The 115,343-nt window shown below is 38.8% G+C and carries 106 protein-coding genes, 3 pseudogenes and 1 riboswitch (1 of these 110 running past the window's edge); of the genes and pseudogenes, 61 read left to right on the top strand and 48 right to left on the bottom strand.

What is annotated here, in order from left to right; genetic code table 11:
- Positions 1 to 1,532, top strand: the 3' portion of a protein-coding gene (gene gyrA / locus VB715_RS03640; RefSeq protein ID WP_323299840.1) for a DNA topoisomerase (ATP-hydrolyzing) subunit A. It extends 1,054 nt beyond the left edge of the window; only the last 1,532 of its 2,586 coding nucleotides appear in the window; its start codon lies off the left edge, out of view; the stop codon is at positions 1,530 to 1,532.
- A gap of 63 nt (positions 1,533 to 1,595) precedes the next feature.
- Here the strand turns inward: gyrA and VB715_RS03635 are convergent, their stop codons facing one another.
- The gene (locus VB715_RS03635) at positions 1,596 to 2,462 is read right to left on the bottom strand and encodes a 3'(2'),5'-bisphosphate nucleotidase CysQ family protein (protein ID WP_416336908.1); all 867 of its coding nucleotides are present in this window, start codon (positions 2,460 to 2,462) and stop codon (positions 1,596 to 1,598) included.
- A gap of 96 nt (positions 2,463 to 2,558) precedes the next feature.
- On the bottom strand, positions 2,559 to 2,975 hold the full coding sequence (locus VB715_RS03630) for a tetratricopeptide repeat protein (protein ID WP_323299839.1): 417 nt from the start codon (positions 2,973 to 2,975) through the stop codon (positions 2,559 to 2,561).
- A 367-nt stretch (positions 2,976 to 3,342) separates the two neighbouring features.
- On the opposite strand from VB715_RS03630, the gene miaB reads away from it, so the two are divergent.
- From miaB to VB715_RS03615, 3 genes are all read left to right on the top strand, one after another.
- Positions 3,343 to 4,686 carry a tRNA (N6-isopentenyl adenosine(37)-C2)-methylthiotransferase MiaB gene (miaB, locus tag VB715_RS03625; RefSeq protein WP_323299838.1) on the top strand — a complete coding sequence of 448 codons (1,344 nt, stop codon included), beginning with the start codon at positions 3,343 to 3,345 and terminating at the stop codon, positions 4,684 to 4,686.
- Between the two features lie 649 nt (positions 4,687 to 5,335).
- Positions 5,336 to 6,271: a glycosyltransferase family 9 protein gene (locus tag VB715_RS03620; protein WP_323299837.1), complete on the top strand. Its 936-nt coding sequence runs from the start codon at positions 5,336 to 5,338 to the stop codon at positions 6,269 to 6,271.
- Positions 6,272 to 6,553: 282 nt separating this feature from the next.
- On the top strand, positions 6,554 to 10,438 hold the full coding sequence (locus tag VB715_RS03615; protein ID WP_323299836.1) for a PAS domain S-box protein: 3,885 nt from the start codon (positions 6,554 to 6,556) through the stop codon (positions 10,436 to 10,438).
- A 74-nt stretch (positions 10,439 to 10,512) separates the two neighbouring features.
- Here the strand turns inward: VB715_RS03615 and VB715_RS03610 are convergent, their stop codons facing one another.
- Together VB715_RS03610 and VB715_RS03605 are read right to left on the bottom strand one after the other, a co-directional pair.
- Positions 10,513 to 10,698: a hypothetical protein gene (locus VB715_RS03610; RefSeq protein WP_323299835.1), complete on the bottom strand. Its 186-nt coding sequence runs from the start codon at positions 10,696 to 10,698 to the stop codon at positions 10,513 to 10,515.
- Between the two features lie 150 nt (positions 10,699 to 10,848).
- Positions 10,849 to 12,900: an NAD(P)H-quinone oxidoreductase subunit 5 gene (locus VB715_RS03605; RefSeq protein ID WP_323299834.1), complete on the bottom strand. Its 2,052-nt coding sequence runs from the start codon at positions 12,898 to 12,900 to the stop codon at positions 10,849 to 10,851.
- A gap of 328 nt (positions 12,901 to 13,228) precedes the next feature.
- Positions 13,229 to 13,383, top strand: a riboswitch (cyclic di-AMP (ydaO/yuaA leader).
- Between the two features lie 350 nt (positions 13,384 to 13,733).
- Here VB715_RS03605 and VB715_RS03600 point away from each other — a divergent pair.
- The 10 genes from VB715_RS03600 (at position 13,734) to VB715_RS03555 (ending at position 22,811) form a co-directional block, all read left to right on the top strand.
- A complete protein-coding gene (locus VB715_RS03600) occupies positions 13,734 to 14,339 on the top strand; it encodes an exopolysaccharide biosynthesis protein (protein WP_323299833.1) in 606 nt (201 codons plus the stop codon).
- A 19-nt stretch (positions 14,340 to 14,358) separates the two neighbouring features.
- Positions 14,359 to 17,160, top strand: a complete 2,802-nt coding sequence (locus VB715_RS03595) for a cation-translocating P-type ATPase (RefSeq protein ID WP_323299832.1) — start codon at positions 14,359 to 14,361, stop codon at positions 17,158 to 17,160.
- A 40-nt stretch (positions 17,161 to 17,200) separates the two neighbouring features.
- Complete coding sequence (locus VB715_RS03590) at positions 17,201 to 18,985, top strand: SLC13 family permease (protein WP_323299831.1); 1,785 nt, start codon at positions 17,201 to 17,203, stop codon at positions 18,983 to 18,985.
- Between the two features lie 37 nt (positions 18,986 to 19,022).
- A complete protein-coding gene (locus VB715_RS03585; protein WP_323300177.1) occupies positions 19,023 to 20,357 on the top strand; it encodes an ArsB/NhaD family transporter in 1,335 nt (444 codons plus the stop codon).
- A 218-nt stretch (positions 20,358 to 20,575) separates the two neighbouring features.
- Positions 20,576 to 20,923: a rubredoxin gene (locus VB715_RS03580; protein ID WP_323299830.1), complete on the top strand. Its 348-nt coding sequence runs from the start codon at positions 20,576 to 20,578 to the stop codon at positions 20,921 to 20,923.
- A gap of 112 nt (positions 20,924 to 21,035) precedes the next feature.
- Positions 21,036 to 22,028 carry a photosynthesis system II assembly factor Ycf48 gene (locus tag VB715_RS03575; RefSeq protein WP_323299829.1) on the top strand — a complete coding sequence of 331 codons (993 nt, stop codon included), beginning with the start codon at positions 21,036 to 21,038 and terminating at the stop codon, positions 22,026 to 22,028.
- 93 nt (positions 22,029 to 22,121) lie between these two features.
- A complete protein-coding gene (gene psbE / locus VB715_RS03570) occupies positions 22,122 to 22,367 on the top strand; it encodes a cytochrome b559 subunit alpha (protein ID WP_323299828.1) in 246 nt (81 codons plus the stop codon).
- Between the two features lie 25 nt (positions 22,368 to 22,392).
- Positions 22,393 to 22,527 carry a cytochrome b559 subunit beta gene (psbF, locus tag VB715_RS03565; protein WP_323292579.1) on the top strand — a complete coding sequence of 45 codons (135 nt, stop codon included), beginning with the start codon at positions 22,393 to 22,395 and terminating at the stop codon, positions 22,525 to 22,527.
- Positions 22,528 to 22,536: 9 nt separating this feature from the next.
- On the top strand, positions 22,537 to 22,656 hold the full coding sequence (locus tag VB715_RS03560) for a photosystem II reaction center protein L (RefSeq protein WP_323292580.1): 120 nt from the start codon (positions 22,537 to 22,539) through the stop codon (positions 22,654 to 22,656).
- 35 nt (positions 22,657 to 22,691) lie between these two features.
- Positions 22,692 to 22,811 (top strand): photosystem II reaction center protein J, encoded by a 120-nt coding sequence (locus VB715_RS03555; protein WP_293154114.1) that lies wholly within the window; start codon positions 22,692 to 22,694, stop codon positions 22,809 to 22,811.
- Positions 22,812 to 22,897: 86 nt separating this feature from the next.
- Here VB715_RS03555 and VB715_RS03550 read toward each other — a convergent pair whose 3' ends face one another.
- Positions 22,898 to 23,743, bottom strand: coding sequence for a lysophospholipid acyltransferase family protein (locus VB715_RS03550; RefSeq protein WP_323299827.1), 846 nt, complete (start codon positions 23,741 to 23,743; stop codon positions 22,898 to 22,900).
- Between the two features lie 313 nt (positions 23,744 to 24,056).
- On the opposite strand from VB715_RS03550, the gene VB715_RS03545 reads away from it, so the two are divergent.
- Positions 24,057 to 25,139, top strand: a complete 1,083-nt coding sequence (locus tag VB715_RS03545; protein ID WP_323299826.1) for a fatty acid desaturase — start codon at positions 24,057 to 24,059, stop codon at positions 25,137 to 25,139.
- Positions 25,140 to 25,288: 149 nt separating this feature from the next.
- Here VB715_RS03545 and VB715_RS03540 read toward each other — a convergent pair whose 3' ends face one another.
- Positions 25,289 to 26,389: an ABC transporter ATP-binding protein gene (locus VB715_RS03540; protein ID WP_323299825.1), complete on the bottom strand. Its 1,101-nt coding sequence runs from the start codon at positions 26,387 to 26,389 to the stop codon at positions 25,289 to 25,291.
- A 198-nt stretch (positions 26,390 to 26,587) separates the two neighbouring features.
- Here VB715_RS03540 and VB715_RS03535 point away from each other — a divergent pair, with 198 nt between their 5' ends.
- From VB715_RS03535 to VB715_RS03525, 3 genes are all read left to right on the top strand, one after another.
- Positions 26,588 to 27,301, top strand: a complete 714-nt coding sequence (locus VB715_RS03535; RefSeq protein ID WP_323299824.1) for a purine phosphorylase — start codon at positions 26,588 to 26,590, stop codon at positions 27,299 to 27,301.
- Between the two features lie 92 nt (positions 27,302 to 27,393).
- The gene (locus VB715_RS03530; protein WP_323299823.1) at positions 27,394 to 27,993 is read left to right on the top strand and encodes a peroxiredoxin; all 600 of its coding nucleotides are present in this window, start codon (positions 27,394 to 27,396) and stop codon (positions 27,991 to 27,993) included.
- A gap of 99 nt (positions 27,994 to 28,092) precedes the next feature.
- Complete coding sequence (locus VB715_RS03525) at positions 28,093 to 28,629, top strand: peroxiredoxin family protein (protein WP_323299822.1); 537 nt, start codon at positions 28,093 to 28,095, stop codon at positions 28,627 to 28,629.
- A gap of 7 nt (positions 28,630 to 28,636) precedes the next feature.
- On the opposite strand, the gene VB715_RS03520 is transcribed toward VB715_RS03525, so the two are convergent.
- The 5 genes from VB715_RS03520 to VB715_RS03500 form a co-directional block, all read right to left on the bottom strand.
- A complete protein-coding gene (locus VB715_RS03520) occupies positions 28,637 to 29,935 on the bottom strand; it encodes a response regulator (protein WP_323299821.1) in 1,299 nt (432 codons plus the stop codon).
- Positions 29,932 to 30,210: a hypothetical protein gene (locus VB715_RS03515; RefSeq protein WP_323299820.1), complete on the bottom strand. Its 279-nt coding sequence runs from the start codon at positions 30,208 to 30,210 to the stop codon at positions 29,932 to 29,934. The genes VB715_RS03520 and VB715_RS03515 overlap by 4 nt, the downstream gene beginning before the upstream one ends.
- Before the next feature lie 98 nt (positions 30,211 to 30,308).
- Positions 30,309 to 31,085 (bottom strand): histidine kinase dimerization/phospho-acceptor domain-containing protein, encoded by a 777-nt coding sequence (locus VB715_RS03510; RefSeq protein ID WP_323299819.1) that lies wholly within the window; start codon positions 31,083 to 31,085, stop codon positions 30,309 to 30,311.
- A gap of 199 nt (positions 31,086 to 31,284) precedes the next feature.
- Positions 31,285 to 31,512, bottom strand: a complete 228-nt coding sequence (locus VB715_RS03505; RefSeq protein ID WP_323299818.1) for a hypothetical protein — start codon at positions 31,510 to 31,512, stop codon at positions 31,285 to 31,287.
- A 30-nt stretch (positions 31,513 to 31,542) separates the two neighbouring features.
- Positions 31,543 to 32,250: a cytochrome b/b6 domain-containing protein gene (locus VB715_RS03500; protein ID WP_323299817.1), complete on the bottom strand. Its 708-nt coding sequence runs from the start codon at positions 32,248 to 32,250 to the stop codon at positions 31,543 to 31,545.
- 120 nt (positions 32,251 to 32,370) lie between these two features.
- On the opposite strand from VB715_RS03500, the gene VB715_RS03495 reads away from it, so the two are divergent.
- Complete coding sequence (locus tag VB715_RS03495) at positions 32,371 to 32,802, top strand: DUF2996 domain-containing protein (protein WP_323299816.1); 432 nt, start codon at positions 32,371 to 32,373, stop codon at positions 32,800 to 32,802.
- A gap of 63 nt (positions 32,803 to 32,865) precedes the next feature.
- Here VB715_RS03495 and murB read toward each other — a convergent pair whose 3' ends face one another.
- Complete coding sequence (gene murB / locus VB715_RS03490; RefSeq protein WP_323299815.1) at positions 32,866 to 33,801, bottom strand: UDP-N-acetylmuramate dehydrogenase; 936 nt, start codon at positions 33,799 to 33,801, stop codon at positions 32,866 to 32,868.
- A 117-nt stretch (positions 33,802 to 33,918) separates the two neighbouring features.
- A complete protein-coding gene (murC, locus tag VB715_RS03485) occupies positions 33,919 to 35,355 on the bottom strand; it encodes a UDP-N-acetylmuramate--L-alanine ligase (RefSeq protein WP_416336907.1) in 1,437 nt (478 codons plus the stop codon).
- Between the two features lie 402 nt (positions 35,356 to 35,757).
- Here murC and VB715_RS03480 point away from each other — a divergent pair, with 402 nt between their 5' ends.
- The 9 genes from VB715_RS03480 (at position 35,758) to VB715_RS03440 (ending at position 45,432) form a co-directional block, all read left to right on the top strand.
- A complete protein-coding gene (locus VB715_RS03480; protein ID WP_323299813.1) occupies positions 35,758 to 36,771 on the top strand; it encodes a type I glyceraldehyde-3-phosphate dehydrogenase in 1,014 nt (337 codons plus the stop codon).
- A 142-nt stretch (positions 36,772 to 36,913) separates the two neighbouring features.
- Positions 36,914 to 38,098: an amino acid ABC transporter permease gene (locus tag VB715_RS03475; protein ID WP_323299812.1), complete on the top strand. Its 1,185-nt coding sequence runs from the start codon at positions 36,914 to 36,916 to the stop codon at positions 38,096 to 38,098.
- A gap of 156 nt (positions 38,099 to 38,254) precedes the next feature.
- The gene (locus VB715_RS03470) at positions 38,255 to 39,451 is read left to right on the top strand and encodes a Coenzyme F420 hydrogenase/dehydrogenase, beta subunit C-terminal domain (protein ID WP_323299811.1); all 1,197 of its coding nucleotides are present in this window, start codon (positions 38,255 to 38,257) and stop codon (positions 39,449 to 39,451) included.
- Positions 39,452 to 39,558: 107 nt separating this feature from the next.
- Positions 39,559 to 40,683 carry an alanine--glyoxylate aminotransferase family protein gene (locus VB715_RS03465; protein WP_323299810.1) on the top strand — a complete coding sequence of 375 codons (1,125 nt, stop codon included), beginning with the start codon at positions 39,559 to 39,561 and terminating at the stop codon, positions 40,681 to 40,683.
- Between the two features lie 197 nt (positions 40,684 to 40,880).
- Positions 40,881 to 42,128: a transposase gene (locus VB715_RS03460; RefSeq protein WP_323299809.1), complete on the top strand. Its 1,248-nt coding sequence runs from the start codon at positions 40,881 to 40,883 to the stop codon at positions 42,126 to 42,128.
- 62 nt (positions 42,129 to 42,190) lie between these two features.
- Positions 42,191 to 42,700: a hypothetical protein gene (locus tag VB715_RS03455; RefSeq protein WP_323299808.1), complete on the top strand. Its 510-nt coding sequence runs from the start codon at positions 42,191 to 42,193 to the stop codon at positions 42,698 to 42,700.
- 73 nt (positions 42,701 to 42,773) lie between these two features.
- Positions 42,774 to 43,301 carry a hypothetical protein gene (locus VB715_RS03450; protein ID WP_323299807.1) on the top strand — a complete coding sequence of 176 codons (528 nt, stop codon included), beginning with the start codon at positions 42,774 to 42,776 and terminating at the stop codon, positions 43,299 to 43,301.
- Positions 43,302 to 43,488: 187 nt separating this feature from the next.
- A complete protein-coding gene (locus VB715_RS03445; RefSeq protein WP_323299806.1) occupies positions 43,489 to 44,358 on the top strand; it encodes a tRNA (5-methylaminomethyl-2-thiouridine)(34)-methyltransferase MnmD in 870 nt (289 codons plus the stop codon).
- Positions 44,359 to 44,448: 90 nt separating this feature from the next.
- Positions 44,449 to 45,432, top strand: a complete 984-nt coding sequence (locus tag VB715_RS03440; RefSeq protein WP_323299805.1) for an HD domain-containing phosphohydrolase — start codon at positions 44,449 to 44,451, stop codon at positions 45,430 to 45,432.
- Between the two features lie 99 nt (positions 45,433 to 45,531).
- On the opposite strand, the gene VB715_RS03435 is transcribed toward VB715_RS03440, so the two are convergent.
- Together VB715_RS03435 and VB715_RS03430 are read right to left on the bottom strand one after the other, a co-directional pair.
- The gene (locus tag VB715_RS03435) at positions 45,532 to 47,427 is read right to left on the bottom strand and encodes a DNA-directed RNA polymerase subunit gamma (protein ID WP_323299804.1); all 1,896 of its coding nucleotides are present in this window, start codon (positions 47,425 to 47,427) and stop codon (positions 45,532 to 45,534) included.
- Between the two features lie 330 nt (positions 47,428 to 47,757).
- Complete coding sequence (locus VB715_RS03430; RefSeq protein WP_323299803.1) at positions 47,758 to 48,033, bottom strand: hypothetical protein; 276 nt, start codon at positions 48,031 to 48,033, stop codon at positions 47,758 to 47,760.
- A 373-nt stretch (positions 48,034 to 48,406) separates the two neighbouring features.
- Between VB715_RS03430 and VB715_RS03425 the strand changes: the two genes are divergently transcribed.
- Positions 48,407 to 51,208, top strand: a complete 2,802-nt coding sequence (locus VB715_RS03425; protein ID WP_323299802.1) for a cation-transporting P-type ATPase — start codon at positions 48,407 to 48,409, stop codon at positions 51,206 to 51,208.
- A gap of 109 nt (positions 51,209 to 51,317) precedes the next feature.
- Here VB715_RS03425 and VB715_RS03420 read toward each other — a convergent pair whose 3' ends face one another.
- Positions 51,318 to 51,461: a DUF29 family protein gene (locus VB715_RS03420; protein WP_323299801.1), complete on the bottom strand. Its 144-nt coding sequence runs from the start codon at positions 51,459 to 51,461 to the stop codon at positions 51,318 to 51,320.
- A gap of 205 nt (positions 51,462 to 51,666) precedes the next feature.
- Here VB715_RS03420 and VB715_RS03415 point away from each other — a divergent pair, with 205 nt between their 5' ends.
- Positions 51,667 to 51,864 carry a DNA-binding protein gene (locus VB715_RS03415; RefSeq protein ID WP_323299800.1) on the top strand — a complete coding sequence of 66 codons (198 nt, stop codon included), beginning with the start codon at positions 51,667 to 51,669 and terminating at the stop codon, positions 51,862 to 51,864.
- A gap of 33 nt (positions 51,865 to 51,897) precedes the next feature.
- On the opposite strand, the gene VB715_RS03410 is transcribed toward VB715_RS03415, so the two are convergent.
- The gene (locus tag VB715_RS03410; protein ID WP_323299799.1) at positions 51,898 to 53,604 is read right to left on the bottom strand and encodes a potassium channel family protein; all 1,707 of its coding nucleotides are present in this window, start codon (positions 53,602 to 53,604) and stop codon (positions 51,898 to 51,900) included.
- A 120-nt stretch (positions 53,605 to 53,724) separates the two neighbouring features.
- On the bottom strand, positions 53,725 to 54,153 hold the full coding sequence (locus VB715_RS03405; RefSeq protein ID WP_323299798.1) for a universal stress protein: 429 nt from the start codon (positions 54,151 to 54,153) through the stop codon (positions 53,725 to 53,727).
- An 86-nt stretch (positions 54,154 to 54,239) separates the two neighbouring features.
- Here VB715_RS03405 and fni point away from each other — a divergent pair, with 86 nt between their 5' ends.
- Positions 54,240 to 55,271, top strand: a complete 1,032-nt coding sequence (fni, locus tag VB715_RS03400; RefSeq protein WP_323299797.1) for a type 2 isopentenyl-diphosphate Delta-isomerase — start codon at positions 54,240 to 54,242, stop codon at positions 55,269 to 55,271.
- A gap of 10 nt (positions 55,272 to 55,281) precedes the next feature.
- Here fni and VB715_RS03395 read toward each other — a convergent pair whose 3' ends face one another.
- From VB715_RS03395 to VB715_RS03370, 6 genes are all read right to left on the bottom strand, one after another.
- Positions 55,282 to 56,130 carry a sulfotransferase domain-containing protein gene (locus VB715_RS03395; RefSeq protein ID WP_323299796.1) on the bottom strand — a complete coding sequence of 283 codons (849 nt, stop codon included), beginning with the start codon at positions 56,128 to 56,130 and terminating at the stop codon, positions 55,282 to 55,284.
- Positions 56,131 to 56,224: 94 nt separating this feature from the next.
- The gene (locus VB715_RS03390; RefSeq protein WP_323299795.1) at positions 56,225 to 57,181 is read right to left on the bottom strand and encodes a PhoH family protein; all 957 of its coding nucleotides are present in this window, start codon (positions 57,179 to 57,181) and stop codon (positions 56,225 to 56,227) included.
- A gap of 69 nt (positions 57,182 to 57,250) precedes the next feature.
- The gene (locus tag VB715_RS03385; RefSeq protein ID WP_323299794.1) at positions 57,251 to 58,435 is read right to left on the bottom strand and encodes an NAD(P)H-quinone oxidoreductase subunit H; all 1,185 of its coding nucleotides are present in this window, start codon (positions 58,433 to 58,435) and stop codon (positions 57,251 to 57,253) included.
- A 98-nt stretch (positions 58,436 to 58,533) separates the two neighbouring features.
- Positions 58,534 to 59,667, bottom strand: a complete 1,134-nt coding sequence (locus tag VB715_RS03380; protein ID WP_323299793.1) for a hybrid sensor histidine kinase/response regulator — start codon at positions 59,665 to 59,667, stop codon at positions 58,534 to 58,536.
- A 15-nt stretch (positions 59,668 to 59,682) separates the two neighbouring features.
- On the bottom strand, positions 59,683 to 62,913 hold the full coding sequence (locus VB715_RS03375) for a PAS domain S-box protein (protein ID WP_323299792.1): 3,231 nt from the start codon (positions 62,911 to 62,913) through the stop codon (positions 59,683 to 59,685).
- A 63-nt stretch (positions 62,914 to 62,976) separates the two neighbouring features.
- Positions 62,977 to 63,405 carry a peptidylprolyl isomerase gene (locus VB715_RS03370; protein ID WP_323299791.1) on the bottom strand — a complete coding sequence of 143 codons (429 nt, stop codon included), beginning with the start codon at positions 63,403 to 63,405 and terminating at the stop codon, positions 62,977 to 62,979.
- A 133-nt stretch (positions 63,406 to 63,538) separates the two neighbouring features.
- Between VB715_RS03370 and VB715_RS03365 the strand changes: the two genes are divergently transcribed.
- Together VB715_RS03365 and VB715_RS03360 are read left to right on the top strand one after the other, a co-directional pair.
- Positions 63,539 to 64,669, top strand: a complete 1,131-nt coding sequence (locus VB715_RS03365; RefSeq protein WP_323299790.1) for a succinylglutamate desuccinylase/aspartoacylase family protein — start codon at positions 63,539 to 63,541, stop codon at positions 64,667 to 64,669.
- A 166-nt stretch (positions 64,670 to 64,835) separates the two neighbouring features.
- On the top strand, positions 64,836 to 65,558 hold the full coding sequence (locus tag VB715_RS03360) for a phytochelatin synthase family protein (RefSeq protein WP_323299789.1): 723 nt from the start codon (positions 64,836 to 64,838) through the stop codon (positions 65,556 to 65,558).
- Positions 65,559 to 65,578: 20 nt separating this feature from the next.
- Here VB715_RS03360 and VB715_RS03355 read toward each other — a convergent pair whose 3' ends face one another.
- The 4 genes from VB715_RS03355 to VB715_RS03340 all read right to left on the bottom strand — a co-directional run bounded on the left by VB715_RS03355 (position 65,579) and on the right by VB715_RS03340 (position 66,960).
- Positions 65,579 to 65,761, bottom strand: coding sequence for a hypothetical protein (locus tag VB715_RS03355; RefSeq protein ID WP_323299788.1), 183 nt, complete (start codon positions 65,759 to 65,761; stop codon positions 65,579 to 65,581).
- A gap of 21 nt (positions 65,762 to 65,782) precedes the next feature.
- Entirely contained in the window at positions 65,783 to 66,316 is a 534-nt protein-coding gene (locus tag VB715_RS03350; RefSeq protein ID WP_323299787.1) for an RES domain-containing protein, read from the bottom strand.
- A 3-nt stretch (positions 66,317 to 66,319) separates the two neighbouring features.
- Positions 66,320 to 66,658: a helix-turn-helix transcriptional regulator gene (locus VB715_RS03345; RefSeq protein WP_323299786.1), complete on the bottom strand. Its 339-nt coding sequence runs from the start codon at positions 66,656 to 66,658 to the stop codon at positions 66,320 to 66,322.
- 140 nt (positions 66,659 to 66,798) lie between these two features.
- On the bottom strand, positions 66,799 to 66,960 hold the full coding sequence (locus tag VB715_RS03340) for a hypothetical protein (protein WP_323299785.1): 162 nt from the start codon (positions 66,958 to 66,960) through the stop codon (positions 66,799 to 66,801).
- A gap of 121 nt (positions 66,961 to 67,081) precedes the next feature.
- Between VB715_RS03340 and VB715_RS03335 the strand changes: the two genes are divergently transcribed.
- The 6 genes from VB715_RS03335 to VB715_RS03310 all read left to right on the top strand — a co-directional run bounded on the left by VB715_RS03335 (position 67,082) and on the right by VB715_RS03310 (position 73,157).
- Positions 67,082 to 67,870, top strand: a complete 789-nt coding sequence (locus tag VB715_RS03335; protein WP_323299784.1) for an SAM-dependent chlorinase/fluorinase — start codon at positions 67,082 to 67,084, stop codon at positions 67,868 to 67,870.
- Between the two features lie 53 nt (positions 67,871 to 67,923).
- Complete coding sequence (locus VB715_RS03330) at positions 67,924 to 69,762, top strand: carbamoyltransferase (protein WP_323299783.1); 1,839 nt, start codon at positions 67,924 to 67,926, stop codon at positions 69,760 to 69,762.
- Between the two features lie 20 nt (positions 69,763 to 69,782).
- Positions 69,783 to 70,190, top strand: a complete 408-nt coding sequence (locus tag VB715_RS03325; RefSeq protein WP_323299782.1) for an SxtJ family membrane protein — start codon at positions 69,783 to 69,785, stop codon at positions 70,188 to 70,190.
- Positions 70,190 to 70,351, top strand: coding sequence for a DUF5989 family protein (locus tag VB715_RS03320; RefSeq protein ID WP_323299781.1), 162 nt, complete (start codon positions 70,190 to 70,192; stop codon positions 70,349 to 70,351). Before VB715_RS03325 ends, VB715_RS03320 begins: the two co-directional genes overlap by 1 nt.
- A gap of 63 nt (positions 70,352 to 70,414) precedes the next feature.
- Positions 70,415 to 70,795, top strand: a complete 381-nt coding sequence (locus tag VB715_RS03315) for an SRPBCC family protein (protein ID WP_323299780.1) — start codon at positions 70,415 to 70,417, stop codon at positions 70,793 to 70,795.
- A gap of 112 nt (positions 70,796 to 70,907) precedes the next feature.
- The gene (locus VB715_RS03310) at positions 70,908 to 73,157 is read left to right on the top strand and encodes an N-acetylneuraminate synthase family protein (protein WP_323299779.1); all 2,250 of its coding nucleotides are present in this window, start codon (positions 70,908 to 70,910) and stop codon (positions 73,155 to 73,157) included.
- 300 nt (positions 73,158 to 73,457) lie between these two features.
- On the opposite strand, the gene VB715_RS03305 is transcribed toward VB715_RS03310, so the two are convergent.
- The 4 genes from VB715_RS03305 to VB715_RS03290 form a co-directional block, all read right to left on the bottom strand.
- A complete protein-coding gene (locus VB715_RS03305; protein ID WP_323299778.1) occupies positions 73,458 to 74,567 on the bottom strand; it encodes a hypothetical protein in 1,110 nt (369 codons plus the stop codon).
- A gap of 14 nt (positions 74,568 to 74,581) precedes the next feature.
- Positions 74,582 to 75,883, bottom strand: coding sequence for a histidine--tRNA ligase (gene hisS, locus VB715_RS03300; RefSeq protein WP_323299777.1), 1,302 nt, complete (start codon positions 75,881 to 75,883; stop codon positions 74,582 to 74,584).
- A gap of 84 nt (positions 75,884 to 75,967) precedes the next feature.
- On the bottom strand, positions 75,968 to 79,663 hold the full coding sequence (locus VB715_RS03295; RefSeq protein ID WP_323299776.1) for a hypothetical protein: 3,696 nt from the start codon (positions 79,661 to 79,663) through the stop codon (positions 75,968 to 75,970).
- 56 nt (positions 79,664 to 79,719) lie between these two features.
- Positions 79,720 to 81,480 carry a hypothetical protein gene (locus VB715_RS03290; RefSeq protein ID WP_323299775.1) on the bottom strand — a complete coding sequence of 587 codons (1,761 nt, stop codon included), beginning with the start codon at positions 81,478 to 81,480 and terminating at the stop codon, positions 79,720 to 79,722.
- 141 nt (positions 81,481 to 81,621) lie between these two features.
- Here VB715_RS03290 and VB715_RS03285 point away from each other — a divergent pair, with 141 nt between their 5' ends.
- The 3 genes from VB715_RS03285 (at position 81,622) to VB715_RS03275 (ending at position 84,898) form a co-directional block, all read left to right on the top strand.
- Positions 81,622 to 82,125, top strand: coding sequence for a YceD family protein (locus tag VB715_RS03285; protein ID WP_323299774.1), 504 nt, complete (start codon positions 81,622 to 81,624; stop codon positions 82,123 to 82,125).
- Positions 82,126 to 82,269: 144 nt separating this feature from the next.
- A complete protein-coding gene (locus VB715_RS03280; RefSeq protein ID WP_323299773.1) occupies positions 82,270 to 84,021 on the top strand; it encodes a peroxidase family protein in 1,752 nt (583 codons plus the stop codon).
- Positions 84,014 to 84,898 (top strand): aspartoacylase, encoded by an 885-nt coding sequence (locus VB715_RS03275; RefSeq protein WP_323299772.1) that lies wholly within the window; start codon positions 84,014 to 84,016, stop codon positions 84,896 to 84,898. Before VB715_RS03280 ends, VB715_RS03275 begins: the two co-directional genes overlap by 8 nt.
- Before the next feature lie 149 nt (positions 84,899 to 85,047).
- Here VB715_RS03275 and VB715_RS03270 read toward each other — a convergent pair whose 3' ends face one another.
- Complete coding sequence (locus tag VB715_RS03270; RefSeq protein ID WP_323299771.1) at positions 85,048 to 85,707, bottom strand: phosphoribosyltransferase; 660 nt, start codon at positions 85,705 to 85,707, stop codon at positions 85,048 to 85,050.
- Positions 85,708 to 85,972: 265 nt separating this feature from the next.
- On the opposite strand from VB715_RS03270, the gene VB715_RS03265 reads away from it, so the two are divergent.
- The gene (locus VB715_RS03265; RefSeq protein WP_323299770.1) at positions 85,973 to 87,655 is read left to right on the top strand and encodes an iron ABC transporter permease; all 1,683 of its coding nucleotides are present in this window, start codon (positions 85,973 to 85,975) and stop codon (positions 87,653 to 87,655) included.
- A 32-nt stretch (positions 87,656 to 87,687) separates the two neighbouring features.
- Here VB715_RS03265 and VB715_RS03260 read toward each other — a convergent pair whose 3' ends face one another.
- Positions 87,688 to 88,845: a HEAT repeat domain-containing protein gene (locus VB715_RS03260; protein ID WP_323299769.1), complete on the bottom strand. Its 1,158-nt coding sequence runs from the start codon at positions 88,843 to 88,845 to the stop codon at positions 87,688 to 87,690.
- Between the two features lie 87 nt (positions 88,846 to 88,932).
- The gene (locus VB715_RS03255; RefSeq protein WP_323299768.1) at positions 88,933 to 89,268 is read right to left on the bottom strand and encodes a type II toxin-antitoxin system HicB family antitoxin; all 336 of its coding nucleotides are present in this window, start codon (positions 89,266 to 89,268) and stop codon (positions 88,933 to 88,935) included.
- Positions 89,269 to 89,633: 365 nt separating this feature from the next.
- On the opposite strand from VB715_RS03255, the gene VB715_RS03250 reads away from it, so the two are divergent.
- Entirely contained in the window at positions 89,634 to 91,178 is a 1,545-nt protein-coding gene (locus VB715_RS03250; RefSeq protein WP_323299767.1) for a ferredoxin--nitrite reductase, read from the top strand.
- A gap of 107 nt (positions 91,179 to 91,285) precedes the next feature.
- On the top strand, positions 91,286 to 92,875 hold the full coding sequence (locus VB715_RS03245) for an MFS transporter (RefSeq protein WP_323299766.1): 1,590 nt from the start codon (positions 91,286 to 91,288) through the stop codon (positions 92,873 to 92,875).
- 131 nt (positions 92,876 to 93,006) lie between these two features.
- Here the strand turns inward: VB715_RS03245 and VB715_RS03240 are convergent, their stop codons facing one another.
- Positions 93,007 to 93,183, bottom strand: a complete 177-nt coding sequence (locus VB715_RS03240; protein WP_323299765.1) for a hypothetical protein — start codon at positions 93,181 to 93,183, stop codon at positions 93,007 to 93,009.
- Between the two features lie 20 nt (positions 93,184 to 93,203).
- On the opposite strand from VB715_RS03240, the pseudogene VB715_RS03235 reads away from it, so the two are divergent.
- Positions 93,204 to 93,752, top strand: a pseudogene (locus VB715_RS03235) (Uma2 family endonuclease); the annotation flags it as partial.
- Between the two features lie 57 nt (positions 93,753 to 93,809).
- Here the strand turns inward: VB715_RS03235 and VB715_RS03230 are convergent.
- Complete coding sequence (locus tag VB715_RS03230) at positions 93,810 to 94,343, bottom strand: adenylate kinase (RefSeq protein ID WP_323299764.1); 534 nt, start codon at positions 94,341 to 94,343, stop codon at positions 93,810 to 93,812.
- A 134-nt stretch (positions 94,344 to 94,477) separates the two neighbouring features.
- On the opposite strand from VB715_RS03230, the gene VB715_RS03225 reads away from it, so the two are divergent.
- Positions 94,478 to 96,718 carry a nitrate reductase gene (locus tag VB715_RS03225; protein WP_323299763.1) on the top strand — a complete coding sequence of 747 codons (2,241 nt, stop codon included), beginning with the start codon at positions 94,478 to 94,480 and terminating at the stop codon, positions 96,716 to 96,718.
- On the opposite strand, the gene VB715_RS03220 is transcribed toward VB715_RS03225, so the two are convergent.
- A complete protein-coding gene (locus tag VB715_RS03220) occupies positions 96,642 to 96,890 on the bottom strand; it encodes a hypothetical protein (protein WP_323299762.1) in 249 nt (82 codons plus the stop codon). The genes VB715_RS03225 and VB715_RS03220 overlap by 77 nt on opposite strands.
- A 335-nt stretch (positions 96,891 to 97,225) precedes the next feature.
- Between VB715_RS03220 and VB715_RS03215 the strand changes: the two are divergent.
- The 6 genes and pseudogenes from VB715_RS03215 to VB715_RS03185 all read left to right on the top strand — a co-directional run.
- A pseudogene (locus tag VB715_RS03215) lies at positions 97,226 to 97,459 on the top strand (hypothetical protein); the annotation flags it as partial.
- A gap of 120 nt (positions 97,460 to 97,579) precedes the next feature.
- Positions 97,580 to 98,344 (top strand): Rpn family recombination-promoting nuclease/putative transposase, encoded by a 765-nt coding sequence (locus tag VB715_RS03210; RefSeq protein WP_323299761.1) that lies wholly within the window; start codon positions 97,580 to 97,582, stop codon positions 98,342 to 98,344.
- A 19-nt stretch (positions 98,345 to 98,363) separates the two neighbouring features.
- Positions 98,364 to 98,534: a DUF1902 domain-containing protein gene (locus VB715_RS03205; protein WP_323299760.1), complete on the top strand. Its 171-nt coding sequence runs from the start codon at positions 98,364 to 98,366 to the stop codon at positions 98,532 to 98,534.
- Positions 98,535 to 98,584: 50 nt separating this feature from the next.
- Entirely contained in the window at positions 98,585 to 98,899 is a 315-nt protein-coding gene (locus tag VB715_RS21935; protein WP_416336904.1) for a type II toxin-antitoxin system HicB family antitoxin, read from the top strand.
- The gene (locus VB715_RS03190) at positions 98,899 to 99,195 is read left to right on the top strand and encodes a nucleotidyltransferase family protein (RefSeq protein ID WP_323299759.1); all 297 of its coding nucleotides are present in this window, start codon (positions 98,899 to 98,901) and stop codon (positions 99,193 to 99,195) included. Before VB715_RS21935 ends, VB715_RS03190 begins: the two co-directional genes overlap by 1 nt.
- Positions 99,185 to 99,523: a DUF86 domain-containing protein gene (locus VB715_RS03185; RefSeq protein WP_323299758.1), complete on the top strand. Its 339-nt coding sequence runs from the start codon at positions 99,185 to 99,187 to the stop codon at positions 99,521 to 99,523. The genes VB715_RS03190 and VB715_RS03185 overlap by 11 nt, the downstream gene beginning before the upstream one ends.
- A gap of 22 nt (positions 99,524 to 99,545) precedes the next feature.
- Here VB715_RS03185 and VB715_RS03180 read toward each other — a convergent pair whose 3' ends face one another.
- On the bottom strand, positions 99,546 to 99,713 hold the full coding sequence (locus VB715_RS03180; protein WP_323299757.1) for a hypothetical protein: 168 nt from the start codon (positions 99,711 to 99,713) through the stop codon (positions 99,546 to 99,548).
- A 242-nt stretch (positions 99,714 to 99,955) separates the two neighbouring features.
- Between VB715_RS03180 and VB715_RS03175 the strand changes: the two genes are divergently transcribed.
- Positions 99,956 to 100,906, top strand: coding sequence for a site-specific DNA-methyltransferase (locus VB715_RS03175; protein WP_323299756.1), 951 nt, complete (start codon positions 99,956 to 99,958; stop codon positions 100,904 to 100,906).
- Here the strand turns inward: VB715_RS03175 and VB715_RS03170 are convergent.
- Entirely contained in the window at positions 100,857 to 101,405 is a 549-nt protein-coding gene (locus VB715_RS03170; protein ID WP_323299755.1) for a restriction endonuclease, read from the bottom strand. The two genes, VB715_RS03175 and VB715_RS03170, sit on opposite strands and share 50 nt — an antisense overlap.
- Before the next feature lie 441 nt (positions 101,406 to 101,846).
- On the opposite strand from VB715_RS03170, the gene leuS reads away from it, so the two are divergent.
- The 3 genes from leuS to VB715_RS03155 all read left to right on the top strand — a co-directional run bounded on the left by leuS (position 101,847) and on the right by VB715_RS03155 (position 104,888).
- Positions 101,847 to 104,414: a leucine--tRNA ligase gene (gene leuS / locus VB715_RS03165; RefSeq protein ID WP_323299754.1), complete on the top strand. Its 2,568-nt coding sequence runs from the start codon at positions 101,847 to 101,849 to the stop codon at positions 104,412 to 104,414.
- Positions 104,415 to 104,478: 64 nt separating this feature from the next.
- A complete protein-coding gene (locus VB715_RS03160; RefSeq protein ID WP_323299753.1) occupies positions 104,479 to 104,682 on the top strand; it encodes a type II toxin-antitoxin system HicB family antitoxin in 204 nt (67 codons plus the stop codon).
- Positions 104,679 to 104,888 (top strand): type II toxin-antitoxin system HicA family toxin, encoded by a 210-nt coding sequence (locus tag VB715_RS03155; protein ID WP_323299752.1) that lies wholly within the window; start codon positions 104,679 to 104,681, stop codon positions 104,886 to 104,888. Before VB715_RS03160 ends, VB715_RS03155 begins: the two co-directional genes overlap by 4 nt.
- 122 nt (positions 104,889 to 105,010) lie before the next feature.
- Here VB715_RS03155 and VB715_RS03150 read toward each other — a convergent pair whose 3' ends face one another.
- The 4 genes and pseudogenes from VB715_RS03150 to VB715_RS03140 form a co-directional block, all read right to left on the bottom strand.
- The gene (locus VB715_RS03150) at positions 105,011 to 105,847 is read right to left on the bottom strand and encodes a GIY-YIG nuclease family protein (protein ID WP_323299751.1); all 837 of its coding nucleotides are present in this window, start codon (positions 105,845 to 105,847) and stop codon (positions 105,011 to 105,013) included.
- A gap of 290 nt (positions 105,848 to 106,137) precedes the next feature.
- Positions 106,138 to 106,236, bottom strand: a complete 99-nt coding sequence (locus VB715_RS21930; protein ID WP_416336903.1) for a type II toxin-antitoxin system HicA family toxin — start codon at positions 106,234 to 106,236, stop codon at positions 106,138 to 106,140.
- Complete coding sequence (locus tag VB715_RS03145) at positions 106,233 to 106,430, bottom strand: type II toxin-antitoxin system HicB family antitoxin (protein ID WP_323299750.1); 198 nt, start codon at positions 106,428 to 106,430, stop codon at positions 106,233 to 106,235. The genes VB715_RS21930 and VB715_RS03145 overlap by 4 nt, the downstream gene beginning before the upstream one ends.
- 42 nt (positions 106,431 to 106,472) lie before the next feature.
- Positions 106,473 to 106,640 (bottom strand): annotated as a pseudogene (locus VB715_RS03140) (DUF433 domain-containing protein); the annotation flags it as partial.
- A 114-nt stretch (positions 106,641 to 106,754) separates the two neighbouring features.
- Between VB715_RS03140 and VB715_RS03135 the strand changes: the two are divergent.
- Positions 106,755 to 107,420 (top strand): PEP-CTERM sorting domain-containing protein, encoded by a 666-nt coding sequence (locus tag VB715_RS03135; protein ID WP_323299749.1) that lies wholly within the window; start codon positions 106,755 to 106,757, stop codon positions 107,418 to 107,420.
- Positions 107,421 to 107,428: 8 nt separating this feature from the next.
- Here the strand turns inward: VB715_RS03135 and VB715_RS03130 are convergent, their stop codons facing one another.
- The 4 genes from VB715_RS03130 to VB715_RS03115 all read right to left on the bottom strand — a co-directional run bounded on the left by VB715_RS03130 (position 107,429) and on the right by VB715_RS03115 (position 111,046).
- Positions 107,429 to 108,448, bottom strand: coding sequence for a Gfo/Idh/MocA family oxidoreductase (locus tag VB715_RS03130; protein ID WP_323299748.1), 1,020 nt, complete (start codon positions 108,446 to 108,448; stop codon positions 107,429 to 107,431).
- 75 nt (positions 108,449 to 108,523) lie between these two features.
- Positions 108,524 to 109,201, bottom strand: a complete 678-nt coding sequence (locus tag VB715_RS03125; protein ID WP_323299747.1) for a hypothetical protein — start codon at positions 109,199 to 109,201, stop codon at positions 108,524 to 108,526.
- A 46-nt stretch (positions 109,202 to 109,247) separates the two neighbouring features.
- Positions 109,248 to 109,826 carry a hypothetical protein gene (locus tag VB715_RS03120; protein ID WP_323299746.1) on the bottom strand — a complete coding sequence of 193 codons (579 nt, stop codon included), beginning with the start codon at positions 109,824 to 109,826 and terminating at the stop codon, positions 109,248 to 109,250.
- Positions 109,823 to 111,046, bottom strand: coding sequence for a hypothetical protein (locus VB715_RS03115; protein ID WP_323299745.1), 1,224 nt, complete (start codon positions 111,044 to 111,046; stop codon positions 109,823 to 109,825). The genes VB715_RS03120 and VB715_RS03115 overlap by 4 nt, the downstream gene beginning before the upstream one ends.
- 261 nt (positions 111,047 to 111,307) lie before the next feature.
- Here VB715_RS03115 and tig point away from each other — a divergent pair, with 261 nt between their 5' ends.
- The 3 genes from tig to clpX all read left to right on the top strand — a co-directional run bounded on the left by tig (position 111,308) and on the right by clpX (position 114,961).
- Positions 111,308 to 112,708 carry a trigger factor gene (gene tig, locus VB715_RS03110; protein ID WP_323299744.1) on the top strand — a complete coding sequence of 467 codons (1,401 nt, stop codon included), beginning with the start codon at positions 111,308 to 111,310 and terminating at the stop codon, positions 112,706 to 112,708.
- Positions 112,709 to 112,922: 214 nt separating this feature from the next.
- Positions 112,923 to 113,612, top strand: a complete 690-nt coding sequence (clpP, locus tag VB715_RS03105; protein ID WP_323299743.1) for an ATP-dependent Clp endopeptidase proteolytic subunit ClpP — start codon at positions 112,923 to 112,925, stop codon at positions 113,610 to 113,612.
- Positions 113,613 to 113,623: 11 nt separating this feature from the next.
- Entirely contained in the window at positions 113,624 to 114,961 is a 1,338-nt protein-coding gene (gene clpX / locus VB715_RS03100) for an ATP-dependent protease ATP-binding subunit ClpX (protein WP_323299742.1), read from the top strand.
- The last annotated feature ends 382 nt before the right edge of the window (positions 114,962 to 115,343 follow it).

Below are 115,343 nucleotides of genomic sequence, written 5' to 3'. Positions count from 1 at the left end.
GAGAATTTCTCACAGTTTTCCTAGAATTTCGGGTTGAAACCATTACCCGTCGGACGCAATACGAATTACGCAAAGCAGAAGAACGAGATCACCTGTTACAAGGGTTACTCATTGCCCTAGAGAATTTAGATGCCGTCATTCAATTAATTCGCGGGGCCGCTGATACCGCCACCGCGAAAGAACAATTAATTGAACAATTTGGCTTATCCGCCGTGCAAGCGGATGCAATTCTACAAATGCAGTTGCGTCGTCTGACGGCCTTAGAAGCCGAAAAAATTCACGGCGAACATGAAGAATTACAGGCTAAAATTGCTGACCTACAGGATATTTTAGCCAAACGAGAACGGATTGAAGCCATTATTGAGGAAGAACTGGCCCAAATTAAGTCAATTCATGCCACTCCCCGACGCACTCAAATTGTGCAAGATGACGGGGAAATCGTTGATACTGACTTAATTGCTAACGAACAAGCGATTATCCTCTTAACAGAACAAGGATACATCAAACGGATGCCTGTAAGTACCTTTGCGGCCCAACAACGGGCCACCAGAGGGAAAGCCGCCGCAAAAATCAAAGAAGATGATGTCGTAGAACACTTTTTAAGCTGTTGTGACCACGATCATGTACTCTTTTTTAGCGATCGCGGGGTTGTCTATAACGTCAGTGCTTATCATATCCCCGCCGCCTCTCGTACTGCCAGAGGTACCCCCATCGTACAAATGTTACCCATTCCCAAAGATGAGAAAATTACCTCTATCGTAGCGGTGAGTGAGTTTAGCGAAGATGTTTTCTTAGTGATGTTAACCCGCAATGGTTACATTAAAAAAACCGCCCTTTCGGCCTTTAGTAATATTCGGACAAATGGATTAATTGCCATTTCCTTAGCGGATGGGGATCAACTGCGCTGGGTACGACTGGCCCGAGAGGAAGACAGTGTTATTTTAGGAACCCGTCAGGGGATGGCCATTCATTTCTATGCCGATAACCAACAACTGCGACCCCTAGGCCGATCAACCAGAGGCGTTAAGTCCATGAAACTGAAAAAAGGGGATGAATTGATTAGCATGGATATTCTGCCGAGTCAGGTGATCGCAAGTATTGAGAATGCGGAGGACGAGGAAGACGAGGACATCTTAGAGAATGAAACAGAAGAGTTAATTGAAGAAGATACCAGTTCAGGCCCCTGGATACTTGCCATTACCAATGGGGGTTATGGTAAGCGGGTTCCCGTATCCAAATTCCGTTTACAACGACGGGCCGGTATGGGAGTCCGGGCCATTAAGTTTAAGTCTCCAGAGGATCGTTTAGCCTCCCTTCATGTGGTTCATGGGGGGGATGAATTAATGATCGTCTCTAACCGAGGTATTATTATTCGTCAGGCGGTGGATGCCATTTCCTTGCAGTCTCGGACAGCAACGGGAGTCAGGGTACAACGGTTAGATGGGGATGATGCGATCGCTGCTGTGGCCTTAGTTCCTCCGGCAGTAGAAGGGGAAGAAATAGAAGGGGAAGAAGAGATAATAACAGAGTAATAAACCACCCCAACTTGTTACGATGAAGTTGGGGTTTTCAATAGCCCTAGACTATCGAATAAGCTAATTAGCATCAATTTTTGCTAAAATTTCTGTAGCTTGTTGACATAATGTTTGATGACAATGACCATTACTTGCCATCAAACCACCCCATTGACGTACATCTCCTCGGTTATAAATTAAGGGATCGCCGTTAAAATGAGTGAATTTTCCTCCGGCTTCTGTTAGGATTAATTCTGGTGCGGCAAAATCCCAATCTTTGGCCGCAGATTTTCCTGATAAAGAGATATAAACATCGGATTTTTGTTCGAGAATTGTGGAAATTTTACCGCCAACACTGCCCATATAATTACGATCTTTTAAGGGAAGGGCATCAATTAAGGCTTGAAAACGAGCATCCCGATGGGTGCGACTTACCACTAAAAATAAGTCTCCCATTTGATGACGTTCTGAAACTTTAATCGGGGTGATTTTTCCATCAGCCGTTTCTACAAAAGTACCATGATTTTTACTGGCAAAATAGACTTTTTCCGCTTCTGGAATAGCAACAATGGCTACTACGGGACGACCTTGATAAGCTAAGGCAATATGTAAGGCATATTCTCCGGTTTTATCAATAAAATCCCTAGTCCCATCTAGGGGATCAATAATCCACACCCAATCTTGAGGAATGGGATCAGTTCCTTTATGGGTTTCTTCACTAAGATAACCAAAAGTGTCTTCAGGAAAAGCGGCTTGTAATTTCTCTAAAATATAGCTATTTGCTGCGAGATCAGCCGCAGTTACGGGGCCATCTTTTTTGTTCTCATTAACCTCTAAATCCCCTTGATTTGCTTCCCCTCGATAGTAGGAACGTAAAATTTTAGAGGCACCCCAACCCACGGAACGGGCGATCGCTTCAATTTCTTCTAATTTTTTTGTTTGTGTAATTTCCAAAATGTCCCTCAGCCTCAATAATTGCTCTCTATGTAATTTTAAAGGAAAAGGGAACCTTCTGAATGTCCAAAATTTTAAAATTGAATTGTCTCAAGATGACTGCATTTTTTTCAGCAGTTTTTGTGCTTCTTGATATCCATCGGTATTGCCCTGTTTTTGGAACAATTTCATCGCTGTTTTTACGTCATCTATTGCCCTTTGATAATTACCAAGCTTTAGACCAATTTTTGCTCTTTCTATATAGATATATGCGGCTTCTTTATCTAAACTTAAGGCACGATCAAAATCTGCGATCGCAGCTTGATAATTATTGATTCTACCATAGGCAATTCCCCGGTTATAATAGGCTTCAATTTCAGAGGAATTAATTTGGAGAACGGCTGTAAAATCTGCGATCGCCCCTTGATAATCTCCTTGGATTCCTTTTTCCATTCCTTGAATTAATAAGTCATTTAAGTCGGGATCTGAGATGTAATTTTGAGTAACTAAATCCCCAGGTCTTTTCAAGTTGGAATGATCAATACTATAACTCAAGATTGGTCTGACTAAATATAAATTACTCAAAATTGTGAGAAATAATGATAAATAATAAAACTTGTTTAAATACACCTTGACTCCTTCTATTAAAATAACATCATTTCAGTTAAATATTGTTATAGCAAGTAAATTTCAGATCAGCAATTAACATAATTAATTTTTTATGATTATTGACAGTTTTGTCTAGCTAAAAAATCAGATAATGTCTGTATAACTTCTAACTTTGCTAGGGAAATTCATGAATTAGACCTAATAAATCCCTGTCAGTTTTCAACTAAAGAATATATAATGAAAGACTGGACACTTATCCCTATCCCCTCCTCTTAGATTTGAGATCATGACTACCTCCCAACGACGCTATCATATCACTACCTTTGGCTGTCAGATGAATAAAGCTGACTCGGAACGCATGGCGGGTATTTTAGAAGATATGGGGTTTTTATGGTCAGAAGATCCCAATGGGGCTGATTTAATTCTATATAATACTTGTACCATTCGAGATAATGCGGAACAAAAAGTCTATTCTTATTTAGGAAGACAAGCAAAAAGGAAACATGAAAATCCTGATTTAACCTTAATTGTAGCAGGTTGTGTGGCTCAACAAGAAGGGGAAAAAATCTTAAGACGAGTTCCTGAATTAGACTTAGTTATGGGGCCCCAACACGCTAACCGTTTAGAAGACTTATTAACACAAGTTTTTGACGGAAATCAAGTCGTTGCGACTGAAGCACTTCATATTGTTGAAGATATTACTAAACCTCGTCGAGATAGTACGGTAACGGCTTGGGTTAATATTATTTATGGCTGTAATGAACGGTGTAGTTATTGTGTTGTTCCTAATGTTAGAGGGGTTGAACAATCTCGCACACCAGAAGCGATTTATGCTGAAATGGAATTATTGGGAAAACAAGGTTACAAAGAAATTACTTTGTTAGGGCAAAATATTGATGCTTATGGTAGAGATTTACCAGGGGTAACAGAAACGGGAAGACATCAACATACTTTGACGGATTTATTATATCAAGTACATGATATTCCTGGGATTGAAAGACTAAGATTTGCTACCAGTCATCCCCGTTATTTTACCGAAAGATTGATTCGTGCTTGTCATGAATTGCCAAAAGTTTGTGAGCATTTTCATATTCCTTTCCAGTCTGGAGATAATGAGATCTTAAAAGCTATGAAACGGGGCTATACTCATGAGAAATACCGACAAATTATTGATAAAATTCGGTCATATATGCCTGATGCTTCTATCAGTGCAGATGCCATTGTTGGATTTCCTGGAGAAACAGAAGAACAGTTTGATAAGACCTTAAAATTAGTCGATGATATTGGCTTTGATCTACTCAATACGGCCGCTTATTCCCCTCGTCCTGGTACTCCTGCCGCTTTGTGGGATAATCAATTAAGTGAAGAAGTAAAAAGCGATCGCTTACAGAGGTTAAATCATTTAGTGGAACAAAAAGCTGCTGAACGTTCTCAACGATATTTAGGACGCATTGAAACTGTATTAGTAGAAGATGAAAACCATAAAGATACCACTCAAGTGATGGGAAGAACTGGAGGAAATCGTTTGACCTTTTTTAAGGGGAATATTAACGAGCTAAAAGGGCAATTAGTTAAGGTGAAAATTACTGAAGTTCGGGCATTTAGTTTAACAGGAGAACCGATTTTTTGACGACATTTTTGTCTGGTAGGTTAGGTCGTGATGATTTATGCAACCTAATACTTTTGTTTGTTCTTTTATTGTTTAAATTCTTGATTTTCTCCAATACATAATTTAGTTATTTTGTCAAGACATAAGCAATTATACTCAAACCAAAATAGTACAAAGGCTCAAAATAAAGAATAAAAAAACAGTAAAATCAGGAGAAATTCCATAAAGATTAGTGGAAGATAACGAGAAAATGAGACTTGTGGGGACTATTTTAGGACAAGACACACTGGCTGTAGATTTTTAACTTAATTGAAGTATACCAGAAAGGCGTAACCTCCTTAGCTATTGATAAAAATTATCATTACTTGTCAAGAGCAAGAAAAACTGATTGATTGTTATTTTAAAATCAAGATAATTTATTGATTAATTTATATTATAAATCAGAGCAATTCAGTGATCCTTCGGTTGTCCTCTCAGTAGAATCAAGACAAGCAACCTCTAACAAAGATGAAGTGTTAATGAAGTATTAGCAAGATGTTGACAGGGTTAAGATAATATGTTTGAGGGTTTAACTGCCTTAATTGAAGCGAGACGGAAGTAATTGACCTACTGTGTGTCCCTTCAAATTTGAAACCCCTTATTATAGCTCACTAACAAACATCAGAGTTTTATGCGAATACTAGCCCTGGTTCCTGGGGAAATTGGCGAACAAATTTTATTTTTTCCAACCTTGGAAGACCTCAAAACTCAATATCCCAACGCCATGATCGATGTGATCGTAGAACCCCGTGCCAAAGCAGCCTATCGGGTGTGTCCTCACGTTCACGAAGTCCTGATGTTTGACTACCAAGATCGCAATGGATTAGCCGATTATTTAAACTTATTAGGGATGATCCGCGATCGCGAGTATGATGTGGCTTTCACCCTAGATAAACGCTGGACTTTGGGACTACTGTTTTGGTTAAATGGTATCCCCTTATGTATCGGTTATCAAACCTCAACGGCTTGGTTTTTATCGAACACCGTTCCCCAAAAAACCGAACAATATGCCGCCTATATGTATCACGATCTGATACAAGGACTAGGAATGCAAACCCCCTGTCCTCCCCTGAAAATTGCCGTCCCCAAAGATGATATTAGTTGGGCCGAAGGGGAGCAAAAACGCCTCTTACTCCAAGAAAGCGGCTATATTATTTTGTGTGGTGGGTTTGGTGAATGCTATCCTGTGCCGCAGTGGAGCAATATTATTAATAATATGCAGCAAAAACAGCCCTCAATCCCCATTGTTCTCCTACAATGGGCAGGTAATGAAGCATGGGTGAAGATGGTTCAAGAAAGTTGTCCCAACCTTAAGGTAATTAAACCGAGTGGTGTGGGGCGTTTAGCTGCCATGATCGCCGGGGCTAATTTGATGGTGTGTACTGATAGCACCCCTTTACAGTTAGCAGTAGCTGTTGGCACTTATACCGTTGCTTTATTTGGCAAAACTGAGGCAACAAAACGACTACCCCCCAGTCAAGATAAATATATTGGGATTCAATCGCCTACCTATAATCTAGCGGATATTCAAGCAAGCACAGTGCTGGAAAAAATTTGGCGTAGTTAATACCATTTTCATCAACTTGGACTACAGATGTGGATGTTGTAGGGGTCAACGACCGTTGACTTCTACTTTAGCAAATTTGTATAAGTTCACATAGTCCCCGCCTTCTTCGGAGGGGGATTTCCTCAAAAAAAGCCTAATTATTGGTGCAAACAGATTTTAGAAACATTTTGTAACCCTTCGCTCAAAAACTCAGCCTCTTGAGTAAAATTAAAAAGAGACTTAAAAAAGTCGCTGAAAAAACAGAACGATGGATCGAGGGAATGAGACGGGGAACTAAAGCAAGTGAAAGGCAAGCTGCAAGAAAACATTCAGCCATACGAACCAGAAGGGGAACTATATTTAGCAGCCCAACTGTCTCAACAAAAAGCGATTGCTAAGATTGCTCGGAGGGGGGTGGAAACGCAACAAATTGCCCCTTTTCTCAATGAGGTTGTCAAAATTGTTGCTGACACTCTCAAGGTTCCTTATGGCAGTATTTTTCAAAAATTAACCCCTCAGCCCAAATTAAGGTTAGTGGCCTCTGTTGGTTGGTATGCGGAAGCAGTGGGAAGGTTGACCATCGATCTTACCCAATTCTGCCAATTTAATTATACCCTAAAAAATAATCAGCCCGTTTGCGTCGATGATTTCAGCACCGAACGGCGATTTTCGTCCTCACCTCTCTTACAAACCCATCATGTCGCCAGTGGGATCAGTGTGATTATTCCCAGCAATAACCAACCTTACGGCATTTTAGGGGTTCATAGCACAAAAAAGCAGCATTTTACCCCAGGGGACATCACTTTCGTCCAAATTATTGGCCAATTAGTCGGCACAACCCTAATTAGACTGCAATTAACTCAAAAGACAAAAGTAGACATCAGTGATCAAAATATCATCCCCCAGGGTCAACCTTATTCCTCTCTGGTTTATCTCAATCAAGCAGTCACTCAGATTCCTAGAGATAATAGAATAAAAATATTACCCAAAAATGGTCATGTGATCCAAGATGAGCATTTTAACCCCACTCCTCACGAGACAACCAATGATCATCAACTAATGAAAACTGAAGGCGATCGCTTTTTTTCTCTCTCCTTAGAATTACTCTGTGTGGCGAACTTTGACGGCTATTTTAAACGGATTAATCCTGCCTTTGAACAGATTTTGGGTTATTCAGCAGAGGAATTATTAGGTCAACCCTTCATTGAATTTGTCCATCCTGATGATCGGCAAGCCACCTTAGCAGAAATAGCAAACTTAAGAGAAGGAACAAAGACCCATTATTTTGAAAATCGTTATCGCTGTCGGGATGGTTCCTATCGTTGGTTAGCTTGGACATCTGTGGCCTACGTCCAAGAAAAAACCATCTATGCAATTGCTCGTGATATTACCGAACGCAAACAAATAGAAGCGACTCTGAGAGAAAATGAAAAAAAGTTTCGTATGCTTTTTGAACAAGCTTCAACAGGAATGGGGTTAGCTAATACAGAAGGACAGTTAATAAACGTTAATCAGGTTTTATGTGAATTAGTCGGTTATACTTCAGAAGAATTATTAAAGAAGCGGTGTAGTGATATTACGCACCCTGAAGATAGGGAAAAAGAAGCAAGGTTAGCCCAACAATTATTATCAGGAAAAATTGATAGTTATTGTCTAGAGAAACGCTATATAACAAAAAACAATCGAACCATTTATGCCCTACTTCAAGTAACCTTAATCCGAGACTTAGAGGGAAAACCTCTACACTTATTGGGTCAAACTTCTGATATTACAGAGCAAACTCAGAAAGATATTGCCCTACAAGAAAGTGAAGAAAGACTGAGCCGTATTATTACCACGATTTCTGATGGTTTATTAGTGATTAATGCTCAGGGAACTGTTTGTTTTATGAATCCTGCTGCGGAAGATATTTTTGGCCGTTCCCAAGAACAATTAATCAATCATCCTTTGGGTTTACCTTTAGGGGACGATCAACCCACAGAAATTTTTATTCAACATCCTCAACATCAATTAATCATTGCACAGATGCGAGTGGCGGATATTAATTGGCAAGGGAAAAAAGCCTATTTAGTATCTTTGAGAAACATTACCGAAAATTATCAAGCGCAACAAGCTTTGTGCCAAAGTGAAGAAAAATATCGTCAAATTGTGGAAACGGCAACGGAGGGAATTTGGATTATTGATGACCAAAATCAGACTACATTTGTCAATGAACAAATGGCGGAAATGTTGGGCTATACCGTTGAAGAAATGATGGGTAAGAGCTTATTTGATTGTATGGATAAGTCAGAATATTCCATCGCTCAACAGATGATTTTACAGCGTCGTCAAGGGGTTGGAGAAACTCACGATTTTAAATTCCTTCGTCAAGATGGTCGGGAAATTTGGACTCTTATTTCTACTAATCCATTATTTGATGCTAAGGGTAATTATGTCGGAGCTTTAGGCATGATTACAGATATTACAGAACGGAAAAGAATAGAGCAAGCTTTATCAAAAAGTGAGCAACGTTTAGAGGGAATTTTAACCTCTATTCAAGATGTGGTTTGGTCAGTAAATTCGACCTTTTCTGAACTCATTTATCTTAATCCTGCGGCGCAACTACTTTTTGGACATTCCTTAGAATATTTTTATCAAAAAGTTGATCTTTGGCGTGAATTAGTTCATGCTGAAGATCAAGAATTAATTCAATATCATCGCCAAGTTTTATTGGAAAAAGGTAGCGCAGAATTTCAATATCGTATTGTACGACCTGATGGACAAATTCGCTGGCTTTATAGTCGCAGTCGAGTGGTTTATGATCAAGAAGGGAAGATTATACGAATTGATGGGTTAGATACGGATATTACAGAAAAGAAACAGGCTGAAGAGCAATTACGATATAACGCGACTCATGATTCCTTAACCAATTTACCTAACCGAATTTTATTCATGGATCGTCTTGAACACGCTTTGGAAAGACAAAAACGTCGTCCGGCTTTTTGCTTTGCTGTTTTGTTTTTAGATCTAGATGAATTTAAGGTTGTTAATGATAGTTTAGGTCATGGGATTGGCGATAAATTATTACGAGAAATTGCCATTCGTTTAAACAAATGTTTGCGCTCTGATGATACATTAGCACGATTAGGTGGGGATGAATTTGCCATTCTTTTAGAAGATATTGGGGATGTAAAAGATGCCATTAAAATTGCTAAAAGAATTCATCAAGATTTAACCCAACCCTTTAATTTAGAGGCTCAAGATGTCTTTATTAATACCAGTATTGGCATTGCTTTAAGTATTTCTGAATATCAAGCAGCAGCGGAGATTTTACGGGATGCTGATACTGCAATGTATCGTGCCAAAGCCGATGGTAAAGCTTGTTATGCAATTTTTGATCAAAAAATGCACGATCATGCTGTGACTCGTTTACAGTTAGAAACTGATTTAAGAAAAGCCATTGAACGCAAAGAATTTCAATTATATTATCAACCAATTATTTCCTTAAAAAGTGGTAAATTAACAGGGTTTGAAGCCTTAATTCGTTGGCAACATCCTCAGCGTAATTTAGTTTTTCCTGGTCATTTTATTCCCATTGCTGAGGAAACCGGATTAATTATTCCCATGGGAGAGTGGATTTTAGAAGAAGCTTGTCAACAATTAAAAACTTGGCAAACCCAATTTCCTGAGTTTCCTGATTTAAAAGTTAGTGTTAATTTATCGAGTAAACAATTAAGATATACGAATTTAATTGATACCTTAGATAGAATTTTAGAAAAAACTCAGTTAGAGAGTCACTTTTTAAAAGTCGAAATTACGGAAAGTCTGTTGATGGAAAATATCCAAGCGGCAACGGAAATTTTATTACAAATAAAACGACGAAGAATTGAAATTTGTTTAGATGATTTTGGCACGGGTTATTCTTCTTTAAGTTACTTACATCGATTTCCCGTTAATACTTTAAAAATTGATCGCTCTTTTGTGATGCGAATGGAAAAAAATAATGAAAATTCAGAAATTATTAGAGCCATTATTAGTTTAGCTCATATCTTGGACATGGAAATTATTGCGGAAGGGGTAGAAACAGCGTCACAATTAGCTCAATTAAAACAGTTAGGTTGTGAACAAGGACAGGGTTATTTCTTTGCGAAACCCTTACCAAAAGATCAAGTTGAAGTGTTGTTAAGATCGTCTCGTATTTGGGAGTAATAGGATAAAATTGGGAAAATTGCTCATGCTAAGATGCTTAAAGGTATAATTGCTTAAATTATTGCAAAAATATATTATTTTGATTCACTTTTACTTTGAAGTCTCTCTAAACTTTGGTGACGTAAATCAGCTTCTATCATTGCAATTAATTCATCAAACTGTAAGGTAACTAAATCCAATTTTCGACAAGCTTCTCGCCATTTAGTCACACTTTGACTTCTTGTTTCTAGATCAGGAATACAAGATTTATTTGTCATCATAACCCCCAATTTCTTTTAGTTTCAGAGAGACTTGCTTCTGCTTAATTCTTGTTTTATTGTAAGGCATTTGTTAAGAAATTGAGAGCAAAAATAAATATAGGGGACAATTTGCCCCCTAATCTACTGAGAAAAATTTATGATCAGGTTGTTTTAGACCACACTAAACACAATTACAAACCCTAAGACAGCCCCAAAGACAATTAAGGCATAGAATTGGGCGCGACCATTTTCTAAGTATTTTAAGCCTTCGCCACTGACTAAGGTGGCTAACCCCGTTAAATTAACCGCACCATCAATGACACGATAATCAACTTCCATAATTTGGCGGGCTAAACGACGACATCCCATGACAAATACGCGATCATAAACGTCATCGAAATACCATTTATTGAGGGAAAATTGATATAAGGCCGGGAATTTTTCGGCGATCGCAGCAGGATCAATTTTGTGTCGTAAATACATCAAAGAAGCGACAGTAATACCAATTAAGGCAATTCCTACGGAATTACCCGCCATGATAGCAAATTCTGTCCAATCGAAGTGAGCCACCTCTTCAATGACTTCTCCTGGGGCAGAAATAAACCCTTCAAAAGTATTATTCCAAGGTCTACCCAAGAGGCCAATGACTGTCGAAGGAATGGCTAGAATCAGTAAGGGTAAGGTCATGGTTAAGGGAGACTCATGGGGGGAGTGACTATGACCATGGCCATGATCATCTGCTTCCTCATGAGTATCATGATCCAATTCTTTCACATCCATGGCCCCAGGGCCAAACACAGGGGTAGCTGCCGCCGTCAGTTTTGCCCGAATGCCCAGATCATTCCCTCTAAAGTCCCCTTCAAAGGTCATGAAATACATCCGAAACATATAAAACGCGGTTAAACCAGCCGTAGACCAACCCACCACCCATAAAGCGGGGTTTGCTTGAAAGGCCAGACCTAAAATTTCATCCTTTGACCAGAAACCCGCAAAGGGAGGAATACCACAAATAGCCAAAGTTCCGATTAAAAAGGCAAGGGAAGTTAGGGGCATATATTTCCGTAAACCCCCCATTAGGCGCATATCCTGTGCCAATACGGGGTCATGGCCGACAACTCCTTCCATACCATGAATGACAGAACCAGAGCAAAGGAACAACATCGCCTTAAAATAAGCGTGGGTCATCAGGTGAAATAAACCTGCGCTGTAAGCCCCGATACCCATGGCCATGACCATGTATCCTAATTGGGAGATAGTAGAGTAAGCTAAGCCCTTCTTAATGTCATTTTGGGTTAAAGCAATAGTTGCCCCTAAAAATGAGGTTAAAGCTCCCGTCCAAGCAATAGTTGTCATAGCCACCGGAATTTGCTCAAAGACAGGATACATTCTCGCCACCAAGAAAACTCCCGCCGCAACCATAGTTGCCGCATGAATGAGGGCAGAAATGGGCGTAGGGCCTTCCATTGCGTCAGGTAGCCACACATGAAGGGGAAATTGGGCCGATTTTGCCACAGGGCCTAAAAATACTAAAACAGCAAATAAGGCCGCCAAAGCAGGGGCAATCGTACCAGAGGAAACTAAGTTTTCTAACCGTTCCCCCATCACATCAAATTCAAAGCTATTGGTGGCCCAATATAGCCCTAACATTCCTAAAAGTAAGCCAAAGTCCCCGACACGGTTAGTTACAAAAGCTTTTTGACAAGCATCTGCTGCTGCCTTGCGATCGAACCAAAACCCGATCAGGAGATAGGAACACATCCCTACCAGTTCCCAGAAAATATAGACTTGTACTAGGTTAGGGCTAATGACCAAGCCGAGCATTGAAGAGCTAAATATGCTCAAATACGCATAAAATCGAACATATCCTGCATCATGGGCCATATAGCCATCGGTGTACACCATCACCAATAAGGCAACGGTGGTGACAATGACACACATTAAGGCACTGAGGTGATCGAGAGTATAGCCCATCTCTAGGTGAAAATTGCCGGCCGCTGCCCATTCGATCATCTGGGTATATTCCCCATGACCATTAATTTGACTCCAAAGCAGGGCGAAAGACATCACCATAGACGCACCCAACAAGGAAATGATAAATACAGCATTTACTTGTCTCAGGCGGTTTGTGGCTTCGTTAAAAGAGATTAAACCCAGGCCAACTATCATCGCCCCAACGAGGGGAAATACGGGTATTAGCCAGGCGTATTGATAAAGCGGTTCCATACCGTAATGCCTAAGTTATTTTGTTCACTACTTTGTTGATACCGCTAACTATTGTTACACAGGTGATTCCTTAAGAAAGTGTTTATGGTGACGGCTTGGAGTACAATCTACCAATGGCATTGGCATAGGAGAAAAGCTTAAGATTTTTAGGAGTTTTAGCTTAATATTCAAAGTAATAATAATGACTAAAATTTTAATTTCTTTACCCGATCAACTGGTTAATTATCTAGGCCAGAAAAAGGATTTTAGGATTTTGCAATTGGCGGTTTATTTCCAAAGTGCTGCACTAGGTACTTGACAAGGGTGCTACAATGGTTTCTTAAATAAAAAAGTAAGTCAGCCTAGTTTCTCATGGCCTTAATTGGGGCTTGAGAAAGCGGGGGAACCAACCTTGGGGCGTATTTCTAGGGGATCGCAAACTAGAAAGGGATAACTCTCAATCCTAGCCCGTCAGCTAACCTCGTAGGCAGTGGGAGAAGACTGAAGAATCAGCATTTTTAACAGAATGCCTTGATTTCATTCAGTGACTCTGAGTTCGACGCTACTTTGACTTAGATTGTTGTTTGGAATTTGAGGTAGAAGCTATGAAATTGACATAAAAGTGAGCAAAGTTTGAACAATTTGAGGATAAGAGACTCCTTAGCTTTTTTATAAATATTTTTAAAATCGCTAAGCTTCTCCCTATATCTGTTTAGCAACATTACTCAAGTAGAGGCGAACGGCCGTTCGCCCCTACGGAATAAGGCTGTGGTTTTTAGAACCTATGAGTAGGGTTTTTGCCGAGCAATGATTAATTAATAGCTAAAACTGATTGATTATGGATTGATAAATAGATGAACTTACGATTTTCTCAGGATATCGAAACCTTGCTTCATCGTTTGCTGGTTCATCCCTTAACCCTCAGAGAAATTCTCTCAGAAACGGCGGAACGGGGCTTTTGCCTCACCATTAGTTTACTGGTGTTACCCTTTCTGTTTCCCATGCCTCCTGGCTTTTCCAGCATTTTAGGGGCAGGATGTCTGCTTTTAGCCTTACAAATGGCCCTAGGACGAAAAACCCCCTGGTTGCCAAAAAGAGTAGCTAGATTCCAGTTTCCTCGCCAATTTAGTGAAATATTGCTGAAAAATGTACAGAAAGTCACTAAATTACTCGAAAAAATCTGTCGTCCCCGTCTTTTTACCATTGCCAAACATCCCTTAATTTGGCGAGGGAATGGACTGTGTATTGCCTGGTTAACGGTTTTGTTGATGTTACCCATTCCATTCACTAACCCGGTTCCTACCGTCGGTATTTTAGTCTTAGCCGTCGCTACCCTAGAAGCGGATGGACTGCTGATGTGTTTGGGTTATCTCATTACCGTGATTAATACGCTGTTTTTTGGTTTCATGGGCTATTTAGCTTGGCAAACCCCCCAATTCTTACCAGAAATCTTCAAATAGATCCCTTAATTCTGCTCCTATGACCTTTCCCACTACTTCTAACCAAGTTACCCCTGCTTTTCCTGAAATCGGTTCCCCTTGGCAAACCCTTTCTGCCCAAGCATCCCTAGAAAAATTCCAAAGTGATCCAGAAAAGGGTTTAACCCAAGAACAGATTAACCAAAGGCAGCAATATTTTGGCCCCAATGAACTTAAAGACACTGGAGGCCGTTCCCCTCTGACTATCTTATGGGAACAATTTACCAATATTATGTTGGTGATGCTCATGGCCGTAGCGGTGATCTCTGCCGTCTTAGATGTGCGAAAAGGAGCATTTCCCAAGGATGCCGTCGCTATCTTTTCCATTGTCGTTTTGAACGGATTATTAGGCTATTTACAAGAAAGTAAGGCAGAAAAAGCCCTTGCAGCCCTTAAAAACCTTTCTTCCCCTAAAGTACGAGTAATTCGTCAAGGAATCGTGCAAGAGATCTCCGCTAAGGAATTAGTGCCAGGGGATATCATGTTACTAGAAGCAGGGGTAAAACTGGCGGCAGATGGTCGCTTACTGGAAGCCCAAAACCTCCAAATCCGAGAATCTGCCTTGACTGGAGAAGCAGAGACGGTTAACAAGCAAGCAGATATCATCTTAGGGGAAGATGCTCCCTTGGGCGATCGCTTAAATTTGGTGTTTCAAGGGACAGAAGTAGTACAGGGACGGGCCAAAGTCCTCGTTACCAGTATTGGTATGGAGACGGAAATTGGCCGCATTGCGACTCTTATTCAAGGGGTAGAAACGGAAGATACTCCCCTACAACAAAGAATGTCCCAATTAGGGAATGTTTTAGTTAGTAGTTCCCTGGGATTAGTGGTATTAGTGGTTATTGTGGGGGTTTTACGGTCAGGATGGCAGAATTTTGAGGAATTATTAGAAGTTTCTTTGAGTATGGCGGTGGCCGTAGTTCCTGAAGGGTTGCCGGCCGTGGTAACGGTAACTTTGGCTATTGGAACTCAGCGCATGGTACGTCGTCACGCCTTAATTCGTAAATTGCCGGCAGTGGAAACTTTGGGGTCAGTAACGACCATTTGTTCTGATAAAACGGGAACTTTGACCCAAAATAAGATGGTTGTTCAGAAGGTACAAACAGGCAGTTATGCTTATGAGGTGACAGGGGAAGGATATGCACCCCAAGGAGATCTCATTGCTCAAGATAGCGATGAATACGAGATTAATGGGGAAATTAAACAACTTTTAACGGCTTGTGTCCTTTGTAATGATGCTTTATTGCAGAAAAAAGGCAAAAATTGGGAAATTATCGGCGATCCCACCGAAGGGGCTTTATTAACCCTGGCTGGGAAAGGGGGACTCTATCGGGAAGACTTATGGTTAGAGATGCCCCGTGTCGCTGAAATTCCTTTTTCTTCTGAACGGAAACGGATGTCAGTTATTATCAAGGTTTTCCCAGAAGCAGATAAGGTGGTGAACCTTCACTCCTATTTGATGTTTACCAAAGGTTCCCCAGAGATTGTTTTAGAACGATGCACGGCGGTTTATCAAGGTAATCAGGCTGTTCACCTTAGTGATGACCAACGAAAGCAGATTTTAGCCCAAAATGACCGCTGGGCAGCTAAAGGGTTGCGGGTGTTAGGATTTGCTTCTAAACCTTTGTCTGACATTCCCGAGCATGATAGGGGAGAAATGGCAGAAACTGGGTTAATTTGGTTAGGATTAGTGGGAATGCTCGATGCTCCAAGAAAAGAGGTCAAAGGCGCGGTTTTACGCTGTCGAGAGGCGGGAATTCGCCCGATTATGATTACAGGAGATCATCAATTAACCGCCCAGGCGATCGCCACTGAGTTAGGTATTGCTCACCCTGATGATCCTATTCTGACAGGACGAGATTTACAACACATTACCCCCTCAGAATTGGGGCAACTTGTCTCGGAAGTAAGTGTTTATGCCCGCGTTGCCCCGGAACATAAGCTGCAAATTGTCCAAGCTTTGCAAAATCGGGGGGAATTTGTGGCTATGACGGGGGATGGGGTCAATGATGCCCCTGCCCTGAAACAAGCGGATATCGGCATTGCGATGGGCATTACAGGCACTGATGTTAGTAAGGAAGCCAGTGATGCCATTCTCTTAGATGACAATTTTGCCACCATTGTTGCGGCAACGGAGGAGGGACGGGTAGTTTATGACAATATTCGTCGCTTTATCAAGTACATTTTAGGCAGCAATATCGGGGAAGTTTTGGTTATTGCAGCGGCCCCTGTTATTGGTTTGGGTGGAGTTCCCTTATCTCCTTTACAAATTCTCTGGATGAACCTAGTAACCGATGGTTTACCCGCTTTAGCCTTGGCTATGGAACCGGCCGAACCCAATGTCATGCAGCGTCCTCCCTATAGCCCCCGTGAGAGTATTTTTTCTAGAGGTTTGGGCTTATATATGGTAAGAATTGGGGTTATTTTCGCTATTTTAACCATTTTACTGATGGTTTGGGCTTATGACCATGCCCATCTGTCGGGTGATCCCAATCGCTGGAAAACTATGGTGTTTACTACCCTTTGTTTAGCCCAGATGGGTCATGCGTTGGCGGTTCGTTCTGATAGTCAGTTAACCATACAACTCAATCCTTTTTCCAATCCTTATGTTTTGGGGGCAGTAACATTGACGACATTACTACAAATTTTGTTGATTTATGTTGCCCCTTTACAGAGCTTTTTTGGTACTCATTCTCTCAGTGCCACTGAACTTTTAATCTGTTTTGGTTTTAGTGCTTTGATGTTTGTGTGGATTGAGTTAGAGAAGCTTGTTTATCGTTGGTTTTGGCTCAAAAAACAGTAATCAAAAGCTAATTTTAGTTCACAATTAATTAGTTAAATTCATGCAAATCCTGTTAACCCTTAGTGTCATTGTTATTGCTTTAGTTGCCTTTGTTTTTGAATGGCTTCCTGCTGATTTAACAGCGATATCTGTTACTGTCACTTTGATTCTTTTAAAATTAGTCAGTCCAGAGGAAGGGATCTCAGGATTTGCTAATAATGCCACTATAACTGTGATGGCTATGTTTATTTTGAGTGCTGGAATTACCAGAACTGGAGTAATACAAATTGTCCGAGATTTATTAATGAAATGGGGAGGAAAAAAAGCAAGTCAGCAAATTTTAGTCATGGGGTTAATTATTGGCCCGATCAGTGCTTTTATTAATAATACGGCTGTGGTCGCTATTTTTCTGCCTATTGTTGAAGCTTGGTGTAAACAACGGAAAATCTCTGTTTCAAAACTGCTCATTCCTTTGTCTTTTGTGACGATTTTAGGGGGAATGCTTACTCTCATTGGAACCTCGACCAATATTTTAGCCAGTGGTATCTCTAAACAGTTAGGGTATGGAGAATTTAGTTTATTTCAGTTTACAGGTTTAGGGATTATTACCTTTATCATTGGCTTAATTTATCTGATGATTGCTGCCCCAAGACTATTACCTGAAAGAATACCCGCAAAAGGTAATTTAATGAGTGAAAACTATGAGTTAAAAGACTATGTAACAGAATTAATTATTTTGCCTAGTTCTAGTTTAGTAAATCAAACATTAAGACAAAGTAAAATTCAACGAAAATTTGATATTGATGTCTTAGAGTTGATTCACAATGATACTCATTTTTCCCAACCCCTTGCTGACAAAATATTGTCCGTTGGAGATGTTCTTTTGGTCAGAGGAAGTCGGGATGGTTTACTGCAAATTAAAGATGAACGGGGAGTCGAAATTTTACCTGATTTCAAATTTGGTAAATTAGAACAGGAAATGAGTGAAACTGAGGAAAAAGTTGCTGAAGTCCTAGTTCTATCTAACTCCCGTTTAATTGGTTCTACTCTCAAAGATTTGCGCTTTCGACAACGTTATAATGCAACAGTTTTAGCAGTACGTCGTGGGGAAGAATTAGTCAGAGAAAGACTGGGCAAAGTAGCTATTCGTTTCGGTGATTTACTATTAATACAAGCCCCTAAAGAGAGTTTTATTGGATTACAAACTACCAGAGAATTATTAGTTCTAGAAGAAAGAGAATTAGAAACATTGAGAACGGATAAAGCTTGGGTTGCTTTAGGAATTGTTTTAGGAGTAATTCTGATTGCAGCATTTAATATATTACCCATTTTAGTGAGTAGTTTATTGGGGGTCATTTTGATGGTGATTACAGGTTGTTTAAAACCAGGAGAAATTTATGGGGCAGTTCGTTGGGATATCATCTTTCTTTTAGCAGGTTTAATTCCCCTAGGTATTGCCATGGAAAATTCGGGAACTACTGAATGGTTAGCTAAGTTTTTAGTTGGGTTAGGCGGTAATTTTTCCGGTTATTGGATTTTAACTTGTTTCTATATTATTACGTCTTTAATGACTGAAATTCTCTCAAATAATGCCAGCGTTGTTTTAATGATTCCCGTAGCCGCAGAAGTCGCTAAGTCCCTAGATTTAAACCCTATGGCATTTATTTTTGCTGTTACTTTTGCCGCTTCTAATAGTTTTCTAACTCCCATTGGCTACCAAACAAATACGATGGTTTATGCACCAGGAGGCTATAAATTTGGGGACTTTGTCAGAATCGGTATCTGGCTAAATTTATTGTTCATGATTGTCACCCCTTTACTGATTGTTTTAATCTATGGACTTTAACCTATTAACTGTCAATAATCAAGGAACAAATACCATGATGAATTTACCGGCAATTATTTCTATTTCTAGCTTTATCGGTGTCATGTTTTTCATTATGACTGAAAGACTACATCTAACGGCTGCTGCATTTTTAGGGGCATTAATTCTTGTCTTTACCCATGTAATGACTCTACAAGAAGGGTTTGATTATATCAGTAAAAGTCATGGAACTTTAGCTCTATTTTTTGGGGTAATGATTTTAGTTAGAGCCTTTGAACCGACGAAAATATTTGAATATTTAGCCACTCAAATGGTACTAATGGCAAAAGGGAGTGGTAAGCTGTTAGTCTTGGGCGTTATTGCTATTACAACCCCAATATGTGCGGTTTTACCTAATGCCACCACCGTCATGCTTTTAGCACCATTAATTCCTCCCATTGCTCAAGAAATTGGGGTGGATTTTGTTCCGCTACTTATTCTAATGGTATTTGTTGCTAACAGTGCAGGTTTGTTAACATTAGTCGGTGATCCTGCTACATTTATTGTGGGAGATTCGATTAATTTAAGCTTTACCGATTACTTATCTAGATTAAGTTTAGGTGGTGCGATAGCCGTGATCACAATTTTAGTGATGTCTCCCTTTTTGTTCTCCAAAATATGGAAAACAAAATTTACTAATTTAGATCAGTTACCTCACCCCAAAATTAATCATCCTAAAGTATTAATGGTAGGGGGAATAATCATCGCTTTTGTCCTATTGTTCTTTGTCATTGGTGATTCTTTACCCATTCCCATTCCTCCCGCATCTGTGGCGTTATTAGGAGCAGCTTTAGCCTTGATTTTAGCTCACCAAAGTAAAATTGATACGGTGAATAATATTTTCAGAGATTTGGACTGGAGTACCTTATTATTTTTCATGTCTACCTTTGTTTTAATTGGAGGACTCGAAAAAACAGGTGTCACCAGTTATTTATCAAGTATTCTCGCCTTAGTGATTGGCAAAAATATCATTTTAGGGTCTTTAGTTCTCTTATTTTCAGTGGGAATTTTATCGAGTGTTGTGCCTAATATTCCTCTAGTTGTGGCAATGGTTCCCTTACTCAAGGAATATATTGTTAATATTGGTATGGCTAGTCCTGATATCCTAAATCCTGATTTTTCTGGTCAGCTTCCTCCCGAAGTTTTGCCCTTATTTTATGCCATGATGTTTGGGGCAACCTTAGGGGGAAATGGAACCTTAATCGGTGCATCTTCTAATATCGTTGCTGCGGGGGTTTCTGAACAACATGGTAGACCAATTTCCTTTAAAACATTCCTAAAATATGGCTTACCAGTCATGGGAATGCAATTAGTTGTCTCTGCTTTATATGTGGTGATTTTCTTTCTGAGATAACTCTCATGATGGTAGATTTTTAAGGTAAAAAATCAAGATGGTGTGAATCATTAGTTAAGTAGTCGCGCCAAATGAATTACCCACAACTCCTAAGGGCGAACAGCCGTTCGCCCCTAAATCCTGAGTCTGAATTCAGGTTGCATCGCAATTTTTGTGAAGACTGTTAAGTTTATGCGATAATTTGTAACATAGTTTTTAATATTTGCTTACTCCAAGCAATGAGTGAACGACCTACAGAAAAAACCCTGGCTGAGCTTGCACCAGCCGACCACGAATGCCGTCTCTGCGGCTATGTTTACGAACCTAGCAAGGGAGACGGTAAAGGGAATATTTCCCCTGGAACCCTCTTTGAAGAATTGCCCAGTGACTGGCGATGTCCAGTCTGTGGGGCCCGTCCCAACCAATTTTCGAGCATTGGGGCGAGTAAAGCACCCTCTGGGTTTCAAGAGAACCTAAACTACGGGTTTGGGGTTAACAACCTCACTCCTGGCCAAAAAAACCTGCTCATCTTTGGGGGACTGGCTTTAGGGTTTCTCTTTTTCCTAAGTCTATACGGGTTAAATTAAGTTCCTGGCGGTGGCTCATCTAAAGGCGATCGCCCACTGATCCCATAATTAACCCGATCCTAATCCTATCTGCTTCGATTAGCTGATTTTTTTGATGTTTATGAATGTCTTCATGAGAAAACTGAAACAATTTGTAATATTAATAGCCATTTCCTTATTTTGCATTAGTTGCAGTAACGTCCCTTCCACCCTCAATAACCCTTGGAAGACTATCTCCTTAGAGACAGATGCTACCTTTGCGGATATTGCCTTTACTGATAACCCTCAACATGGTTGGTTAGTGGGAACCAAAGCCACTTTATTTGAAACCACTGACGGGGGAGACTCCTGGCAAACACGCCAACTTGATCTCGGTGACGAAAAAATCAGCTTTACTGCTGTCAGTTTCAACGGGGAGGAAGGATGGGTCACGGGTAAACCCGCCATTTTACTTCATACTGAAGATGGTGGAAAAAACTGGTCACGGATTCCCTTGAGTGAAAAACTCCCCGGTGCGCCTGATGGCATTGTTGCTCTCGCCCCCGAAACTGCTGAAATGGTGACTGATTTAGGGGCTATTTACAAAACTACCAATAGCGGTAAAAATTGGACAGCCCTCGTTGAAGGTGCTGTGGGCGTGGCTCGTAGTATCACGCGATCGCCTGATGGCCGCTATGTGGCCGTATCAGCACGGGGTAACTTCTATTCTACCTGGGAACCAGGGCAAAGCGAATGGACACCCCACAACCGCAACTCGTCTCGCCGACTCCAAAAAATGGGTTACAGTGAGGATGGAAACCTCTGGTTATTAGCTAGGGGTGGACGACTTCAATTCAGTTCCCCGGAGGATTTGGATGATTGGCAAGAAGTGGTCTATCCTGAACCATCTACCAGTTGGGGACTACTAGACTTGGCTTATCGCACTCCCGAAGAACTTTGGGTGGCTGGCGGTAGTGGCAACTTACTGGTTAGCTCTGATAACGGGGAAAGTTGGCGGAAGGATAGAATTGTTGAAAATGTGCCATCCAACCTCTATAAAATCGTTTTTGTTAATCCTGAAAAGGGATTTATTTTGGGACAAGACGGTATTTTACTCAAATATGAACCTTCTTCAGAGGCCGCCTAAGCTTGAAAGGGTGTGAGGAGTAAGTAAGACTGTTTCAGAATCGTAGTAGACTAGATTTTGCCATTTGTAATTGATTCAAGAGGAGAAACTTAAATGTCAGGTACTACCGGAGAACGTCCGTTTACAGATATCGTCACCAGTATTCGTTACTGGGTAATTCACAGTATCACCATTCCTATGTTATTTATTGCTGGTTGGCTGTTTGTTAGCACAGGTTTGGCTTATGATGCTTTTGGTACTCCCCGTCCTAATGAGTATTTTACTCAGGATCGTCAAGAATTACCGATTATTACAGACCGCTATGAGGCTGGCCAAGAAATCCAACAGTTTAATAAGTAATTAGTTTAGAAAGAGGTTTAACACCATGACCAGTAACAATCCCAATCAACCCGTATCTTATCCCATTTTTACCGTGAGATGGCTCTCCATTCATGCGTTAGCCGTTCCTACAGTGTTCTTTGTCGGTGCGATCGCCGCTATGCAGTTTATTCAACGATAGGAGTTATTCATGGACAGAAGCAAAAACCCCAACCGTCAACCAGTTGAACTGAACCGTACTTCCCTCTATTTAGGGTTACTTTTAGTTGCAGTTCTTGGCATTCTATTTTCCAGCTATTTCTTTAACTAATTTCTGTTTTTTAGGCTTTATTTAGGAGGTAAATCATGTTTGCAGAAGGAAGAATTCCCCTTTGGCTTGTTGGTCTTATTGCCGGGATCGGAGCTATTTCCGTGCTTGGCCTGTTCTTTTACGGTGCCTACGCTGGTTTAGGTTCTTCAATGTAGAAGCTTGGTATTAATGCTTATTAATTATCTTGGAGATGTTTAATAAGATAACCGCCTGTTGATAACAATAGGCGGTGTTTTATTGTTTACTGAATTATAGTTTCTGCCACTAATTGATCTAATTCTTGTTGCATAACGGTTACAATTAAATCGTAACAAGCATCCACATAAACCCGATCATTAGCTGCTTCTCTCCCATATTTGTCAAAGCGAATGGGGGGACAAACACGGGTATGTATTTGTATGGGAAGGGGAAAATTGGGCAGAGGGCCAATACCTAGACCCCAAGGCAACCCTAAATAAATAGGAAATACCTCTGGATCAATATCATATAACCAAGGCATTCCCCATTGATGCAATTGTTTAGCTTGTTCGTAAAAATCTCCTAAAATAAATAAGGTTTCATGGGCCCCGATAGAAATCAAGGGAATAATGGTTACTTTTTCCCTTAAAGCTAGTTTAATAAACCCCTTACGTCCTGCCAATTCGATTTTGTGTCGTTGAGTGTAAGGACGAAACACATCTTGCGCCCCCCCAGGATAAACCAAGACACCAGCATCTTGTTTTAAGGCAGCGATCGCCATTTTGGGATGGGCCCGTACAGCCCCACTTTTAGCAGCTAAACGAGCTAAGAGAGGGTTCATTGCCCACGCAGACTGGTGCATTAACCCATAGGCAGGCCGTTCCGTCCCAAAGTGACGAAACCAATCATACATCATCATCGAGGTATCTGGAGAAGCAAGTCCCCCATTATGAGAACCCACCAGTAACACTGGCCCTTGGGAGGGAATATGATGCCAACCACTGGTTTTAACACGGAAATAGTGACGATAAAACCATTCCCAATAGGGCATAATCGTTTCAATAAACTTGGGATCACGTTCATTGAGTGACCAACCTTGTTCGGGGTGAAAAGTTGTATGATGCTTCATTGAATGTCCAGTAAAATCTAGTTCAATCACAGTTCGGAGCTTAAAAACTTTCAATGAACAGCAGAAAGAACAACCCGATCCTAATCTAAAGAAAAAAATCAAACTGCGCCGGAACTCCAGTCAAACTCTGAAGAATGAAGGTAGCAGCCCGCGCAGGAAGACGGTCGTTTGATCAATTAGTTAATGGGTTAACATAGAGTCAACCAACAACCCATAGGATTATTGTACCTATGGGTCATGTATTTTAGCAAAAAGTACACTATACGGAATGGAAAATGTGATTAAAAAGTCAGATTTCGTGCTGAAACCCTATATGAAAAGCAGTAATTTTCGGGGAACTTATCAAATCCTAAATACTGTTGTTCCTTATATTCTGTTATGGTTTCTAGCCGTTAAAGCTGTGGATATTTCTCTTTGGCTTCTTCTACCCATCATGGTTTTGATGACTCTGTTTTCAGGACGTTGTTTTTCTTTGATGCACGATTGCGGCCACTATTCCCTTTTCCGTTCAAAAAAGGCGAATCGTATCGTGGGTTTTCTGCTAGGTGTGATGAATGCGATTCCACAATATCCCTGGTCTAGAGGTCACGTCTACCACCACAAAACTAATGGAGATTGGGAGAAGTATCGCGGCCCTTCTGCCTTGATTACCACTGAAGAATTTGCCAAACTTACCCCCTGGGGTCAGAGAGGTTATGCTTTTCTGAGACACCCTTTAATGCTTTTTCCTGGTGGTTTTTTCTATCTCGCTATCAAGCCCAGACTCGCCCTAATTGCCGGAATTTATGATTTTATCGGTCATCTGTTTACTTGTTGGCAAAAAGATCCCACTATGAGTTTATCGCAAATCATTGCTTCTCATAAATCAAGAAATTGGTACACTGCTGCCGAGTTCTGGGATTTGCTCTTTAATAATATTTGTGTTGTTGGTAGCTGGATTCTTTTTAGTTATTTACTGGGGGCAGGATTTTTCTGGAGTATTTATTCAATTACCTTGACGTTTTCGGCAGCAATCTTTATTTATGTTTTCTTTGTACAGCATAATTTTGAAGGTTCTTATGCCCACAAAACAGAAGGTTGGGACTACTTGCGCGGAGCCATTGAAGGCAGCAGTTTCCTAGATTTACCCATTATTCTGCGCTGGTTTTCCGCTAATATCGGTTATCATCATATTCACCATCTTTCCGAAAGAATTCCTAACTATCATCTCGAAGCTTGTTATGAGGCTAATCGTCACCTTCTAACCCAATCAAAAACCCTACATATCGGTGATATGCTGGGCTGTTCTAAGTTTATTCTTTGGAATCCGGCGGCCAATACCCTTGTGTCTATTGATTCATTTCGTCAAGATGCCCAATTTAAGTCTTCACTGAGTGACAACCGAGTTAACGTTTAGTCAGGGTTTGGGGGGTGCATTAACGAGAGGAGGAAGTTGTTTTTGTAACGAGGATTTAAGCCTCGCTTCAAAAACCCTTCGTCTTAAAAGACGGGGTTTTAGACCCAATTATTGCCTTGAGTCTCCCCAGACTTCCCAAACTTGATGTCTCATCGGCTTTTCAGACTTAACTGAGTGGTATTGGCGGCCGCAGGAAAAATTTGAGGTGCATGAGGGGCGATCGCTAGGTGAACTTTTGTCCCAATAGGGAGTTGAGTCTGTAAGGCGGTACGGGCGTGAATTTGGCAACCGGAAGGGGTTCTTAAACAGTAACGGTATTCCCGTCCTAAAAACTGGCGATCGCTGATCACGACTTCCCCTGTTTCATCGGGCTTTAATAAAATATCCTCCTGTCTGACCATTAAATCCCCTTCTGGGGAATGATTGAGGGGGGAGGGAGTAGAAATCTCCCATTGACCAATTTCTGTCGTCCAGAGTTTCCCCCGTCGTTTGGCAGGGATAAAATTGGCCTGAGTCACAAATTCTGCCACAAACCGAGAAGCAGGACAGGTATAAATTTCTTCGGGGGTTCCCAATTGTTCAACCTTCCCGTGGGACATGACCCCAATTTTATCAGAAATGGCTAAGGCTTCTTCTTGATCATGGGTGACAAAAATGGCGGAAATTCCCGTCGCTTTAAGAATATGACGAATTTCATGTCTTAGTCTCAGGCGTACCTGCACATCTAAGTTACTTAACGGCTCATCTAACAAAATTAAGGCAGGTTGGGGGGCCAATGCCCTCGCTAATGCCACCCGTTGCTGTTGTCCCCCTGATAATTGATGGGGATAACGTTTTTCTAGGCCAGCGAGTCCCACCAAGGTTAAAACCTCAGTAATGCGGTGTTGAATGTCTTTTTTACTAAAGCGTTCTTTTTTGCTGTTTAATCCAAAGGCAATATTATCCCCAATGGTGAGGTGAGGAAATAGGGCATAATCTTGAAAGACCATCCCTGTGTTACGTTGTTCTGGAGGTAGCCCATAATGGGAACTAGCCACGATTTCTCCGGCAAGTTCGATGGTTCCGGCGGAGGGTTGCTCAAATCCGGCAATCATGCGTAACAGGGTGGTTTTGCCACATCCTGAAGGGCCCAATAACCCTAAAATATCCCCTTGCGCTAAAGTAAAACTGACTTGGTCAACGGCTGACACCGGATGATTGGGAAATTGTTTAACAATTTGGTTGACTTGGAGGATGATGGGATGGGTCATGGTCAGGGTTCTACAAATGGGGAATCAGGACAATTACCAGAAAAATTATCAGTTATTCTGTTTAAGTTAGGGTCGAGAGAAGGCTCTGGTTGCTTTCTCTCAGGATGCCCAAATAAGATTAATTTTCAATAACGACCTTTAAACGTTATATACCATTTTTTCGCGTTTTTAAATAGGAAACTTTCTCAAGAATAACATATGTTATCTAGAACACCTTTGACCCACCCGATTAAGACACTTTTAGTCCCCCAAGGGATGGAATATCAAGCCGTCTGTCGAGGAATTAAGCAAACTTCAGCCAATCTCGAAATTATCGCCATTCCCGTTGGCATTCAACCCGTCACTGAGTTTTTAACCAGATGGCAACAAACAACAGAATTTCTTAATAAGTTACCGATGGGGTTGATGGTGATGGGTTTAGGGGGGAGTTTATCTCCTAAATATCGTGTCGGTGACGTGGTTTTGTATCGAGACTGTGGTGATATTCAAGCCAAACAAGAACAATGGTATCAGTGTGATGCTGTGTTAAGTGAATTGGTATTTCAAGGATTAGGAAATCAGGTATTTTGGGGAAGGGGAATAACCAGCGATCGCGTGATTTGTTCTGCAGCAGAAAAGAGGTTATTGGGTCAAAAATATCAAGGGGACGTGGTTGATATGGAGGGGATGGCAGTTTTAAAATGGTGTCAAGGTTTAGGTATTTCTCTGGTAATGCTTCGGGTGATTAGTGATAATTGTCAACAGAATTTACCCAATTTAACCGCAGCCTTTGGAGAAAATGGGGGCTTACAACCTCTCATTTTAGCCGGTCAAATGTTAAAAAATCCGTCAAATTCTATACATTTAATTAGTAGTTCTTTACGAAGTTTAAGGGTTTTGGAGAAGGTTGCTAAAAACCTCTTTCATTGTTAAATTCGTCAAATCGGGATGACTATGATAAATTTGTAGCGGAACGTAAATACTTATGGCTTCATTATACGCAATCAATTCCAGGAGACTAAACAATGACGACAGAAGGATGCTTGCGCGTTGGGCAAACTGCACCTGACTTCACTGCGACAGCTGTAGTTGATCAAGAATTTCAGACCAAGAAGCTTGCTAGTTATCGTGGCAAATATGTTATCTTATTTTTTTATCCCCTAGACTTTACGTTTGTTTGTCCGACTGAAATTGCTGCTTTCAGCGATCGCTATGAAGAATTTACAAAAATCAATACAGAAATTTTGGGAATTTCCGTAGATAGTGAATTTGCTCATCTTGCTTGGATTCAAACCCCCCGCAATCAAGGGGGTGTGGGGGATATTGCTTATCCTTTGGTATCTGATCTCAAAAAAGAAATCAGTAATGCTTATAATGTATTAGATCCGGAAGCGGGGGTTGCCTTACGGGGTTTATTTATCATTGATAAAGAAGGAATTATTCAACATGCAACCATTAATAATTTGTCCTTTGGTCGTAGTGTAGATGAAACCCTACGGACTCTTAAAGCCATTCAATATGTGCAAAGTCATCCAGAAGAAGTTTGTCCAGCAGATTGGCAAGAAGGCGATAAAACCATGGTACCTGATCCGATTAAATCTAAAGTCTATTTCTCTGCTGTTTAACCTAATTTTCCTTGGCTTCTTCTGTTATTGCCTCAGCCTAAATTCAAGCTTTTTTTGGGTTGAGGTCGCTTATTTAAACCATTTAACTTGATAGGATTTATGGTAACTTCAACGGATTTTACTGGATTACTTAGCCCGCGTTTTTTTCAGAACTTTTTACCAATTCCTCCGACGAATAAGCTATCATTAGGAAGCATCGCCCCTGATTTTATTTTACCAGATATTACTAACAATTGTACCCTTAAATTATCAGATCACTTTAATCAAAAGCCTGTTATTTTAGCTTTTACGCGCATTTTTACGGAGAAGCAATATTGTCCTTTTTGTTATCCCCACATTATTAGTCTCAATCGGTATTACGAGAAGTTTCTTGAGCGAGGTATAGAAGTTTTAATGATTACTAGCACCGATGTTAAACAAAGTCAAATTGTTGTGCAAGATTTAGGGTTAAAAATGCCTTTATTGAGTAATCCTGATTGTCGAGTCTTTCGGATGTATCAGACAGGACAAGCATTAGGCGCACCTCTTCCAGCGCAGTTTGTGTTAGATAAAACTGGAAAGATACAATATAAACATTTATTTTCATTCCTTGATCATAATGCCAGTGTTGATAAATTATTACTGAAAATTTCCTAATTCTCATCTAAGAAAACACAGCAATTACGGCCTTTTTTTTCGCTTGGTATAAGGCTTTATCTGCTGCTGTAATTAAAGTTACTGATGACATTTCTACTGTAGGAATAAGGCTGGCAATACCAACACTTAATGTAAGATGACCACTCACTTTAGAGCAGTGATGAGGGATTTTTAATTTTTCAATTTCATTGCTAATTAATTGAGCAACTTTTTTAGCCCCTTTCCCATCAGTATTAGGCAAAATAATGATAAATTCTTCTCCCCCATAACGGGCCACTAAATCCCCTGATCGTTTGACTGTATTAGCGATGGTTTCGGCTAATGAAGAACGAATTTTTTCAGTAATTTTTTGTAACAGTAAACTTTTTCGTAAATTAGCTTGTAATGCTGCTTCTGATTGTTGTAGTTTATTATTTTGAGCAGCTAGTTGTAATTCCAGTTCTTTTCGTTGGGTAATATCTCGTACTGTAATGGCAAAACCATCCGCTAGTTTAACAGCAATAAAATGATACCAATTATTCTGTTGATTATGTTGATAATAAAAATCTTTTTCTAGGGGTTTTCCTGTTTCAACAACCTGTACAAATGAATCAAATAAATCAGAATCAAGTTTATGAAGAAACCGCTTCAGCATTAATTTCCCCATTAAATCTTCTTTTTTAATACCCAGACATTGAGAGATAATAGGATTTACTAATAAACAACGAAAATCTCCAATTTCTCCAGTTACATTGCGGACAGACTGTAAAGCAGCAACCCCATCTAAGGAACTATTTAAAACACTATTAATTAAGGCGCGAGATTGATATAAAACTTCCTCTGTTTCTCGGCGTTTTTCAATTTCTTCTTGTAGTTGTTGTTCTTTTTCTTTACGTTTTTCTATCTCCTGTATTAACTGTTTTTTCTGTCTTTGAATGGTTAATTGATTTTCAATTCTAGCGATAACTTCTTCCGGTTGAAAGGGTTTAGTAATATAATCAACTCCACCTAATTCAAACGCTTTTATTTTGTTAAAGGTTTCATCTAAAGCACTGACAAAAATTACGGGAATATCTTGAGTTTTTGGATTAGTTTTTGGCTTTTCACAAACTTCATAACCATCCATTTCTGGCATTTTAATATCTAATAAAATTACATCGAGGGAGGTAGACTGAGCGGACATTAAGGCCAGATTACCATTAATTGCTTTTCTGACATTATAACCCTTATCAGTTAACATTTTATCTAAGACGCGCAGATTTTCCGGCTTATCATCAACAATTAAAATATCCCCTGATAAAGTTTGTTTAGTTTCAGAATTATTCATTTGACTTGCTTGATTAATCCTAAGATTTGATCAACACGAAAATCATTAACTAAGTCCCTTAAAGCTTCAGATAAATTCTGCTCTGTTGGAGGAATTTTAGCAATCAGACTTAACATAAGTTTATCATCTAAGTTGATCCCTGCTTCTTCTAACTGCCCTAACCATTCAGCAGACATCACTTTTAAATCTTTTGCTTGAAGCGTATAATTATCTTCTGGGCTTTGGGATTCCTTCGTTTCCTCATAAATATAACGCACTCCCAAATGTTTAGCCATAGTTTCAAAGATAACTGATTCTTTAAAGGGTTTTCTGATAAAATCATCACAACCGGCCGAAAGTACCACCGCTTTTTCTTCTTCTAAAACACTTGCTGTTAAGGCAATAACTGCGGTTGCATTACCTTTAGTTGTCCCTCAAGCTCATCTAAAAGGTTATAGAGGTCAAAATTGGAGGGGTTAAGGGTGATTTTCCCCGCTTCAATTTTTGACAGATCTAAAATATTATTAATTAAAGTCAGTAAATATTCTCCACTGCGGTTAATAATGGTGGCATTTTCTTGATTATCTGGGGAAAGAGTTTGGGAACGAGTCATCAATTGAGAAAAGCCCAAAATAGCATTAAGTGGAGTTCTTAATTCATGACTCATATTAGCAATAAAGGCACTTTTTGCTTGGTTAGCAGTATCAGCTTTTTCTCTAGCATTTTCTAGTTCATAAGTCCTTTCTTTGACTTTCATTTCTAGGTTTTCAAAGGACTCTTTTAATTGAGATGCCATTAAATTAAATGAATTTGCTAGTTCTCCTAATTCGTCATTACGTTTAATTTCTACTGTATTATTCCATTGTCCTTGAGCAATATTTTTAGCAGCATTATTTAATTTTGAAATTGGTTCAATTAGCCAACGCGATATCACAATTCCTATGAGTATTGAAATGATTAAAGCAGCAATTGATAAAATAATTGTTCTGTAAGTATTGGCGTTAACTTCTGCCATAAAATCAGACTCAGGAATCACGGTTATAATCAGCCATTTCAATCCATATTTATCGCCAAAAGGTTGAATTTTCGTAAAATAACATTTACCTTCCTGACAAAATTTAAGTTCTTTTTTCTGATTAATATATTGTAAATCCTTAAAATATTCTGCCAAATATTTAGCTGTAATGACTATTAATTTATTATCCGTTTCTTGAGGTTCTAATCTTTTAATCTTAGCGACTATTTCCTGCTGTTTTAATATAAATTTATAAGGAGGTTTGCCATCAGAACGAGCAATTAATAAATCATTTTGAGTTTCAACAATAAAAATTTGTGCTGAAGGAGTAATATTAATTGATTTTAAGTATTTACTAATTCCATGTAGGAGTAGCTAAATAATTAGTTAAATAAAGGTCAAGGCGATTACCAGTTTCTTCTATTAATTGATTAGCTAAATTTTCAACGGCTTTCTGTCCATTTTTAAAAGAAAGATAACCTACTAATCCTACGGTTCCCACAATTTGCAGCACAAAAGGAACAATAAAAACAATTTGTAAAGAAAATTTACTTAAAATATACTTGAAAAAGTTGAGTTTCATGATTAATTATTCATTGATAATTGATGAATCCTATTCTATCTCTTTAATTAAAGAAATGATCCAAGCTGCCCCTAAACTGATCCATATTATCAATTCTAACCATTTAATCCAAGAAGAAGATATCCACCAATCTTTAAATAAACTCAGCCGAAAATTTGACCAATATGCCTTAATCTGACTTTTCCACTTTGAGGGACTATCTTGAGATTTATAAGACCAATTAATTATAGACAATAAAAAAGGTAAGCCGCCAACTTTAGCACTCATTAATAGATGGAATGCTAAACTAATAATAAGCATCAGCCAGGCAATTAGATGTCCATAATACCAACCATGATTAAGTTCTCCATTTGGCAGCCATTTTTCATCCATCATTTTGCCAGTAAACACCGCAAAGGTTAAAGAAAACAGAATTATTGTATTAACCAACCGATGGAGATGATACCACCAACCTTTTTGATTGATTTTGGTTATTTTTTCCCAACTATTAGTTTGAATTAATCGCTTTTGTCCACGATGAAAAGCATAAAACACTAACAAAGGGAAAATCAACAATGTCCATAAACCAAAAGTGCCATGAATGCCTTCAATTTCGTCAAATTTAGGTAGTGGAATTTGTCCCCATCTACCATCATAAACATCATAAGTCCAATAGGCTGTTAATAAGGCTAAAATCGTAAAAACAGCAGTTAAGCCATGAATAATCCGTAAAACCAACGGTTGATAAGGTTGCCACATTTCAACAATAGATAATGAACAATGGATAATGGATAATTATAAACATTATCTAAAAAGTGCCTAGAACAGAAAAGATGATTTATCCTAAAATATAGTGACTCAATCTTGTTCTCCAAGACTATGACAGAAGATACCACGCCAAAAACTGCTGCTAAAGCCAAAAAAGAAAAGCCTCCCGCTCTTGAAGATAAACCCTTCACCGAATTTATGGAGCAACACTTTACCCCTACTCTAAAAGAAAGCTTAACCAAGCAAGGACTGACGGATGTTGAGTTATCCTTTACTAAAGCCCAAGTCTCCATTCCTGGGGGAATTTCTGATGACCCCTGTTGGCAAGTTATTGGCACTTGGAAAAATGGTCAGCGTCAGTTTAAGCTATATTTTCCTGAAGAAAGTATCACAGGACAAAAAGCCTTTTCCTATGCTGTCAATGGTAAATCTCCTAGTACCATTGAATCGTTTATGATTGATGAGCGAAAAATTACCCTAGATTTAATGGTGTTATATACCTTACAAAGGCTCAATGGGCAAAAATGGTTAACCCGAAATTAGGGTTAAACAATTCCATAATTCCAAACAACGGTAGGGGCGAACGGCCATTCGCCCCTACCGGAATTAAAGGGTAGAAAACTCACCCAAAATTTTGACTTCTGGTTCCAATAATAATGACCAATGAGACTGCACTTGTTCTTGGACATGATTAATAAGTCGGAAAATATCTTCCGCTTTAGCCTGACCACAATTAAGAATAAAATTAGCATGACGTTGAGACACCTCAGCATTTCCCACCCGATAGCCTTTTAACCCTAATTGTTCAATTAACCAACCCGCTGCATGGGGGCTAGGATTGCGAAACACACTACCACAGCTAGGTTTATCATAGGGTTGAGAACTCTTACGGGTTTGTAAATTATGTTGAGTCGTGGCCATCACCACCTCCCGACTCAAACCAGTTTGTAATTGGAATGTCGCTTCAATAACTAATCTTTTGCCACCCTGTAGAGACGAGGTGCGATAACTATAATTCAACGCTTCTGGAGTCAAGGTTTCTACTGTACCATCAGGGGAAGCCACCACCGCACTAACCAACGAGTCAGCCGCACATTGATTATGGGCCCCTGCATTCATCACCACAGCACCGCCGACGGTGCCAGGGATACCCACAGCCCATTCTAAGCCACTCCAGCCCCGTTTAGCTACTTGCCAAGCCAAACTGGCGATGGGTTGCCCGGCTGCCACCGTAACGAGGCCCATCTCCTCATTAAACTCACGGTGACGGAGATGACGGGTACTTAAGACTAACCCTTCAATACCGCGATCGCTAATTAACAAATTAGATCCGGCTCCTAATAACATCAAGGGTAAATCTTGTTGCTGAAACCATTCAAACGTTCCTTGCAACTCCTCCCAAGTACGGGGGGCTGCATACCATTGGGCCTTACCTCCCACTCGATAGGAGGTTTGAGGGGCCAGGGAAACATTAGGGTAAATTTGTCCAGAGGTGCCTGGAAGTTCAACGGGGGTATAAATTGGATAAAAAGCAGTGGTCATGGCTATTTGGACTCAATGAGGATCAACTGAGAAAGACGACTAAGGGTTGGGCCAATTGTTCCAAAGTTTTGTCAAAAACTTGGTATAGTTGGCAGTTTTGAGGAGTATGGTTGTGTTTTAATTGCCTGGGTAACGAGCAATCACTTGAGGAATAATCTGATTGAGATTTCCTGCCCCTAAAAACAGGACTAAATCACCTGGTTGAAGAATACCCTGTAAAACCTCAGTTAAGGTGCTTAAGGATGGCTCATACATCACCTGAGCATGATAATTATTCACCTCTTGGGCCAGGGTTTCCCCGTTAATGTTATACAGGTTAATCTCTCCGGCACTATAAATGTCTGTCAAAATGACACAATCAGCATTCTGAAAACAAGTGGCAAACTCCTTTAAAAAGGTGGCTGTACGACTATAACGATGGGGTTGAAAAATAGCAACCACACGGGAAACCGTCTTGCCATCCACTTTGGAACGAGCCGCTTCTAAAGTAGCTGCAATTTCACTGGGATGATGGGCATAATCATCAATAAAGGTAATGCCGTTACAGTGGCCCCGATCTTCAAACCGTCGTTTTGCCCCGGCAAACGTCAACAACCCATCAGCAATGACGGCAAACTCCAGACCTAACTTTCGTCCCACAGCCACCGCAGCCAGGGCATTACTAAGATTATGGTTTCCAGGAATCGTAATGCGTATTTGACCTAAACAGGTTCCCCGTTCCCACACTTGAGCCGTAGTGCCATCAGCATCAGAGCTAAGATTAGTAACGGTGTAATCTGCTCCCTTCTTGGGGTTAAGACTATAGGTGATAGCAGGGGTGAGTTGGGTGCTAACGGTTTCACAGTCGAGACAACCAATCAAAATGTCACATTGAGTTTCAAAAATTTGGAACGTCTTGACCACATCATCCAGGGTTTGATAGTGATCAGGGTGATCTAATTCAATATTAGTAACAATGCCAATATTTGGGTAATGTTTCGTTAAAGATCCATCGGACTCATCCGCTTCTGCCACCAGATAACCACTATCTCCTAAACGAGCATTGCCTTCCCAAGCGTCCACTTCTCCCCCAACAATAATAGTGGGATCAAGACCCGCTTTGAGGAGCATATAACCAATTAAACTACTGGTAGTGGTTTTTCCGTGAGTACCCGCCACCGCAATACTTTGATAATCCTTAATTAACGCCGCTAAAACGTCAGAACGGTGAAAAATAGGACAACCCTTTTCGTAGGCCGCCGCATATTCAGAATTACTATGGGCGATCGCCGTTGAACAAATAACTTGAGGTAAAGTTTCGTTAACGGGGAGAGTTCCCAACGCAACAGAAAATTTATGATTATCCTTGGTTGCTGTTTCAGTTGTTCCCGTCACTAGAACCGAAACAGTTTCCCGTTCTTGATGGGGTTGAAACAGTTCTAAATTACTGGCCTCTTGACGACTAAAAATATGGGCTCCAACTGCCTCTAACCGTTGAGTAATATGGGTTGAGCGCAAATCAGAACCAGAAACGGGAAGTTGCCGTTTGGCTAAAACATAAGCAAGGGCTGACATCCCGATGCCGCCAATGCCAATAAAATGAAAGGGTCGTCCACTAAAATCTACCGTTTTCACCGTTACCTCTCCTGACACACCACATAACTAGAGTAAAACCGATTGGTTATTAATTTACGGGCTATGATATCAAAAACTGACTCGTTGGTCATTAAAACAGCCCTGGTGCGTATTATTTACTTTGCACTCTCTAGAAGCAACTTCACCCAGAGAAGTTCCCGAACCCCTAGAATTGGCGGAATTTGAATCCTGATTCTGAGAAAGGAGAGTGGGTCTGTCAAAAATTCTCCGAAGACAAAAAAAAATCTTAGTTGGAGATCGAATTGCTTAACCTTTAGGGTATCATTGGGGTCATTAATAATGTTTTAATCTATTGAAGTAGGACATCGAGGGTAAGACGCAGTGATTAGAGTAGCGATCAACGGGTTTGGACGGATTGGACGTAACTTCTTACGGTGCTGGTTAGGGCGGGAAAATAGCCAATTAGAGCTAGTAGGGATCAATGATACTTCTGATCCCAGAACCAACGCTCACCTGCTCAAATATGACTCCATGCTCGGCAAATTAAATGCTGACATCGACGCTGATGATAATTCACTCATCGTCAATGGCAAAACCATTAAGTGTGTTTCGGATCGTAACCCCTTAAATTTGCCTTGGGCGGAGTGGGGTGTTGATTTGATTATTGAATCTACTGGGGTTTTTGTCTCAGAAGAGGGTGCTTCTAAACACATCGTTGCTGGAGCCAAAAAAGTCCTAATCACAGCCCCTGGTAAGGGCGGTAATGTGGGGACTTTTGTAGTGGGTGTCAACCACCAAGATTACGATCACGATCAGCACAATATTATCAGTAACGCCAGTTGTACCACCAACTGTCTCGCTCCTGTGGTGAAAGTGTTGAATGACAACTTTGGTATCATCAAAGGCACCATGACCACCACCCACAGTTACACTGGGGATCAACGGATTTTAGACGCAAGTCACCGCGATCTCCGTCGGGCGCGGGCAGCTGCTGTTAATATTGTTCCCACTTCTACTGGAGCAGCGAAAGCGGTTGCTTTGGTTATTCCTGAGATGGCAGGAAAATTAAATGGGATCGCTATGCGGGTTCCCACCCCTAACGTTTCTGTGGTTGACTTAGTGGCCCAAGTTGAGAAAAACACCATTGCTGAACAAGTCAATGATGTGTTAAAAGAAGCGGCTGAAGGCTCTATGAAAGGAATTATTGAGTACAATGATTTACCTTTAGTTTCCTCTGACTATCGGGGAACGGATTGTTCTGCCATCGTTGATGCTAGTCTGACGATGGTAATGGGTGGCGATATGGTTAAAGTGATTGCTTGGTATGACAACGAATGGGGTTACTCTCAACGGGTTGTTGACTTAGCTGAAGTCGTTGCTAAAAATTGGAAATAATCCCTTTATTTTCAGACGGCTCATTGTTGCTTAGAAGGCAATGATATTTAGGGGAAGGCTAATATTAGCCTTCCTTTTTTTATTAAATCAGAAAGCCGTAGCCCCTGCGGTTGCCCTTATTTTGTTAACTTACTTAAAAACAATGTCTAACCTCATTTCTCCCCCTCCTATTTACCGAGTTAGTCCCCTAAGTTGGATTAGAAAAAATCTGTTTAGTACCTGGTATAACAGTCTTCTAACTCTGATTAGTCTTTTCTTTTTATATAGGATTAGTTCTAATTTAATTATTTGGATTTTTACCCAAGCACAATGGAATGTCATTAGCTTAAATTTACGCTTATTTTTAGTCGGTCAATATCCCCTAGCTTTATTATGGCGAACTTGGACAACTTTGGCAATTATTATGGGGTTAGGTGGTTTTTCTTGGGGTATTTTAACCCGCAGTCAACCTTTATTTAACCCGATCAATTTAACAGGTTTAGGACTTATTGCCATTCTTTTCGCGTTATTAGCAATTCCTATTAGTATTTTATCGAGTTTGAAATTACTGGGAATGCTAATTTTGTTAGCTTTAATGGCATTCTTAGGACAAAAATTAAGACAAAAATTTCCCAGTTTAGGCACTTGGCTACCCCTATTATGGTTATCAACTTTTTTTGTTTTACTCTGGTTATTAGAAGGAGGATTATTTTTAAAACCCGTGAGATTAGATGATTTAAGTGGTCTAATTCTTACGGTTTTAACAGCAGTTGTTAGTATTGTTTTATCCTTTCCTTTGGGGGTTATATTAGCATTAGGAAGACAAAGCTCTTTACCTGTGATTCGTTGGTTATCTATCGCCTATATTGAAATAATACGAGGTTTACCTCTGCTTGGTATTCTCTTTATGGCTCAAGTTATGTTACCTTTAATTTTACCAGAAGGACTGCGTCTTGATCGGGTTGTTCGGGCAATTTCTGGATTTACTTTGTTTAGTGCGGCTTATTTAGCAGAAAATGTCAGAGGGGGCTTACAATCTATTCCTAAAGGACAAAAAGAAGCCGCCAAAGCATTAGGTATAAACCCATTTTTTGTTCTTGTTTTAGTGGTTTTACCCCAAGCATTGAAAACCGTTATACCTACCATTTTTGGTCAATTTATTAGTTTATTTAAAGATACTTCTTTATTGGCAATTGTGGGATTATCTGACTTATTAGGAATGTCTCGTTCTATTTTAGCTAATCCGAAATTTATTGGCAGTGATGGAGAAGTTTACTTATTTGTTGCTATGATTTATTGGTGTTTTTGTTATTCGTTATCTTGGATCAGTCGCAGATTAGAAAAATAAACTTATTTCCCAACAACCATTAGTTTTTTAGCAATTTTTTGATTAGATAACAGGGTTTAATTAATTGCGTTACATTTCTTTAACATTTTAAGCAATGATCGTCGTAATAACCTAAACTGTTGTGAAGGTTCTTGTTTAACAAATCAACTTTACCCTATGACATCTCTTGCCCCCCACACCAAAGCCAAAGCCCTCAAACCTGGTAGTCGTCGCCCTGCAAAAGAACTCTGTAGCGAGTGTGGGTTATGCGATACATATTATGTGCATTATGTCAAGGAAGCTTGTGCCTTTCTTAACCAACAAATTGCCGAACTTGAAACCATTGCTCACGGAAAAAGTCGCAATTTAGAAGACGAAAATGATTGGTATTTTGGTGTCCATCAAGAGATGATGGCAGCACAAAAAAAACAACCCATTGAAGGCGCACAATGGACAGGAATTGTGAGTACCATTGCCTGTGAAATGCTAACAAAGGGAATGGTTGAAGGGGTGGTTTGTGTGCAGAATACGAAAGAAGATCGTTTTCAACCCATGCCTGTGATTGCGAGAACCCCTGAAGAAGTTTTAGCCGCAAAGGTTAATAAACCTACCTTATCCCCTAATTTATCTATTTTAGAACAGATAGAACAATCAGGGATGAAACGCTTATTAGTAATTGGAGTGGGTTGTCAAATTCAAGCCTTACGGGCAGTGGAAAAAGAATTAGGATTAGAGAAGCTTTATGTATTAGGAACTCCCTGTGTGGATAATGTTACCCGTGAAGGTTTACAACTGTTCTTAGAAACCACAAGTAAATCCCCTGATACGGTGGTACATTATGAATTTATGCAAGATTTTCGAGTGCATTTTAAACATAAAGATGGTTCGATTGAAAAAGTCCCTTTCTTTGGACTAAAAACCAATAAACTCAAAGATGTTTTTGCCCCTTCTTGTATGAGTTGTTTTGACTATGTTAACTCTTTGGCTGATTTAGTCGTCGGTTATATGGGGGCAGAATTTGGCTGGCAATGGATCATGGTTCGTAATGACACCGGACGGGAAATGTTAGCCTTAGTTCAAGAGCAACTTAACACCAAACCTGTCATCTCAAAAGGGGATCGAAAACAAGCCGTACAACAAAGTATTCCTGCTTACGATCAAGGGGTAACATTGCCGATGTGGGCAGCAAAATTAATGGGAGTCGTCATTGAAAAAATAGGGCCAAAAGGGTTAGAATATGCCCGTTTTTCCATTGATTCCCATTTTACCCGTAATTATTTATATGTGAAACGCAATCATCCAGAAATCTTAGAATCCCATGTTCCTGATTATGCTAAAAACATTGTCTCTCAGTACCAATTACCTGAGAACTAATAATTGTATCCAGGTTAAAACCTGATACTATGAAAGCAAAGGCTGTCTACACAGCCTAATTATCAATAATTAAGATAAAATAGTCTAACAAGGCTCAAAATTTAATCATGATTGTACCCACTCCTACCCAACCCCAACCCCTCAATATTCCCCCTCGGTTATTATTAGGCCCTGGGCCATCAAATGCGAACCCTCGTATTTTGTCAGCCATGAGTTTGCCTGCTATTGGTCATCTCGATCCTTTCTATTTAGAAATGATGGATGAGATCCAAACTTTATTAAGGTATGTCTGGCAAACTAATAACCCCCTAACTATTTCTGTGAGTGGGACAGGAAGCGCAGGAATGGAGGCGAGTTTAGCTAATGTAGTCGAACCTGGAGACGTGGTTTTAGTGGGGGTTATGGGCTATTTTGGCCATCGTTTGGTAGATATGGCTACCCGTTACGGGGCAGATGTCAGGAAAATTAGTAAACCTTGGGGTCAAAATTTTAGTTTAACGGAATTAAAACAGGCTTTAGAAACCCATAAACCTGCTATTTTAGCCTTAGTTAATGCGGAAACTTCTACCGGGGTCAGACAACCCTTAGAAGGGGTGGGAGAGTTATGTCGAGAATACAATTGTTTATTATTAGTTGATGCTGTTACCAGTTTGGGGGGAGTTCCCTTTCATGGCGATCAATGGGGTGTTGATTTAGCTTATAGTTGTAGTCAGAAAGGGTTAGGATGTCCCCCAGGACTGTCACCTTTTACGATGAGTCCTCGCGCTTGGGATAAGTTGCAAAATCGCAAAAATCCTGTGTCTAATTGGTATTTAGATATGAACCTTTTAAGTCAGTATTGGGGAGAACCGAGAAAATATCATCATACGGCCCCCTGTAATATGAATTATGGGTTAAGAGAAGCGTTAGCCTTGATTGTAGAAGAAGGGTTAGAAAATTGTTGGCAACGACATCAAAAAAATGCTGAATTATTATGGGAAGGTTTAGCAGCTTTAGGGTTAGTTTGTCATGTAGAACAAGAGTTCCGTTTGCCGACTTTAACAACAGTTCGTATCCCTGATGGTGTCGATGGAAAAACAGTTTCTAAAAGACTTTTAAATGAGTATAATATCGAAATTGGTGGCGGTTTAGGGGAATTAGCAGGTCAAGTTTGGCGCGTCGGTTTAATGGGTTATAATTCTCGTCCTGAAAATGTCTTATTACTCTTAGAAGCTTTGAAAAAAGTTTTGTAGGTACATTTTTGACAATCAATTAGCTATCGGTAGGTTAGTATGATTAAAAGTATTATCTTCTAAGCATTATCTTTGACCGAAAATTTGGGTACAAGCCCCGTCCTAAGCGCGATAGGGTCGGACGGTTTTTTATGGAGATGTTGTCAATTTAATTAATTTTGTGTTATTATTTTGATACAAGGTAAAATAGTGTCAAAATGTTCGTACTCGAATATAAAGTCAAGCCAAAGCCACATCAAATAGAATCCATTAATGAGGCGATTCGGACAACTCAATTTGTCCGTAATAAAGTCCTTCGTTTTTGGATAGACAATCGTGGTGTAGGCAAGACTGAGTTATTCAGATACAACACTAGACTTAGAAAAGAGTTTAAGTTTGTCAATGATTTAAACTCTCATGCTTGCCAAACTGCGGTTGAGAGAACGTTAAGAGCAATCACTCGTTTCTTCGATAACTGCAAGAATAACGTTAAAGGTAAAAAAGGGTATCCTAAGTTTAAAAAACATTCTCGTTCGGTTGAGTATAAAGTCTCTGGATGGAAACTATCAGAGGATAAACGCCATATTACTTTTACAGATAAAAAGAGTATTGGTGGGTTGAAATTGATAGGTTCTAGGGATATTAACTATTATCAACCTGAACAGATTAAACGGGTTAGGATAGTTAAACGTGCAGATGGATATTATGTTCAATTTTGCATTAAACTAGACCCTAGAGATACCGTTAACCATTTAAGTCCTTCTCAACAAACCACTGGTATTGATGTTGGTTTAAAGTTTTTCTTGGTAGATAGTCAAGGCAATAAAGTTAATTGTCCTCAGTATTATAGAAAATCAGAAAAACGACTAAATCGACTTAACCGCAAAAAGTCTAAAAAGTATCGTAAAGGAATTAAACAATCCCGTAATTATCACAAAGCCAGACAACGTTATGCCCGTAAACATTTAAGAGTAAGTAGGCAGCGAACAGAGTTTGTCAAGAGTGTGGCACTCCGCTTAATCAAGTCTAACGACTTAGTAGCCTATGAAGACTTAAATATTAAAGGTATGGTTAAAAATCGTCGTTTAGCTAAGTCAATAACAGATGCAGGATGGTCTACTTTTAGGCAATGGTTAGAGTATTTTGGGGATAAATATAGCAAAATAACGATTGCTGTGTCGCCACATAATACCTCTCAAAATTGTTCTAATTGTGGAAAAAAAGTGCAGAAGTCTCTATCAACTCGAACTCATGTTTGTCCCCATTGTGAATATACAGATTGTCGTGATAGAAATGCGGCTTTAAACATCTTGCAAAAGGGATTAAGTAGGTTGGGGCGCAGCCAAACTCACGCTTCAGGAGAGATTCCCTCTTGGCTAGTTGGAGAAATCCTGCTGGCTAACGGAGACTCGTTGAATGAAGAATCCCCTCGCCGTGATAGCAGGGGCGAACGTCAACAGACTTAGAAGTTAAGTTAAGCTCAATATTGAGTCAGAAAAACAATTTCATACAAAATAAAGGTGATCAGATGAAACAAATTCATAAAATCTTAGCAGGAGCAGGTCTTACCGCATTGGGAGCAGTCGGCACCAAAGCGGCAGTCGATTATTTTCGTAATCGAGGAGAAGAAAAGGTAATTGATGAATCTCAAGGCGATCAAGAGATTTCTGCTCCCGAACAAGAAGTGGCTTATGTTGTGGTTAAAGCTGATTCGGTTCAAGACTTCCTTGATACCAGTTTTGGTGACGCAGGTCGTTATATTCCCAATCGTCCTCCCAAAATTTTTGAGTATCAAGGAGAAAGTTATATGGTAATTTGGGCCAGGGATAATAAGCAAGAAAAAAACCAAATGCTCGTATTTCAATATACCGACGAAGGACGAGATATGATTGCTAGTGTCGGTTACACTCCTGAAAAAACTGACTACAATTTGCAACTCTCCGCTACTCCCTTTGCAGTAGAAATTAATGAACAAAAACTAGAATCGGGTAAAGGAGAGACTCAGGGAACTGATCATGTAGATTTTGTCCTAGCCTAATTTTTCTGGCTCTTCTAGCCTCTGTTAAAACTTAACTAACGGAACCATCCTAGTCAATTTATAGGGAAAAAACATGAGTTTATTTGAGCAAGTTCTTAGTGCCATTAATGAGCCAACCAAACAAGCGAATCCAACGCAACTATCACAAATTATCGACATGGTAGAACAGTTATCTCAGATTGGAGATGTGGATAATCAAAAGCGTCAAGTTATTACTTCGATTGTGGGAAAATATGTGAGGTCTGCTTTAAAAGAAAAACAGCAAACCCAAGGAATTGAAGAAGCAGAAACGGTTATCGAAAAGTATAGCGGAATCTCACCCAATGCCGACGCAGTGAACGCTGTCATGACTCCTCAAAAACAACAACAGATGGCAGAAGAAGCCGCAACTTCTACCGGAATCAACAGAGACGTGATTGAATCGATGCTGCCGACGCTAATTCCTGTCGTCCTACAATTGTTGCAAACAGGCGCAACCAAAGTTAGGAATCCAGGGCAGGTAAATAATTCTGTTCTCCAGAGTTTTCTTGATACAGATGGAGACAAAGATGTCGATATCGCCGACGCTCTATCTTTGGCCAAGCGATTTCTCTCTAATTAAAGGAAGTGGGGCAGTCCTGCGGATCTTATCTTAGAAAATTAGCAACGTCTGCCTCATTTCTCATAAAATCAAATATATTTAACATAAAACACCCTTTAGCACTAAAGCCCTAAATTTAGTTGACTTTATCGTTGGCCTTTATACATAATTATAAATAATATTTTTTGTCAAAGTCATTTTTATAATAATGTTTGATAATATCTTAACTCCTAAACGGACTGATGATGGTTCTTATACCTTTTTTTCAGAAGAATTTAACGAATTATTTCACTCCCATTCAGGGGCCAAACAAGAAGCACAATATAAATTTAGTGAACCCTGTCAATTAAAAGAAAAAGCCTCAAGTAAAAACACCTTAAAAATCCTAGATATTTGCTACGGATTAGGGTATAATAGCGCGGCAGCCTTAGAAACAATTTGGTCAGTTAATCCCCATTGTCAGATAGAATTAATTGCCTTAGAAAAGGATCAAACTGTTCCCTTACAAGCCATTTCCCATCAATTACTAAACAGTTGGTCATCTCCTGTTGTTGAATTTTTAAAGATTTTAGCCCAAACTCAGGAAATTAACAACAATATTCTAAATGCTAAACTTTTATTAGGAGATGCCAGACAAACCCTAAGAACCGAATCTGCAATAAATGCAATAGATGCTATTTTTTTAGACCCCTTTTCTCCTCCAAAATGTCCCCAACTGTGGACAGTAGAATTTATGGAATTAATTGCTCAATGCTTAGACAAAGATGGCTATTTAGCAACCTATTCCTGTGCAGCTTCTGTGCGAAATGCCTTACAATTGGCAGGATTAAAAATTGGGGCAACCAGAAGTGTCGGCAGGCGATCGCCTGGAACTGTTGCTAACTGGACAGGGGAAAATTTACCCCCTTTATCTCCACAAGAAATAGAACACTTAAACACTCGCGCAGCTATTGCTTATCGAGATCCTAATTTAGAAGATTCAGCAGCAATAATTCATCAGCGAAGACAGACAGAACAAGAAAATAGTAATTTAGAACCTAGTAGTCATTGGAAAAAACGATGGATCAATCAAACTTGAAAAGCCATAAATAAAATCCAGATATAAGTTAAAATGAGGGAAGCTATCTAATTCTCTAATTTAGATTATTTTTACCTAATCCTAAAGTCAGTGGATATTTTTGGAAGTTCCGAACCCGCTAGAATTCTTGTCGTTGACGATCACCCTTTTAGCCGTGTCATGGCGGTAGATCTCCTCACAACTGAAGGGTATAATGTTTTAGACCATGAGGGAATCTCAGACGTTTTGACAGAGGTTTTGGCCAGTTCTCCTGACCTAATTTTAATGGATATCAAAATGCCTAACTATAATGGCTTTGAGGTCTGTCAACAGTTAAAACAAGATAAGCGTACCCGTTCTATTCCCATCATTTTAATGAGTGTGTCTGATGATAATCAATCTCGCCTCAAAAGTCAGGAAGTCGGAGCAGATGGGTTCATGAGTAAACCCTTAGAACGGATGCTCATTTTGCCTGAAATTGAACTATTGATTCAACGAAAGCGGCTTTATGAATGGCTAGAACAGATACAACAGGTTTTATTTTTAATTTCTAAAGCCATTGATAAACGTTACGCCGTAGACGAATCATCTTGTATTAGATTCGATCAATTAGCACAGGAATTTGGAGAATATCTCACCCTTACCCCGGTAGAAATTAATGACCTCATTTTAGCTTCCCATCTTCATGATATTGGCACCGTTGCGATTCCTGATGCAGTGATGATGAAACAGGGAAAATTAAATGAAGAGGAGCGAGAATTAATTAAACAACACGTTTTAATTGGGGAAGAAATTTGTCGTCCCATGCAAAACCGTCGAGGTATTGCCCAAATTATTCGTCATCATCATGAACGGTGGGATGGTAGCGGTTATCCTGATGGTTTGGTGGGGGAAACGATCCCCAAATTAGCCCAAGTATTTCAGATTTTAGATATTTATGAGGCCTTAACCAGTCAACGACCTTATAAACAGGCATTTAGCCCCCAAGAAGCCCTAAAAATTATGACTGAAGAAGCCGAGAAAGGATGGCGTAATGAGGAGTTAGTACAAAAGTTTGTGAAGTTTATCCATGAAACACAAATGAAAGGGGACTAAGGGAAAGTTTTTGGAGCGGAGTATAAATCTCGGTTCCAAAAACAACTTCTGACTTCTGACTTCTGACTTCGTTAAAAGTCCCCGTCCCCTGATCCTATTTTAAAGAAAAACTAAGGCTTCTTGAATGGTCTTGTTGTAGATAATTCGTCCTGGAGTGGTACGAACAAATTGAGAAATCGCCTCTCCATTGAGTTCTCTGACTCTACGTTCTCGATAATGTTTAACGACAATAACATTATCACCATCTTCAAAGGTTTCTGTTTTCAAGACTTCCTTATCTGGTTTGTCCGTAACAATTTCCTCATTGGGATTGTCACAACGCAACCAAACAAATGCGTGTAAATCTACATTACCCTGCTCATAAGCTCTGATCGCATCATCAATATTACTAAAATAGCGACCACTGCCTTTTTGGGCCTTGGGATTTTCTGCGGTTAGGTAATAACAGCCTAATACCATATCCTGAGATGGAGCCACAATGGGTTTACCCGTCGCCGGAGACAAGATATTATGACAAGCTAACATCAATAGTCTGGCCTCAGCTTGGGACTCTAAGGACAAAGGAACGTGAACCGCCATTTGATCCCCGTCAAAGTCAGCGTTAAACGCCGGACAGACCAAGGGATGTAGCTGAATGGCACGACCTTCGACTAAAATCGGCTCAAAGGCTTGAATTCCTAAACGGTGTAAGGTGGGGGCGCGGTTTAGCATGACAGGGTGTCCTGTAATTACCTCTTCTAGCACATTCCAAACACTGGGATCACCTTTGACAATTAATTTTTTGGCTGCCTTGATATTATTCACTAACCCCAAGCGAATTAAACGGTGAATCACAAAAGGTTGGAATAATTCGATGGCCATTTCACGGGGTAAACCACATTGATAAATCTTTAGTTTTGGCCCGACCACAATAACAGAACGACCGGAATAGTCTACCCGTTTTCCGAGGAGGTTTTGACGGAAACGCCCTTGTTTTCCTTCAATAATATCCGAGAGGGATTTTAAGGGACGATTATTAGCCCCAACTACCGTCCGTCCCCGTCGTCCATTATCAATTAAAGCATCGACAGCTTCTTGTAACATCCGTTTTTCGTTACGGACAATGATTTCTGGGGCGAGAATTTCTTGTAAGCGGGCCAGACGATTATTCCGGTTAATTACCCGTCGATATAAGTCATTGAGGTCAGAAGTAGCAAAACGACCCCCATCCAACTGTACCATAGGGCGTAAGTCTGGCGGAATGACAGGAATTACCTCTAAAACCATCCATTCTGCTTGGGAACCCGTAGCAATAAAGTTATCAATTACCCGTAGGCGTTTAATTAATTTAGCCCGTTTTTGTCCCTTACTTTCGTTAATTTCTTCTCGCAGTTTTTCGGCTACTTCTTCGAGGGGAATTTCTTGCAGTAACCTTTGAATTGCTTCTGCGCCAATTCCCACTTCTATGCCGTATAATTCCGAATCTTCAGCATAGATTTGATCTTCAATTTCAATCCACTGATCTTCAGTTAAGAGTTGCTTATATTGTAGGTTACTGGCATTTCCGGGATCGAGTACCACATAGGCATTAAAATAGACGATTTGTTCTACGTCTCTTAAGGCCATATCTAGTAAAATACTCAGGTAACTGGGAATCCCCTTCAGATACCAGACATGAGTAACAGGGGCCGCTAATTTAATAAAGCCCATGCGATGACGACGCACCCGACATTCTGTGACTTCTACGCCACAACGTTCACAAACAATGCCCCGATGACGCACTCGTTTGTATTTTCCACACCAACATTCCCAGTCTTTAGAAGGGCCAAAGATGCGTTCACAGAACAATCCGTCCATCTCTGGTTTGAGGGTTCGGTAGTTGATGGTTTCGGGTTTGGTGACTTCTCCCACCACCACCCCATTGGGAAGACTTCTTTCTCCCCATTGACGAATCCTTTCTGGGGAGGCTAACCCAATTTTGACATAGTCAAATCTTGTATCTGCTGCTGGTTTCATGTTTGATGGTTCTAAAAAAGTGGAAGACTGTTAGGATAGGATAGAATGGTTAGCATGGGTAACAATTCTATCAATGGGTAAAGGGTTGAAGAATTGACCTCAAGACAGACTTAATCAACAATGTTCATCTTAAAGATATCTTTGGGGTGGATCATCATTACTCCCATAAGCTGGCTTTCCAGGTTCGACACTGAAAGTTAATTATAGGTCAAATTTTAATTATACAATTTTTTAGCCTGAGTTGGCCGGCCAACAAGGCTGATTGCTTGATTGGGCTAGGGAATATAATGGACGAAGGGAGAACAGTCGAAGCAATTGCTTGAGGATGGGTCAGGTATTAGGGTAAAACCCTTCTTGACTCAGAATAATCCTGTTAGTCGATTCTAGTTCTTGCCAGAGGCACTCAATCCGGGTATAGGCTTCTTCCGACGAAATCTTGCCTCCTGTATGAAGACTGGAAATGAAACCGATTTTTTGCGAAAATTCCTGTAAATTTGCATTAAACAGCAAGGTTTTATCGGTTAAGACTCCATGATAGGGATAGAGGGGATAAAGAAAATTTTGCTCGCTGACTCGTTTTTGATCTTCCATTGTACTGTTTGCCATCAAGTATATTTCTATTGTAGTTTACCCACTTTTAACCTCATGTTAATCCTAAATTAATCTAAAAACAACTTAAACTTTTTAAAAGTGTTAATAATAGGGAACTTTTACAGCGACGAACCTATTTTAATAGCATCAATAAAATTCTTGGTTTATGATTATAAAAAACTTGAAAAATTAGCTTATTTAACTATCAAGTAAATCTAAGGTAATTAGTTGGACATAAATAGACAATGTTGTTTTAACAAATATTAATAAGACTTAAAGCCTTTTCTGTTCCCTGTTTTCCGTTGCCTAACCTCACAGTTAACTTTAATTTTGTCCGACTACTTATCTGTAAACCTAAAATTAAGTAACCTCCAAAACTGATTTAGCCATGACCATTATCCATCGTCCCATCTGGTCATTGACTCCTCAAGAAGTTTACACCAGCCTTAAAACTTCTGGCCAAGGACTATCAGAAATGGAAGCCGTAACTCGATTAAAAGAGCAAGGCTTCAATGAACTGCCCGAACCTCCCCATCGTCCCTTATTATTGCGTTTTATTGATCAATTAATCCATTTTATGGCCCTACTGCTGTGGGTAGCGGGTATTTTAGCCTTTATTTCCCAGACTCCCCAATTAGGTTGGGCTATTTGGGCTGTTATTTGGATCAACGCTATCTTTAGTTTTGTACAAGAATATCAAGCAGAACGGGCTTTAACCGCCTTAAAAAAGGTCTTACCCTCCCAAGTCAAAGTTTACCGAGACGAAACCCTGCAAGTCATCAATGCCAGGGAATTAGTTACAGGGGACGTGATACAACTCGAAGAAGGCGATCGCATTTCGGCTGATGCTCGTTTAGTCTCGGCTCAAAGTCTTTATCTCGATGTTTCCATCTTAACCGGAGAATCTTTACCCATTGCCAGATATACCGAGCCTATCTTAACAGAAAACCTCCGGCCGTCCGATGTTCCCAACTTAGTCTTAACAGGTTCTACCGTAGCTGCGGGGAGGGGTATAGCCGTCGTTTATGCCACTGCCTCACGCACAGAATTTGGTCATGTGGCCCACCTTACCACCCAGGTGAAACGAGAAACAAGCACCCTAGAAGTTCAAATTACTCGCATTGTTCGGCTGATCACCGCCTTAGCCCTGAGTATGGGAACTTTGGTTTTTTTGCTGACTCATTGGTTAGTGGGCATGGAAACCAAAGAAAGCTTTATTTTTGCCATTGGTATTATCGTCGCCTTTGTCCCGGAAGGACTGTTACCCACTGTCACCCTAGCCCTGGCCATTGGGGTAAAACGCATGGCTAAAGCTAATGCCCTGGTGCGTCGTCTCTCTGCTGTTGAGACTTTAAGTGCGACAACCGTTATCTGTACCGATAAAACCGGAACCCTGACCAAAAATGAGATGACTGTTCGCGCATTATGGGCTTCAGGACAAGAAATAGCCGTCACAGGGGTAGGCTATGACCCCACGGGAGAGGTTAAAATACCGCCCCATTTAACCGCTAATTGGCAGGTTAACTTATTATTGGCCGGTGCGGCTTTATGTTCCAATGCCAGATTAATTCATCCGGCCGGGCCTAGTTATTGGCAAGAAATTGGTGATCCGACAGAGGCCGCCTTATTAGTAGTGGCACTGAAAGGGGGCTTAAATTTAGAGGAATTACACCAACAGGCCCCCCGACAGCGAGAAATTCCCTTTGACTCCCGACGACGCTTAATGACAGTTGTCTTAGACTGGCAGTTAGTCCAAATTTGGCCCAATGACTTTCCTTATTTAAGCTTTACTAAAGGTTCGCCCCTGGAAGTAATTGGGCGTTGTCCTCACCTATTAAAAGATGGTCAGTTATTGCCCATGAATGAAGACCAAAAAGCGGAAATTCGGACAGCTAACGATCATTTGGCCAGTCAAGGTTATCGGGTGTTAGGAGTCGCTACCCGTAAGGGAGGAGAAGAACTATTAACGGAAGATCCTCAGGAATTAGAGCAAAATCTCATCTTTTTGGGCTTAGTGGCCATGTTTGACCCCCCGCGTCCCGAAGTAACAGAAGCACTGGCCCGTTGTCATCAGGCGGGCATTAAGGTGACAATGGTAACAGGAGATTATGGGGTCACAGCAGAAGCGATCGCCCTTCGCATTGGGCTAATTACAGGTAAAGCAAGAATTGTCACAGGAGAAGGGTTAGGACACCTCTCTGATGCCCAATTACGTCAAATTTTACACCTGAGAAACGGACTGCTATTTGCTCGCATGATGCCTGAGCAAAAATTACGCATTGTTCAAGCTTATAAAGATTTGGGTCATGTGGTTGCAGTGACGGGAGATGGGGTGAATGATGCCCCAGCGTTACGAGCTGCTAATATTGGTATTGCGATGGGTTTAAGTGGCACTGATGTGGCCCGAGAAGCGGCTGATATTGTGTTGTTAGATGACAATTTTGCCACAATCGTTAGTGCGGTGGAACAAGGACGGGCCGTTTATCAAAATATTCGCAAGTTTATGACCTATATACTGTCATCTAATATGGCGGAAATTGTGCCATTTTTTGCGATGGTTGCCTTCAAAATTCCCCCTGCTTTGGTGATTTTACAAATTCTGGCGATTGATTTAGGAACAGATATGATTCCTGCCTTGGCTTTAGGGGCAGAACTGCCAGAAGCAGGTACAATGGATCAACCCCCCCGTTCTCCTAAAAAGTCTTTGTTAGATGGGGCTTTATTGGCTCGCGCTTACGGATTTTTGGGTGTAATTGAGGCAATAATTGGAATGACAGCCTTTTTTGTGGTTTGGTGGAGTCATGGTTATGGTTTCAGGGAATTACAAGCCCTCAGCCCCGCTATTTTATCCCATTCGGCCGATGCTGCAACTATGGCTCTTTATGCTCAAGCGACAACGGCAACATTGGCCGCGATCGTTGCCTGTCAAGATGGTAATGTTTTTGCCTGTCGTTCGGAACGAGTTTCTATTTTTAGATTGGGGTTTTTTAGTAATCGTTTAATTTGGTTAGGCATTGCCATAGAATGGTTATTAATCCTTTCAATTATTTATATTACTCCCCTACAAAAGATTTTTAGCACTGCGCCTTTATTGCCTTGGCAATGGTTAATGTTGTTGACTTGTCCTTTATTGTTATTAGGGGCTGAAGAATTACGAAAAGTCTTTGTATATCGATTAAAACAGTCATGATTTGCTTGAAAATAAATTGAATTTATTGGGGTAATTCACCAATTAATAATGAATAATTACCTCCCTCAAAACTTTTGAGATCAAACAGATTCACAGTTCAGGTATTTTGTCAATCTATTAAATTGCTGAGATCAATTTCAGTTAACTGGCCATTTTGTAAATGATTGATAGTTGTTTCTATCCATAAACAATAATCCTGTTCATAAAGAGAAGATTTGATATCTGTTAAGCTTTCTGGTAATTGAGTTGTCATATAATTAAGAGCATTCTCTATTTTTAATTAGAAAATATTTTTAGAAAAACTATCAAATTCATCTTGTCTAAGTTTTGCTCTAGTCTAATGTGTTAAGATAGCATAGTGTATCTTATAACGATTCCCAAAAAAGAATTAACATGGATTCTCTATTAACTGTATTGAGTTGAAAATCAAATATGAAGCGTATGAGAGGAGATAATTAATGGCTTCCATTAAGGCTAATATTCCAGATGAACAACTTCAAAGGTTACAAAAATTAGCTCAGGAAAATCAGATCTCCCCTGAAGATTTATTAAGTTCGAGTATAGAAGATTGGTTGAATTCTCCGAAGAAAGACTGTACTGAGGCAGCAAACTATGTACTCAAAAAGAATGCTGAACTCTATCGTCGTTTAGCATGATAGGTTATCTCACCTTATTAGAGTTGATAATATTCAAATCATCGAAGTTTCATTAAATCTAAATTCTGAAGTAGGAACCCGCCATAATTGTTCTAACTCATTGGCCGGCATAGTTAAATATAAAACATCCCCAGGTTGTAAAGATGTTTCTAACAATTGCCAACTATGAATGGTGAAAGAAGTTCTTTCTAAATATAAAGGCACAAAATCTGCATTCATGGCCGCTTCTTTCACAGTTTTACCACAAAAAGAATGTTTCGGCGTGATTAATGTGGCTAAAGCCACCCATAATAAATCATCCGTCATACCATTGCCTAAAATTTTACCCCCTAAAGCCGCAGCCGCAAAAGAAGGAGTTGCCAACTCAGCCGGACATAAAACCGTCTCAAACTCAAACACTTCTTGTACAGACTGAGCAAATTGAGGATCTTGGGCCCGTAAAATAATCGCCAGATTAGGAGTGATCGCTTTAGCTGTCAACCCGACCTCTACATTAATCATGTCATTGCTAGTAACAACTAAAACCGCCTCAGCTTTTTCAATATTGGCAGTGGTTAAGGTTTGAGCCACACGGGCATCTTCAACAATGACAGGAACCCCCAAAGAACGGGCCGTATGTAAAAATCGATTATTAGGGTCAGATTCAATGACAACGACTTCATGGCCTTGATTATGAAGTAGCCGCACAATTTGAATACCAATACCCCCCAACCCACAGACAATATAATGGTGTCGGGTGGGAACTCTTGCTACATCCCAAAATTGTTTTAAACGACTCCCTAAAATAAAATCATTGAGCAAGGCATAACAAACCCCGATGACTCCTGCTCCAACAATCATCATAATTGCCGTAAAAATTTTAATACTAGCAGGGGCTTTTTCTGCCACTTGTTCCTGTCCTCCGGCCCCCGTAATCATGCCCACAGAAAAGTATAAAGCATCCACAACAGACGTATTATAATTAACTGCGACATAGGTTAACGTTGCCGCAAAAATCATCATCAATAGGCAAAGAGTGACGAGAATAACTGGCGTAAGATAGGGACGATAACGACCTAAATTTGCGATCGCTTTGGAAATTTTTTGCCACCAAAAGCGACGTTTAGCTCGCATGGTGGGTTTAGTGCCAATAATTAAATGATCTCCTAATTGTAGGGATTTTTGTTGTAATACGGCTGAGATTAAATCTAATTCTCCTTGGGCCGGCAAATAATAAATTAACATTCGATCAGAACTTTCCCATAGTTCTCCTAAATTTAACCCCAACCAAGGATGATTTTCAGCGATAATTACTTCTTGAAGGGGCCAAGTTTGATTAAACAATTGTAATTGACCGATCGCCTTACTTCCTAACGCAGCAAAGGAAAAGATTGGGGCAGCTAAAGCAGCGACACTCATGGTAACGTGGTTAGGAAGGGTTTGATCTAATCGTTCCCCTAAAGTATGATTAAATAGGCGATTAATGATGCGAATTTGAGGATTAATAATTCTGGCTTGGGTCAGGATAGCGAGGTTAACCGCATCATCATTACTTGTTAAAACCAGGGTTTGAGCGTGATGAATACCAGCTTTGGCTAAAGTTGCTGGCGAGCGCACCTCTCCAATGATAATACTCTCAGAATGCTCTCCAGGAATCAAGCGATCGCTAATCCCCACGACAGAGGCCCCTTGTTGTCTTAATAAGCGAAAGATTTTATAGCCAGTTCGTCCCAGTCCACAGACAATAATTTTAGGTTTCATTTAACAATTAATTTAAAGTTAACCATTAAGTATCATCGATTACTTCTGCTAAAATCTGTAACAAGTAGCACTTTTAGTTAATCTTTAGTATAAATTAATAGTTATTAATTGAATTCCAGATTAGGGCCGCCAAACTAAAACCGGACATTCTGCAAAACGAACGACTCGTTCTGCGACTGAACCTAACAGAAAACGATGTAATCCGCTGCGTCCATGGGAAGCAATGACGATTAAATCAATGTTATGTTCCTTGGCATAATCTACAATTTCTGCACTGGGATCGCCAATTTTGACTTCAAATTTCAGGTTTTCAATCAAAGATTTAGGGTAACGCTCATGGAAAGCATTTTCAACATTTTTTTTACGGGTTTCATCGTCTAAGGTTTCCCAAATAACCGAAGGTTCAACGGCTAATAGAGGAGCTAAAACATGAATAACCGTGATTTTGTTGGGGTCTTGACTAAAATTCAGAGTTTCATCCAAAGCTTGCCAGGAAACTGCGGAAAAATCAATGGGGACTAAAAAGCGATCGCTACCAAATAAACTCATAATTAAATTTCCTTGTCTATCGATTTAATTTTTATCTTTAATAGTGTTATAACTGATAAGTGATAACTGAATCACAAATCAATAATATGAGTAACACCCAGACGCGCAAAGACGATCACTTGCGGATTTGTCTGGAAGAAGATGTCCAATTTCGTCAACTTGGTAATGGGTTTGATCGTTATCGTTTTACCCACTGCTGCTTACCTGAGTTGGATTTTACTGACATTGATCTTTCTACTACTTTCTTCGGTAAACCTTTAGGGGCCCCTTTGTTAATTTCTTCGATGACGGGGGGAACACAATTGGCTAAAACCATTAATTATCGTCTCGCTGTGGTGGCCCAAACCTACGGGTTAGCGATGGGAGTTGGTTCCCAACGGGTAGCGGTAGAAAAACCAGAGGTGGCAGATACCTTTGCCGTTCGCTCAGTTGCTCCTGATATCCTCTTATTTGCGAATTTAGGGGCAGTTCAACTAAATTATACCTATGGATTGGATGAATGTTTCCGTGTTGTTGAACTGTTGCAAGCAGATGCCCTGATCCTTCATCTTAATGCCCTGCAAGAATGTATTCAACCTCAAGGGGACACTAATTTTAAAAAATTACTTGACAAAATTGATAAAGTATGCTCAAAACTCCCTATTCCGGTGATCGTCAAAGAGGTTGGCAATGGGATTTCTGGGAAAATGGCAAGGAAGCTAATTGAAGCGGGAGTGAGTGCCATTGACGTAGCGGGGGCAGGGGGAACTTCTTGGGCAAAAGTTGAGAGTGAGAGGGCGCAGAATTCCTTACAACGGCGATTAGGACAAACTTTTGCTGATTGGGGTATTCCGACGGCTGATTGTTTGGTGCAAATTCGTCAACAATATCCTGAGATTCCTTTGATCGCATCTGGGGGGATTCGCAATGGGTTAGAAGTGGCCAAAGCGATCGCTTTAGGGGCAGATTTAGGGGGACTAGCCTTTCGATTTTTACAAGCTGCGTCTGAGTCTCCTGATGCGTTAGATGAGTTGGTTAATTTATTAATAACAGAGATCAAAACTGCCTTATTTTGTACAGGAAATGCTACTGTATCAGATTTAAAACAGAGTGATGTTTTGCAAAAATATGAGCCTTAACAATAGCATTTTATAGATAATGAGATAAATTAATATCTAAGAGTTCTTGAGTTTTTAATATATCCTCACGATAAATATTAATGAAAATCTCTCTAGCCTCATTTGTTAGGGATGGTTTTTCTATAAAAACATTATCAATTTTTTTATAGAAGTTATATCTTTGTTCTGAAGTGGTAAACGGTTTAGTGAGGAGGGAAGCAGTTTTATGTAAAATAGGATTTGATAAAATAAATTCTTTAAGGCCTCGGTTTTTTACTTCACCCCCTTTACGAAGAATGACTGAGGTATTAGGTAAGAATTTGTCATCGACTTCAATGAATTGAAAAACCTCTTCAAAAAACTGTTGTTTATTTTTGATAAAACTATCAAATAAAAATACTTTTAACTGATGTTTTCCAAAAGTATCTATGTATTGTTTTAAATTATCATAATAAAATCCTAACCGGATGATCTCACCAAATTTGTCATGATTTTGATCAATTTCTGTGAACTGAACATTAAGTTTTTGCTCAGCAGAAATCATGTTAAAATGGGAAAAAGCACGGTCAACAGGATTGCGTAAAATCATTAAGAGTTTGATATGAGCAAAATATTTTTTAATCTCTGAACAAGCTTTATGAGACTGAAAATAATTACTAGAAACTTCTCCAAATATCTTTTGGTTAGTTATCATTTCATAGGATTTTTGATAATCTGCGATATCTAAATCACCTTTATTTAAGAGATCCTGTCCTTTGATTTTAGGCATCAAAATATCGGGATGTTGTTTAAAATAGCTATGTAATGAACTCGTTCCACATTTGTGTCCTCCAATGACAATAAATCGCGGGGAACTAAGAAAATAACTTAACGAATTCATCGCAATTCAGCCCTTTCAAATAAACCTTGATACCCTACCATATTTAACTCTCATTGTCAAGATAATAATGCCCTAAGCTGGTAAGCATCTCAAGTTACTTCTCAAATTTCTCATAAGCTTCCACGATTCTTTGTACCAAAGGATGACGAACTACATCTGCTTGAGAAAATTGACAAAAAGCGATGCCTTCCACTGATTTCAGGATATTTCTCGCCACCACTAAACCTGAATCTTGATGACGGGGTAAATCGGTTTGCGTGATATCTCCTGTAACTACCATTTTTGAGCCAAACCCTAACCGTGTCAACACCATTTTTAACTGTGCAGGAGTAGTATTTTGGGCCTCATCTACAATGACAAACGCATTCGTTAAAGTCCGTCCTCGCATATAAGCTAAAGGAGCCACTTCTATTTTGCCTCTTTCCATTAAATCCGGTATTTTTTGCGGATCAATAAACTCATATAACGCATCATATAAAGGCCGTAAAAACGGGTTAACTTTTTCTTGTAAATCTCCGGGTAAAAAGCCTAACTTTTCCCCGGCTTCCACTGCGGGACGAGTTAAAATAAGCCGTTCACATTCATCATTTAATAAAGCTTTCACTGCTAAAACCGCAGCTAAAAAGGTTTTTCCTGTTCCTGCTGGGCCAATACAAAAAGTAACATCATGGGTTTCAATAGCCTTAATATATTGTTTTTGGCGAAAGGTTTTAGCCCGAATTAATTCGCCGCGACGAGTCCGCGCTAAGGTTAAATTTTGTAAGTCTTGATATTCTTCCATACGTCCCGTATCTAATGCTTGAAGAGCCGTCATTAAATCAGGACGAGAAATCGATTTTGCTTCTTGCCAATAAGGTTGCAGCGATCGCACAATTTTAACCGCCCGTTCGACCTGTTTTTCCTGACCATAAATGCGTAATTCTTGACCCCGTAACACTAAATTAGCACCCGTATGACGGGAGAGAAATTTAAGATTTTCTTCAGCTATTCCCGCTAAAGCGATCGCACTTTCATGACTCGGTAATTCAAGGTTTTGAGAGATTTCACTCATTCACAAGCAAACAATTATTTAAAAATATCCGTAGGGGCGAACGGCTGTTCGCCCCTACATCCTAACAAATTAACGATCTACTGACCCCATAATGACATCAATGCTGCCCAAAATTGCCATAACATCAGCAACCTTCATCCCTTTAAGGAGGTGAGGCAGAATTTGTAAATTATTGAAGTCAGCGGCGCGAATTTTCCAACGCCAGGGGAAGACATCATCATTACCCACAATAAAGATCCCCATTTCACCTTTGCCACTTTCCAAGCGAACATAATGTTCACCCGCAGGAATTTTAAAGGTAGGGGCGACTTTTTTGGCAATGTATTGATACTCAAAATCATTCCATTGAGACTTTTTGCCTTCCATCATGCGTTTTGCTTCCAGGTTTTCATAGGGGCCGCCGGGAATACCTTTTAACGCTTGACGAAGAATTTTCACGGATTCGCGCATTTCCCGAATACGGACGATATAGCGGGCAAAACAGTCTCCTGCAGTTTCCCATTGAACGTCCCAGTCAAAATCATCATAACACTCATAATGATCGACCTTGCGTAAATCCCATTGCACCCCAGAACCTCGTAACATGGGGCCAGAGAGTCCCCAGTTAATCGCTTCTTCGCGGGTAATTGTTCCGATACCTTCCACACGACGACGGAAGATCGGGTTATTGGTGATTAACTTCTCATATTCATCCACTTTCGGCAGAAAATGGTCGCAGAAGTCCTCACACTTATCAATCCAACCGTAGGGTAAATCAACGGCCACCCCACCAATACGGAAATAATTATTATTAATTAACCGCATTCCAGAGGCCGCTTCCCAGAGATCGTAAATCATCTCCCGTTCGCGGAAAATGTAGAAAAAGGGAGTTTGTGCGCCCACATCTGCTAAGAAGGGCCCTAACCACAGTAAATGGTTAGCAATGCGGTTTAATTCCAACATAATGACCCGAATATATTGGGCCCGTTTAGGAACTTCAATATCCGCTAATTTTTCAGGGGCATTAACGGTGATCGCTTCATTAAACATTCCCGCCGCATAGTCCCAGCGGCTAACATAGGGAACGTACATCACGTTAGTCCGATTTTCGGCAATTTTCTCCATCCCCCGATGAAGATACCCAATAACGGGTTCACAGTCTACCACGTCTTCTCCGTCTAAGGTGACGATGAGACGTAATACTCCGTGCATGGAGGGATGATGGGGCCCCATGTTAAGTACCATGGGTTCGGTTCTAGTTTCAATTTTTGACATAGGGTTGTCAGTTAACCGTCATCTTGATCTTAGAATATGAGGGCGATCCTCTTGATCATTATAGGTATATTGTCCCAAGGGTGGGCCACTAAAATAATTTAATTTTCCAAAATTGGCAACGTCAACCAAAACTTAGCCCCCTGATTTTTCTGAGTAATCACCCCAATTTCTCCTCCATGAGCTTCAATAATTTGACGACAAAGGTACAACCCTAACCCTAATCCTAATGTCTTTTTTGCCTCATTTCCTCGTTGATAGCGTTCAAATAAGTTAGCTGCTTGTTCTGGGGTAATTCCGACCCCATCGTCTTCTAAAATACAACGGATAAAGTGAGATTTATTGGTTTCTATTATCTCCGCTTTTAGGGTTAATTTGATGCCCGTATCATTATGTTTTAAGGCATTGGCTAAGAGGTTTTCAAAGACACGCCACAGGCGATCACTATCGCCACTAATTAAGGGTAAATCTGCGGGAATTATGGTCTGTAATTTTGCTTGTTTTTCTTTTAAAATCGGTTCCCATTCAGCCGCTAATTGCTGACTAAAGGTAAGTAAATTTAAAGGACGACAATTAAGGGAAATTCCCCCCATTTCAAATTGTTGGGTTTCTACTAAAGAATTAATCAAATTAAGTTGGCGATCACAACTTTGGGACATTTGTTCTAAAATTTGCCAAGAAACTTCTATTTTTCCCTCTTTTTTTTCTTGATTTTTCTTAAGTAAATTTTGTAATACCATCGATAATCCTAACACGGGATTTCGTAAATCATGGGAAACAGCATGAAGATAAACCCTGAGAGTTTGTTCTGTTTTTTGACGTTCTTCAATTTCCTGTTTTAGTTGTTTTTTTTGTCGTTGTATGATTAATTGATTTTCAATGCGGGCAATGACTTCTTCCGCTTGAAAAGGCTTAGTAATATAATCAACTCCTCCCACTTCGAAGGCTTTAACCTTATCTAAAACATCATCTAAGGCACTAATGAAAATCACAGGAATATCTCGAATTCCTGCCTCTTTTTTGAGTTTTTTACAGACTTCATAGCCATTCATTGAGGGCATATTAATATCTAATAAAATCAAGTCGGGGGGAACTTGATAAATGGTTTTTAAGGCAGTTTGTCCATTGAGGGCTTTACGAACTTTATAACCCTGTTCTGATAACATTACTGAGAGTAAGCGTAAATTATCAGGGGTATCATCAACAACTAAAATATTACCGCGATCAGTGGTCATAAAAAGACAAGGAAGCTATTGCTTATTATTTATTACTTTTTGCTGTTCAACTTGGGTTAATTCAACAACAGGTTCAAAAAAGAAATTTTGGGCCCAATCTTGCAGGGCGATCGCTAAGGGTTCACTTTCAGGGGGAATTTGCTTAATTAATTCTAGTATGCCATCATCACTACATTCTAAAGCCGCTTGATGGAGATCTTTAATCCAGTCTCTCGGCATTTTTCTGAGATGGGACTGCAGAAGACTCGACTCTTCTTCAGTAGTATTTTTGAACTTATTATGAGAACCTTTAACCTCCTCTACGTCTTCATAAAGATAACGCACACCGAGATGTTGGGCAATTTTTCCCCAAAGTACCTCCTCTCTGAAAGGTTTTCGCATAAAATCATCACATCCTGCCGATAATACCAAATTTCGTTCTTCTTCAAAGGCACTAGCTGTTAACGCAATAATTACGGTTGCTTGTCCTTTCATCGTCGCTTTAATGCGTTGAGTGGCTTTATAACCATCAATAACGGGCATTCTCATATCCATCCAAATTAAATGGGGTTCCCAGGCTTCCCAAGTATCTAACGCTTGTTGTCCGTTGCTTGCTTGACGAACATTAAACCCCAGGGAAGACAATAATTTGACTAACAGGATACGACTTTCTAGGCGATCATCCACGACTAAAATTCGATATTGGGGTTGTTCGGGGGCCAAACCAATGACGCGACGGGTGGGTTTATGAACTTTAATTTTATTAGCAGTAACGATGTCAACTTTAATACTAAAAGTAAATAAACTACCTCTACCTAACACACTGCTGACGGTAATTTCTCCCCCCATTAATTGGACAAATTTTCGACTAATGGGCAACCCTAACCCCGTCCCTTCTTGGGAATTTCGACCTGTTTCTGTTTGTCCAAAGGCTTCAAATAATTGATCCACTTCTTCAGGGGCAATACCAGGGCCAGTATCTTCTACTTCAAAGGTTAAAATAATGGACTTGGTTTTCCGTTTTTGGCGTTCTCCTTTAACTCGTAAAATAACACCCCCTTCTTGAGTAAATTTAATGGCATTACCTAACAAATTAATTAATACTTGACGTAATTTTCCTTCATCGGTTTGAATATATTGGGGAACATCTTGGACTTTTTCAAAGATTAATTGTAATTGCTTTTCTTCTGCTTTGAGGTGTAGCATTGATTCTAAGTTATCGAGAAGACGATAAAGATCAAAATTAACTTGATTAAATGTCGTTCTCCCTGCTTCAATTTTCGTCATCTCTAGAATATCATTAATCAACTCTAATAAATGTTCTCCACTACGACCAATAATCCCTAAATTTTGCTGTTGTTCCTCATTTAAAGAACGATCTCGTTGCATCACTTGTGTAAACCCTAAAATGGCATTTAAGGGAGTACGTAATTCATGACTCATACTGGCCAAAAATTCACTTTTAGCTCGGTTAGCGGCATCAGCAGTTTCTTTTGCTTGTTTGAGGGCTTCTTCTGCTTGTTTTCGTTCCGTAATATCCCGAACAATGGCCGTAAAAATAGTTCGGCCTCGCAGTTTAATTTTAGAGATAGACACTTCTGCTAAAAATTCTGTTTCATCTTTGCGTTGCCCAAAAACGGGACGACGGCCCCCCATTTGTCTCGCGGTTTCTGGGGTTTCTCGAAATGTTTTTATATGCTGCTGATGATAGTCAGTAAAACGGGTAGGAATTAACAGATTAAAAGGTTGCCCTAACACTTCCTCTGCTGTGTAACCAAAGGTTTTTTCTGCTGCATGATTAAACAGGGTAATATTTTGGTTCTCGTCTATGGAAATAATTGCTTCATTCGCATTATCTAAAATACCAGCAAATCTTGCCTGTGAGTCTTTTTGTGCTTCTTCTGCATTGGCTCTTGCTTCAGCAATTGCCATTAATTCTCCCACTAACTTTAAGAGGTTTACCTCTTTATTTGTCCATCGTTTTGATGCTTTTCCATCTAATCCTAAATACCCCAAAATATTGCCACCTGCCATCATGGGAACCACAACTAAGGTAGGGCTTAAACTGTTTTTAAAGGCATCTTTTTCTGCGATAGCTTCCAAGGGAAGATCGTCAACATGATTAATACAAATTGCTTTGCCATTAATTAATTGTTCAGAAAACCAAGGAAAGACTTCTAAGGGAATATTTTGAGAATCACTAATAGTTGATGAGGTATATTCACTAGACCATTCATGGCGCATACTCCAAGCTTTTTCTTCAGGAAAATAATGGATCACATAACTGCGATCGCAGTTGGTAAATTTCCCTAGTGCTTCTAAGATAAAATTAATGGCAACATTCAGATCTTGGTCGATTAATTGTCGAGCAATATTACTAAGTAAAGCATCTCGTTCTGCTTGTTTTTTGATCGCTTCTTCTTTGTGTTTGCGATCAGTAATATCTCGACTAATACCAATGGTTCCCATTAATTCACCCTCAGCACAACAAAACGGGGTTTTTAACGTATCAACTAAGCGACGACTACCATCAGGATAGGTAAGCCATTCTTCATTGCGTCGAGACTGTTTTTGCTGCATCATGAGGCGATCTTGTTGCCGAAAAAATAGTGCTTCTTCTGGGAGAAAAAGTTCAAAATCTGTCTTACCCAGGATTTCTGATCTATCTAATCCCACAAAATTCTCAAAGGCATGATTACACATTTTATACATCCCTTTAACATCTTTACAAAAGACTAAATCAGGGATACAATCAATTAATGAGGTTAATAAAATTTGTTCTTTTTTGCGATCGCTAATATCACTATGGGCACCGGCCATCCTGATTGGTTTTCCACCCTTATCCCATAAAGCTTGTCCCCTAGAAAGAATCCATTTATAACTACCATCTTGACATCTTAAGCGAAATTCAGCACGGTAATGATCGGTTTTTTTATCTAAATATTCTTGGACAATTTTCAATACTTTTTCTGTATCTTGTGGATGAATTAATTGTTTCCAAGTATCAATATGATTCGGCAATTCTTCATCTTCATAGCCTAACATTTCTTTCCAACGAGCAGAAAAAAACATCTCATCATTTTTCAAGTTCCAGTCCCAAATTCCCTCATTCGTTCCCTTTAAAACTAATTGCCAACGTTCTTCACTTTCTCGCAGATCTTCTTGACTTTTCAACGCTTCTTGTTTCGCCGCCTTTAAATGATCAATCTCAGCTTTTAGTTGCTGAATAATTTGTTCTGGGGTTGGAGATTTTTGGGGACTTTTCATAATACTGGAAAACCGACAAAGAAGCGATAATCAAGATTACCGCCCTATAATTGTTGACTTAATTTATTGAATTTCGACCAATTCAATTTCAAAGGTTAAATCCTCTCCCGCTAAGGGATGATTTGCATCCAAAGTGACTTGAGCATCAGAAACATTGGTAATCACCACAGGAATCACTTGACCACTGGGATGACGCATTTGTAATTGCTGGCCGACTTCTATAACTAATTCTGGTGGCATTTGTTGTTCTTCAACAATCATCACTAATTCTTCATGATAAGGGCCATAAGCTTGATCAGAGGGTATGGTCACAGTTTTGGCATCTCCTAGATTCATTCCCACCACTGCTTCCTCAAAACCAGCAATCACCTGGCCTTCTCCCACAGCGAATTCTAAGGGATCACGATCAACCGAAGAATCAAACACTGTCCCGTCTTCCAACTTACCCGTATAGTTTACCTTGACTGTATCGCCGAGTTTGGCTTGTACCATTTTACTAAACCTGCTAAATTAATGTGTCTGTGATGGGACTTTTTTAAGGTAGTTTTTTCTATCAGTTTTGTCAACTTGCTAGGTATCACACTCTTAAGCAATTATCAATAATCAATGACAAATGAGCAATACAATGAAACCAAAAATCCAAACATTTGATTTACTTAAGCTTGCTTCGGGGGATCAACTTTCCCTTCAAGTATATCAGTTTATTGGCAAAAAAAGTGATAAAAAAGTTTATATTCAATCCAATTTACATGGCTCAGAAATTGTTGGTAATGCGGTTATTGCTCAATTAATTGATTTTTTTTCGGGATTAAAACCTGAACAACTTGATGGCGAAGTTTGGCTTGTCCCGATTTGTAATCCCATAGGAACAAATCAAAGGAATCATTTTTTTGCCACAGGAAGATATAACAGCTATGATGGCAAAGATTGGAATCGAATTTTTTGGGATTATGAAAAAAATTGTCAAGATTTAGAGGGGTTTGTTAAAGCCCATTTTAAACTCGATTCTCTCAGCATTCAAGAAAGTTTCTTGAAGCAGCAAAAAAAGGCATTTACCAAACAATTAGATAAAATCCAAGGTTCCAGTAGCGCACCTTTATATGAACAATATCGCTATCAATTACAATCTCTTTCGATTGATGCTAATTATGTTATTGATCTTCATAGTTCGAGTAATCAAGGCATTGATTATCTCTTTTGTTTTCCAGGAAAACAAGAAGAGAGTGCCAAATATTTTAATATTGATTATGGAATTTCAATGAACACTTATGATGGTGATGCCTTTGATGAATCCTTTATGAAACCCTGGTTAGCTTTAGAAAAGAAGTTTAAAGAATTGGGCAGAGACATCAATGTTGACAGGGAATCTTGGACACTTGAGTTAGGTTCAGGAATGCAAATGAATCCTCAATCTGTGGCGGTTGGGGTATCGGGAATAAAAAATTATTTAGTGAAAAAAAATGTTCTCAAACTTCCTAATTATTCACCCCAAATCACAGAGATAAAGTTAGTATCTCGGCAGCAGATAAAAAGTTACTATGCCCCGACTGGTGGCATGGTTCAAAATAGAATGTCTCTCAAACATACCGTCAAAGCAGGAGATAAATTATATCAAATAATTAGCTTTAACAAACAAGGTAAATTACCAGAAATCATTGATATTTATGCAGAAAATGATGGCTTTATTTTTGATGTTTCTACCAGCTATTCTGTCAACCAAGGAGAATATATTTTAGCCCTGCTTAGTCTTGAATAGATAATTATAAAGGCAAGGCATCCAAACATGATAAAATCAAGGGCGGAACTTGCACGCAAAATCTATCTGTGGGGGCAATTCATGAATTTACCGAACAAAAAATGCAATTTATAGAGGCTTTACCTAAGTCTTGAAAGCATATCTTTAAAATTAAAACAAAAAAAACATGAAAATTATTTCCTTAATTTCACGAATTTCTCTGATGGGACTTTGTTTAATTCCCCGTCAGGTTATTGCTCAAACATTACCCTTAAATTCTAACCTGATTAATTTTAATTCAACCCCAGGAGAAACCTTTCTAATTGAAAGTAACGCCCGTCAAGATTATATTCCCTTAAGTCTTCAATTTGAAACCCAAGAAAACCTTGCTTATTGTGGAGTAGCAAGTATAGTAATGGTACTCAATGCTTTGTCTATTCCTGCCCCAAAAGCCCCTGAATGGAGGACATATCATCGGTTTACTCAACAAAACCTATTTGATAACTCTAAAACTCAAGCAGTAATGACATCAGAAATGGTAGCACAGGGGGGAATGACCTTACAACAATTAGGAGAACTATTAGCTAGTTATCCTATTAATGTTAATGTATATTATGGCAGTGACGTGAGTTTACAAGAATTTCGTCAACGTATTATTGATAATTTAAAACAACCCAATAATTTTGTTTTAATTAACTATTTACGTCATACCATTGGCCAAGAAAAAGGAGGTCATATTTCCCCCATTGCTGCTTACCATAAAGAAAGCGATCGCTTTCTGATTTTAGATGTTTCCCGTTATAAATATCCCCCGGTTTGGGTAAAAGCGGAAGACTTATGGAAAGCCATTAATACTATAGATTCTGCATCCAATAAAACTAGAGGATTTGTGTTAGTTAGTTCTCAATAAATCAATATTCAATTTGTCTATTAAGTAAAGGGTTGACATTTACCAGAACGAATTAAACCTACTCGACGAGCGATCGCTTCTTCTTGGGAGGGAAATGGCCCCCAATATTGCTCTGTTTTCGGCAATTCTTCACCTTCAAGGGTGATAATTTGACAATGACCTGTTTCTGTTTTAGTGATAAACCAATTAGGTGAATTATTCATGTTAATCAGTAAAATTAGCGATTAATTATTAATATTCAAGAACCCAAAATCTTGTACAACGGGAAGGAATGTCTGGGACTCATAAGGCAATTTTTCCAAAAAAAGCACCAATACCCACTTATCTAACTGGTCTAAAAACGCCATTGACGGGACAAAAATTGCCTCAACATCGGTGGTTTGCCGAATAAACTGGGCAGTTGCTCTGGCAATTTTTTTATCAAGAAAACAATGGGGCGCATTTGCAAGGGATAATTCCTGCCAAATTTCTGCTTGACAGAGGTTTAAAGTCTGATTTAGTCTCACCTCAAACCCATAAACCTTACGCCGCTTGGTTTTGGTAGATAACTGTTGAGGTCGGTCAAACTGAAAATGGCGCGACCACTCTCCCACTACCACATCAAGACTCCCTGCAAGATATAAGGTAGCTTCTCCCTGAACATTCCAACGGTTATTTGTCGCTAATCCTGCATACTGGAAATCATAAACATTGTAATTACCATCAGGAAGATGACGAAACCCTTGTCCAGACCAAGGTACAATCCAATCTTGCAGCATGGTTTAATAACCAAGTCCTTCATAGTCTGCCGCTAACGCTCCTAACACCTGGTCGTATTTTCCCAAGGTCATTAGTTCATAAGCACTTAAGGAATCAAATTCTGCTATCGGTATTGATAAAAACGTTTCAACGCCTTCAGGAGTATAAATTTTCTCAGCAAGTTCCGCAATTTGTTTCAGCTTAGAGAGTCTTTGTTGTATATCGCGGTTAAGGGTTGAATTTTTATTCTCCCATCGCCACAGGGTTTTTGCACTAACACGCAGTAAATGCCCCATTCGTTCTTGAGAGAGGTGAAGTTGTTGCCTAATCATCAAGGGATTTAGGACTTTTGTTGTCAACATGAGCGGTTGATTGTCTTTTTAGCTTACACTTTCTATACTAAAAAAAATCTAGACATTTGTCCAGACATCTTGGGATGAAAGTAGGGGTCAACGGCCGTTGACCCCTAAAGATAATCGAAAAAAATTATTAAGCTTTAGGCCTATTGAATGTGTAAATAAGCGGCTTCCGCTTCTAGTTGACGGAGCAATTTTTCATTATTAGACGCTCTGGCGACTTCTAGACGATGTTGTAAGCTTTTGCGTAGGCTTTCACGATGGGCTTGAATCGCTTCGGTCAAAGTTTCTTGACTATTTTTGTTCATGGTGGACATCCCCTTTTTATTTTTTATGCTAACCCTATTCTCAACATAACATTTAACGGATAGTTTCTGCTAGTCGTTACTAAATCTTCATATAGATCTAACCTTGATCCCCAGCACTAAAATGTCAAAAACCAGGGTGATTGCCTTGTTATCAGATTTTGGCTCACAAGATGGTTATGTGGGAATTATGAAGGGTGTAATTGCCTCGATTAATCCTCAAATAACCATTATCGATCTCAGCCATGAGATTCCGCCTCAGCAGATTTGGGCAGGACGGTTTTGTTTAATGAACGCCTATCCGTACTTTCCCCTAGGAACGGTCTATATTGGAGTGATCGATCCAGGGGTCGGTAGTCAAAGACGCAGCGTAGCCATTCAAGTTCCTAGGGGGTATTTAGTTGGCCCCGATAATGGTCTGTTTAGCGGTGTCCTCAGTCAAGAGAAGGCGATCGCTGCGGTAACATTGACGAATACAAACTATTGGCGAGTTCGAGATCCCAGTTTGACCTTTCATGGTCGAGATATTTTTGCGGCTGTGGGGGCCCATTTAGGGACTGGTGTTTCTTTAGAACAGTTGGGAGAATCTATTGATCTCGAAAGTTTAGTCAATTTGACCTTAGAAACGGTAAAAATTAGCGAAAAAGGACTAGAAGGTGCTATTCAATATATCGATCATTTTGGTAACTTAATTACTAATATTCCAGCCGATCAAGTTAGGGGAAAACCTTGGCTAATTATTATTAAAAATCAAACCATAAAGCACAGTTTAACCTATAGTGATGGGAAACCAGGGGAACTTATTACCTTAATTGGTAGTCACGGCTGGATAGAAATTGCGGTTAATAGGGGAAATGCCCAAAAAAGATTGCAGGTTCAGTGGGGAGATCCGCTCAACTTAGTTTTTAGGTAGATTAATCTCTAATTGTGTTATCCTGTACTTTATTTCTGTTGGTGGAGGATGGAATGAACATACTTGGAATCTCAGCCTATTATCATGATAGTGCAGCAGCTTTAGTGCAAAGGGGAAAAATTCTGGCGGCTGCTCAAGAAGAAAGATTTAGTCGCAAGAAACATGATGCAAGATTTCCCAAAAATGCCATTCTTTATAGTTTAGCTGAGGGGAATATTTCTTTACAAGAATTAGATTATATTGTTTTTTATGAAAAACCGTTAGTTACCTTTGAAAGATTATTAGAAACTTATTTAACTTATGCACCTCAAGGGTTCCGTTCTTTTTTGACCGCGATGACAGCATGGTTACAAGAAAAACTTTATTTAAAGACTGTTTTAAAGAAAGAATTAGCCAAACTTGCCAACTGTAAAACCTCTCAATTGCCTCCCTTATTATTTACAGAACATCATCAATCTCATGCTGCTTCTGCATTTTTTCCGAGTCCCTTTGAAAAGGCTGCGGTTTTATGTTTAGATGCGGTAGGAGAATGGGCAACAACTTCTTTATGGTTAGGAGAAGGTAATCAAATGATTCCCCAATGGGAGATTAATTTTCCTCATTCTTTAGGGTTATTATATTCAGCATTTACTTATTATACAGGCTTTAAAGTTAACTCTGGTGAATATAAATTAATGGGTTTAGCTCCCTATGGAGAGCCAAAATATGTTGATATTATATTAGAGAATTTAATTGACTTAAAAGAGGATGGAACTTTTCGCCTCAATATGGAATATTTTAACTATGCTACAGGGTTGACGATGACCAATGATAAATTTGCTCGTCTCTTTGGTGGATCTCCCCGTAAACCGGAAAGTCAAATCACCCAACGGGAGATGAATATTGCTGCTTCTATTCAAAAAGTCACCGAAGAAATTGTACTAAAATTAGCAAATACAGCCCACAAAGAATTAGGTGTAGATTATCTTTGTTTAGCAGGAGGAGTCGCCTTAAATTGTGTCTCCAATGGACGACTTTTAAGAGAGAGCAAATTTAAAGATATTTGGATTCAACCCGCCGCAGGAGACTCAGGGGGAGCCGTGGGAGCCGCTTTAGCTGTATGGTATCAATATTTAGAGAACCCCCGACAAGGTGGAACTTTTGATGCAATGCAGGGGACGTATTTAGGGCCAGAATTTAGTCATGAAGAAGCTCAGGAATATCTCAATGATGTAAAAGCTAAATATATTTATCTAGAAGATGCTGAATTATTTACCAAAGTGGCAGAAATTATCGCTCAAGGTAATGTAGTTGGTTGGTTTCAAGGACGGATGGAATTTGGACCCCGTGCTTTAGGAAATCGCTCAATTATTGGCGACCCCCGTAATGAGAAAATGCAGTCCGTCATGAACTTAAAAATTAAGTATCGAGAGTCCTTTCGTCCCTTTGCTCCTTCAGTTTTGTTTGACCGAGTTTCCGACTATTTTGAATTAGATAAACCCAGCCCTTATATGTTATTAGTCGCTGAAATTAATCCAGAGTTACGCTTACCCATAAATGAGAAAAATAAACAATTATTTGGGGTCGAAAAATTAAAAGTTACTCGCTCAACTATTCCCGCTATTACCCATGTAGACTATTCAGCAAGGGTGCAAACTGTTCATCCTGAAACTAACCCCCGTTACTATCAATTAATTAAACAATTTGAAGCCTTGACAGGTTGTGGTGTTTTGGTTAATACTTCCTTCAATGTACGGGGAGAACCCATTGTTTGTACTCCAGAAGATGCCTATCGGTGTTTTATGCGGACAGAGATGGATTATTTAGTCATTAATAATTATTTATTAGCCAAGTCTGAACAACCCCAATGGCAAAAGGATGAAGCTTGGAAAAACGAATTTGAACTAGATTAATTACATAAGGAGTAAAAAAGATGTTTGATGAAATTCCAAAACTAGATCAAAAAGGATTGCGAGAGTTTGGCTTATTAACAGGAACAATTATTGCCCTATTATTGGGGCTAGTTTTACCCTTGTTGTGGGGTCATAGTTTACCTTTAATTCCTTGGATAATTGGCGGAGTTTTAATAATTTTAGCCATATTTATTCCTAAATCTCTTGACCCTATTCATTATGGGTGGATGAAGGTTGCACAGGTACTTGGTTTTGTTAATAGTCGCATTATTTTAGGCATTATTTTCTTTATAGTTGTCACCCCAATGGGTTTAATTATGCGTCTAAATAATCGAGATCCGATGACAAGAAAATTTGAATTTAGTTTAGAAACCTATCGAGTTTCTAGTCAAATTAAAAGTAAAGTTAGCATGGAGAAACCCTATTAATGGAAGCATTTTTTGATTTATTAAAAGATCTTTGGGGATTTTTAAAGGAGCGTAAAAAGTATTGGTTAGCTCCTTTAATTATTACATTAGTGCTATTAGGTGCATTAATTGTCTTTACTCAAGGATCAGCGATCGCCCCTTTCATTTATACTTTATTTTAGACGTTTACTTGACTTAACTGATGACTGCACAAAAATTGAGTCCCGATCGTTTCTGACAGTGAAATGTTAGATGCAATTTCTTACTTTATTTTCCCTAATTTTATGAGTTGGCCCGGAGTGGGTTCACCCCTGCAATTTCGCTTTCGTCCCTATGGCAATGATCCTGATGCTTGTATCATGGATGTATTGCTACTACAACCTTGTCCAGAAGGGAAATATCCCCCTGTGGCTAAAACTCGCTGGTTAACCACCAATGAAAAGTGGTCAGATGCACCAGAATTAGGGGGACTAGGAGCAGTTTTAGATCAAGATACCTCAAACCTTGATCGCCTTCAAAAAGGCTTAAAAACTGCCGCCAAACCAGGCATTACTTTAGGGACTTATCAAGAGTCTCGCATTCGTCATTTTCATCACATATTAACTCAGCAATTACAAGCTGAATAATATATAAGGGACATAATATATTATGTCCCTACTGACTGTTAAATATGTCCATCAACAAAAATGTTATATTATTCCTTAGATTAGAGTTAATGTATCAGAGAACCGATCAACCATGCTAATTGATAGAAACCTTTCTAAATATATCGTCTTCTCTGAAGACAGCATTCTTAACGCACTGAAAAAGATTAGTGATAATAAAAGTCGCATTATTTTTTCAGTCACCGAGTCAGGGGTGTTAGAAGGAGTGCTGACAGATGGTGACTTTCGACGGTGGTTAGTGGGACAAAATACTATTGAGCTTAATCAGTCGGTTTCTAATATTAGTAATAAACAGTTTAAATACGCTTCTTTTGATGAAGATCCAGAAAAAATTGAAAGTTATTTTTCCGAGCAAATTGAATTTATTCCTCTACTAGATAGCAACGATCATTTAGTGGCGATCGCTCGTAAACGTCCCGATGAAATTACTATCGGTGACTTTCTGATTAATGGGGATTCTCCTGCTTTTATTATTGCAGAAATTGGCAACAATCACAATGGCAGTTTAGAGTTAGCTAAAAAGTTAATTGATGAGGCGATTACTGCTGGTGCAAACTGTGCCAAATTCCAATTAAGAAGTCTTAAATCTCTCTATCATAATGCAGGAAATGCCAATGATGCTAGTGAAGATTTAGGCTCACAATATACCCTAGATTTACTATCACGCTTTCAACTTTCTGATGAAGAAATGTTAGAAGCCTTTGATTATTGTAAAGAAAAAGGGGTTTTACCCTTATGTACTCCTTGGGATTTAGATAGTTTAAATATCCTAGAAAATTATGGCATGGTTGCTTATAAAGTGGCCTCTGCTGACTTAACTAATCATCAATTATTGAAGGCATTGGCAAAAACAGGAAAACCCCTAATTTGTTCAACGGGAATGTCCACTGAAGCAGAAATTAGTCAATCAGTTCAATTATTACAAAGATGGGGAGCAATGTATGTTTTATTACATTGTAATTCTACCTATCCTGCACCCTTTAAAGATGTCAATCTTAACTATATTACTCGCTTAAAAGAATTAGGAGATTGCCCCGTCGGATATTCGGGACATGAACGGGGAATTCATGTGGCGATCGCTGCCATTGCCAAGGGTGCAAAAGTGATTGAAAAACACTTTACCCTTGATAAATCTATGGAAGGAAATGACCATAAAGTAAGCTTGTTACCCCAGGAATTCAAAGCGATGGTTGAGGGAATTCGTCAAGTAGAAGAAGCATTAGGAACGTCGGGAGAAAGACGGTTAAGTCAGGGAGAATTAATGAATCGAGAAACCCTGGCTAAGAGTTTAATTATTAACTGTAATTTAAAGCCTGGACAGGTCATTACAGAGGCAATGATCGAGATTAAAAGTCCAGGAAAAGGACTACAACCCAATCGCAAAAAAGAGTTAATTGGTAAGACCGCAAAACGACAATTTAAAGCAGGAGATTTTTTCTTCTTAAGTGACTTAGAAGAAGCGCAAGTTACGGCTAAAAATTATCAATTTAATCGTCCTTGGGGTTTACCTGTTCGTTATCATGATTTCACCAAACTATTACCAAAATCCAACCCAGATTTATTAGAATTTCACCTCAGTTATAAAGATTTAGAACAGGAGATACATCAATATTTTGACCAAGTTTATGAACTCGATTATGTGATTCATAGTCCTGAATTATTTGCTGGTGATCATGTCTTAGATTTATGTTCTCTGGATGCTAATTATCGTAATCATTCTATTCAAGAATTACAGCGGGTAATTGATATTACTCGGAAGCTAAAACCCTTCTTCAAAAAAGCATCTCAACCCTTAATTGTTACGAATATTGGTGGGTTTACTCTTGATGAACCCTTACCCATTACACAACGTCAAAAATATTATGATTTACTGTTAGACAGTTTATCTAAATTAGACAGTGAAGAAGTCGAAATTATCCCGCAAACTATGCCACCCTTTCCCTGGCATTTTGGGGGACAAAGATATCATAATTTATTTGTTGATCCTCAAGATATTGCGGAATTTTGCTCACAAAATAACTATCGGGTTTGTTTAGATACCTCTCACTCTAAATTAGCTTGTAATCATCATAATTTTTCCTTTAAAGAGTTTATGGAACAAGTGGGGCCCTATACAGCACATTTACACATTGCTGATGCACAGGGATTAGATGGAGAAGGGTTACAAATAGGAGATGGAAATGTAGATTTTCCGGCCTTAGCAGAAGACTTAAACAAAACGGCCCCGAATGCTTCCTTTATTCCTGAAATTTGGCAAGGCCATAAAAACGAAGGGGAAGGTTTTTGGATAGCTTTGGAAAGGTTAGAAAAGTTATTCAAGTAATCCTTTGTAGGATGGGTTAGACGGCAATAAGATTAAAGTATTTATTAACTTAACTATCCGTCGTAACCCATCAAAACCCTACTTATTCTGTTTCAAAATAACTTGAATTAACCCCGTTAATCCACTAAAAAAAGCAGGATTTATCGATGAACCCGCGAAAGGGAGTCATACAAAATGGTCACATAATAACGAACCTTTACCACAACCTAAACTATTTGGTCAATCATTACAACTTGTTTAGTATTGTGGATGTCAAAAAAATCAGGTATTCCCTGATATTGGACAAATCAAGTTAATCGATTAACGAGCAATTTGAGGTAATTTTAACTGTTTATGTGTCTTAATTCCAGGATTTACATTACGATTTAATTTAGGGGGTAAAACCTTTCGAGATTGATAGAATGATGACGGAAATAACTGTGAATATTTATTAGTATCTGGTAATTCTAGATGATTAGAAACCGCCTTGACTCGTTCCGATAATTCTAAATCAAACCGATAGGCATCTTCATTTTCTGTGTCCACTAATTCAATGGTATAATTAACCGGATTATATTGATGAGTCACCAGGGAAAAGGAACTCTCATCCAGTATAAAGCCCCTCATAGTTTCTAACACAACCTCTCCTGCCAAAGTATCACTATTAATGGCTTGAGGAATTTCTAAAGTATAATTAAACTGATAAGGAAGTCTTTCATCAGACAAAACATATTCCTCTGTTAATAGAATTTCTTCTGTTTCAGGATCTTTCAATTGACAGCGTAGTTTCCCCGTGAAAGCGAGATCTCCTTTAATAGCAATGGCTTCAATATTCCCTGATAAATTAATGTTTTCATCAGGATTTCTCATCAAATCTTGCTGTTCTAAACTTAATTTAATTAACGGTTTTATTTCAGCTTCTTCAGGAATAGCTTCAGATTCTTCTACCTGATGATTATTTAAAGTTGGCTCAACTTTTTCTCGTAATAACTGTTCTAATTGCTGTAGGTAATATTGGGCTTGAGAATTTCCAGAATTAGATAACTGTAATGAAGAATTAGGGGAAATTTCTGCAACAGGTACAGGATTATTGGTAACAACCGATGGTAAAATAGTTAAGGTCAGTTTTTCTTGCCAATTTTCCCCTAAAAACTCTGATAAAACATCCCCATAACAGCGAATATCCCAAATAGTTCCTGGGGATAATTCAGTATAGGGAAGAATCATTACTAACCCTTGGGAATTAACCCGACGTTGATATTGTTGCCCTTCTCCACTTTGGCAAGTAATACGAACTTCAAGAATACTATTAAAACGGTTAGATTGGGCGAGGATGCGGTATTTTCCGGCTTCTAATTGCCAGGTAGGAGAATTAATAGGATGCCATTGACGATCGCCTTCTTTTTGGATGAGGAATTCCCAAGACTTCATCGGTTTTATTATGTTTATTGTGTTGAGTGAGTAGTTGTTTTTTTATGTCTGTCAACTTGCTCCTTAAGTTCCCCAATATTGTTAAGTAATTTTTCTTGGGTGAGTTGTTCTTGTTCTTTGGTGGTTAACCACTTCAGTTGAACCATCTTGTTTTCTGCTTCCTCATCTCCCAAAACCAAACAAGCGATCGCCCCACTGCGATCGGCCCGTTTAAACTGCTTACCAAAAGCACTCCCACTCATATCTAATTCCACCGTTAAGCCCTCAAAACGCAACTTTTGGGCTAAGATTAACCCCTGGGCCTCTGCGGCTTCTCCCCGCGAAACAATGTAGAGATCTGGAGACATTTGGGGGGATGTTTTCAATTGTTTCAGCAAAATAATTAAGCGTTCCATGCCGATCGCCCATCCCACCGCCGGAGTTTGGCCCCCGCCTAATTCTGCCACTAACCCATCATAACGCCCACCTCCGCACACGGTTGCTTGGGCCCCCAAATCATCGGATTGAATTTCAAAGGCAGTATGGGTATAGTAATCTAAGCCTCGCACTAAACAAGGATTTAAGTGATATTCAATGCCTAAATCAGTTAATAATTGTTGGACTTGCTCAAAATGTTTATGAGACTCCTTACCTAAATATTGCAAGATATTGGGCGCATTTTGATTAATTTCTTTAGTACGTTGATCCTTACTATCTAAAATGCGTAAGGGGTTCCGTTCTAAACGATCTTGAGAGTCGGGATCTAATTCATCTTTATAAGGTAAAAAATAGTTAACTAACGCCTCTCGATACTGTTGTCGATCGCTGCGATCGCCCACGGAATTAATATCTAATTTTAAACTTTGTAAACCCAAAGCTTTGAGAATATCCGTTGCTAAGGCGATCGCTTCCACATCAGCCCTCGGATCACCCGTGCCGATTAATTCTAACCCAATTTGATGAAATTGTCGCTGACGACCCGCTTGAGGTCGTTCATAACGAAACATCGGGCCACAATACCAAAGACGTTGTACCCCACCTGCGGCATAGAGGTTATTTTGTAAAAAAGCACGCACGACCCCTGCAGTTCCTTCAGGACGGAGAGTTACAGAGCGATCGCCCCGGTCAGTAAAAGTATACATTTCCTTACCTACCACGTCCGTCCCTTCCCCGATACCCCGTTCAAAGAGAGAGGTTTGCTCAAAAATGGGGGGACGAATTTCTTGATACATAGCGCGACTGAGAATTTGAGTGGCAATAGTTTCCACATATTGCCAATAACCAATCTCCTCTGGCAGAATATCCTTTGTACCTGGTAGTGTTTGAATTGTACCCATTGGGGTTAACTTGACCTTAAAAACCGCTAGGATAAAAATCATACCATCAATCAGCAACGCCCAAAATGCTAATCGGGGACAATTTCAACCACTAAGACCACCAGATGCCTCTGTAATGGACTCCGCAATCTGTAGCCCGCCATACAGTGCGATCAGCACTCCCATCACACCTGCAAGAATTGCCTTAGATTCCGGATCTTCATCCATCCGCACTGCGAAGGCGCAGATCCGACTAAGGTAATTACAGATATTGCTAGTCTGATCAAGGATTGCTTCGGTACGATTCCTTGATGCTGGATAACTCGAAAGCTCGGAGAAATGGTAACAAGTCGGTACTAATGCCAAGACAGCAATCGTAGCATCAAACCCTGTTCCTATTTTTTTCGTCTTCGTCGTTAGAGATTGGAGCTCGGCGGCATCTGTAATCCCACGTTTTTTGGCAATAACCTTAGGTGCAAGAAAGAATACTACCTGACCTAATAGGGTGGCACCGGTGCTGACAGTGGAGATTTTTGACATCACGGCATTCTGAATCGGATATGGTCCTGCTAGAACTGCTGAGAATCCAGCTGCCATACCCCCTACGACTCCTGATATACCTACCGCCGTTTCATACTCACTGTTACCTTGATCCGATAACGCATCTGCCACTGCCAATACAGCAGAGATTAAACCAACAACACCACCAATCGTATGCCCTACAAGGAAAATAGCATTCTGCGCATTTTCTGGGAGCTTGATAGGCACAAACGGTGACTCCTGTTTACCTGAATCATCTGCCGATGCTACCGCGATTGACATCATTGGTTTTATGCCAATTGACATCATTGATTCTATTTCGTAAGGAGCTACCGAGTGTATTTCACCTCCACCACCACCTGTGTTCCTACTAGCAAACGCCGTCCGCAACGAGTCAAGATCCTTTGCTGCAAGAATCTTGTCGCTGAATCCGTCATTCGACGAGAAGGGAGCAGCATTTTTAATCCCCTTATAAACCAAGGTTGCAGGAACTGCGCCAATCATCATAATCACGTCAAGCATGGAGAATGAAATTTTTATCCCGACATCTTCCAAAATATCCGAGAGGACAGGAATCCAAATCGGAGTATCCAGTGCTTCGACGACGGCTCGTGCGAGAATAACAAAGACATCAATGAGGAGATCTACCAGATCCTCCGTGCTATTTAACAGTGCATCTACAACAATTGCTGTGAGTTTTTTCAGCACATCACTAAGTGAAAGTGACTCATATTGAGAATTCCCTATCAACTCGGACTGAATTCGATTCACTGCATCAATTAATACATTACCTTCGTCCTCTAATGCCTGAACGGCACGATTGAGCAAATCGTCAATTACATCTACAGCAGCACTACTAGATCCTTGACTTTGGCTATTCGGGGCATTATGAACGAAATGCTGAAAGAGGAACATGGCAGGTGAAGTAAAAACTTCCCCAATATCAGTTATTGCTTGTAGATAACCGAGAGGATGACTGCTATTTTCTACACTTGGTTGCCAGTCATCGTGCTTGATTCCTGCCCAGTCATCTACTGTATTTTTAGCCTCAGTAATCAAACCGTTGAAGTCTGTTTTAAAGCCTTCAATACCATCAAGTACATGATCGAAATAGAGAAGGAGAAGTTTCTTGAATACATCTTTGGTGCGGACAAAATCTTCCCAATTGAATAGGAATTTTAAATAGTCAATAAGATCGCCAATAAAAGTCTTGATGGCGTTAAAAACAAGTTCAAGGGCGTGGGCTACTTTTTCAGCACAATCAATGACAAATCGATAGGCTTTTTCACCAATTTTGGCAATAAAATGCCAAGCATCTTCTGCCGCCACAATAAAGACATGAAAGACTTCTTTCCCAATATTTTCAAAAAAGCTAATAACATCCCCTGCCGCAACCTCAATCGCACTGGTAAAGTCACTGAAGCCGTTGCTAGTAGAAAAATTATGGGCGGGAAGTGCAACCGCATTAGCACCAGTAAAAGCGTTAACAGAATTTGGTTCAACTGCTAAAGCAAAAATCTGACTATGAGGAACAGCAGATAAGGATGAAGTAGTTGTAGGAGTTGCAGTTTTGACAGAACCATCAGCAGGTAGAGATTGTGAAACTGTTGCAAGTTGTTTGATGGAATCGACAACAGCTTGTTTGTCAGCATCGCTGGTAGAGGATGAAACTAAGGTTTTAGGTGTAGAACCAATTGCTCCATACTCAATCTTGGCATTATTTAACTTTTCTACACTATCGAGTTGTTCAACTTTTTCCCTTGGTTTATCCATCGGGTTAATGCTGATCACCTTACCATCATTTCCATAAATCTTGAAACAAGATCCTTTGAGACTACTGACTTTTTCAACAATGGTGATTCCTCCCATTGAGTCGGAAGTAATCTCAATCGGTTCTTTATCCAAAACATAGTAACGATTATTAATATAAACACTACAACGATCAAGAGAACCTAATTTGATTTTAGCCTCAGATATAGGGGAATTTTTATCGTCAGCAATATGAATCCTTGTTGTATAAGAGTTAAATTTTAAGGATGTAGCGTCTTGTTGTAGAGGAGGCAATAAAATATCATGATATTTCCAGATAGTTGTTTCTGGAGATTGGACAGCTTTCTTTAACTGATTACCACCGACATGAGCGAAAAAAGTATTACCATCATTGACACAGTTGACATAAGGAGTCACTTGTTCAACTCCATTTAAAAGAGCAAGAGGATAGCTCCAAGCAGAGGGATTTTTGATATTCGTCTTGCTACAAGTTGTATAAAAAATTTCCTGCTCCCTGTTCAAACCCCAAACAATAACTTTAGAATCAGTTGTGTGAACGAATAACTTTTGGACATCAAGGAAAATATCATTTTCAAAAACCTTGATCCCCTCTTTCTCACCTTGTTGTTGATTGTAGGGGAAATAATAAAGTGCTTTATCACCAGCAACAAAAAGATCCGTAAAGTTGCCATCAGCTGCTGATCCTACCGCAATCGCAGAAGCAGAGGGTGGTGTAACTAACCTGACAGGATTGGCAGGAGCGCGAAGTTCAAAAGGGTTATAGAGAGGCGTATAAATGAGTTCAAGCTTGTTATCTATATCGCCCAAAGTATAAATTCCTTCAACTCGTTCTCTTGATCTTTTACCTAGACAACTTTTGATTTGATCTGGCTCTAGATTGGCAGGTAAATCATGGGCATTCCAGAACTGTCCTGTGATTTTTTTTGTGGGATCGATATAATATCTGAAAACAAATTTTTGAGTATCATCTGGATTCTTGATGATATCAATAACAATATATTCCCCATTATGCGATTGAGCAATATAAATGTCATTAATTGCAATTTTTGAAAAAGAATGGTTTTTATCGTCAAATGGCATAATTAGCCAGTTAATCTTTTGACTCCATGAAATATCGGAATTTGAATTGTTCTGTGCCAGATATAAATAATCTTGTCCATCCACAGTGATTGCTAAAGCAATGTCAACGTTATCATTATTTATACTTTGTGAAACAGCAAAGGTTTTGGCAACGACAGGTAATCCGTTATGATATTGAGACAAGGTACTACTTAAATCGGTTTTTTCCCAGCCTGTAGCATGATCTACCGATTCTTTTGTTAAGTAAAAAACATTATCTGTTCCAATCGAAAAAAGTAGGGAATGCCCCTCATTAGTTTGCAGTGCTTCAAACTGTGCATCTGGTGCAACAACTTCAGCCTGCTTGTAATTCTGCATTAATTCTGACGAAAAAGTGATTTTGACTGACATAATTTTTCTCCTTGATGTTACATGAACTTTTTGATTTTTATTAGGGAAATGTTTGATTAGAATAGAGAAGATTCTTCTGGATCTACATAGGTGATATGGGCAACTAGATCCTGATTATCTGAAAAATAAACATCCTTAAAGATAAAAGTTTTCCCACCCGGAAATACCCAGACACCAGATCCTCTTAACATTTCTAAAATTTCTTGCTCATGTTTGTCAAGGAAATCTTTTAGATGAGTCCAAAAAATTTTTACCTTATCGACCACACCATTAATTTGCCCTAAAGTAACAAATTTAGACCAACCACTGGGATCGATATTATCTGAAAGATCGGAAAAATGTGGAGAACCTGTTGTTAAAGTAATGGTTAGATTTCCTGATTGATCGACTCCTATTTGGTAAGATGTTTCCGTTTGGTATTTGACAAAATTTCCCTCTGTCACTCCTCCGTATAGATTGATATGAACATAGGCAGTTGCTGTTGTTACAGTCCTGATAATGTTGTTCTCTAGATAGATATCGCTTTGAAGACTATTGGTTAAAGTTATATTCCCCCAATTTGGCCCAAAAGTATCGCTATCGTGGGCACTGCGTGAATAAGAAAAAGTCAATACCTTAGATGTGCCATCATTGACTACTTGATAAGTTTGCGGAGTAGTTTCGCTCTTGTAACTGCAATTCCATTCTATTTTGATAAGATTGACATGAATACTGCAACTGGGTATAAGACAAACGCTTTTGAGAGATGGGGATAATTGCTGATTAAGGAAAGAGGCAAAAATTCCCTTCTTAATTGTCATCGTGCCAGCATAATCACTTTCTTCCGATTTCTTAACCCAATTCCATCCAAATTCAACAGGAGCAGGCATATGGTGATTGTCAGACATCACCAAATAATTCAAGGTGTACAGGTCGTGACTTTTCGTTGGCACTCCATTTTCATCACGGAACGGAGACACCATGAAGGTTAAATCTGTAGGAATAATAGAAGAAGATGTTGTTGATGGCTTTGTGGGCTTAACCGAATATCCCAAGAGAATATTTCCATCGGGGTTAGCAGGATCTTTGCTCTGCTCCTGCAATTGTTTAAAGTAGGAACTTATAAACACCCGTGTTAGATATATATAAGCGGTGCTGGTATTTTCTAAACCCACAACCGTAGGAGGAGATTCCAAGCCAGCCGTATTCAAATCAAGATATAATTGTTGAACACTAAACGCTGAATCTTTGTTTAAGTTTTTAACTTTTCTTTGTACACTCTCTGGTAAATGACTAAAAGCACTATCACTCGAATTCAAATCTAACTTCACATTAAACTGAAATACCCAAGGTGCAGGTGCATCTGCTTGGGATAGATTAGTCCAAGAATAGCCACGTCGTTGAGGTTCGGCATTTAATATCCTGAAGTCCTTGAAAAACAGATTATAGGTAACGATAACTGAACCTTTATCTAAAATGATCACATTTGGGATTGATTCAAGAGGGAAATCAGGAAGTCCCATTGTGGCTTTGAAGGCAAACGAAAAATACTTATCGTAGGCTTTATCAGCAGCAGCTTTCTGAGCAGCAGTTTGATTAGTGGTGGGAATAGAGAATAGATCCATACCCGCTATTTTGGATAATTGATCATAATCCCCAGGAACATCTGTATAAGTCCCATCACTTTGCTCTTGGGATACATAGCAACTAATAAAGTCCTTGCCCTCGAATTTATCCAAAAATTGTTTCATCGTCGCATTAATGGACTCTTGTGTTGTCGAAACAACCAAGTCATATCCATATTGGGGCAGAGATAAGTTTGATTCATGTCCAGACATTTTAATTTTCTCCGTTGTTTAACGTTTTGCCTTAAAATACGGGTCTTGCCCAATTGTAACAAGAGAATGGCCCAATTTTGGTCAATTCTCTTGTTACAATTGATCTAGTCAGTTATCGCCACGGATAGGAGACTTGATATCATGCAACCTATATATATTCCCCATTTACTGCAAATCCCTAATAGAACCCAAACCCTTCTCTTAGATGATATTGTCCCTGGCTTAGACACCTTGACTCCAGTTCGTGGGAAAGTGTTAATTAGACATGGTGGTACGTTTCTAGAGATTGGACTCAGGGTAGAAACCATTATGACCTTAAGCTGCGATCGCTGTCTACAACAGTATAATCATCGCCTAACCCTTGATACATCAGAAATTATTTGGTTAGATAAAAATGCTGATCTTCCTCAAAACTTTCCCCAAGAGAGAGAAATTGCCTGGGAAGATTTATCAGAAACCCTGTCCCCCGAAGGACATTTTGATCCCAATAGTTGGCTCTATGAGCAATTATCCTTAGCCATTCCCCTCAGACAATTATGTGGTAAAAATTGTCAAGCTCCAAGGACACAACCTGATGAAAACCCAACTATAATTGATAGTCGCTGGTCTTCTTTGGAGTCTTTAAAAGGACAACTACCACAATAAATTATCCCTCAATTCTAGAACCATGAATTAATATATTTTTTTTATATTTTAGCATTGACTTGGAATTTTGTCTAAGTTATATTATTAGAATAAATCCCTTAAATTTAAGTATAAAACCAGGTAATTTCCACAGTTTTACCTCCTATGATTAATTGTATAAGCGTTCAGCGCATTAGTTTCTGTTTAGGGACTCTGGGGAGTCTCTTAACATCTGTTCCCAGTATCGCTGCTGAATTCCGCACCATTGACGGGACAAATAATAACCCCTTAGACTTAGGTGCAGCCAATACCCAACTGCTACGCCTAGCCTCGCCCCAGTATCAAGATGGAATTTCAGAACCGAGAGGAGATATTAACCTACCAAATCCTCGCGCTATTAGTAATGGAATAGCGGCACAATCAAGTTTAATTCCTAATAGTTTGCAGGCGAGTAATTGGATTTGGCAATGGGGACAATTTATCGATCATGATCTTGATTTGACCCCAGCTAATACTACCTCACCAGAACTGTTTAATATTCCCGTCCCCACAGGTGATCCGTTTTTTGATCCCAACAGTACCGGAAACCAAGTAATTGGCTTTGAACGCTCTATTTTTGATGAAAATAGTAATCCTCGCCAACAAATTAACCAGATTACCTCCTTTATTGACGCTTCTAATATTTATGGTTCCGATGTAACTAGGGCTAACGAACTGAGAGGTAGCAATGGCACACTGATGATGAGTGTCGCCGATAATGGGGAAGGCCTCTCAATGCTGGATGCCAATCAAAATTTCATCTCTGGTGATATCAGGGCTAATGAACAAATCGCCTTAACCGCCACTCATTCCCTATTTAATCGAGAACATAATCGACTGGTGGGAAGCATCAAACAGCGTCTAGATGACGGTGAAACTGCCTTAGTTGATGAGTTTAATCATTCAGGGTTGAGTGAGGATGACTTTTTCTATGAAGCAGCGAGAAAAGTCCTAGGGGCCGAGATCCAAAAAATCACCTATGAGGAATATCTCCCCATCCTATTAGGGCCGAATGCTTTATCATCCTTTACAGGTTATAACGCTCTGGTTAATCCGAGCATTAGTAACGAATTTTCAACGGCCGCTTTTCGGGTTGGCCACACCCTACTCTCTCCTACTCTACTACGACTTAACAATGATGGAACTGTCGCGGATGAGGGAAATATAGCCCTACGGGATGCTTTTAATAACCCCGATCAACTCAAACAATTTGGGGCAGACTCCTTATTATTAGGGTTAGCTTCGGCCAACGCCCAAGAAGTGGATACCCTGATCATCGATGATGTCAGAAATTTCCTGTTTGGACAACCTGGGATGGGGGGGATGGATTTAGCTTCTTTGAATATACAACGGGGGCGAGATCATGGTATTCCTGATCTTAATACTGTTCGTTTAGCCCTTGGTTTATTACCCTATAGCAGCTTTTTAGAGTTAACGGGAGGAGATGTAGACTTAGCTAATGCTTTTGAGTCAATTTATGGGTCAATTAATGAAGTAGATCTTTGGATCGCGGGACTAGCGGAAACCCATTTTAATGGGGGTTTAGTGGGGGAAACTTTCTTTGCTATTATCAAAGATCAATTTGAGAGACTGCGGGACGGTGATCGCTTTTTCTATCAAAATGCCGATGAATTAGCGGATATTTTGCTATTCGATCCTGACTTTAATAACACTACCCTATCTAACATTATCCAACGCAATACTAGCATTACTAACCTTCAGGAAAATGTGTTTATCTATGTTAGTACCCCTGAGTCTTCCCCTGTCTTCTCCTTGCTTCTTTTCGGTATTTGTGGGGCAATGGGGTTGAAGGTAAATCGAACAAAAATAGTGATTAGTCGGGAGGGTAAATGCCCACCCAATCTAAAGAATGATTAAAAAAATTAAGAAAGTAGCCCTTTTTGGTGGCACTCATGGCAATGAAATGACCGGAATCTATTTAATTAAAAAGTTTCTCAAAAATCCTCATTTAATTGAGCGATCAACTTTTGATATTTTCCCCTTTTTAGCTAATCCTAAAGCCATTGATTTAAGGGTAAGATATGTTGATACCGACTTAAATAGATGTTTTGATCAGCGAGATATTGACAATTTAGATCATGGCCTTTATGAGCAACTTTTAGCGAAAACAATTTATCAAAAACTGATCAAAAATCAGATTCAATTTCTCATTGATTTACATAGCACAACTTCCCAAATGGGACTAAGTATTATTCTCTCTGATACTAATTCTTTTCATTTATGTTTAGTCAGTTATTTAAGTTCAATTTATCCTGAACTTAAGGTTTTATATTATCGTTCAGAACGAGAAAACCTTTTATTAAGAAGTAGTACCGAGTTAGGACTTACTATTGAAGTTGGGCCAGTTGCTCAAGGAATTTTAGATGCTACCTTATTTAGTCAAACAGAACAACTTATTTATAGTTTATTAGATTATTTAGATAACTATAATCAAGAAGAAATCGCAGATTTACCCAGAAAATTAACTTATTACGAAGTATTTAAAACCATTGATTATCCCCGTAATCATCAAGAGATAACAGGAATGATTCATCCCACACTGCAATTTAAAGATTATCAACCTCTTAATCCTGGCGATCCCTTATTTATTACCTTTGATGGAGAAACCATTACTTATGAAGGAGATACTACAGTTTATCCTGTCTTTATTAATGAATCAGCTTATTATGAAAAAAGTATTGCTATGTGTTTGACAGAAAAGCGAGAAGTAACGGTAAATATGAATCAAGAATAGTTCTCCTATTCATTCGATTTGTTAATAATATCAACTAAAATACTAATAGTTTCCTCTAGTTGTTGTACTTTATTTTCAAGGGTGTTAACTCTGTCATCTAAGCTAAATTTTTTATCTGGTAATTGATTATTGATGCTCCAAAACTCAGATTAATTAGCAAGAGAAACCCCAGAAGTGAGAGCTAATAAGTTACAAACTTCCTGATCGCTGGTTTGAGAAAAATCATCATACCAAAGACTGATAGAATTAAGATTATCTGGCTTTTCTAAACAAACTACTTGAGCAACTTCAAGCTCTAATTGGCGACAAACAGAGGGAGGCGCAACAGGAACCGCTACAATAATTTTTTGAGGATGTTGTTGCTTTAAAATAGCGATCGCAGCTTTAATCGTTGAGCCTGTGGCAATACCATCATCCACAAGTATAATGGTTTGGTGGGTAATCGTTGGCCAGGGTTTATCCCCGCGATAAACCAGTTCACGACGCGCTAATTCAAGCTTTTCTTCTTGAGTAACTTTTTCAATAATACTTGGTGAGAGATTTAACCAGTTCACCACATTATAATTAATGATTCTCACCCCACCAGAAGCGATCGCACCCATAGCCAATTCTCGGCGATCAGGAACCCCCAATTTTCTCACTAAACAAACATCCAAGGGAAGATTTAGTTTTTTAGCAATTTCAAACGCTACGGGAACCCCACCCCTCGGCAACGCTAAAACTAAGACATCCTTGCGGTTTTTAAACTCCGTTAGGCGAGTAGCTAACTGTTGCCCTGCTTCTGGGCGATCATGAAACCTAGTATTCATAGTGGTTATAACCTCTTGAACAGCAATTATGCAACAACACCACCCGTAGGAGTAATACCCCAAAACAACACTCAAGCCCTCTTGATGTAGAGACAGACAAGACTCTAAACCTTCATATTCCACTTTCAGATTAGCATTTTTTGGGAGAATTTTATGTTAAAAAATATCAAGTTTTGGGCAAAAAACAAGTTTAAATAGAGAATAGCCAATTACTCATAAGTTCTTGAGAATTGCTATATTTAATGGGATAGTTAGCTGATTGTTCATGACCGAATCTAAACCCGTTTCTCTCACCCCCAAATCTCGGCTCAGTCGTTTTTCCTTGAATAGTTGGACAGCACTGGTAATCATCATTGCCGCTTTAATTGCCACACCGATTTTATTTGTTGTTAGTAGCCTTTTTACCAATGCTCAAGCCGTCTGGCAACACTTAGCTGCAACCGTCCTCACGGATTATATTATCAACTCTCTGTTGCTGATGTTTGGCGTTGGGGTAGGGGTACTGATGATGGGAGTCTCAACCGCTTGGTTAGTCACCTTATGTCGCTTTTGGGGATGTAGTTGGTTTGAATGGTTATTGTTACTTCCTTTGTCTGCCCCTGCCTATTTATTAGCTTACACTTATACGAATATGCTGGACTATTATGGCCCAGTACAAATCACCCTGCGTCAGTGGTTTGGATGGAGTAATGTTAATGATTATTGGTTCCCTGATATTCGTTCTTTATGGGGAGCAATAATCATGTTAATTCTAGTGCTTTATCCCTATGTTTATTTACTAGCACGGACTGCTTTTTTAGAACAATCTATCTGCACCTTAGAAGCGAGTCGTTCTTTAGGATGTAGCCCTTGGCAAAGCTTTTTTAAAGTGGCTCTTCCCTTAGCTCGTCCTGCTATTATGGCGGGGTTGGCTTTAGCTTTGATGGAAACCCTTAATGATTTTGGAACAGTACAATATTTTGGCGTAAATACGTTTACTACTGGAATTTATAGTACCTGGTTTGGATTAGGGGAACGGCAAGCAGCAGCGCAATTAGCCGCATTTTTAATGTTGTTTATTGTGGGATTAATTACCCTAGAATTATGGTCACGTCGTCAAGCTCGTTATTATCAAACCAGTAGTCCTCAGCTTCATTTACCACGATATCAACTGAATTCATGGCGAGCAATTATTGCCTGGTTTGTTTGTTTTTTACCCTTCTTTGGCGGATTTTTAGTTCCGGCAATTTATTTGATTCATTTAGTCATTGCCAATGCCACTGATGCCCTGGCTAATAATTTTTGGCAGTTGGCAAGTCATAGTTTAATTGTGGCGGTTATTACTGCGATCGCTGGGTTACTTCTTGCCTTAATTATGGCCTATGGACAGCGATTACAAAACAATCTTTTTATGAAGATTAGTATTAGAATTGCTGCCTTGGGTTATGCTATTCCTGGCTCGGTTATTGCGGTGGGAATTTTAATTCCCGTGGGGAAATTGGATAATGCGATCGCTAATTTTATCCAACATACTTTTAATCTAAAAATCGGGTTATTAATTAGTGGTACTATTGTCGCTTTAATTTATGCTTATTTAGTGCGTTTTTTACCCGTTGCATTTGGGGCAGTAGAGTCGAGTTTAGGGAAAATAAAACCAAGTTTAGATGATGCAGCCAGAAGTTTAGGCTCAACCCCTAGCAATATTTTAGTTAAGGTACATACTCCCTTAATGACAGGGGGAATGTTAACCTCAATTATGTTAGTATTTGTCGATGTTATGAAGGAATTACCTGCCACTTTGGTTATTCGTCCTTTTAACTTTGATACTTTAGCAATTAGAGTTTATCAATATGCCTCGGATGAACGTTTACCAGAGGCAGCAGCCCCCGCTTTAGCCATTGTTTTAGTTGGCATGATTCCGGTCATTTTTCTGAGTTGGCAACTGGCTAAATCAAGACGAATGGATTAAGGTTTTTTGCGATAAGTTTTGCAGAAAAATGCTTAACTATTAGACATTTTTTTTAAGGCTGCAAGCGCGTGTAATTGAACGGATTTTTCTGGATCTTTGGCCAGTTTATTCAAGGACTTAATTGCCATTGAATCACCCAATTCCCCTAAAGATAATGCAACAGATTGTTTAATTATTTTATCCCTAATAACGGGTTTATCTAAAGATAAAAAATCCATTAATATTTGAGTTGCTTTAAGTTTTAAATGCTCCTGGTTTTGTGTTCCTAATATCACAATAATTTCTTGGCATATTTCTGATTTTTCCTTTAATAATGCTTGTTGTAAATAGTCTAAAGCTTGAGGGTTTTCTGTCCAATTTAAGGCTTTTATGACTTCTTTTTTGAGCATTGGGGGAGTTAGTTCAGAACTAAGAACTTGAGATAAAGCTTCCGTTGCTTCTTGATCTTTCATTCTTCCTAATGCGAAAGCAGCTTGTTGACAGACTTCTAAATTAAGATCATAAAGTAAAGGTTTTATCTGTTTAATAAACTCAAATTTTTCTTTGAATTCTGGCTGCATTTCCAAAGCAATAATCCCTTCTTTACGAATTGAAAAGATAGGATCTTTTAACGCTTTTATAAAGATAGGAATTAGTTGAGAATCATGAAAACTCCCTAAAGATTCAATGGCGATCGCACGAATTTCTGGGTTAGAATCATCTACGACTTTTAAGAGGGGTAAAATAGTTTCTGAATGACGAATTTGTGCTAACGCTTTCACAGCTAATAATTTAGAGGAATCATCCATTAATAATTGTTCTAAGTTATTAATAGCAGCAATTCCCATATTTCCTAATGCTTCTGCTGCTATCTCTAATAGTTCTTCTTCTTCTGTTGTTTGTAGTAAGTTAACGAAAGCAATTATAATTTTTGTGTCGTTAAATTTTCCTAAAATACGTCCCACAAACCAACGATATTCTGTCTCAATTTCCTCATTTTCTAAGATATTTAATAATGGATCAATGATAGAATCTCCTAATTTTGGCAACAGGTTTGCTACTTCCCAACGTTGTTGAAAATCTCCAGTTTCTAGAAGATATAATCCTAATTCAATGGGGTCAAATTCTTGGATTTTGGAACTATAAACAACCGACGTAAATTGTTGTAATGTTAGGTTATTATCCATAGAAAAAGTCTGTTTATAATTCATTGATTTTTAGATTATTTATACTTTTAGAAAAATAATTGCTGAAAAGTTTGGCATGAATTTGAAAAAGAGAAAGAAATCAAGAAAAGATTACTTAATACTTTGATTGGCTGCTTTTGTTAAAACATCCTCCATCCAACGATTAATACTTTTACCTTCTTTTGTTGCAGCAATGGTGATTTTTCGGTGAGTTTCTGGAGTTGTCCGAAAATGAAACTTGCCAGAAAATGGCTTATCAGGAGATTGCCCTATTTCCTCACAAAATTCTAAATAATCATCAATAGAATTATAAAACTCTTGACGTGCTTCTTCAATAGTTTGTCCTTGAAATGTAATAACATCTTTAATATCAAGAACACGACCAAACAATATACTACTGTCAAGATCGATATCAATATGACCAGTATAGCCCTTGTAAGTTAACATCGTTTGCATTTTTCCTTTTCGTTGAAACGGCACAATTGAACTAGATAAGTAATTAAGTAACATTAAAGTTAAATGATTCATTTAGAAATATCTGGGGATTTTTTTTGAGTAGGAGGAAACTATAATGGTATCAAAAAATAATACCATTGCCTACAAATAGTACAAATAAACCTTGTATAAGATATTTTTGTACTAATTTTGGGACAAAATACCATTCCCTCTCCTCAAGGGAGTAAGAAATGCAAAAAATACATATTTAAAATGCAAAAAGCGCATTCTAGGTCATGCTTTGTGATATTAGATACAAATTGTCTAGGGTTGAAGGGATTAAATGGGAACAACTTGACCCGATGGAGGTTTTTCCTGTGGTTCAAAGTATTCAACCTCAAACCACCGTATCTTTAAACAAATTTGAAAAACTTAAGGCAGAAAAAGATGGACTAGCGATCAAAGATGAACTGGAATACTTAGCTCAGATCGGTTGGGAAGCGATGGACAAAACCGATCTGGAACATCGTCTTAAATGGCTTGGGGTCTTTTATCGCCCCGTTACTCCCGGCAAGTTCATGTTAAGAATGCGAATACCTAATGGCATTTTAACCAGTGAACAAATGCGAGTTCTCGGTAACATTGTACAGCGATATGGGGACGATGGCAGTGCCGACATTACCACCAGGCAAAATCTGCAATTAAGGGGTATTCGTCTGGAAGATATTCCCGATATTTTCAGTCGTCTGAAGGCAGTTGAGATGACATCTATGCAGTCGGGAATGGATAATGTGCGGAACATTACAGGATCACCTGTTGCGGGGTTAGATCAAGAGGAATTAATTGATACCCGTGAGTTAGTTCAAAAAGTCCAAGACATGATTACCAACAATGGCGAAGGTAATTATGATTTTACTAATCTGCCCCGTAAATTCAATATTGCCATTGAAGGGGGACGAGATAACTCAGTTCATGCAGAAATTAACGATATTGCCTTTGTCCCTGCCTATAAAAATGGTGAATTAGGGTTTAATGTGGTAGTCGGTGGCTTTTTCTCTGCTAAACGTTGTGAAGCGGCTATTCCTCTTAATGTTTGGGTTGCTCCAACCGTAGAAGCAGTTGTTGGTTTATGCCATGCCATTTTAACCGTTTATCGGGAGCATGGTTTACGAGCAAACCGTCAAAAATCCCGTTTAATGTGGTTAATTGATGAATGGGGAATCGATAAATTTCGGGCTGAAGTGGAAGCAGAATTAGGTTATGCTTTGGCAACGGAAGCGGAAAAAGATGCTATTGACTGGGAAAAACGAGATCATCTGGGTATCTTCCCTCAAAAACAAACAGGCTTAAATTATGTTGGCTTGCACGTCCCCGTAGGTCGGTTTTCTGCCCAAGATATGTTAGATTTGGCAAGAATTGCTGAAGTCTATGGCAGTGGAGAGATACGCTTAACCGTTGAGCAAAATGTCATCATTCCTAACATTGCTGAGGACAACTTAGAGACATTTTTAGCTGAACCGATCTTAGAAAAGTTTACCATCAACCCAAAACCCTTACAACGGGCCTTAATTTCCTGTACGGGGGCGCAATTTTGTAACTTTGCTTTAGTAGAAACAAAAAACCGCGCTGTTGCTTTGGCCAAGACTTTGGATGAAACCTTAGATTTACCCCAAACCGTGCGAATTCATTGGACAGGGTGTCCTAACTCCTGCGGACAACCCCAAGTTGCAGATATTGGGTTAATGGGAACCAAAGTCCGCAAAGATGGCAAAACTGTGGAAGGGGTTGACCTGTATATGGGGGGAAAAGTGGGCAAAGATGCTCATTTAGGAACTTGTGTGCAAAAAGGGATTGCCTGTGATGATTTATTACCTGTTTTGTCTGAAATTTTGCTCAAGAATTTCGGCGCAAAACGACGGTAATAAACCCTGTAGGGGCGAACGGCCGTTCACCCCTACGAAAACCTTCACAACTTCACTATCAACTTTAAATCTTGTCTAACTCACTCAATAGAGAGGAAAAAAATTAAATGCTTGGAGAAATGTGGTCCCTACGTGGACGGTATAAAATCCTCCACCTGACTTGGTTTGCTTTCTTTCTGTCCTTTGTGGTGTGGTTTAACCTTGCACCTTTAGCCACTCAAGTTAAAGCTGACTTTGGCTTAGAAGAAGGTCAAATCAGAACCCTGGCTATTTGTAACGTGGCTTTGACGGTTCCGGCCCGGATTATTATTGGGATGCTATTAGATAAATATGGCCCCAGAATCACTTATACTCTGCTGTTAATCTATGCAGCCATTCCCTGTTTAATTTTTGCCACAGCACAGAATTTTAGTCAGTTAGTAATTAGTCGTCTAGCCTTAAGTATTGTGGGTGCAGGGTTTGTCATTGGTATTCGTATGGTAGCAGAATGGTTCCCTCCCAAAGAAATTGGTATCGCTGAAGGAATTTATGGCGGTTGGGGTAACTTTGGCTCTGCGGCGGCGGCTTTTACCTTACCTGCGATCGGCGGTTGGTTGGCTTTTGGTGCAATGACTCCCGCAGGTGTTCCCCTGTTAAACTGGCGAATTTGTATCGCGGGAACGGGTATTATTGCGGCTCTCTACGGCATTTTTTACTATAACAATGTCAAAGATCATCCCCCCGGTAAAACCTATCGTAAGCCCAAAAGTGCCAGAGGTATTGAAGTAACTACAAAGCGGGATTTCTGGTTTTTAATGGTGATGAATGCGCCCTTATCCGGCATTCTCATGGTATTAGCTTGGCGGTTAAAGAAAGTCGGGCTTTATGATGTCAATACGATGTATATTGTTTGGGCCTGTTTAGTCGGTTTATATCTGTTCCAAGCTTATAACTGTTGGGTGGTTAATAAAGACTTGATGACGGGTAAAAAACAGTATCCTGCCAAAGATCGTTACAATTTCTCTCAAGTCGCTATCTTAGAGTTAACCTATTTTGTCAATTTTGGCTCAGAATTAGCGGTTGTTTCCATGCTTCCGGCCTTCTTCCAAGGAACTTTTACCCTAACCCCTGCACAAGCAGGTATGATCGCTTCGAGTTACGCTTTTATGAACTTGATGTCCCGTCCAGGTGGGGGCTTAATTTCTGATAAATTGGGTAGTCGTAAGAATACGATGGCTGTCTTAACTCTGTGTATGGGTATCGGTTATCTGATGTTAGGGAGTGTCGGTAGTGGTTGGTGGCTTCCTGGAGCGATCATTTTAACCATGACTTGTTCTTTCTTTGTGCAAGCAGGAGAAGGGTCTACCTTTGCCATTGTACCCCTAGTTAAACGTCGTATTACGGGTCAGGTTGCCGGGAATGTGGGAGCTTACGGAAATGTCGGTGCAGTGGCTTATTTAACGATTTTTAGCTTATTACCCGAATGGTTAGGGGGAGGCAAAGACCCCAGTACCGCGATCATCGCTCAAGCAAATACCGCCTTTTTCCAGATTATGGGTATCATAGCGGTTACAGTGGCTTTCTTATGCTGGTTTATTCTTAAAGAACCTCATGGATCATTTGCTGAACACCATGAAGGAGAAGCAGAAGGGGAAGAATTTCATCATGAAAGCATCTTAGAAACTGAACCTTCTGTTGATTCTATTGCCAGAGGTTAAATCAATTCAATGATGGATAAGGGCTTAATAATATTAAGCCCCTACGGTTAACGCTTTGCAATTTTTTGAAATACACCATTAATTTGTAGGGGCATGGCGATAATAAGTTAATGGTTTTAAGAGTAAGCTTACTAATGCCATGCCTCTGCCATCGCTTTCATCAATATACTTCTGACTTCTGACTTCAATAAGTGTTCCTGTAACAACCGATGAATAAACCGATAACCCCCACCGACGCGCTGTAATAATAATTGTTCGGTACAATAATCTAAAAAACGGGCATAGTTCCAAGGGGTATAATTATTCATGGTTAAAACTAAGCGCAAATCAGTTTCGTTGGATTACTATGATAAAAGCTAATTTAGATTGGTTATTTGCTAACGATAATAATGTATTTGTTGCGGGGGACTTACTTTGGTATCCCGTAGAAGGTGACAATAAAAAAAGACTTGCACCGGATGTTATGGTAGTATTTGGTCGTACCAAAGGGGAAAGAGATTCCTATCAACAATGGAAAGAGGATAATATTGCGCCTCAAGTGGTATTTGAAATTCTTTCACCAGGGAATACTCAAACTGAAATGAGTCGTAAATTGCTATTTTATGAGCGTTATGGAGTGGAAGAATATTATATTTATGATCCTCATAAAAACGAACTTAGTGGACTGTTACGAGGAGAAGAAGGCTTAGAAATTATTGAAGATATTAATGGTTGGATAAGTCCCCGTTTAGGTATTCGTTTTGAAGTCACAGAACCCGAATTAAAGCTATATTATCCTGATGGTAATAGTTTTACAACTTACACGCAAGAGAAACAACGGGCCGACAAATTAGCAGCTAAATTAAAAGAATTAGGAATTAATCCAGATGAACTTTGACAGAATTTCGGTTAATTTTCTGGGATTAACAATATTAAGCCCAGAAAATTTTTGCTATCAGTTTAAAGCCTTGGTTTCAGTTTGCATCAAATCCCAAAATTCTGAGATATGTCTCATTGATTGAAGATGATAAACTGTCTTAGTGCTTCTCATTTTCATGACATAATCACGGTATTTCGGAGTTAAACGTCTATGACATAACCAAAGGGTACGATAACTGGTAATTGAACTTTTCACAAGAGGACTATTTTCCGGCCAACCTTGAGGGGGAGAGAAAAACCCCGTAACAAATCGTTTACTAACAAACCAAAAATGTAAAGATAAGGGTAGATCAATGTAAACTAAAGTATCTGCTTCTGCCAATCTTAACCAAACCGTTTCTAAACAACCAAATCCGTCAATAATCCATTGATCCTTTGCTATAATTTGCTCATGAATACCCTTATATTCTTCATAAGAAACTTTAGTACCCCCTGGTTGATATTGAATTTTATCCAAGACATAAAGGGGCAAATTGGTAATTTTTGATAATCTCTTGCTTAAGGTTGATTTACCACCGCCAGTATTGCCAAACACTGCTATTTTTTTCATCGGTTTAAATCCTTATCCTACTATCTCAACCTACTCATACAAAGCTTCTAATCTTCATTCCTGAAAACATCTGTGAATATATGAGGTAGTATTGCTAACATTAATTGTATCCAACCCTCTAGGATTCCCTAATTATGACTAACTCTGCAAAAACTCTCTGTCCTTACTGTGGTGTCGGTTGTGGTTTAGAAGTATTACCCCCGGCCCAACCTGGTAAAATGGTTAACCGAGATAGTCAAGGAAACCCTGTCTGGCAAGTAAGAGGCGATCGCAGTCACCCTTCTAGTCAAGGGAAAGTCTGTGTTAAGGGGGCAACGGTGAGCGAGTCTTTAGACAAAGATCGTCTTAAATATCCGATGATGCGGGAATCTTTGGATGATGATTTTCGTCGTGTTAGTTGGGATGAAGCGTTAGAAGCAATCACAAATAGAATTAAAACAGTACGTCTTACCCAAGGGCCTGATGCTTTATGTATGTATGGTTCAGGTCAATTTCAAACGGAAGATTATTATATTGCTCAAAAACTGTTTAAGGGGTTCCTAGGAACGAATAATTTTGATGCTAACTCCCGTCTCTGTATGTCTTCTGCGGTTGCAGGTTATACCCAAAGTTTCGGCAGTGATGGCCCCCCCTGTTGTTATGAAGATTTAGAGTTAACAGACTGCGCTTTTTTGGTGGGAACCAATACAGCAGAATGTCACCCCATTGTTTTTAACCGTCTGCGTGTGCATCATAAAAAGAATCGTAAGGTTAAAATGATTGTGGTTGACCCACGATGTACCCAAACCGCAGAAGCAGCAGATTTACATTTAGCCATTAAACCAGGGACAGATATTGATTTATTTAACGGTATTGCCTATTTATTAATGCGGTGGGGTCGCATTGATACCTTTTTTATTGATGAATGTACCCAAAACTTTTCGGCCTATGCTGAGGTTATCCGTCATTATCCCCCTGAATTAGTGGCCCGTAAATGTGGTATCCCTATTGATGAGTTAGAACAAGCAGCTAAATATTGGGCCGAGTCAGACAGGGTGTTATCTTTATGGTCAATGGGGATGAATCAATCTTCGGAAGGAACGGCTAAGATTCGTACTCTGATCAACCTTCACCTCATGACAGGGGATATCGGTAAACCTGGGGCCGGGCCATTTTCCCTGACGGGTCAGCCTAACGCTATGGGAGGCAGAGAAGCAGGGGGCCTTTGTAATATTTTACCCGGCTATCGTGTTGTTAATAACCCCCAACATCGGGCCGAAGTCGAACAGTTTTGGGGTGTTCCTGGGGGTACTATTCAACCTCAACGGGGTCGCACTGCTTGGGAAATGATCGAAGGGTTAGAAACAGGTGAGGTCGGGTTCTTATGGGTTGCAGCTACTAACCCGGCTGTTACTATGCCTGACATTAAACGTACTCAAAAAGCTTTGAAGCGATCGCCGTTTACAGTCTATCAAGATGCTTACTATCCCACAGAAACCTCAGCCTATGCCCATATTTTACTCCCTGCGGCCCAATGGAGTGAGAAAACAGGAACAATGACCAATTCTGAACGAGTTGTCACTTTATGTCCCCAATTTCGTGACCCCCCAGGGGAAGCAAGGCCAGACTGGGCAATTTTCGCAGAAGTGGGACGACGGTTAGGGTTTGAGGCCCAGTTTAGCTTTAAAAATTCGGCGGCGGTTTATGCTGAATTTGTACAGATCACGGAAGGCCGTCCCTGTGATAGTTCTGGGTTAAGTCATGAACGGTTACACACCTATGGCCCCCTACAATGGCCTTATCCTGATGCTTGGCCCTGTTTGGAAGGAGAAGAATTAACCGCACAAAACCGAACTAATAAGCGACTTTACACAGATTTTCGTTTTAATACCCCAGACGGACGAGCCAAGTTTGCAGCCTATCATTCTAAGGGACTAGCAGAACCTCCTGATGATGCTTATCCCTACGTCTTAACCACAGGCAGATTATACGGTCATTGGCATACCCAAACCCGTACAGGACGCATTCCTAAAATTCAAAAGATGCACCCTGACCCCTTTATGGAAATTCATCCCCATGATGCTGCAAAATTAAACATAGAAGAAAATATGTTGGTTGAAGTGCGATCGCGTCGGGGAATGGCTCGTTTTCCAGCAAAAATCACAAAGGCGATCGCCCCTGGAACCCTATTTGTGCCGATGCACTGGGGCGCACTTTGGGCCGATGATGCAGAAGCTAATGCCTTAACCCATCACGAGTGTTGTCCGAGTTCCTTGCAACCGGAGTTAAAAGCTTGTGCGGTACAGTTGCAGGTTGTTTCTATTTCCCCGCAGGACTCCATAACGTCCCTTCATGGGGAACCGTTGGAGCTTGAGTTAAAGATGAGGCGAGGTTAAACCCATAAATAATCGGCAGAGAACCAAGTACAAATGAACCCAAAACCACCAGGAGAATCATCATCACAGGATTTTCTTTGCGGTGTCGTAGGTTGCCATTGGTCGCAACAATTTGATTTTGATCGTGGCTAAGACCATGAATATTAACGTGCATCTGTTTTTCCTTGTACATCAAATTTCTCTGACTCCATTGTACAAAATGTAGTTAATGTTACTATTTATTTTTACAAACTGTAACCAATGTTACAGAAGTGTTTTAAAAACACAGATTTCTACTATTTCCTAAAAATTTAATAAAAATTTTAGATTTTCAAGTCAGGTTAATTAGTACATTAGTTTTTATTATGCGACTGATTCTGAGATTAAACAGCTAAGTTGTTAGAATAATTGATAGTTAATATTACAAAGAGAGTCAAATCAACATGGTTCAAGCACTCACAAAAACCTATTCTTTTGAGGAATATCTCAAGTATGACCATGTCTGATGATGATTTAAAAAAATTGATTGAATCTAACGCTCGTGCAATTGAAGCATTAACGGATAATTTTGCCTCATTTCAAAAAGAATGGCAAAAAGATAGAAAAGGTATCTATCAATTATTAGGACAATTAACTCGTTCTATGTCAGATTTTTATGAAGTACAATCAGACTTTTATCGACGTTTTGATCAAATAGAAGAAAGACAAGCAAAGATGACTGAAATATTAGAGCGTCTATCTCCTCCTGAAAATGAACAATAAAAACTGTTTATATGGGATTAATATTGGGTTTAACACTTTTAAACCCCTATAAAATATTATAATCATCGTAGGGGCATCATATTATTATGCCCTAATGTTGTTAACTTATTCTTGTTTCTAATGTACGATAATGTTTGTAAATTTCTAGCAGAAAGGTTTAGTCGTGATTTTGCTAATTGGTTATTAAATGAACCCATTGAACTCACAGAACTAAAACCCACAGAACTCTCATTAAATCCTATTAGAGCAGATTCTCTCATTTTTTTGCAATCAGAAGAAATTGTCTTACATATTGAGTCTCAAACCTCACCAGATGAAGATATACCCTTTAGGATGACTGACTATCGTTTACGAGTATATCGTCGTTATCCCAATAAGGAAATGTATCAGGTGGTGATTTATCTAAAACCCAGTAATTCAGAATTAGTGTATCAAAATACCTTTGAGTTAACTAATTTACGCCATCAATTTCATGTTATCCGTCTTTGGGAAGAACCGACAACTATTTTTATGAACACTCCTGGTTTATTACCGTTTGCTGTTCTCAGTCGTACCGATAACCCTACAGAAACCTTAACTCAAATTGCCTCTATTATTGATGATATTCCCAACCGACAAAGACAAAGTGATATTAGTGCCTCCACTGCTATTCTATCTGGGTTAAAATTAGATCAAGAGAGTATTCAACGAATTCTTCGGAGTGATATCATGCGCGAATCAGTTATTTATCAAGAAATTTTCCATGAAGGTGAAATCAAAGCTATCCGAAAAATAGCTTTAAATATGCTCAAAAATAACATGAGTATGGATGACATTGTTAAACTAACCGGATTAACTTTAAAAGAAATTCAACAACTTAGTTTATCTTTGAATCAGGAGGATTAATTTATTTACTTGAGGTTTTATGAAAACTCTAATCACGTTAAAAATAGAAAAGTTTGAAGAAAAAGGACAAGAATATTTTGTGGCAACCAGCGATCAAATACAAGGATTAGTTGCTGAAGGTAACACGATTGAGGAAGTCGTAGAAATTGCTTCAGATTTAGCTAAAAGTTTAATTGAATTAGACCAATAAAAAAGTTTTACGCTATACTAAATAGTATTCCCAATATTCAGCTAAAAAGTATGAAATTTAACGTAATTCTTGAGCAAGATGAGGATAAAATGTGGATTGTTGAATGTCCGACAATTCCTGGTTGTATTAGTCAAGGTCAAACAAAAGAAGAAGCATTAGAAAATATTAAAGATGCTATTATTGCTTGTTTAGAAGTTCGTGCGGAACTCGGATTTCCTCTTATTATTGAAACTAAACAAGTAGAAGAAATTGATAAAACTTGGATACAAGAAGCAGAAAAAAGAATAGAAGAAATAGAAAAAAATGAAATTCAAACGATCAGTAAAAAACAAGTATTTCAAGAACTTAATTTAAACCGACAATAATGATTATGGAACGAGATAAGGTACTGAATATCCTAAAAATAAATTACCAAATTATAGAAAATTATGGTATTAAATCTTTAGCAATTTTTGGATCAGTTGCTAGAAATGAGGCAACTGTTAATAGTGATGTTGATATTTTAGTAGAGTTTACGGAAAAAGTTACATTTGATCGCTATATGGATTTAAAATTTTATTTAGAAGATTGTTTAGGTACTAAAGTAGATTTAGTAACTCACAATATGCTAAAATCTCCAATTCGTCAAACCGTTGAACAAGAAGCGATTTATGTCTCGTAGTATTCGGTTATATTTAGAGGATATTATTATTAGTGGTAATAAAGTTTTGCGTTATACTCAAGATATGAGTTTTGATGAATTTATTGCTGATGAAAAAACCTATGATGCAGTTATTATGAATCTTTTAATTATTGGAGAAGCAGTAAAAAAAATTCCTACTGAGATTAAAGAAAATTATCCAGAGGTAGAATGGCGTAAAATTGCAGGATTAAGAGATATACTTGCTCATGCTTACTTTAGTTTAGATAATGAGATTTTATGGGATGTAGTCCAAAATAAAGTATCACCTCTACTAGAAGCAATTAAAATCATTTTAGAAACACCCTAAACAAGCAAAATCAAGAGAAACATTAGTCATGATTAATTGATATATCAGTTTTACCGCTTCCTTTCTCAGCAGGTGTAATATGTAAACCTGTTTTAAGTTCTTTATTACAACCCTTCGCTTTAAGAAATACTAAAAGTTGATCTGTTTCTTGTTCCGTATTTGATGTTTTGCTGTCTGGAGTTGATACCATTGTTAAATTATTGATTTCTACACTCTAAGTTTAACATCTAAATTGAAATCGGATTTAACAGTGTTAAATCCCTACGAAATATTATAATTACCGTAGGGGCATAATATTATTATGCCCTTGTTAATTATGTGGGTTCTAAATATTTTCAGAAAGATTAAAGAATCAATAAGAACTTGTATTAACTCTATTTTTTGCTATAATAAATACTATTATACTATTAGTATAAAAAAATGAGTAAAGTTATGTCACAAGAATTAGTCAATAGCATATTACTAGGTGATTGTAGAGAGCTAATGAAAAAAGTTCCTGACAATTATATATCTGCTTGTATTACTGATCCTCCTTATAATTATGAATTTATTGGTCATAAATGGGATAATTCAGAAATTCAAAGACGTATGAAAAGAGTTAATAATAAAAACAGCAAAACATTAGTTAAAAATATACCTTATGGTAGTGGTTTAGCTGGTGGAGTTCGTAATAAGAAATGGTATCAAAGAAACCGTGAGAATATTCTAGATTATGAGCATTGGTGTTTTCAATGGGGAGAACAACTTTTTCGCATTTGTAAACCTGGTGCTACTGTTTTAGTTTTTAATAGTACAAGAACGGTTGCTCATGTGCAAGTTGCTCTTGAAAATGCTGGTTTTTATGCTAGAGATATTATGGTTTATAGACGATCTAGTGGTATACCAAAAGGTATTAATATCAAGAAAAAATTGGAAGAAAAAGGTTATTATAATGCTGAACAGTGGGAAGGTTGGCATAGTTGTTTAAGGAATGAATGGGAAGCTATTTGTATTCTACAAAAGCCATTGCAAAATAATTATACAGAAACAGTTTTAAACTATGGAACGGGTTTATTTTTTACTCAAGATGCTCAGGGTTTTCAATCAAATATTTTGGAAAATATACCAAGAGATAAACACGAAGACTTTAATATACACTGTACTGTTAAGCCATTAGCTTTGATGGAAAAGTTAGTAAAAATATTTGTTTCTTCTATAGATGACTCAATTGTTATTGATCCTTTTGCCGGTTCTGGAACGACTTTACTTGCTGCGAAGAAATTAGGCATTAATTATTTAGGAATTGAAATAGTACCGGAATATATTGATATTATTAATCAACGTCTTAACGAAGTTATCTTTGTACAGGAAAGTCTCCCTTTCTCTCAATCAGAAATTGCTTAAGATCGAAGTTACTTATTTCTTTGATAAAATTAAATGAATCATTTCCTGTATATATTGTCCAGGTTCCTACTTCACAAGCTTTGATAGCAGCAGGTAAGTTATCTTCTCTAAGTATTAATAAAATAGGTTCATAACCTTCTTGACGTAACATTTTACCGTAAGCTTTATATTTTTTATGTAGTCCTGAATCTCCCGAACCAATACGATATTTAGTATCGATAGCATATTTATCAACGACTAAATCACAAGGTTCATCTTTACCTATTTTAAAAGCTGGTTGGAAGTTAGCACAAAATGTTTTACATATTTCTACAATTAATAATTGCCAACACATACCCAGTTCACGACCCCAATATTGTTTATTTTCTTGTTTTAGTTCAGAAGATAAACCAAAAACATCCATTAAAATATCACTGGTATTATTTTCATCTGAATAAGTTTTTTGAATGAAAGAATTTTGGTATTTTTTGAGGATTTCGTCTAATGATGGTTCAGTCATCTGTATTTATTAGGTCGGTTAAGTTAATCAATTTATAGAAATTGGGTTTAACAGTGTTAAACCCCTACGAAACATTATAATTACTGTAGGGGCATAATAATATTATGCCCTGTTCTTTAGCTTTCTGTTCCAAAAATAGCTTTTTCTAAGTTATTTCTTTTGTTCAGAAATCTAAGCATAAAAAGACCTCTGGTTGTTTTGGAAAAATTTCATAGAATTTCATAATATAAGAATACCCAAATTGATCAAATTATCATCATTGGAAAACCAGTATAAATACTTAATAATTAATCTGCTTCAACCAAATAATCAGGATGACAAACGATCGCCTCCTAACCTTCCCTCTCAAAGACTAAAAAACTGATGACTGATCACTGATAACCGATAACTGAATGAGATCAGGGATAATTGATCATGGAAATAGCAGTGGAGTAAATATTCGTGGAGTCCCAATATAACGCAGCAGCGATCGAACAAAAATGGCAACAAGACTGGGTTAAACAGGGGTTAGACAAAACCCCAGAAAACAGCGATAAACCCAAATTTTACGCCTTATCCATGTTTCCCTACCCATCAGGAAACCTACACATGGGCCATGTTCGCAACTATGTTATTACTGATGTTATCGCCCGTCTCAAGCGTCTGCAAGGGTATCGCGTCTTACATCCGATGGGTTGGGATGCGTTTGGACTTCCGGCCGAAAATGCAGCCATAGATCGCAATATTCCCCCCGCAGAATGGACTTATAAAAATATTGCCCAAATGAAGCAACAACTGCAAACTTTGGGACTTTCTATTGACTGGGAAAGGGAAGTTGCAACCTGTTCCCCAGACTATTACAAATGGACACAATGGCTATTTTTACAATTTTATCAGGCAGGGTTAGCTTATCAAAAAGAAGCGGCCGTTAACTGGGACCCCATCGATCAAACCGTCTTAGCGAATGAACAAGTAGACAGTGATGGTTATTCCTGGCGATCGGGTGCTAAAGTAGAACGGAAACTATTGCGTCAGTGGTTCTTCAAAATTACCGACTATGCAGAACAATTATTAAACGACCTCGATAAATTACCAGGATGGCCCGACCGTGTTAAATTAATGCAGGAAAACTGGATCGGTAAATCTGTCGGTGCATATTTGGAATTTCCCATCAAAGGGAGTGAGGAGAAGATCGCCGTCTTTACCACTCGTCCCGATACGGTTTATGGGGTAACTTACGTTGTTTTAGCCCCAGAACATCCTTTAACCCCCAAAGTCACCACTGCTAAACAACAAAAAGCAGTAGACGCATTCATCAAAGAAGTGGCAAACGAAAGCGAAATCGAACGAACCGCAGAGGATAAACCTAAACGGGGGATCTTAACCGGAGGAACTGCCATAAATCCCTTTAATGGTCAAGAAATACCCATTTTAATCGCTGATTATGTCCTTTATGAATATGGTACAGGCGCAGTGATGGGAGTTCCGGCCCATGATACCCGTGATTTTAAGTTTGCAACTGAGAACAAGCTTACTATTAAGGTGGTTATTATTCCTGAAGATGTAGAGACGTTTCATGAAACGTCTCTACGGGAAGCATACACAGAACCAGGAATAATGGTAAATTCCGGTGAATTTGACGGAATGAAGTCTACAGAGGGCAAAAACGCTATTATTGAATATGCAGAAAAGCATGGCTATGGTAAAGCTAGGATACAGTACCGTTTGCGAGATTGGTTGATTTCTCGTCAGCGTTATTGGGGTTGTCCTATTCCGGTGGTGCATTGTCCTAGTTGCGGTAGTATTGCGGTTCCTGATGCCAATTTACCCGTGAAATTGCCTGAAAATGTCGAATTTACGGGACGAGGGGCTTCTCCTTTGGCAAAATTAGAAGATTGGATCAATGTACCTTGTCCGAGTTGTGGGGAACCTGCAAAGCGAGAAACCGATACAATGGACACATTTATTGATTCATCTTGGTACTATTTAAGATATACCGATGCAGTCAATGATCAAGAAGCATTTAAGTTAGAAAAAGCTGATGATTGGATGGGTGTAGATCAATATGTGGGAGGTATTGAACACGCCATTTTGCACCTCTTATATTCCCGCTTTTTTACTAAAGTATTGCGAGACAGAGGTTTAGTTAATATAGATGAACCTTTTAAACGTCTTTTGACTCAGGGAATGGTACAGGGAATGACCTATAAAAACCCCAAAACAGGTAAATATATTCCCTCGGATAAAGTGAACCCTGAAACGCCAAAAGATCCCGAAACTGGTGATAATTTAGATGTGTTTTATGAGAAGATGTCTAAATCTAAATATAATGGTGTTGATCCTGAAAAAGTGATCGCTAAATATGGGGTAGATACGGCCAGAATGTTTATCCTATTTAAAGCACCTCCAGAGAAAGATTTAGAATGGGATGATGCAGATGTAGAAGGTCAATTTCGCTTTTTAAATCGGGTTTGGCGGTTAGTTACTGCTTATGGTGAAACTAAGCCTAAAAAAGTCAAGAAAAACACCGAATTAACTAAGGTTGAAAAAAACTTAAGACGGGCCATACATACTGCCATTAAAGAGATAGCTGAAGACTTAGAAGGGGACTATCAATTTAATACTGCAGTGTCTGAATTAATGAAGTTAAGTAATGCGTTAAATGATGCCAAATGTTTAGATTCTGCGGTGTATCAAGAGGGAATAGAAACCTTATTGATTTTACTTGCACCTTTTGCGCCTCATATTGCTGAGGAATTATGGCATGATTTGGGACATAAAAAGTCAATTCATTTAGCAAGTTGGCCGAAGGTTGATCCTGATGCTTTAGTAGTAGATGAAATTACCCTAGTGATTCAAGTTATGGGTAAGACAAGGGGAACCATTCAAGTATCAGCAAGTGCGACAAAAGACGAGTTAGAAAAGTTAGCCCGTGAGTCTGATATCGGTAAGCGTTATTTAGAGGATACAGAGGTTAAAAAAGTGATTGTTGTACCTGGAAAATTAGTCAATTTTGTTGTTGGTAAATAACCCCGTAGGGTGGGCATTGCCCACCTTACTAATCAATAATATACATCATTAAGGCATCAAAATTATGAAATTTAAAGTAATTGTTCACAGCGCAGAAGAAGGGGGATATTGGGCAGAAGTTCCCGCATTACCAGGGTGTATTACTGAGGGGGATACCTGGGAAGAATTAATGGATAATTTACAAGATGCTATTCAAGGATGGTTAGAAGTTGCTAATAATATTTCTACTCTAGAATCCGAAGATAAAATCATTGAAATAACAGTATGAAATCTATTTCAGGGAAAAAACTTGGTAAAATTGTTGAGAGAAAAGGATGGATTTTGAAAAAGGTTACAGGAAGTCATCATATTTATCAAAAATCAGGAGAAACTCAAATTGTATCTATTCCAGTTCATCGTAATCAAGATTTGAAAATAGGAACGTTAAAAGCATTAATGAAAATAGCAGGATTGACTGAAAATGAGTTACTATGAAATAATTAAAAGTATTCATTTAATATTTTTAGATTATTAGAAGCTAATAAACAAAATAATACAGACAACTAACTTGACATTTTCTGTATAAAGAATTTATATCAGGGTGGGCATTGCCCACCTTACAAACCTGTCCATAATAAAGGGATTGGATCATCAACCATTGGAATTAAACCTAAATTAAAACTATTAACTATACTTGTAGTATTAACAGAACGAATTTTGATCTCTGCTAACTTTTTAAAACTTGAATTATCTGGATCTCGCAAAAAATAAAACTCAGCTTTATCAACAGGAGTAATATCAACAATTACACCATTACAAGGGATAGTCCAATGATTATTGTAAGAACTTTTAATACGAGATATCACTTTATGTTCTCTACTTCCAGGTCTGACATTATGTGTTGTATATTCACCATAGCTTGTTCGAGTTATCTTTAGGTTAGTTCCTTTAGTTTGATATTCTTTCTTAAATTCTTTAATGATTCTTGCACAACCATTTTTACCAGTATTTTCATAATTATATTTTAAATAAATAATAGGTAAGTGATTTTGATGAGCTTTTTTAATACCAATAATAATCACCAAAAGGCGTATTTTTTCTAATAACTTTCTAACCATAACTTCTGAAGGAATGGTCTTAGGAAGTTTTACATCAGTTCCATTCAATAAAGGATGATAATGATTAATGTAATATTTTTCTGCTGTTTTTAAATCTTCTTTATTCCAAGCTTTACAAGCTATTTTAACAGGATAATCTAGATGTATTTCTTCTATTTGAGGTTTTCTATGATGATTATTTTTCCATCTATTTAATATGTTTTCAGATTGTCCTATGTAAATTATTCTATCAGAAGAATCTATAACAAAATATATACCTGAATATTCTGGAAGTTCATCAAGATTATCAAAACTAACTGAAGGAAGCAAGTTTAATTCTTTTTCCAGTGTTTTCATATCACTTAATACATTAGTTAATTATATAATTATACATTATTGAATATTCCGAGGGTCAATAAGTATAATTTCTGAATATCTTAGAAAATGAGCAGTATTAAAGGTTAAAATATAATCAATTTTATGAGTAATCATAGCAGCAACTAATCTAGTATAAGTTTTTTATAATAATTTCAAAAAATCATCAACTTTTAAGCGAGCTTGTTGAATAATATGAGATAACGTAGAACATTTAACAGGCCGATGAGCAGGTACAGTTATTCTTAAAGTTGCATCATCAAACACCTTTTCTAGACGAATAGACTTCCTTTTTGACAAATAATTGTCCATCCATCTCGTTTAAGTGCAGTGATGATTTGAGAATAAGTAAGACTCGGAACTTTACTCATAAAACTAATTCCTGAATAATTGTTCCTTCTGGTAAAGAAAGATCATCTAATTCTAAATAAAGTTCAATTGCTTCTTTAATATTGTTTAAAGCTTCTTCGAGATTATCTCCTTCACTAATACAACCAGGAAGGGATGGAACATAAACAGTATAACCCCCTTCATCGCTAGGTTCTAAAATTACATTGAGTTTCATTTTTGCGCTTGGATAATACTAAGATAGTTTTATTATAATTGATCAATGATTAAGTTTGCGAGAAGCATAAACAAAAACCGCTTGTAAATCTTCCTTTTCAAGATCAGGCATTTCTGCTAATATTTCCCCAGAAGATAACCCAGACGCATATAAATCTAACACATCTGATACTCTAATTCTCATCCCTCGAATATAGGGACGACCCCCACATTAGATAAAACTTGTCATTTAGTTTACATGAACTAATGACAAAATTCGCTTAATCGGTTTTAATCAATATATAAAATAAACAATAAAATTTTTAACAATTCTTAGGGTTAAAATATGAACAGTTTATCTAACTTAGTGACCTTGACAACAGGGGTTTATTTCTGCTTAGGAACTACCCTAAATCAAAAGGCGATCGCTGCCAATTTAGGTTCAATTCTTCAAGATGAAACTATCAAAGAAATTCAAATTCAGTTTGACACTATCTCCATTAATCCTGATACTAATACGGGAACAACTAAAATATTGATAGAATCTCAAGTTAAGCTAATTAACTCAGAGGATAAGGTATTAACAACTTGGTTTACTACGATTGGAGATCAGAGAAACGAACTGATTTTAAATGGCATTGGAGAGAGGGTTGGAGTGATTTTTAATATTGGAGGTCTATCTCTTTATAACAACCTAGCAATTCGTAATGATCTCCAAGGAAATGTCTTTACCGCAGATGAAACTAATCCGCGTTCTTCTAGTAATTTTAATAATATTGTTAATCTCTTAAAAAATAGTAACGATGATCAAGTTGAGTTTAAAGGGACTCTCTTGGCAGGAAGTTTTCCAAGTTTTAGTGAAAGTAAAACTGAATCTAATGCTTTTCTTATTTCAACTTCCCCTATTAAACCAGAAGTAGTCCCTGAACCTTTGACTATTTTAGGATCAGGGACTGCGGTAGCTTTTGGGACATTTTTTAAGCGCAAATCAAACAAAAATAAACCCTCATAAAATAGAGCTTAAAAAGCTTGTGGAGGAATATCAATAACTTCCCCTTTTCGTTCCATAGAAAGACTTAAACAAGTCAAAATCTGAACTAATTTAGTGGCGACAAAACCAGAAGAAAATTCACAAGTATTATTCGTTTTAACAATCCTTAAGAAGTGATTACAAACTTCTTTGAGTGGTTCTGATTTTTCAAGTTTGATCACTTCTTTTATTTGTCCTTGGGGTAAAAATTTATCCCCTTGAGTTTCTAAATAACCCTTTTGTAAAGTTAAGGGTGCATCAGTGGACATCTCATCAAAAATTAACGTCCCTTGACTGCCAACAATACAGAGTTTTCGTTGTTTATCAGGGTTACACCAACAGAGATGAATTTTTGCTTGAAACCCATTAGGATAAAATAGCGTCACCCAAACAACATCTGCTAAATTTTTTTGTAACCAAACCTGTCCTTCTGCTTGTACTTTTTCGGGATATTGACCCAACCAATGGTTAAAAATAGCGATATCATGAATAGCTAAATCCCAAAGTGCATCCACATCTTGACGCACTGGCCCCAAATGGGTACGACTAGCATAACCGTAGCGCAGTTCCCCTAATTTTCCTGCTTTAATGATAGATTGTCCCTGATTAACCGCAGAATGGAATAAATAGGTATGATCTATCATTAACTGTCGCTGTTGCTGTTGTGCAAGACGCGTTAATTCTAAACATTCCACAGGGTCAAGAGTAAGGGGTTTTTCTGCTAAAACATGATATCCTGACTGCAAAGCTTCTTTAATTAGCGGATAATGGGTAGAAGCAGGGGTGACGACCACAATAGCATCTAGGTTAACTTGTTTTTTGATGGTTTGCCAATCTGAGGTTAATAAAATTGACTGTTCATCAAGAGAAAATTTAGTTTTAATGGCCGTTAAATTAGCGGGAAGGGAGTCAGCGATCGCCACAATTTCAGCATCAGGATGTACTAAAAAATTCCGCACTAAATGAGTACCCCAACGTCCTACCCCTAAAATAGCTAAGCGAGTTTTCATGTTATTCATATCTTATAATGTAGAGACGTTTTATGCAACGCCTCTACAAAGTTTAACAGGGTTTTGAACGTCTTTTCAATAATCCCAAATTTGAATTATTCCATCTTCACTCCCACTTGCGAATATTTTATTTTGAGGATGGAATATTACTGAATTAACTGCTTTGTTGTGGTCATATTTTAAGATTTCCCTTTGTTGTTTGACATCCCAGATAATAACTTGACCCTTAGCTGTCCCCAATGCAATCAAATGATTATCAAGACTAAACGCGACTGTATTAACTTGTTTATATTTATCTGAATTAATCAGAATTCCTCCGTTTTCAAAATCCCAAATTCTCAAGCTATCTTCACATCCAGCAGCGAGATATTTATTATCTGAACTGATAGCAATTGAATTAATTTGAGAAAGATTTGCTACAAATGGAGCAACAAATGTTAATTCATCTTGCCATTTACGAATATTCCCCTTACTATCACCACTAATTAAGGTATTATCATCATTATTAAAGACAAGAGTTGTCACTGCACCTTCTAAATTGTCAGCAATAACTTTTCTTTTATAACCATTCATAGACCAACGTAAAATCCTCCCATTTTTAGTTCCAGCAGCTAAAAATTTACTATCAGGACTAAACCCTAATGAGAGAATTATTCTGTCCTTCAAATCTTCTGTGATGTCTTGTGTTAACAAATCTTTCCAATTTTGTTCATCGAGTTTTTTTTCTTCCTTATTGGTTAAATTTTTAAGCAAAACATAATTTTTTGCCTCTAAATAACAACCGATTGCTATCCAATTATTATGATGTTATGATTTTTTTCGGGTTATTGAGTTCATATTTTTGCAAAAAACTGTACTCATGTTGGGGCTTATTTTTAATGATAAATGGGTCAGTATTTTGTAAAGTAAATATTGGCTTATTTACATCAACTTTTTGAATTTTAAAGGGTTGGGAAGGAATCGCGGGACAGGGTTCTATTTGTTGCCAAAATTGACAATAACCTTCTTTTAGTATTTGATTGGATTTATCAAAAATATCAAGATTAAATTGATCATTATTTAAGTTATCTTTGATAACTAACCCTTCAATTAAATAAATCTCTCGTCCAAACGGATCTTTAAGAATTTCTTCTATATCTCCTTGTTTTATGTCAGATTTTGTTGCTTTTACGATCCGAAAAATTACAATAAAATCTCCAAAGTGTGAGCCGATGATTTTCCGTAAAATAGCTGTATTTTGTGGTGTTAAATCTCCATCTGTTGCTCTCGCAAGTAGATTAGATATTTTTGTTTGACTCATAAAATCAGGTGCAACAATGGTTCGATAATCTAAGTAAAGATTACGACTAACTAAAAAAGGCCATGCTGATTGATTCATATTCCTGTACCGCCTAAATTTGATGAGGGAAAATCTTTATCTAGTTTGCTTGCAATTGTACTAAATTGTTTGACAACATAACCTAAAGCTGTTGTTTCACTATTAATTTTATTCAAAGCTTGTTCTTGTTTACGTCGTAATTTCTCACTTTCTTCTTTTGCTTTTCTTTCGATTTTTTCAATTTCTTGTTTAGTCATTACTGCTTGCTTTTCTAATCTAACTATTTGCTTATCAATGACTTTGATTAGCTGTTCAAAAGTTTCATTATCAAACTGATATTTGTTGGGCAGCATCTTTTTAAGATTAGGAGAAATCAAACTCAAAAAAATTCCTGAGATGAAATTATTGACCTGACCCAAAATACAGAAATCTGGTAAGACTTCTGTATTCTTTTTTGCTAATTCCTCTTGTTCTTTGATGGCTTTTTTAAGTTCTACTTGTAGTCCATCTATCAACACACAAGCTAAGGGAATTTCTGTTTGAAAAGGTTTAGGCATTACCTCCGATTTTTTCCTCATTGATCCTTCTTGAAAAGTTGCAAAATCAAACCCCACTGAACTCACAGGAATTAGTCTAATAGGACAATCAGCTACATTTCGATATTTAACAACATTTTTAAACTCTTCAATTTTATTTAAACGATGTCTAATATCAGATAAATCAAAACTCCCATGATTGTCAATCAAATCCCATTTACTAATAATAAAATGAACAGGTATTTTAGGACATTCTTGAATTAAGTGCATCAGGTTTGCTAATTCTGTATGCAACCAGATGTCAAGGAATTTATCATGCTTTCCTTGTAAAAACTGAAGGACTTTTTGACCATCTAAAATAGCTAAAACTGCATCAGCACTTTTAACTTCTTGATTAAAATTAATATTGTAATCAGAAAATTCGTCCTCTGCTATTTCTGATAATAACCCCCCAGGATAGTCCTTATAAACAAATTTACAAGCAGGATGAATCGATAAATCAGGGGTTTTTACAGAACAAGTAAATGTCCCTTCTTTTACCGTTCCTTTCGTTGGTTTTGGCCAAGCATCTCCGGTGACAATTTCTGTATAATATTGATTGAGTAATTTACGTTCGTAATGATTTTCAACATCTAAGAAAAATCCATGTTCTCCTTGGGTTGAAAGTTGTTTAAATAGACTCGCAAGAAAGACCGTTTTACCACCACCAGACGCTCCCAATGTCAAGACTTTGTATTGCTTCATATTTCTGATTATCTATCTCTATAAACAGGATACCCAAACTCTCAAAAAAATTACTCATCTCTCTAAATTTTTAGTAGTTGGCATCAAATCATATTAAAATGTTTAAATATCATCAACACAATAAACACCCAAGCTAAAATAGAGCGGTTCTTTATATTGCCAGTCAGCTAAAACCAACCCCCAAACACGCTCAAAAAAGTTATAATTGCCTTTTGCTGACATCAATGGTAAGATCATAAACTGTCCGAAATCCTAACACCTATGAAAGTAACCCAGGAAAAACTCCCCGATAGTCAAATTGGCTTAGAAATCGAAATTCCAGCAGAAATCGGCAAAAAAGCCTATGAAAAAATGGTCAATAACTTGGCCCGTACCGCCAATATTCCTGGGTTTCGCAAAGGAAAAGTCCCCCGCCCCATTTTACTGCAACGCTTAGGAACCCGTTACGTTAAAGCTGCTACCCTAGAAGAACTGTTACAAAGTAGCGTAAAAGAAGCCATTGAGCAAGAATCTATCAAATTCATCGGCAATTATATTTTACGCTCGAATTTTGAAGAATTAGTCGGAAAATTCAGCCCAGGAGAACCCCTCACCTTTTCTGCTACGGTGGATGTTCCCCCCTCCATTGAACTTGGAGACTATAAAAGTCTTACTGTCAAAGCAGAAGAAACCGTCTATGATCCGCAACAGCTAGAAGACTGGTTAAAAGAACAGCAAGAAAAACAAGCAACCCTTATTCCTGTGGAAGATCGTCCTGCTCAGATGGGGGATGTGGCTATCATTGATTATCAAGGCAGCACGGTTCCCGCAGAGGGAGAAGAAGGTGAACCCATTACAGGGGTTGAAGGGAAAGATTTTCAAGTCGATCTCGAAGAAGGACGCTTCATTGCCGGAATGGTAGAAGGAATGGTGGGAATGAAACCCGAAGAAACCAAAGAGATCACCCTAACCTTCCCAGAAGACTATCCAAGGGAAGATTTAGCCGGAAAACCCGTTATTTTCACCATTACCGTCAAAGAACTCAAAGCGAAAGAACTCCCCGAACTGGATGATGACTTAGCCGAAGAAATCAGTGAATATGAAACTATGGCTGAGCTACGGGAAGCCAAAGAAAAAGAATTTACCGAAACTGCAGAAGAATCGACCAAAAGAAGCATTCACGATGGTCTGATCACAGAATTCAGCAACATTTGTACTGCTGATCTTCCTGATACCCTGGTTCAAGAAGAAGTCACCAGAGTCCTTACACAAACGGCCATGCAAATGGAACAAATGGGCCTCGATCTTCGCCAACTATTTACCCAGGAAAACCTGCCCAAATTACGGGAAAATGCTCGTCCTGAAGCAGTACAAAGGTTGAAACAAACCTTAATTCTCCAAGAACTGGCTAAAGTTGAATCCATAATCGTAGATGATGCTGCTCTTGAAGAAAGAATTAACAAAGTACAAGAGCAATTATCAGGACAGGACGTTGATCCCGACAAGTTAAAGGAATTTGTGGCAGAAGAATTGCTTACCGAGAAAACCCTAGATTGGTTACAAGAACAAGCCACCGTAGAATTAGTTCCTCAAGGTACCTTAAAAGCAGAAACAGAAGACTCAGAAGAGGGTGAAACAGAAACTACCATCGAAGCTGAGGTATCTGAAAACACAGACGACTAAAACTTCATTATTTAAGTCGAATTTAGCCCAGACGGCTGACCCATGAGCCGTCTATTTGTGCTAGGATGAACGAGATCCAGAATAGATTTATCATTTAAGTCACCCTGGGACATCTTCCTATCTAAAAAAAATTAGGCACGCCAGTTTAAAGACGTTTAAGCAAAAACGCCTAGCCAATTATCTAAATATTTGATTCCTATTACTGTTGAAGGCTATGATTCAATCGAGATCCCTAGATTATTCAATGTCCAGCCAACGCCCATCAGACATTAACGCCACGACCCAAAATGTGGTACCGATGGTCGTCGAGCAATCTGGAGTCGGAGAAAGAGCCTTTGATATTTATTCAAGACTACTAAGAGAGCGAATTGTGTTCCTGGGAACCCCCGTTGATGATCAAGTGGCGGACTCAATTGTTGCTCAACTCCTATTTTTAGACGCTGAAGACCCCGAAAAAGATATTCAACTCTACATTAACTCTCCAGGGGGTTCCGTCTACGCTGGATTAGCGATTTACGATACGATGCAGCAAATTCGCCCTGATGTCGTCACCATCTGCTTTGGACTGGCGGCCAGTATGGGAGCCTTTTTATTATCTGGGGGAACTCAAGGAAAGCGCATGGCTTTACCCAGTTCTCGCATCATGATTCACCAACCCCTAGGAGGCGCACAGGGGCAGGCCGTAGAAATCGCCATTCAAGCTAAAGAGATTCTCTATATCAAGCGGCGACTGAATGAAATGTTGTCCCAACATACCAAGCAACCCTACGATACCATCGCCGCTGATACCGAGCGAGACTTTTTCATGTCAGCACAAGAGGCCAAAGACTACGGTCTAATCGACAAAGTGATTTCTCGGCAAGATTTGTCTGATCCCACCGTCCCCGTAACCTCACTTAACTAACCCAATAGCTTATGTCTAAATACGACTCCCACCTAAAATGTTCATTTTGCGGCAAATCCCAGGAGCAGGTACGAAAGCTTATCGCCGGCCCGGGAGTCTACATCTGCGATGAATGTGTTGAGCTTTGTAACGAGATTTTAGATGAGGAACTGATGGAGGCCCCTAGTCCCATGTCAGCGGCTCCATCTCATGGGGAGGAAGGCCGGCCAAAACGTCGTCCCAGCAAAGAACGTCTTTCCTTTAATCAAATTCCCAAGCCCAGAGAAATCAAAGATTATTTAGACGAGTATGTCATCGGGCAAGATGAGGCGAAAAAAGTCCTCTCCGTAGCGGTTTATAATCACTATAAGCGTCTTAGTGTGATTCAAGGGAAAAAAAGCAGCAACCCAGATGATGCCGTAGAACTGCAAAAATCTAACATTCTGTTAATGGGGCCCACAGGATCGGGAAAAACCCTCCTCGCTCAAACCTTAGCCCAAATTTTAGAAGTTCCCTTTGCTGTGGCTGATGCCACTACCTTAACAGAAGCGGGGTATGTGGGGGAAGATGTGGAAAACATCCTCCTGAGACTGCTACAAGTGGCAGATTTAGATGTGGAAGAAGCGCAACGGGGTATTATCTACATCGATGAAATTGATAAGATTGCTCGCAAGAGTGAAAACCCTTCTATTACCCGTGATGTCTCTGGGGAAGGGGTACAACAAGCGTTATTAAAGATGCTGGAAGGCACGATCGCCAATGTTCCCCCCCAGGGTGGCCGCAAACATCCCTATCAAGATTGTATTCAAATTGATACCAGTAATATTCTCTTTATTTGTGGTGGTGCCTTTGTTGGGTTAGAAAAGGTGATTGAACAACGAATCGGTAAAAAATCCATGGGGTTTATTCGTCCAGGGGAAGGACAGTCTAAAGAAAAACGAGCCGCAGATTTGTTGCAACGGGTCGAACCGGATGATCTGGTGAAATTTGGTATGATTCCTGAGTTTGTGGGTAGAATTCCCGTTATGGCCGCCCTCAATCCCCTTGATGAAGAAACCTTGATGGCAATTTTGACCAAACCCCGCAACGCTTTGGTGAAGCAATATCAGAAGTTGCTGAATATGGATAATGTGCAGTTGGAGTTTAATAAAGAAGCGGTACGGGCGATCGCTCAAGAAGCTTACCGACGCAAAACAGGAGCGAGAGCATTACGGGGGATTGTTGAAGAATTGATGTTAGATGTGATGTATGAGTTACCCTCCCGTAAAGATGTGCAGAAGTGCATGATTACAAAGGAAATGGTTGAACAGCGATCAACTTCTGAATTGTTGGTACATCCTTCTTCTATTCCCACACCTGAGTCTGCTTAATTGTTACTTAATGTCAGTAAAAAACCCAACATTAATCGGTTGATTATGTTGGGTTTTTTGTCATTCTCCTTCCCAATATTGTAATAATTATACCTCCCTATTGATTAAACATTATTGGATTGTTTATTGGTCTAATTTTAACCATCGGGCTGTTGGGACTAAGGTAAAACCTTGAATGGATACTGAAAATAAAACAATAAAGAAAACCACATTAAAAATCGTTTGAGCATGGGCTAGATTTTCACTAATCGGAGCTAAGTAGACACACAAAATTAATTACACAGATCAAACAAAATAATATAAACTATAAACTGTAGTTTAAAATCAGAAAGTTTATGCGATTTATTAGAGAATTAAATACAGAAACAAGAAAACTTCTAGA

It is taken from the genome of Crocosphaera sp. UHCC 0190 (assembly GCF_034932065.1).
Taxonomy (GTDB): Bacteria; Cyanobacteriota; Cyanobacteriia; order Cyanobacteriales; family Microcystaceae; genus UHCC-0190.
The sequence above is the reverse complement of the archived record's forward strand: the minus strand, read 5'-3'. Positions and strand labels throughout refer to the sequence as shown.

Excerpts from the sequence above, each read along its gene's own strand:
- VB715_RS03445 (WP_323299806.1), top strand. The coding sequence starts at position 43,489 with ATGTTTGATAATATCTTAACTCCTAAACGGACTGATGATGGTTCTTAT.
- VB715_RS03405 (WP_323299798.1), bottom strand. The coding sequence starts at position 54,153 with ATGAGTTTATTTGGTAGCGATCGCTTTTTAGTCCCCATTGATTTTTCC.
- VB715_RS03190 (WP_323299759.1), top strand. The coding sequence starts at position 98,899 with ATGATTATGGAACGAGATAAGGTACTGAATATCCTAAAAATAAATTAC.
- VB715_RS03435 (WP_323299804.1), bottom strand. The coding sequence starts at position 47,427 with ATGAAACCAGCAGCAGATACAAGATTTGACTATGTCAAAATTGGGTTA.
- VB715_RS03600 (WP_323299833.1), top strand. The coding sequence starts at position 13,734 with ATGAACTTACGATTTTCTCAGGATATCGAAACCTTGCTTCATCGTTTG.
- VB715_RS03225 (WP_323299763.1), top strand. The coding sequence starts at position 94,478 with ATGACTAACTCTGCAAAAACTCTCTGTCCTTACTGTGGTGTCGGTTGT.
- VB715_RS03330 (WP_323299783.1), top strand. The coding sequence starts at position 67,924 with ATGAACATACTTGGAATCTCAGCCTATTATCATGATAGTGCAGCAGCT.
- VB715_RS03115 (WP_323299745.1), bottom strand. The coding sequence starts at position 111,046 with ATGAAGCAATACAAAGTCTTGACATTGGGAGCGTCTGGTGGTGGTAAA.
- VB715_RS03135 (WP_323299749.1), top strand. The coding sequence starts at position 106,755 with ATGAACAGTTTATCTAACTTAGTGACCTTGACAACAGGGGTTTATTTC.
- VB715_RS03395 (WP_323299796.1), bottom strand. The coding sequence starts at position 56,130 with ATGAATTCGTTAAGTTATTTTCTTAGTTCCCCGCGATTTATTGTCATT.
- VB715_RS03410 (WP_323299799.1), bottom strand. The coding sequence starts at position 53,604 with ATGAAACCTAAAATTATTGTCTGTGGACTGGGACGAACTGGCTATAAA.
- VB715_RS03515 (WP_323299820.1), bottom strand. The coding sequence starts at position 30,210 with ATGGCTAAACATTTGGGAGTGCGTTATATTTATGAGGAAACGAAGGAA.
- VB715_RS03220 (WP_323299762.1), bottom strand. The coding sequence starts at position 96,890 with ATGTACAAGGAAAAACAGATGCACGTTAATATTCATGGTCTTAGCCAC.
- murC (WP_416336907.1), bottom strand. The coding sequence starts at position 35,355 with ATGTCAGCCCTTGCTTATGTTTTAGCCAAACGGCAACTTCCCGTTTCT.
- VB715_RS03230 (WP_323299764.1), bottom strand. The coding sequence starts at position 94,343 with ATGAAAAAAATAGCAGTGTTTGGCAATACTGGCGGTGGTAAATCAACC.
- clpP (WP_323299743.1), top strand. The coding sequence starts at position 112,923 with ATGATTCAATCGAGATCCCTAGATTATTCAATGTCCAGCCAACGCCCA.
- VB715_RS03385 (WP_323299794.1), bottom strand. The coding sequence starts at position 58,435 with ATGTCAAAAATTGAAACTAGAACCGAACCCATGGTACTTAACATGGGG.
- VB715_RS03210 (WP_323299761.1), top strand. The coding sequence starts at position 97,580 with ATGTACGATAATGTTTGTAAATTTCTAGCAGAAAGGTTTAGTCGTGAT.
- VB715_RS03285 (WP_323299774.1), top strand. The coding sequence starts at position 81,622 with ATGCAACCTATATATATTCCCCATTTACTGCAAATCCCTAATAGAACC.
- VB715_RS03610 (WP_323299835.1), bottom strand. The coding sequence starts at position 10,698 with ATGATGACAAATAAATCTTGTATTCCTGATCTAGAAACAAGAAGTCAA.
- VB715_RS03180 (WP_323299757.1), bottom strand. The coding sequence starts at position 99,713 with ATGGTATCAACTCCAGACAGCAAAACATCAAATACGGAACAAGAAACA.
- VB715_RS03575 (WP_323299829.1), top strand. The coding sequence starts at position 21,036 with ATGAGAAAACTGAAACAATTTGTAATATTAATAGCCATTTCCTTATTT.
- VB715_RS03580 (WP_323299830.1), top strand. The coding sequence starts at position 20,576 with ATGAGTGAACGACCTACAGAAAAAACCCTGGCTGAGCTTGCACCAGCC.
- VB715_RS03335 (WP_323299784.1), top strand. The coding sequence starts at position 67,082 with ATGTCAAAAACCAGGGTGATTGCCTTGTTATCAGATTTTGGCTCACAA.
- VB715_RS03145 (WP_323299750.1), bottom strand. The coding sequence starts at position 106,430 with ATGAAACTCAATGTAATTTTAGAACCTAGCGATGAAGGGGGTTATACT.
- VB715_RS03450 (WP_323299807.1), top strand. The coding sequence starts at position 42,774 with ATGAGTTTATTTGAGCAAGTTCTTAGTGCCATTAATGAGCCAACCAAA.
- VB715_RS03500 (WP_323299817.1), bottom strand. The coding sequence starts at position 32,250 with ATGTGGCAACCTTATCAACCGTTGGTTTTACGGATTATTCATGGCTTA.
- VB715_RS03495 (WP_323299816.1), top strand. The coding sequence starts at position 32,371 with ATGACAGAAGATACCACGCCAAAAACTGCTGCTAAAGCCAAAAAAGAA.
- VB715_RS03545 (WP_323299826.1), top strand. The coding sequence starts at position 24,057 with ATGAAAAGCAGTAATTTTCGGGGAACTTATCAAATCCTAAATACTGTT.
- VB715_RS03270 (WP_323299771.1), bottom strand. The coding sequence starts at position 85,707 with ATGAATACTAGGTTTCATGATCGCCCAGAAGCAGGGCAACAGTTAGCT.
- VB715_RS03535 (WP_323299824.1), top strand. The coding sequence starts at position 26,588 with ATGTTATCTAGAACACCTTTGACCCACCCGATTAAGACACTTTTAGTC.
- VB715_RS03150 (WP_323299751.1), bottom strand. The coding sequence starts at position 105,847 with ATGAAAACACTGGAAAAAGAATTAAACTTGCTTCCTTCAGTTAGTTTT.
- VB715_RS03540 (WP_323299825.1), bottom strand. The coding sequence starts at position 26,389 with ATGACCCATCCCATCATCCTCCAAGTCAACCAAATTGTTAAACAATTT.
- fni (WP_323299797.1), top strand. The coding sequence starts at position 54,240 with ATGAGTAACACCCAGACGCGCAAAGACGATCACTTGCGGATTTGTCTG.
- VB715_RS03170 (WP_323299755.1), bottom strand. The coding sequence starts at position 101,405 with ATGACTGAACCATCATTAGACGAAATCCTCAAAAAATACCAAAATTCT.
- VB715_RS03465 (WP_323299810.1), top strand. The coding sequence starts at position 39,559 with ATGATTGTACCCACTCCTACCCAACCCCAACCCCTCAATATTCCCCCT.
- VB715_RS03255 (WP_323299768.1), bottom strand. The coding sequence starts at position 89,268 with ATGTTAACTTACAAGGGCTATACTGGTCATATTGATATCGATCTTGAC.
- VB715_RS03390 (WP_323299795.1), bottom strand. The coding sequence starts at position 57,181 with ATGAGTGAAATCTCTCAAAACCTTGAATTACCGAGTCATGAAAGTGCG.
- VB715_RS03525 (WP_323299822.1), top strand. The coding sequence starts at position 28,093 with ATGGTAACTTCAACGGATTTTACTGGATTACTTAGCCCGCGTTTTTTT.
- VB715_RS03325 (WP_323299782.1), top strand. The coding sequence starts at position 69,783 with ATGTTTGATGAAATTCCAAAACTAGATCAAAAAGGATTGCGAGAGTTT.
- VB715_RS03595 (WP_323299832.1), top strand. The coding sequence starts at position 14,359 with ATGACCTTTCCCACTACTTCTAACCAAGTTACCCCTGCTTTTCCTGAA.
- VB715_RS03475 (WP_323299812.1), top strand. The coding sequence starts at position 36,914 with ATGTCTAACCTCATTTCTCCCCCTCCTATTTACCGAGTTAGTCCCCTA.
- VB715_RS03460 (WP_323299809.1), top strand. The coding sequence starts at position 40,881 with ATGTTCGTACTCGAATATAAAGTCAAGCCAAAGCCACATCAAATAGAA.
- VB715_RS03415 (WP_323299800.1), top strand. The coding sequence starts at position 51,667 with ATGGCTTCCATTAAGGCTAATATTCCAGATGAACAACTTCAAAGGTTA.
- VB715_RS03355 (WP_323299788.1), bottom strand. The coding sequence starts at position 65,761 with ATGAATAATTCACCTAATTGGTTTATCACTAAAACAGAAACAGGTCAT.
- VB715_RS03155 (WP_323299752.1), top strand. The coding sequence starts at position 104,679 with ATGAAATCTATTTCAGGGAAAAAACTTGGTAAAATTGTTGAGAGAAAA.
- VB715_RS03320 (WP_323299781.1), top strand. The coding sequence starts at position 70,190 with ATGGAAGCATTTTTTGATTTATTAAAAGATCTTTGGGGATTTTTAAAG.
- VB715_RS03550 (WP_323299827.1), bottom strand. The coding sequence starts at position 23,743 with ATGAAGCATCATACAACTTTTCACCCCGAACAAGGTTGGTCACTCAAT.
- VB715_RS03365 (WP_323299790.1), top strand. The coding sequence starts at position 63,539 with ATGAAACCAAAAATCCAAACATTTGATTTACTTAAGCTTGCTTCGGGG.
- VB715_RS03280 (WP_323299773.1), top strand. The coding sequence starts at position 82,270 with ATGATTAATTGTATAAGCGTTCAGCGCATTAGTTTCTGTTTAGGGACT.
- clpX (WP_323299742.1), top strand. The coding sequence starts at position 113,624 with ATGTCTAAATACGACTCCCACCTAAAATGTTCATTTTGCGGCAAATCC.
- VB715_RS03530 (WP_323299823.1), top strand. The coding sequence starts at position 27,394 with ATGACGACAGAAGGATGCTTGCGCGTTGGGCAAACTGCACCTGACTTC.
- VB715_RS03605 (WP_323299834.1), bottom strand. The coding sequence starts at position 12,900 with ATGGAACCGCTTTATCAATACGCCTGGCTAATACCCGTATTTCCCCTC.
- VB715_RS03305 (WP_323299778.1), bottom strand. The coding sequence starts at position 74,567 with ATGAAGTCTTGGGAATTCCTCATCCAAAAAGAAGGCGATCGTCAATGG.
- VB715_RS03620 (WP_323299837.1), top strand. The coding sequence starts at position 5,336 with ATGCGAATACTAGCCCTGGTTCCTGGGGAAATTGGCGAACAAATTTTA.
- VB715_RS03505 (WP_323299818.1), bottom strand. The coding sequence starts at position 31,512 with ATGAAACTCAACTTTTTCAAGTATATTTTAAGTAAATTTTCTTTACAA.
- VB715_RS03240 (WP_323299765.1), bottom strand. The coding sequence starts at position 93,183 with ATGAATAATTATACCCCTTGGAACTATGCCCGTTTTTTAGATTATTGT.
- VB715_RS03345 (WP_323299786.1), bottom strand. The coding sequence starts at position 66,658 with ATGTTGACAACAAAAGTCCTAAATCCCTTGATGATTAGGCAACAACTT.
- VB715_RS03370 (WP_323299791.1), bottom strand. The coding sequence starts at position 63,405 with ATGGTACAAGCCAAACTCGGCGATACAGTCAAGGTAAACTATACGGGT.
- VB715_RS03120 (WP_323299746.1), bottom strand. The coding sequence starts at position 109,826 with ATGAATCAATCAGCATGGCCTTTTTTAGTTAGTCGTAATCTTTACTTA.
- VB715_RS03470 (WP_323299811.1), top strand. The coding sequence starts at position 38,255 with ATGACATCTCTTGCCCCCCACACCAAAGCCAAAGCCCTCAAACCTGGT.
- VB715_RS03340 (WP_323299785.1), bottom strand. The coding sequence starts at position 66,960 with ATGAACAAAAATAGTCAAGAAACTTTGACCGAAGCGATTCAAGCCCAT.
- VB715_RS03175 (WP_323299756.1), top strand. The coding sequence starts at position 99,956 with ATGTCACAAGAATTAGTCAATAGCATATTACTAGGTGATTGTAGAGAG.
- VB715_RS03380 (WP_323299793.1), bottom strand. The coding sequence starts at position 59,667 with ATGACCACTGATCGCGGTAATATTTTAGTTGTTGATGATACCCCTGAT.
- VB715_RS03130 (WP_323299748.1), bottom strand. The coding sequence starts at position 108,448 with ATGAAAACTCGCTTAGCTATTTTAGGGGTAGGACGTTGGGGTACTCAT.
- VB715_RS03315 (WP_323299780.1), top strand. The coding sequence starts at position 70,415 with ATGTTAGATGCAATTTCTTACTTTATTTTCCCTAATTTTATGAGTTGG.
- VB715_RS03295 (WP_323299776.1), bottom strand. The coding sequence starts at position 79,663 with ATGTCAGTCAAAATCACTTTTTCGTCAGAATTAATGCAGAATTACAAG.
- VB715_RS03555 (WP_293154114.1), top strand. The coding sequence starts at position 22,692 with ATGTTTGCAGAAGGAAGAATTCCCCTTTGGCTTGTTGGTCTTATTGCC.
- VB715_RS03310 (WP_323299779.1), top strand. The coding sequence starts at position 70,908 with ATGCTAATTGATAGAAACCTTTCTAAATATATCGTCTTCTCTGAAGAC.
- miaB (WP_323299838.1), top strand. The coding sequence starts at position 3,343 with ATGACTACCTCCCAACGACGCTATCATATCACTACCTTTGGCTGTCAG.
- VB715_RS03290 (WP_323299775.1), bottom strand. The coding sequence starts at position 81,480 with ATGTCTGGACATGAATCAAACTTATCTCTGCCCCAATATGGATATGAC.
- VB715_RS03520 (WP_323299821.1), bottom strand. The coding sequence starts at position 29,935 with ATGAATAATTCTGAAACTAAACAAACTTTATCAGGGGATATTTTAATT.
- VB715_RS03265 (WP_323299770.1), top strand. The coding sequence starts at position 85,973 with ATGACCGAATCTAAACCCGTTTCTCTCACCCCCAAATCTCGGCTCAGT.
- VB715_RS03185 (WP_323299758.1), top strand. The coding sequence starts at position 99,185 with ATGTCTCGTAGTATTCGGTTATATTTAGAGGATATTATTATTAGTGGT.
- VB715_RS03590 (WP_323299831.1), top strand. The coding sequence starts at position 17,201 with ATGCAAATCCTGTTAACCCTTAGTGTCATTGTTATTGCTTTAGTTGCC.
- hisS (WP_323299777.1), bottom strand. The coding sequence starts at position 75,883 with ATGGGTACAATTCAAACACTACCAGGTACAAAGGATATTCTGCCAGAG.
- VB715_RS03430 (WP_323299803.1), bottom strand. The coding sequence starts at position 48,033 with ATGGCAAACAGTACAATGGAAGATCAAAAACGAGTCAGCGAGCAAAAT.
- VB715_RS21935 (WP_416336904.1), top strand. The coding sequence starts at position 98,585 with ATGAAATTTAACGTAATTCTTGAGCAAGATGAGGATAAAATGTGGATT.
- VB715_RS03585 (WP_323300177.1), top strand. The coding sequence starts at position 19,023 with ATGAATTTACCGGCAATTATTTCTATTTCTAGCTTTATCGGTGTCATG.
- VB715_RS03560 (WP_323292580.1), top strand. The coding sequence starts at position 22,537 with ATGGACAGAAGCAAAAACCCCAACCGTCAACCAGTTGAACTGAACCGT.
- VB715_RS03275 (WP_323299772.1), top strand. The coding sequence starts at position 84,014 with ATGATTAAAAAAATTAAGAAAGTAGCCCTTTTTGGTGGCACTCATGGC.
- VB715_RS03425 (WP_323299802.1), top strand. The coding sequence starts at position 48,407 with ATGACCATTATCCATCGTCCCATCTGGTCATTGACTCCTCAAGAAGTT.
- tig (WP_323299744.1), top strand. The coding sequence starts at position 111,308 with ATGAAAGTAACCCAGGAAAAACTCCCCGATAGTCAAATTGGCTTAGAA.
- psbF (WP_323292579.1), top strand. The coding sequence starts at position 22,393 with ATGACCAGTAACAATCCCAATCAACCCGTATCTTATCCCATTTTTACC.
- VB715_RS03360 (WP_323299789.1), top strand. The coding sequence starts at position 64,836 with ATGAAAATTATTTCCTTAATTTCACGAATTTCTCTGATGGGACTTTGT.
- VB715_RS03455 (WP_323299808.1), top strand. The coding sequence starts at position 42,191 with ATGAAACAAATTCATAAAATCTTAGCAGGAGCAGGTCTTACCGCATTG.
- VB715_RS21930 (WP_416336903.1), bottom strand. The coding sequence starts at position 106,236 with ATGAGTAAAGTTCCGAGTCTTACTTATTCTCAAATCATCACTGCACTT.
- VB715_RS03160 (WP_323299753.1), top strand. The coding sequence starts at position 104,479 with ATGAAATTTAAAGTAATTGTTCACAGCGCAGAAGAAGGGGGATATTGG.
- VB715_RS03375 (WP_323299792.1), bottom strand. The coding sequence starts at position 62,913 with ATGAAAAGTCCCCAAAAATCTCCAACCCCAGAACAAATTATTCAGCAA.
- murB (WP_323299815.1), bottom strand. The coding sequence starts at position 33,801 with ATGACCACTGCTTTTTATCCAATTTATACCCCCGTTGAACTTCCAGGC.
- VB715_RS03245 (WP_323299766.1), top strand. The coding sequence starts at position 91,286 with ATGCTTGGAGAAATGTGGTCCCTACGTGGACGGTATAAAATCCTCCAC.
- VB715_RS03205 (WP_323299760.1), top strand. The coding sequence starts at position 98,364 with ATGAAAACTCTAATCACGTTAAAAATAGAAAAGTTTGAAGAAAAAGGA.
- VB715_RS03350 (WP_323299787.1), bottom strand. The coding sequence starts at position 66,316 with ATGCTGCAAGATTGGATTGTACCTTGGTCTGGACAAGGGTTTCGTCAT.
- VB715_RS03260 (WP_323299769.1), bottom strand. The coding sequence starts at position 88,845 with ATGAATTATAAACAGACTTTTTCTATGGATAATAACCTAACATTACAA.
- VB715_RS03420 (WP_323299801.1), bottom strand. The coding sequence starts at position 51,461 with ATGACAACTCAATTACCAGAAAGCTTAACAGATATCAAATCTTCTCTT.
- psbE (WP_323299828.1), top strand. The coding sequence starts at position 22,122 with ATGTCAGGTACTACCGGAGAACGTCCGTTTACAGATATCGTCACCAGT.